The organism is Kitasatospora sp. NPDC058492, from assembly GCF_042720685.1.
Classification (GTDB): Bacteria; Actinomycetota; Actinomycetes; order Streptomycetales; family Streptomycetaceae; genus Kitasatospora.
The window spans coordinates 71808-168427 of record NZ_JBHXMU010000009.1 but is presented as its reverse complement, the minus strand read 5'-3'; the positions used below and the strand labels follow the sequence as shown (position 1 = coordinate 168427).

Genomic DNA, 96620 nt, shown 5'->3' with positions numbered 1-96620 from the left:
CCGCCGCCCCCGCGCGGCGCCGCCTCCTCCAGGGCGCCCGGGTGGCCAGCCTGCTGGCCGCGCTGGTGCTGGGCTTCGTCGGCTACCTGTTCACGCTCTCGCACGTCCAGGAACGGCACTTCCAGTCCACCGCGTACAAGACCTTCCGGGACCAGCTCGCCCGGGCTGTCGCCCCCACCGGGGCCGCCGCCGACGGCGCCCCGGTGGCCCTGCTGGACATCCCGGCGATCGGCCTGCACCAGGCCGTCGTGGTCGAGGGCACCACCGGCCGGGACCTCATGCGCGGGCCCGGCCACCGCCGGGACACCGCCCTGCCCGGCCAGGGCGGCGTCGCGGTGCTGTTCGGCCGCGGCGCCACCTTCGGCGCGCCCTTCGCGCAACTGTCCGGGCTCCGGGTCGGCGACAAGATCGAGGCCACCACCGGGCAGGGCAAGTTCACCTACACCGTCAACGTGTACGGCGACGGCGACCACCCGATCACCGACCCGGCCCGCAACCGGCTCGTCCTGGTCACCGGGGACTCGGACTGGATCCCCGGCTCGACCGTGATGGTCGGAGCCCGGCTGGACGGCGACCCCCAGCAGAACCCCGGCGGCCGGCCCCGGACCGTCCCGTACGACAAGGCGCTGGCCGCCGACAAGGGCGCGCTGGCCACGCTGCAACTGTGGTCGCTCGGACTGCTGGGCGTGGTGCTCGGCGCGCTCCTGCTGGCCCGGTACTGGCGGGCCTCGGCGGCCTACCTGAGCCTCGCGCCGGTGCTCGGCGCACTGCTCTGGGCGGTCTACGAGAACGCCGCCGCCCTGCTGCCCAACCTCTACTGAAGCGCGCCCGGAAGGCCGTACCGATGACGGATGCACCGATGACCGACACCCCGACCACCGGCCTGGGGACGGTCGACGCCCCGGCGACCGACCCGGCCGCCGACACCCTCACCCTCCCGCCGCTGCCGCCGGCCCCGCACCCCGGCGGCGAGCCGCTGGCCGGGCTGGAGACCAGGGAGGTCTCCGCCTGGTTCGGCGCCCGCAAGGTGCTGGAGCGGGTCTCGCTGGCGATGCCGGCCGGCGAGGTCACCGCGCTGATCGGCCCGTCCGGCTGCGGCAAGTCCACCTACCTGCGGATCCTCAACCGGATGCACGAGATGGTGCGCGGCGCCGCGCTCTCCGGCGAGGTGCTGCTGGAGGGCGACGACGTCTACCGCCCCGGTCGGCGCCCCGCCGAGGTGCGGCGCCGGATCGGCATGGTGTTCCAGCGGCCCAACCCGTTCCCGGCGATGTCCATCCAGGACAACGTCGCCAGCGGCCTGAAGCTGGCCGGGATCAAGGTCTCCAAGGAGGAGCGCCGGGACCTGGTGGAGACCAGCCTGCGCCGCGCCGGGCTCTGGGACGAGGTCTCCAGCCGGCTGCACACCCCGGGCGGCTCGCTCTCCGGCGGGCAGCAGCAACGCCTGTGCATCGCACGGTCGTTGGCGGTCTCGCCGGACATCCTGCTGATGGACGAGCCGTGCTCCGCGCTCGACCCGACCTCCACCCGACGGGTCGAGGAGACCATCGCCGAACTGCGCGGGCGGCTCACCATCGTGATCGTCACCCACAACATGCAGCAGGCCCAACGCGTCTCGCAGACCTGCGCCTTCTTCCTGGCCACCCACGACACCCCGGGCCGGATCGTGGAGGCCGGGCCGACCGCGCAGGTCTTCGGCAACCCGCGTGACCAGCGGACCTCCGACTACGTGAACGGCCGCTTCGGGTAGGCCCGGGCGATACGTCCTAGGGGAGCTAGGGGAGCCAGGGAAGTCGCAGCAGCTCCTCCAGCACCGCCGCGACGCCGTCCTGCTCGTTGCTCACGGTGTGCAGCGGCACCGCCGCCAGCACCTGCGGGTGCGCGTTGGCGACGGCGTACGCGGTGCCGGCCCAGTCCAGCATCTCCAGGTCGTTCGGCATGTCACCGAAGGCCACCACCTCGCTCCGGTCGATCCCGTGCCCGGCGCACCAACGGGCCAGCGTGCTGGCCTTGGTGACGCCGGGCGCGCTGATCTCCAGCAGCGGGATCGGCGCCGAGCGGGTGATCTCGGCCAGCTGCCCGGCCGCCTCCCGGGCCCGGGTGAGGAACGTGTCCGGGTCGAGGTCGGGGTGCTTGGCCAGCAGCTTGAACAGGCCCCGGACCGGCCCGCCGGCGCTCAGCAGCTTCTCCGCCGGGCCGACCGCGTGCTCCAGGTCGTCGCCCCACATCGGCACCGCGTACTCGGGCTCGCGGGCCCACCCGTCCGGGTACTCGAAGGCGAACGCGGTACCGGGCAGCTCGGCGCGCAGCACCTCGACCACCGCCAGGGTGGTCTCCACCGGCAGCGGGAACGACTCCAGCAGCTCACCGCGCCGCACGTCCACCACCGCGCCGCCGTTCGAGCAGATCGCCACCCCGTGGCCGCCGATGTGCGCGCTCACCTGCTGCATCCAGCGCGGCGGCCGCCCGGTGACGAACACCACCTGCACCCCGGCCGCCTCCGCGGCCGCCAGGGCCGCGGCGGTGCGTTCGCTGACGGTGCCGCCGGCGCACAGCAGGGTGCCGTCCAGGTCGGTGGCGATGAGGCGGGGGGCGGTACGGGCTTCGGTCACCGGTCCATCTTCGCCCATCGGTGCCGCACCGGTCACCGGCGAGGACGGACCTCGTCGCGGACCCGCAGGACGGCGCCGCCGACCCGCCGGACCTGTGGCTTTCGGCCCCCGAGGCGCCGTTTCCGGCCTATTCGCCCGGCGGCCGGGGTGTCCCCGGGGCGCGACGGGCAGGAGTGTGCACGGCCACCCCGTCGGCAGGAAGAGCCATGCCCACTCGCCAGCTCCGAGACGAGCCTCCCCCGACCATCCCGCCCGCCGCCTCCCCGGACGCCTCCTCGGACGCCTCCTCGGGCGCTTCCTCGGGCGCTTCCTCGGGCGCTTCCCCGGACGTTTCCTCGGACGCCTCCCGCGAGCCGGTCCTGCTCGGCGACGTCCTCTTCCACACCCTCGCCGAGATCGCCCGCCGCGCCCCCGAGCCCCGCCTCCCGGCCCAGCGCACCCGCCCGCACCCGTAGGCCCTGCCCGGTCGAGCTGCGCCACCGCCCTTTCGGAACACGGAATTTGATGCCGTCTCACCTCTGGTCGCGCATTGTTCGATTCCCTAAACTGCACTCCCCACCCGCCGGCACCGGAGCACGCCATCGGGGCGTGCTCGGCCGCGCCGGCCAGCCCCACCAGGAGGTCTTGACATGGTCAAGCACTACTTCAAGTACGCCCTGAGCACCCTGACCGCCGCCATGTTCGCGCACATGGCCTGACCGAGTCGTCCCGGCCTGGGCCGGGGTGAGCATCCCCGGCCCAGGTTCCAGGAGGTCTCGTGTTCGGCACTGCGGTGAGTCAACTCCGGTACGGCGCATCGATCCTGCTCAACCGCAGGATCCGGCCCCAGGACCTCGGACGGATCGCCGACGACATGGTCCGCACGCTCGCCGAGTTCGGCGAGCCGGGCGCGGACTCGGCACTGCTGCCGGGGCAGGCCGGGCAGGTCGACCCGGAGGTGCGGCGCACGGTCACCCGGCGGAGCCTGCGGGCCACCGCGCGCGCCGCCGTCCGCCACACGGCCTACTACCGGCGGACCTTCGACGACCTCGGGATCGACCCCGACACGCTCGACACGGAGACCTGGTCGCGGGTGCCCGTCACCCCGAAGGCGGCCCTGCGCGGCCTGCCCGCCGCGTTCGTCTCCGCCGCCGCCGCGCCCGCCCTGATGGCGCTGACCACCGGCACCAGCGGCACCCCGACCGCGGTCTGGTACTCCCGGGCCGAGTTGGAGACGACGATCGCCCTCAGCACCATCTCGGCGGCACTGACCCTCGGGCTGCGCCCCCGGCACACCGTGGCGTACGCGGGCTGCTCCAGGGCCACCCTGCCGCTGGTCGTCGCCGAGGAGTCCACCACCCGGGTCGGCGCCTCGTTCGTCCAGTTCGGGACGATCGACCCCGCGCTCGCCCTGGACCGCCTCGCCGCACCGCTCGGCCTGCCCGGCAAGGCCCCGCAGATCACCCACCTCACCGCCTCCGCGTCGTACCTCTCCGCGCTCGTGCAGGAGGCCGAACAGGGCGGGTGGCGGTCCGCGGACTTCGGGCTGGAGAGCATCGGGGTGGGCGGCGAGGTGCTGTCGGCCCCCCTGCGGGAGCGGGCCGAAGCGGCGTTCGGCGCACCGGTGTCCACGTCCTACCTGATGACGGAGACGCTCCCCTCGGGCGGCACGCCGTGCTCCCAGGGGCATCTGCACCACACCACCGAGTTCGGGCACCTGGAGGTGCTCGACCCGCAGACCTGGGAGCCGACCGCGCCGGGGGAGGTCGGCATGCTGGTGCACACCCCCTTCGTGCCCTACCGGGAGTGCACCCTGCTGCTGCGGTACGCCACCGGCGACCTGGTCCGGCTGCCCGTCGGCGAGGCCGGGTGCGAGTGGGCGCACCTGCCGGCCACGTCCGCCGTCCTGGGCCGCTGGTCGGGGCCGCTCAGCGCCTCCGTGCCGACCAGGGACGTCCTCGACCTGGTCGAGGGGGAGCCGGACGTGCCGCTGCCGGCCAGGTACACGCTGACCGAGGAGCCGGACGGCGGTGCGCTGCTGCACCTCCTGGTCCGTGCGCTGCCCGCGGCGACACTGCACCGCAGGCTCGAACAGGGGGCATCGGCGGCGGGGCTGCCGCTGGCCGGCATCGTGCTCCACGACGACCGGTCGAAACTGCCGCCGTCCAGCCCGGTCCGCGCGGACCTGCGGGAACACACCTTCGAGTCGGCCCGTCCGGTCGGCGTCCGGGCCGGGAGCGGCGCATGAACGCGATCCCCCTCGTCGCCCTGAGCTGCTGCGTGGCCCTGCTGATGGCCGCGGCCGGGGGGTACCTGGTCCGCGTGCGGATGCCCAGGCCTCCGGTGGGCGTCTACACCTCCGGCGACATCGCCGTCCTGTGCGTCGGCGTCGTGCTCGCCCCGCTGCTCTACCTCAAGCTGCCGGGCGTGGTCGTCTCGGCGCTGTTCGGCCTGGTGCTCTGCCTGGCGGTGCAGTTCACCCTGGCACCGGTCTGCTCCGGCCGCTGGGCCTGGGGCCTCGCACTCGTGGCCGCCGGCGCCACGGCGGCGTGCAGCGGCCACCCCGTCGCGGTGCGCGCCTGCACCGACGTGATGCTCGCCGTCGCGGTGGTGGGCGTGGCCAACCTGTGGACGCAGAGCGGAATGCGATCGGCGCACGCGGCCGGCCTGGCCGCCGTCCTGTCCTGCTACGACCTGGTGGCGACCACCCTGACGCAGGTCACCGCGAACTTCGTCACCCAGGTCCAGGGACGGCCGTTCGCCCCGATGCTCGTCCTGACGGGCGGCAGCCCGCCGGTCGCCGTGGGCCTCGGCGACCTGCTGCTCCTCGTACTGTTCCCGCTGGTCGCCGCCAAGGCGTTCGGACGGACGGCCGCGTTGCTGGCGGCAGCCGTCGGAGTGGTCGTGACCAGCGCGGTCAGCGCGCTGTTCGCCCTGGGCGTGCTGACGGCGGGCTTCCCCCTGCTGACCGTGCTCGGCCCCCTGATCGTGGTGCAGCACGTGCTGTGGTCGCGCCGACTGGGCGGCGAGCGGACGACGGCCCGCTGGCGCTCCGGCACCGAATCGCCGGCCCCACGCCCCGACCGCCTCCAGCCGGACCCCGCCCTGACGTCGGCCCTGTCCCTCACCCCGCCCACCGGACTGGCACCGGGCACCTGGATCGCGATCGCCGACGGCCAGATCCTCGGCACCGGCAACTCCCCCGGCCTCGCCCGCCGCGCCGCCCGCCAGCGCGGCACGGACACCCTCCCCATCGTCCGCCAGCTCTGACCGGCCGCCCTTCAGCGGACTTCTGACGACGGCGGCCACGGCGTTCGCGGCTACGGGCGATGGGATTGGCTCGGCACGCGCCGTGCGCTGGTGAACCTCTGCCGTCGCCCGCCGGCGGCCAGTTCGCCGAGGCGCTCGCCGATGACGGAGACGCCGGGGCGGGGCTCCTGCGCGTAGTACCAGGGCTTGCGGCGGCGCAGCAAGGCCTCTCCGTGCTCGCTCCAGGTGAACCCGGGCTTCCGCAGCAGCCTCCGGAACACCGAGTCGGCGGTCTCCGGGTGGGCGGCGGCCAGCCGGCGGATCGGCAGTGGCGTGATCGACTCCTCGCGCAGGTACGTGCGCAGCAGGTCCTGGTGCGGTTTACGGCCCGTGCGGGAAGGGGCGGCGAAGAGGTCCCGCAACAGCCCGTAGCCCGCGTAGAAGTTGAGTCCGTCGACCTCGTCGTAGATGACTCCGACGGTGTCCGCATCCGCAAGGTCCCGTGGCAGCTCGAAAGCCGGAAAGTCGAGGGCCGGGCGCCGCCCGCCCCGGGCGCGGTCGGGATGCTCGGCGGCGGTGTCCTCCCGCCGGTGCCGGTAGTAGGCGTTGAGCCGTTCCTCGGCTTCGGCGGGCGGAAGGACCAGTTCGTCGCTGCCGAAGAACTCGACGAACGCGGCCCGGTCCTTCCGCATCGACGCCCACCCCTGCTCGATCTTCTCGGGGTTGCGGAAGACCAGTTCGGGGTGGCTGGTGGCCAGTTGGAGTGCGGCCCGGGCGATCTCGGTGGCGCTGGACTTGGGGTAGTACGACATCGCCCCGGAGACCAGCCACGTCCCGTCGGCCGAGAAGACCGGCACCAGGCAGGTGTGGAGGAACCCTCCCCTCGTCACTCCGCGGAAAGCAGCCCGTCCGGCGTTCGAGTAGGTGCGGTACTCCAGGTCGTCGACCAGGTTCAGCAGGACGAGGGCATCCCCGTCCTTGCGGCAGATCTCGAAGATCCCCTCGACCGGGTCCCGCCAGCCGAGCAGCATCTCCCGGTCGATCTCGCCCAAGTCCCGCCGCCCACCGACGAACCGGTCCACCACCGTCGAACCGTCCGGCAGGCGGAAGCGCAGGATGAAGTGGTCGGTGATCCGGACCGCCTCACCCTCGTCCAGCAGCCGCTCCGGCCCGGCGGCCTCCAGCAGCAGGGGAGTCAACCACCGGTCGAAGCGCGCACCCTGCGCGAAGGCGACCAGCTCCCCCTTCAACTCGGCACAGCGCTCGATGAGGTCGGCGAGCGCGCGCTCGCCGTGATCCGCGCCCCGAACGGCGATCGCCATGTCCTGCTCTCCCCACAAGCCGGTTCCGAAGTGATCCGAAGTGATGTGCGAGTTGCTCGGCTCTCGCCGTAGGCACCGACGGTGGACCTCATCGATCATGGTCCAAAGCTCGGCCCCGCCCTGCCCGATGCACCCACGGCGCCACGGTAGCGGCCGTGAAGGCGCTCTAGCCGAGGGTCGCTCGAAACCTCACCTGCCGGAGTGAACACGTAGGGTCGACGGCATGCGCTTGAGTACCGTGATCCTCCCCATCCACCGGTGGAGCGAGGGGCAGAAGATCTGGCAGCGTGCCGAGGAGCTCGGCTTCCATGCCGCCTACACCTACGACCACCTGTCCTGGCGGAGCTTCCGGGACGAGCCGTGGTTCGGCTCGGTTCCCACGCTGACGGCTGCGGCGACCGCCACCGAGCGGATCCGGCTGGGGACGCTGGTGACGTCGCCGAACTTCCGGCACCCGGTGACGCTGGCGAAGGAGCTGATCACGCTGGACGACGTGTCCGGCGGGCGGGTGACGCTGGGCATCGGGGCCGGCGGGACGGGCTTCGACGCGACGGCGTTGGGGCAGGAGGCGTGGTCGCCGAAGGAGCGGGCGGACCGGTTCGGTGAGTTCCTGCCGCTGCTGGACGAGCTGCTGCGTACGGACGCCACGACGCGCGAGGGGGCGCACTACTCGGCGGTCGAGGCGCGGAACATCCCCGGCTGCGTGCAGACGCCGCGACTGCCGTTCTACGTCGCCGCGACCGGTCCGCGCGGGCTGAGGCTGGCGGCCGAGTACGGCCAGGGCTGGGTGACGTACGGGGACCCGAAGGGTCCGGCGGACGTGCCCGTCGAGCGGGCGCCCGAGGTGGTCGGGAAGCAGATCGAGAAGCTGACCGCGGCCTGCGCCGCGACCGGGCGGGACGTGCGCGAGCTGGAGAAGATGCTGCTCCAGGGCTCGACGGCGGAGCGGCCGCTTCAGTCGCTGGACGCCTTCGTGGACTGGGCGGGGAAGTACCAGGAGCTGGGCATCACCGAGTTGGTGATCCACTGGCCGGTGCCGGACTCGATCTTCGAGAACGACCTCGCCGTCTTCGAGCAGATCGCCACCGAGGGCCTCGCCCAGCTGGGCTGAGCGTTGCGTCGACCCTGAGGGGGGATCCTCCGCCCCTTAGGGGAGATCGTCCGCAGTGTCATACCGCAGCAGCAGACGGGCTCGTCATTCCAGCTCATAGCCCTTGGCGCGCAAGCCCGTTACGTTGAGCAGGTGTCCACTGCTGTCATCAAGACGGATGGCCTCACCAAGAGGTTCCCCCGGGTCACCGCCCTCGACCAGCTCACCGTCGAGGTGCGGCCCGGGGTGGTCGGGCTGGTCGGGGCCAACGGTGCGGGCAAGTCCACCCTCATCAAGATCCTGCTCGGCCTCGCCCCGGCGACGTCCGGCCGCGGCGAGGTCCTCGGCCTGGACGTCGCCACCCGGGGCCCGGAGATCCGTGAACGGGTCGGCTACATGCCCGAGCACGACTGCCTGCCACCGGACGTGTCGGCGACCGAGTTCGTGGTGCACATGGCGCGGATGGCGGGGCTGCCGGCCACCGCCGCCCGTGAGCGCACCGCGGACACCCTGCGGCACGTCGGCCTGTACGAGGAGCGGTACCGGCCGATGGGCGGGTACTCGACCGGCATGAAGCAGCGGGTCAAGCTCGCGCAGGCGTTGGTGCACGACCCGAAGTTGGTGCTGCTGGACGAGCCGACCAATGGTCTCGACCCGGCGGGCCGGGACGAGATGCTGGGCCTGATCCGCCGGGTGCACACCGACTTCGGGATTTCGGTGCTGGTCACCACCCACCTGCTCGGCGAGTTGGAGCGCACCTGCGACCACCTGGTCGTGATCGACGGCGGCAAGCTGCTGCGCTCCTCGTCCACCGCCTCCTTCACCGAGGCGACGGCCGTCCTGGCGGTCGAGGTGACGGACCATCCGCAGGACGCCGTCCCGGAGCCGGGCGACGCCGTCCGGGCACGGCTGGCCGCCGCCGGGCTGTCCGTCCAGCCGGAGGGCTCGCACCTGCTGCTGGTCCGGCTGGCCGGCGACGACACCTACGACACCATCCGCGACACGGTCGCCGGACTGGGCCTCGGTCTGGTCCGGTTGGAGCAGCGCCGCCACCGGGTCGCCGAAATCTTCACCGACGAGAACAGGGGAGGGACGGACGATGTCGCTGCCTCCTGACACCAGGTCCGCCGACACCGGCGTCATCCACGACATCGGCTACCGCGGCTACACCGGGCCCCGGCTCGGCCGGGCCTACGCGACCCGCTCGCTGTTCACCCAGAGCCTGCGCGCCGCGTACGGGCTCGGGCGCTCCGGCAAGTCCAAGGTGCTGCCGATGCTGGTGCTCGGCGTGGTCACGCTGCCGGCCGTGGTCATGGTGGCGGTCGCGCTCGCCACCAGCGCGAAGGAGCTGCCGCTGGACTACCCGCGGTACCTGTCCTCGTTCGTGCTGGTCGTGTCGATCTTCCTGGCCTCGCAGGCGCCGGTGCTGTTCTCCCGGGATCTCCGGTACCACACCGTCCCGCTGTACTTCTCCCGCCCGATCACCCGCGCCGACTACGTCCGGGCCAAGTTCGCCGCCATGGTCAGCGCCCAGTTCCTGTTGATGGCGGCGCCGTTGCTGGTCCTCTACATCGGGGCGCTGCTGGGCGGGCTGGACTTCGGGCACAACACCGGGCACTTCCTGTCCGGCCTGGTCGCCGCACTGCTGTACTCCCTGGTGCCGACCTCGGTGGCGCTGGTGGTCGCCGCCGCGACCCCGCGCCGCGGCTTCGGGGTGGCCGGGATCATGGGCTACCTGGCGATCAGCACGGCCGTGGTGGCGATCCTGACCCGGATCGGCACCGCCACCGAGCTCACCGTCCCGGACTCCGCCCAGTGGATCGCGCTGCTGTCGCCGAACGACCTGGTGGAGAGCCTGACCAACCAGCTCTTCGACGTCGGCGGGATGGGCGGCCGGATGCACGCGCCCGGCGGGCTCGGCGTGGTCGTCTTCACCGTCGCCGTTCTCGCGATGGTGTCCGGCTCGTACGGGCTGCTGCTGCGCCGCTACCGCAGCGTCTGATGAACCGAGGAGTTTGAGAGGGCGTCATGGCCACCATCACCATCGACAAGGTCTCCCGCTGGTTCGGGAACGTGGTCGCCGTCAACGACATCAGTATGACGATCGGCCCAGGCATCACCGGCCTGCTCGGTCCGAACGGCGCGGGCAAGTCGACCCTCATCCACATGATGAGCGGATTCCTCGCGCCCTCCAGCGGGGCGGTCACCCTGGACGGCGCGCCGATCTGGCGCAACCAGCAGGTGTACCGGCAGATCGGCCTGGTCCCGGAGCGGGAGTCGATGTACGACTACCTGACCGGCTGGGAGTTCGTGCTCGCCAACGCCGAACTGCACGGCCTCGCCGACCCGGGTGCCGCCGCCCGGCGTGCCCTGGACCTGGTGGAGATGGCCTACGCCAAGGACCGCCGCACCGGGACGTACTCCAAGGGCATGAAGCAGCGGGTCAAGATGGCCTCCGCGCTGGTCCACGACCCGGCCGTGCTGCTGCTCGACGAGCCGTTCAACGGCATGGACCCGCGCCAGCGGCTCCAGCTGATGGAGCTGCTGCGCCGGTTCGGCGCGGACGGCCGGACGGTGCTGTTCTCCTCCCACATCCTGGAGGAGGTCGAGCAACTGGCCCGGCACATCGAGGTCGTGGTGGCCGGCCGGCACGCCGCCTCGGGCGACTTCCGGAAGATCCGCCGGCTGATGACCGACCGGCCGCACCGCTACCTGGTCCGCTCCAGCGACGACCGCCGGCTGGCCGCCGCGCTGATCGCCGACGGCTCCACGACCGGTATCGAGGTGGACGCGCGGGAACGGGCGCTGCGGATCGAGGCGGTGAACTTCCAGGGCTTCACCACCCTGCTGCCCCGGGTCGCCCAGGAGGCGGACATCCGGCTGTACACCGTCTCGCCGGCGGACGAGTCGCTGGAGAGCGTCTTCTCCTACCTGGTCTCCGCGTGAGGCCCGGCGTCCGAGCCACCGAACTCCCGTACCGGACCCAGGAAAGGGCCGACCGACCATGAACCCGACCGTCGCCAGGCTGACCCTGCGCGGCCTGCTGGGCCGCCGCCGCGGCCTCCTGCTGCTGGTGGTCCCCGCCCTGCTGCTGGTCATCTCGGCCGTCGCGAGCGGCACCGCCAGCGGGAACGAGCACGACCTCACCGTCAAGATCCTCGGGCAGCTCGGCCTCGGCACCCTGGTGCCGATCCTCGGCCTGGTCGTCGGCACCGGCGTGATCGCCACCGAGATCGACGACGGCTCGATCGTCTACCTGCTGGCCAAGCCGCTGCCGCGGTGGAAGATCGTCACCACCAAACTGGTCGTCGCGATCGGCACCACCTGGGTGTTCGCCGCCCTCCCGACGCTGCTCTGCGGCCTGCTGCTGATCGGCACCAGGGACGGCATCGCGCTCGGCTACACCGTGGCCGTGCTGGTCGCCGGGGTGGCGTACAGCGCGCTGTTCCTGCTGCTCGGCGTGGTCACCCGGCACGCGGTGGTGGCCGGACTGGGGTACGCGCTGGTCTGGGAGTCGCTGATCGGCAACTTCGTGTCGGGCGCCCGGACGCTGAGCGTCCAGCAGTGGGGCCGGTCGGTGGCCGAGGCGGTCGCCGGGGACGCCGCGATCGGCGCCGACGTCTCGCTCGGGGTGGCCGTCCCGCTGCTGCTGGCGGTCACCGTGGCGGCGACGGTGCTGGCCTCGGTGAAGCTGGCCGGACTGACCCTGGCCGCCGAGGAGTAGCCGGCCGGGGCCGGCCTGGGGTAACCGGGGTCGGCCCGGGGCAGCCGGGGTCGACCCGGGGCAACCGGGGTCGGCCCGAGCCGGCCTCAACGAGGCCAGCCCGGGTCGGTCCGAGCAGGGGTGCTAGCCGAGCGTCCGGTTGCGGCCCGCGCCCCAGCCGGCCGCGCCGACCACGGTGGCCAGCACCAGCATCAGCACCAGGGTGGCCGTCCAGCCGCCAGTGAGCTGGTGCAGCGCGCCGGCGCCGACCGGGCCCGCCGCCGCGACCAGGTAGCCGACCGCCTGCGACATCCCGCCCAGTTGGGCGGCGCCGGCCGCGCTGCCGGTGCGCAGCACGATGAAGGCCAGGCCCAGGCCCAGCGAACCGCCCTGGGCGACGCCCAGGATGGTCGCCGACACCCAGGCGCCGGACACCGGCGCGATCAGCAGCAGGGCGATGCCGAGGCCGTTCAGTCCGGCCATGGCCACCGCCAGCCCGCGCTGGCGGGTCATCCGGCCGGCCAGCAGCGGCACCAGGAAGGCGCCCGCGACCTGCACCAGGTTGGAGAAGGCGAAGACCAGACCGGCCTCGCCGCGGTCCATGCCGTGGTCGGCCAGGATGGTCGGCATCCAGGCGACCAGGGTGTACACCAGCAGTGACGAGATGCCCATGAAGAGGCTGATCTGCCAGGCCATCGGCGAGCGCCAGATGCCCTCGATCGGCTTCTCGGCCGCCCGACCGGCCGCCCGACCGGCCGTACGACCGGCCGTATGACCGGTCGCCTGACCGGTCGCCCGACCGGCCGCAGGGCCGGCGGAGAGGCCCGTCGCTGCCGCGACCGCCGCCCGCTCCTGCCGGGAGCGCAGCACCTGCGGCAGCCAGGCCACCGCGGCGATCAGCGCGAGCAGCGACCAGGTGCCCAGCGAGGCCTGCCAGCCGCCGCCGAGGGCGTGCTCCAGCGGCACCGAGAGGCCGGCCGCCATGGTCGCGCCGACCAGCATGGTGGTCGAGTAGACGCCGGTCATCGCCGCCGCCCGGTCCGGGAACTCCCGCTTGACCAGGCCCGGCATCGACACGTTCAGCACCGCGATGGCCACGCCGATCACCACGCAGCCCGCGTACAGCGCCGCCACCGAGGGCAGCACCCGCAGCAGCACGCCCGCGCCCAGCACCAGGACGGCGCCCAGCACCACCCGCTCGGTGCCGAACCGCCGGGTCAGCCGGGGGGTGAGCGGGGCGCCGACGCCCTGGAACAGCACCGGCACGGTGGTGATCAGTCCGCTCGCGGTGGCGGAGAGTCCGAAGGTCCGCTGGATCTCGCCGACCATCGGCGACACCGCCGCCAGGCAGGCGCGCATGTTCAGCGCGACCAGCAGGATGCCGGTCAGCAGCAGCGCGGGGTGGGCCAGCCGGGTGCGGACGGGAAGCGGGAGGGACGTGGTGGCAACCGGCTGCTGGGCACGGGTGACGGCCATGGGTGTGCTGTTCTTTCGTGAATGTGCGCGAGGGCGCGGAGGGCGGAAGGCAGGCGGGTGCCTATGTCACTTCCGGGCCGCGATGGCCGCGAGGAGCTGCTCGACGGCCGCGGTCGGCTCGGCGAGCAGCGCACGACACGCGGCCTCGGCACGGTCGGGGTCGCCGCTTTCGATCGCGTCGACCAGCGCCGCGTGGGTGGCCACGGCCACCTCGGGCATGTCGTGGTCGCCGAAGGCCGAGGTCATCGACTCGCGCACGGAGGCGCCGAAGTAGCGGTAGACCTCGGTGAGCGCCGGGTTGTGCGCGGCCTCGACGATGGCGGTGTGGAACTCCAGGTCGTGCTCGACGGTGGCCTCGCGGTCGGTCCGCTCGGCGTGCGAGGCGATCACCTCGGCCTCGCGGGCCAGCGCGGCCCGCATCCGCTCGACGTCCTCGCGGGTGTGCCGCAGCGCGGCCAGTCGGGCGGCCTCGGTCTCCAGTGCGGCCCGGACCTCCAGGACGTCCCGGATGCCCGAGCGCTGGACGCCGCGCAGGACGGCGGCCGGGTCGCTGGTGGAGCGGACGAACGTCCCCTCGCCCTGGCGGGAGACCAGCATGCCGGCGTGCACCAGCACCCGGATCGCCTCCCGGACGGTGTTCCGGCCGACCTGCAGCCGCTCGGCGAGCTCGTGCTCGGTGGGGATCTGCGATCCCACCGGCCAGACGCCGCCGGCCAGTTGCTCGCGCAGCTGGTCGATCGCGGTGTCCACCAGGGAGCGCCGTCCGGCCGCCTGGAGGCTGTTGCCGTCGTTGGTCATGCCGGTGCTCCCTTCGTCGTTGGTCGCCGCGTCGCTGGTCAACGCCGGTCATCGGTCATCCTACAACCGCTTGCCCGGTCATCCTACAACTGGAGGTGAACCCCTGCCGAACACCACGGCGAGGTCCGGAGGAGAAGGGGCTAGACGCCCGGGTAGAGCTGTTCCAGGACGACGGCGACGCCGTCCTCGTCGTTGCTCGCGGTGACCTCGTCGGCGACGGCGAGCAGTTCCTCGTGGGCGTTGGCCATCGCCACGCCGCGGGCCGCCCAGCCGAACATCGGCACGTCGTTGGGCATGTCGCCGAAGGCGATGGTGTCGGCCCCGCGGACGCCCAGGCGGCGGGCGGCGACGGCCAGCCCGGTGGCCTTGGACAGGCCCAGCGGCAGCAGTTCGACCACTCCGGCGCCGGCCATCACGACGCCGACCAGGTCCCCGGCGACGCGGCGGGCGGCCTCGGCGAGCGCGTCGTCGGTCAGGCCCGGGTGCTGGATGTAGAGCTTGCTGACCGGGGCGTCGAGCAGCTGGTCGCGGTCGACCCGGACGACCGGGAGGTCGGAGCCGATCAGCAGCTCGTAGCCGGGGCCGGCCAGCACCTGGCCGTCCAGGCCGTCCTGGTTGGCGGCGACGGCCAGCGGGCCGGTCTCGGCCTCGATCTTGGCGATGGCGAGCGCGGCGAGCCGGCGGTCCAGGGTGAGGGAGGTGAGCAGCCGGTGCGCGCCGGCGTCGTACACCTGGGCGCCCTGGCCGCAGACGGCTATCCCGGTGTAGCCGATCTCGTCGAAGACCGGGCGGGCCCAGGCGGCGGAGCGGCCGGTGACGACGATGTGCAGCGCGCCCGCGCCGGTGGCCGTGGCCAGGGCGGCGCGGGTGCGCTCGGAGACGGTTTCCGCGCTGGTCAGCAGGGTGCCGTCGAGGTCGGTGGCGACCAGCCGGTAGGGCAGGTCGCCACCGCTCGGGTGCTCACCGTTGGGGGAGACGGGGCTGGGGCTGGTGGTGCTCATGGGCCGTACGTCTCCCGGGAGTTGCGGGTGGTGCGGGTGGCGCGGTGCTACTTGACCGGTTCGAGGACGGTCCGCCCGCCGAGGAACGGCCGCAGCGCCTCGGGCACGGCCACCGAGCCGTCGGCCTGCTGGTGGTTCTCCAGGATCGCCACGATGGTGCGCGGGATGGCGACCAGGGTGCCGTTCAGGGTGGCCAGCGGGCGGGTCTTGCCCTCCTCGCGCATCCGGATGGAGAGCCGGCGGGCCTGGTACTCGGTGGTGTTGGAGGTCGAGGTGACCTCGCGGTACTTGCCCTGGGTCGGGATCCAGGCCTCGATGTCGAACTTGCGCGCGGCCGAGGCGCCGAGGTCGCCGGAGGCGACGTCGATCACCCGGTAGGGCAGCTCCAGCGCGTTGAGGAAGTCCTTCTCCCACTGGAGCAGGCGGCGGTGCTCGTTCTCGGCGTCCTCGGGAGTGGTGTAGACGAACATCTCCACCTTCTCGAACTGGTGGACGCGGATGATGCCGCGGGTGTCCTTGCCGTAGGTGCCGGCCTCGCGGCGGAAGCAGGACGAGTAGCCGGCGTAGCGCAGCGGCAGCTTCTCGGCGTCGAGGATCTCGTCCATGTGGTACGCGGCGAGCGGGACCTCGCTGGTGCCGACCAGGTACCGGTCGTCCTCGGCGAGGTGGTAGACGTTCTCGGCGGCCTGGCCGAGGAAGCCGGTGCCGTCCATGGCGGCGGGCCGGACCAGGGTCGGGGTGATCATCGGGATGAAGCCGGCCGCGGTGGCCTGGGCGATGGCCATGTTGACCAGGGCGAGCTCCAGCAGCGCGCCGACACCGGTCAGGTAGTAGGAGCGGGCGCCGGCGACCTTGGCACCGCGCTCGGTGTCGATCGCGCCCAGGATCTGGCCGAGCTCGACGTGGTCGCGCGGCTCGAAGCCCTCGGCGGCGAAGTCGCGCGGGGTGCCGATCTCCTCCAGGGTGACGAAGTCCTCCTCGCCGCCGACCGGGGCGGCCGGGTCGATGAGGTTCGCCAGCGAGCGGAGCAGGCGCTCGGCCTCCTCCTTGGCCACGCCCTGCTCGGCGTCCGCGGCCTTGACCGCGGCGGCCAGCTCCTTGGTGCGCTGCAGCAGGGCGGCCTTCTCCTCGCCCTTGGCCTGGGCGACCTGCTTGCCGAGCGTCCGCTGCTCGCTGCGCAGTTCGTCGAAGCGACTGCCCGAGGACCGGCGCCGTTCGTCGGCGGAGAGGAGGGCGTCGACCAGGTCGACGTCCTCGCCACGGACGCGCTGCGAGGCGCGCACTCGGTCAGGGTCCTCACGAAGCAGGCGAAGGTCAATCACAGGCCCAAGCGTACCGGGCGCAGGCTCGTCCACCGGTACGGGTTTTCCCCTGGGGATAACCGCCCGGATCCTGTGGATAACTTCTGTGGGGAACGGGCGGGGCCGGGGTTATCCACAGGATCCGGGCGGTGCCTGTGGATTGAAGGGGAGGTCGACCCTCCGATCGCCGAAGCCAGGGAATTGAGGTTTCAAACCTCATTTGACCTTCTCGGGTGAGGGAATTGAAGCACTCAGACGGGTGATTTGCTGGCACACGGGTGACTCTGGTCCGATTAGTCATCTCTACGCCGCTAACCAATGATCCGACCGAAACCCGCAGTGGCTATACCGGTTTGTCGACTCATCCCCAGGCCTGTGGATAACTTTCGGCTGTGGATAGTCCCCGCCCCTGTGGATGGCGGGTTCCGGCGCTACGGGCCCCTGTGGACGACGGGTGCGGTCACCCGTCCCCGCCCGTCCGGCCGGGGGAAAACGATCGGAAAAGGGCGGAAAGACAAAGGGTGGCGATCAGATGTTGTCGTGGTGCCGTCGCAGTGCCGTCGCGCGGATCAGATGTCGCCGCGCCCGTCGAGGCACCGGGACAGCCAGTCGGCGGCGGCCGTGAAATCGTCGTCCGAGGTCCCCGGCCGCCGGTGCGTGGAGACCTGCCGGTCGGCGCGCGGATAGGAGCCGAGGAACCGCACCTGCGGGCAGATCCGCTTCAGCCCCATCACGGCCTCCGCCACCCGGCGATCGGACAGGTGCCCCTCGCAGTCGATCAGGAAGCAGTAGTTGCCGATGCCCTCGCCGGTCGGCCGCGACTCGATCCGCATCAGGTTGACCCCGCGCACCGCGAACTCCTGGAGCAGCTCCAGCAGCGCGCCCGGGTGGTCGTCCGGCAGCCAGACCACCATCGAGGTCTTGTCCGCGCCGGTCGGCGAGGAGACCCGGCCCGGGCGGCCGACCAGGACGAACCGGGTGGTCGCGGTCTGCGCGTCCGCGATGTCCTTGACCAGCGGGTCCAGCCCGTAGATCGGCGCCGCGAACTCGCCCGCGAACGCCCCGTCGTAGCGGCCCTCGGCGACCAGCCGGGCGCCGTCCGCGTTGGAGGCGGCCGACTCCCACTGCGCGTCCGGCAGGTTGGCCGCCAGCCAGCGGCGCACCTGCGCCTGGGCCACCGGGTGGCTGGTCACCGTCTTGACCCCCGCCAGGTCGGTGCCCGGCCGCACCAGCAGCGCGAAGGAGATCGGCAGCAGCACCTCACGGTAGATCATCAGCGGTGTGCCGGCGGCGAGTTCGTCATTGGTCGCGGTGACGGCGCCCTCGACCGAGTTCTCGATCGGGACGAACGCCCCGGAGGCGTCCCCGCCGCGCACCGCGTCCAGCACCAGCGGCACCGAGGCCAGCGGCACCAGCTCCCGGGTCGCGGCCTCGGGCAGGGTGCGCAGCGCCGCCTCGGTGAAGGTGCCGGCCGGGCCGAGGTAGGTGTAGCGGGTGGCCGACATGACGCCTCCGTGGGGAACAGGGTGGAACCGGGGCAGGGGTGTTGCCGAAGAAGTCACCATAACGACTCCGCGCGCCGGCCAGGAAAGCGTTTCAGTGGCCGGGACCGGAGACCGTCGGGGGCGTGCTACTCGAAGAGCTGCTGGCCGAGGTAGCCGCCGGCCGGGACGCCCGGCGGCACCGCGTACAGGCCGCTGGCCTCGTGCCGCAGGAAGCGGGAGAGGCCGTCCCCCCGGGCCAGCTTGCGCTGCACCGGGGTGAAGCCCTTGCGCGGGTCGGCCTGGAAGGCGAGGAAGAGCAGCCCGGCGTCCGGCGAGCCGTCGGGCAGCAGGCCGTCGTGGTACGAGAACCCGCGCCGCAGCATCGCCGCCCCGCCGTTGGCGGCCGGGGCGGCCACCCGGACGTGCGCGTCGGCGGGGATCGCCAGCGCGCCGTCCGGGCCCTGCGCGGCCAGGTCGACGGGGGTGCGCTCGCCGGCCCCGGCGGGCGCACCGAGCGGCGCGCCGTCCGACTTGCGCCGCCCGATCACCCGTTCCTGCCGGTCGGTCGGCAGCGCCTCCCAGTTGTCCAGCAGCATCCGGATCCGCCGGAACACCAGGTACGAGCCGCCGGCGAGCCAGGCCGGCTGGTCCGGCCCGGCGGTGCAGAACACCTTGGCGGCGAAGCCGTCCTCGCCCGGCTGGGGGTTGTTGGTGCCGTCGATCTGGCCCATCAGGTTGCGGCCGGTCATCGGGCGCGCGGTGGCACCGGGCGTACGGGCGAAGCCGGCCGACTGCCAGCGCAGTGCCGCCGTGCCGGCCGCCTGGCGTTGCAGCACCCGCAGCGCGTGCACGGCCACCAGGGCGTCGTCGGCGCCGATCTGGACGAACAGGTCGCCGTCGCCGCGCGCCGGGTCGAGCGCGTCGGCGGGGAAGGGCGGCAGTGGTTCGAGCGCCTGCGGGCGGCGGTCGGCCAGCCCGGCCTTGTCGAACAGGGCGGCGCCGAAGCCGACGGTGAGGGTGAGCGAGCAGGGGCCGGCGTCCAGCGCCACCTGGTTGTCGGTGTCCTCGGCCGGCTCCCCGGCGGTCAGCCGCTCGGCGGCCTTCGTCCAGCGTTGGAGCAGGGTGCGCAGCCCGTCCCGGCCGACGCCCTCGGCCAAGTCGAAGGCGGCCAGCTGGACCCGGGCCTGCTGGGGTTCGAGGATGCCGGCCTGGTGCTCGCCGTGGAACGGCACCCGGGCCGCGCCGAGCGCGCCGCCCGGCCCGGCGGCGGGCGCTGCGCCGGGGCGGTCCAGGGCGACCGCCCCGGCGACGCCGGCTCCGGCGCCGGCCAGCAGCCCGGCGCCGGCGGTGCCGAGCAGGGCCCGCCGGGTGAAGCCGGCGCGGCCTGGCGCCTGTGCACCCTGTGCTGCAGGCCTCTCCGTCGTGGCCCGGTCCGCCGTGGTGCGGTCCGTCGAGGTGTGCTCCATCGCGGTCAGCCGATCTTGAACTGCTGGGTCGGGGTGGTCTGGTCGATGTCGGAGGAGCGGATCTGCACCGACACCACCCAGGTGCCGGCCAGCGGCAGCTGCGCGGTGCCGCTCCAGCGGCCGGTGCCCTCCGGGGTGAGCGCCACCGGCAGCGGGCCGAGGTCGCGGTCCGGCAGGGTGAAGGCGAGCTGCACCTCGGGGACGTCCACCGGCTGCCCGTCCGCGCCGGTCAGCGCGAGGTGCACCTCGTTCGGGCCGGTCCGGGCCGGGTTGAGGGTGACGGTCGCGGTCCCCTTGGCGTTCGGGGTGCGGCCCTTGGTGTCGTACGGGAGCTTGAGCTCGACGGTGCGGCCCGGCTCGGTCTGCGGGGCGGGCGCGCCCCCGGCGGCCGGCCCGGCGGCGGGTGCGACGGCACCGGCCTTGACCTCGCTCGCCACCCGCCCGGGCGGGGAGTTGGTGAGCATCGTGGTGACCACCAGCACCGCCACCGCGACCAGCGCCTCGACCAGCACCGAGCGGCGCAGCCCGGCCCTGGTCGGGGTCAGCCCGCGCTCGCGCCCGGCGCTCTCCCGGGCCGCCTGCTGGCGGGCCAGCTGGGCCTGCCGGAGCGGGTCCTCGGGGTGCGCGGCGGCGACGCCGACCGGCTCCGGCACCGCGGCCGGCTCGACCTCCGCCGCCTCGGCCGGGGCCGCGCGCAGCCGGGCCAGCCAGGTGCGGGAGAACCAGGCGGCGCCGAGCATCACGGCCACGCAGCCGGTCTTCACCAGCAGCAGCCGCCCGTACTCGGTGCCGGTCAGCGCGCCCCAGCTGCCGAGGCCGCGCCAGGACTGGTAGACGCCGGTGGCGGCCAGCACCGCGACCGAGCCGAAGGCGACCTTCGAGAAGCGGTCGACGACCTGCGCGCCGACACCCTCGCGCAGCGCGACCAGCAGCGCGGCCAGGCCACCCAGCCAGAGCGCCATCGCGATCAGGTGCAGCATGCCGAGCGGCAGCGACAGCCAGACCTGGATGCCGACCGAGGCGTGGTCGGCGCCGACCCAGGTCGCCGCCAGGGCGATCGAGAGCACCAGCCCGGCGACGCCGAGGCCCAGCCGGGCCTCGCGCTGCGGCCGCTCGGCGGCGCGCTGCTCCAGCTCCCGCAGCTCGGCCTCCTCGGCCTCCTCGTCGCCGACGCGTCCGGCGCTTCCGGCGCTCCCCGCGCTCCCGGCGTCGCCGGGCTGCGCCGCCGGCCGGGCCGGCTGCCCCAACTGGCCGACCAGCAGCGACAGGAACACCCCGCTCGCCGCGAGCAGCAGCAGCCGGGCGGCCAGCGCGGTGCCGATCCGCTCGTCCAGGGTGGCGCGCACCAGCGACAGGTCGAGGGCCTTGCCGATCCCCGAACCGCGTTCGTACGGGCCGCGCAGCATCAGCACCGCGACGGTGGAGGCCAGCAGCGCCGCCCAGCCGGTCATCAGCAGCCGCTGCATCCGGCGCCGGGTGGCGCCCTCCGGCCAGCAGATCAGCACGAACGCGGCGACGCCGGCGAGCAGCGCGAACGCCGCGTACGCGACGGTGCGTCCGGTGCCGTAGAGGGCGGAGACCAGGCCGTCGGCCTTGGCGCCCTGGAGTGCGGTGGCGGACACCGAGGTGTCCGAGGGCGCGCCGATGGAGAAGGTGAACGCGCCGCCGATCGGGTGCGAGTCCTCCGAGACGGCCCGCCAGGCGACGGTGTACGTGCCGTTGGCGAGCCCGCTGTTCAGTCCGACCCGGGCGGTGTCCGCCTTGCCGTCGGCGTGCCCCGGGTTGCCGGTGTCCACCGCCTTGCCGGCCGGGTCGAGCACCCGCACCGAGTCGCTGGACAGCGACACGGACTCGCTGAAGGTCAGCGTGACCGCCTGCGGGGCGGTGGCGACCACCGAGTTCTGGTGCGGGTCGGTGGACTCCAGGGTGGCGTGCGCGGCGGCCGGTCCGGCGCCGGCGAGCATCAGCGCGAGCAGCGCGCCGAGCGTCCCGAGCAGTCCGGCGATGCGGCGGTGGGCGGCCTTCTCCATGCTGGCGGTCCCCTTAACTCTGGCCGGGGCGGTAGGTGAGCTCCTTGACCGGCACCTTGACCGACAGGGTGCCGGACTTGGCGAAGGTCAGGTCGAGCTCCAGCTCGTCGCCGAGGGCGGGGGCCTTCTGCCATCCCATGATCATCAGGTGGGTGCCGCCGCGGGCGAACTGCAACGCGCCGTGCGCGGGCACGTCCAGGCTCGGGACCTGCTCCATGCTCGACGGGGTCGAGCGGTGCATGGTGACGGACTCGGCGCCCGGGCTGCTCACCTTGACCAGCTGGTCCTGCCCGCCGTCGTTGCGGACGGTCAGGTAGCCGGCGGCCATCCCGCCGGCCGGGGGCAGCGGGATGTAGGAGTCGGCGACGCTCAGCTTGGCCGCCCCGCCGCCGGCACCGTCCTGACCGCCTGCCCCGCAGGCGACCAGGATGGCGCCGCCGCCCAGGGCCGTCGCCAGTACCGCGCCCGTGAGCGCCGTCCGCCGGAAGCCGAGGGTCGCGCGGCCGGCCGGGGCGTGGCCGGTCGGGGCCTTCATGCCGCGACCCCCTTGGCGAGCAGCGGCAGGTCGTGCTCGTAGGTCTTCTCCTCGGTGCCGCTCAGGTAGAGCACGTGCGCCTTGTCGTCCGAGGGGAGGAAGGCCAGCACCTGCGCGCCGTGGGTCGAGGTGACGGTGCCGTCCGCGTTGACCACCGGGTCCTCGATCATGATGCCGAGCGACCTGGCGGCCGTCTTCACCTTGGCCAGGTCGCCGGTCAGGCCTATGAAGTCGCTGCCCATCGAGTCCAGCCAGGTGCGCAGCACCTTGGGGGTGTCGCGCTGCGGGTCGGTGGAGACGAAGACGACGTTGACCTTCTGCCGCTCCTCGGCCGGGAGCGCCTTCATCGCGACGCCGATGTCGCCCATGGTGGTGGGGCAGACGTCCGGGCAGCTGGTGTAGCCGAAGAACAGCAGCGTGGTCTTGCCGTTGGTCTGCTGCCGCAGGTCGTACGGCTGGCCGGAGGTGTCGGTCAGCTGGAGGTCGGGCTTCTCGAAGTTCTTGGTGAGCACCGTGCCCTGGTACGGCGAGTCGGACTTCTGCTTGGTGACCTTGGCGGGGGTCGAGCCGCCCCCGGAGGAGCCGCAGGCGGTCAGCGTCAGGGCGGCGGCGAGCGCGACGGCGGCCGCGCCGGCCAGGCGGGTGGTGCGGGTGGTGCGGGGCATGGGAGATCCGATCGTGCGGGGTGGGTCAGGAGGCGGAGCCGCTGCTCCGGCGGCGCAGGCCGAGCACGCCGACGGCGGTGCCGATCACGCCGACCACGATGCCGACCACGCCGAGCACCCGGGCGGTGGAGTCGCTGGACTTGGCGCCGGCCGGGGCCGCGGCGTGGTCGGAGCTGTCGCCGTGGGCGCCCGCGGAGGGGGAGGCGGTGACGCCGCCGTGGGCGTCCTCACCGGCGGCGGCCTTGGTGAGCTTCAGGACGGGGGCCGGGTGGGCCGGCTCGGGCTGGCCGTCCTTGGACTCGTCGATCCAGCGGACGACGTCGCCGTTGTCGTAGGTCTGCAGGGTCTTGAAGACCATGCTGTCGGCGTCGGACGGCAGCGGGCCGATCGAGACCCGGAACTCCTGGAACTGACCGGGGGCGATCTTGGTGCCGGCATCGGCGGTCCAGGTGATCTTGGAGACGGCCTCGTTGACGTCGCTGCCGTGCACCTTGATCGGCTTGTCGAGCTTCGCCTTCTCGACGGCCGCGGTCCAGCCCGGCAGCGGCAGGGTGCGGACGGAGGCCAGCGGGTGGTCCAGCGGGAGGTTGACCTCCAGCTTCACCGTGCCGGCGGCGTCGCTCTCGTTCGGCACCCGGAAGTCGACGGCCGTGTAGCCGCCCTGGGCGGCCGCACCCGGGTTCACGGTGACGTGCGCGAACGCGGGGCCGGCCAGCGCCACCACGGAGGCGGCGGCGGTGAGGGCGACGGCGGCGAGACGGCGGGTGGGAAGGGAACGCATGATGGGGTGTCTCCGATCGGAGCTCGGCGGACCGGCCCGCGTCCGGGCGACGGGAAGACCGTGCCTCGGCGGGGCCGCGCGTGGGGACGTGCTGGGGACGTGTGGGGGCGGAAACCGGGGGCCGTCGGCGTGTCGAGGACACACGGGATGTCGGGGACACACGGGACCGGCCCGGGGACGCTGCGCACGACCGGGGCCCGACACGAACGGGGCGCCAGGAGCCGGATCAGTACGCGAAGGCCCCGCGCGGCGGACCGCGCCGCACCACGCTGTGCCGCAGCGCGGCACCCGCCGGAAGCGGACTCTCCCCGCCCCGGACGCCGAACCGACGGGCCGGACCGGCCGCGCCGAGCAGGCCGCGCAGCAGCGCCGCCACCAGCACCAGCGCCGACCGCAGCGGCGCCGCCCAGTGCTCCCGGGCCGCCGACGCGGTCACCCGCACCAGCCGCCACAGCGCCGCCTCACCACGCCGCAGCCACCAGCCCGCCACCAGCGCGGCGGCCAGGTGCCCGGCCAGCATCGACGGCGTCATCCCGAACACGCCGCCCTGCCACCACGGGGCGACGGCGTACGCGTTCGGGTCCAGGCCCGCCGAGGAGACCAGCTGCTCGGCGGTCGGGCTCCCGGGCAGGCCGGCCAGCGTGCCGGGGCGCGCCTCGTTGCAGATCAGCCGGCCCGCCACGGTCGGCAGGGTCAGCGGACCGGAGCCGCCGTGGTGCATGCCGGCCATGCCGCCGATCGCCGCGTGGCCGTTGAAGCTGTGGAACAGGCAGTGCAGCCCGAGCTGACCCGCGCCCAGCGCACCGGCGATGGCCGTCAGCGAACGCTCCCGCCCGCCGCAGGCCACCGCGAGCACCAGCACCGCGGCGAAGCCCGTCGCCAACGCGGCCGGCGGCACGTTCCCGCCACCCGCCAGGGCGTGCCCGGCGGCCGCTATCAGCGTGCACACCAGGGCGAACGGGACGGCCCGGGCAAGCCGCAGATCCCAGGCGGCGGCCCCCACCGGCGCATCCGGTGCGAGGGCGCCCGGGAGCGGGGCGGCGGGGAGGGCAGTCATGGCCGGGACATCATCTCACCGCCTACCTCGCCCGCGTGGGCAGGGTGGGAAATCCCTACGAATGCCCCGTTCGGCAGCGGCGTGCAGGCCGGAGAGTGCGCCACTCGGCACAATCCACGGCCTCAGTCCATCCGCCGAACGGGCGGCAGCGGGCCCCGGGCACGGTTCACCGCCGAATCGCCCGGAGATACCTAGTTGTATGTGGAGCCGCAGCCAGGAGGGACCTCCCGTGGACATCTGGTGGACTCTGCACCTCAAGCGCGACCCGGCCAGCGTCCCGCTGGCCCGGCGCATCCTGCTCGGTGCCATGGCGACGGCGGGCGTCGACCCGCAGATCGCCCACGACCTCGGCGTCGCCCTCAGCGAGGCCTGCGCCAACGCCGTCGAGCACGGCGCCGGCGGGCGGCCCGACGACGGCTTCCAGGTCACCGCCTCGATCAGCGGCGACCGCCTGCGGATCGAGGTCACCGACTCCGGCCCCGGCCTGCCCGGCCCCGTCGGCACCCCCGCCCCGGCGCTGCGCCGCCGCCCCGTCCCCCCGCCGCCGCCCCGCCCGGCCGCGCACCGCCGCCCCCGCCGCGGCCGCGCCACCGTCCCGGCCCGGGTCCTCACCGCCCACCAGCCCCGGCGCGACGGCCACCCCTACGACACCCACGTCCTCCCCGCCCGCCCCGCGGCGCCCACGCTGCGCCCCGTGGACCTCGACGCCCTCCCGGACCTCACCGCCGAATCCGGCCGCGGCCTCTTTCTCATCCACGCCCTCACCGATCACGTCCAGCTCCGCAACCACCCGCTCCGGGGCGCCATCGTGAGCTTCGACAAGATCCTCAAGTGGCAGGACGGGGCCTTGCTGCGGGCGTCCTGACACGGCGAACTGATGACGACGGGCTGATACGACGAACTGATACGACGAACGCCGGGGGCGCGGACCACGGTCCGCGCCCCCGGCGTTCACCCGGGTGCAGGGGTCAGCTGTGCGCGCCGGCCTTGCGGCGGCGCAGGACGAACACGGTGCCGGCGCCGGCTGCCAGGACGGCGGCGCCGCCGAGGGCGATCGGCAGGGTGTTGGAGTCGGCACCGGTCTCGGCCAGGTGCGGGCCCGCCGACGGCGAGGCGGAGGCCGAACCGTGGCCGGCGGCCGCAGGGGTGCCGGCAGTCGGCGTGGCGGCCGACGCGTCGGTCACCTTGAACAGGTCGTCGACCCGGTAGCTGCCGTCGTACTCGAGGCAGCTGTCGGTGGCGGGGGCACCCGGCACGTCCTTGCTCTCGAACTGCTCGGAGTTGCCGCTCAGCTGGGCGAAGTAGCGGGCGGTCACCGCCTTGTCGGTGGCCGCGAGACGCACCTGGAAGGTGATCTTCTGCCCCTTGGCGATCTTGTATTCGCCGAGGTCCACCTGGAGGTAGGTCATGCCGCCCTTGACGCTGCTCGCGTCGGGGGTCTTCCAGTCCCCGCCGGGCAGCTTGACCTGGATGGTGAACGACTCCTTGCCCCAGGTGACCGGGTTGATCACCGGCTCCACCTCGCTCACGTTGGTGAAGAAGAAGTCGGCGTCGACCTTCTTGAGGTCGACCGGGCCCGCGTTCTCGAAGGTCACCGTGGCCTCCTGCGCCGCACCGCCCTTGACCAGGGTGGTCTTCGCGAGGCCGGTGCCGGTGACCTTGAGGTCCTGGTGCAGGTAGCCGCGGCAGGGTCCGCCGCTGCGCGTCGGCATCGGCGGAGTCGGCAGGTTCGTCGGCTTGCCGGTGGGCGCCGGGGTGGTCGGGGCCGGGGTGGTGGTCGCCGAAGTGGTCGGCGCCGGGGCGCTCGGGGTGGTGCTCGGGGCCGGGGTGCTCGGCGCGGGGGCGCTCGGGGTGGCCGTGGTGGAGGTGGGGGGCGGAGAGGAGGGGACTCCGACCGCACTCGCGCTGACGGCGCCGACCGTGGTGCCGAAGGAGAGCGCCATCAGCGCGGAGGCGGCCAGAAGGCGAGAAGAGCGCACGTTGAGAAGCTCCAGATTGGGGTAAATGGGGTCGATTTCGGGCGACTTGAGGCCTCCGGCAGGGCCGTCGGCGCGGGTCGCGCCCGCGAACCCTACCGGTTGCGAGTGGCTTGTTTCGATCAGATTTGGCGCTAAGTGATCGATGCTGCCCAGGCGCCCGTTCGGCCACCGGTTGCCGGGGTGGCCGGGGGGCCTGACGATGGCCGCATGAAGCACCAGATGCGAGCCGAGTACGGGGCCGGGGGTGCGACCGGCGGGGTGCGGTTGTGGCACATGGTCCGGGGGGTGGAGAGCGTGGCGATGTGCGGCCGGGAGCTCGACCCGGACGCGCAGGTGCGGGAGCCGGTGGACTGGGGCAAGACACCGGAGCTGTGCTGCCACACCTGCGGGGCGTACTACCTGCGCGAGACGCCGTACCTGTCGGCCGAACACCAGTAGTGCGTCCACGGGTGGTCTACCGTGATCGGCATGGAGCAACCTCTCGCCCGGCCGCGGTCGTTGACCCGTGAGGCCGCCGGGCTGCGGTCCGGCGTACCGGACCTGTCCGAGCACGTAGACCGGTTCTGCGCGCTGGTCGAGCGGGTGGACCCGCTGATCCACGCGTTCGTCCCGGAGCCGGGGCGGCACGACCGGCTGCGCGCGCAGGCGCGGGCGCTGACCGCACGGCACCCCGAACCGGCCGGGCGGCCGCCGCTGTACGGGGTGGCGGTGGGGGTCAAGGACATCGTGCACGTGGACGGGCTGCCCACGCGCGGCGGTTCGGCGCTGCCGCCGGGGGTCCTGGCGGGGCCGCAGGCCGTGGTGGTGGACCGGCTGCGGGCGGCCGGGGCGCTGGTCGCCGGCAAGACGGTGACCGCCGAGTTCGCGGCGAGCGCGCCAGGACCGACCCGCAACCCGCACCATCCCGGGCACACCCCGGGCGGCTCCAGCAGCGGGTCGGCGGCGGCGGTCGCGGCGGGGCTGGTGCCGCTGGCGGTCGGCACCCAGACGGTCGGGTCGGTGATCCGGCCGGCCGCGTACTGCGGGGTGGTGGGCTTCCGGCCCACGTACGGGCGGATCCCGATGGCCGGGGTGATCCCGAACGCGCCGAGCTTCGACACCCTGGGGGTGTTCACGGCCGACCTGGCCGGGGCGGCCCTGGCGGCCGCACTGCTCTGCGACGACTGGCGGGGCGAGGCGGCAGCCGGGGGCGGGGGCCGGCCGGTGCTCGGGGTCCCGGACGGGGCGTACCTGGAGCGGGCCGAGCCGGCGGCGCTGCGCGCCTTCGAGGAGAGCCTGGAGCGCCTGGCGCAGGCCGGCCTGACGGTGCGCCGGGTGCCGCTGTTCCCGGACTTCGCCGGGATCACCCGGCAGTTGCAGACGATCAACCGCTTCGAGCTGGCCCGCGGCCACGCCGACTGGTTCGCCCGGTTCGGCGGCCTGTACCGGCCGGAGACGGCGGCCAGCATCCGGGTCGGCCAGGGCGTCGCGGCAGAGGACCGGGCGGCCGCGCTCCAGGCCCGGGAGCGGTTGCGCGAGCGGGTCGCCCGGGCGACCGCCGAGGCCGGGGTGGAGCTGTGGCTGGCGCCGTCGGCGACCGGCGGGGCGCCGGAGGGCCTGCACAGCACGGGGGACGCGGTGATGTCGCTGCCGTGGAGCTACCTGGGCCTGCCCGCGCTGAGCCTGCCGGCCGGGCGGACGGCGGAGGGGCTGCCGCTGGGCCTCCAGGTGGTCGGCACGGCGGGCGGCGACGAGCGGCTGCTGGCCCAGGCGGCTTTCCTGGAAGGGGCGCTGGGCCGAGAAGCCTAGAAGCGTTCTAGGCGAGCGCCGGGTCGGCCGGGTCGGTGGCCTCGGCGCGCAGCAGGCGCAGCAGGAGGCGGGCGGCCCGCTGGTAGGGGATGTCCTCGTCGTGCAGCACGGCCTGGGAGTTGGCCGTCTCCAGGAGGGCGATCAGGGCGAAGGCGAGGTCGTCGAGGTCGGTGTCGGGCCGCAGGCCGCCGGTGGCGCGGGCCTCGGCGAGGGCGTCGGCGATCACCTGGCGCCACTCGCGGGCGCAGTCGGCGAGGGCGTCCCGGACGGCGCCGGGGCGGGCGTCGAACTCGGCGGTGACCTCGTAGAAGAAGCAGCCGCCGGGGAAGACCCGGGCCCGGGAGTAGGCGAGCCAGCTCTCGCAGAGGGCGCGGGCCCGGGCGAGGCCGGGCAGGGTGTCGGCGACCGGGGCGACGACGGCGTCGGCGAAGATGCGGCGGGCGGCGCGGACGGTGGCGAGTTGGAGCTCCTCCTTGGATCCGAAGCCGGCGAACACGCCGCTCTTGCTGAGCCCGAGGTCGGTGGCGAGGCGACCGATGGAGAGCGCGCCGAGGCCTTCGACGGAGGCGATCGTGACGGCGCGGTGCAGTACCGCCCGGCGGGTCTCCTCGCCGCGCAGGACCCGTCCGTCCGTGGTCGATCCGGCCATCGGCCACCTCAGTTCTCGTCGTCGCCGTCGCCGTCGCGGTGTGTGCCGCCAGGGTAGCCCGGGGGTGGGCGGCGGACTCCCCGTCCATAAAACTGTACGAACGGTCGTGCTAATATCCGGACCGAGCACGGCCCCCGCACCCCGGCACGCCCGTCCGCACCGACAGGGAGACCGCATGGACCCGGCCCTCGCACTGGTTCGCACCGCCCTCAACACCACCTCGCACCTGGCGCCCCGGCTGGCCGGCCGCGCCGCGTACGAGCTGTTCCAGCGTCCGCTGCGGCGCAGCGCCGTCCGCCCCGCCGAGCGGGAGACCCACCGGCAGGCCGCCGTCGAGCGGATCACCGTGAACGGCAAGGAGGTCGTCGTCTACCGCTGGGGCGACGGCGCCCGGCCGGTGCTGCTGATGCACGGCTGGCGCTCCCGCGCCTCGCGCTTCGCCCCCTACGTGCCCCGGCTGCGCGCGCTCGGGCTGAGCCCGGTCGCCTTCGACGCGCCGGGCCACGGCGACTCCGGCGGCCGGGCCACCACGGTGCTGGAGTACCGCGCCATCGCCGGGCAACTCCAGGACGGCTACGGCGGGTTCGAGGCGATCGTGGCGCACTCGCTCGGCGTGGCCGGGGCGTTCCTGGCGCTGCGCGAGGAAGTCCGGGCCGGGCGGCTGGTCGCCCTCGCCGGGGTCAGCGAATTCGCCTACCTGCCGGGCGCGTTCTGCGCCGGGCTCGGCCTCGGCCCGGTGATCGAGCGGGACCTGCGGCACCGGATCGAGCACGAGCTGTTCGCCGGCACCGAGGACCCGTGGCGGCGCTTCGACGCCGCGCACCGGCCCGAGGAGGTGCCGCTGCCGATCCTGGTGGCGCACGACGAGGGCGACGACGTGGTCGGAATATCGCACGCGCGGCGCCTGAAAGCCGCGTACGGTGACCGGCTGGAGCTACTGGTCACCCGAGGGCTCGGCCACCGCCGGATCGTCGCCGAGCCCACCGTCATCGACAACGCGATCGGCTTCCTGTCGGCCGGTCAGGAGGTCAGCGCCGCATGAGCCGTGCCGGAGAACTCGTCGAACTGCACGCCCGATCGCTGGAGTTGGCCGCCGAAGTGGTGGACGGCCTGCGGCCCGACCAGCTTGAGCTGCCGAGTCCGTGCGCGGGCTGGACGCTGAGCCGGCTGATGGGGCACATCGTCGGCCAGCACCAGGGCTTCGCCGCGGCCGCCCGCGGCGCCGGGCCCGACCTCGCGCTCTGGGCCGACGCCCCGGTCGGCGACGACCCGGCGGGCGCCTTCCGTCGCACGGGCGCCGAGCTCACCGCGGCGTTCCGCGAGGCCGCGGCGGCCGGGCGCGACGTCTGGCTGCCGGAGATCCAGCACGGCGGCCCCTTCCCGCTGGCGCACGCGGTCGGCTTCCACCTGCTCGACACCCTGGTGCACGGCTGGGACGTCGCGGCCGCGCTCGGCGTCCAGGCCCCGTTCACCGCCGTCGTGGACGGCGACGAGGAGCTGGCGGCGACCCTGCTGGCGGTCGCCGAGGCCGTCCCGGCCGCACCGGAGAACCGGGTGCCGGGCAAGGCGTTCGCGCCGCGCCTCGAAGCGGGCACGGCGGGTGGCCGGTTCGACCGCGCGCTGGCCCTGCTCGGGCGGGACCCGGCCTGGAAGGCCTAGGAACGCCGGTCCGGAGAGCTAGGCGTGCCGGCCGCCGCGCTGTTCGTCGGGGAAGCGAGGCCCGCCGATCAGGAAGAGCAGCGCGGCGGTCGGAAAGCCGGTCGAGGCGGCCACTAGCACGATGAACTCCCAGAACATCTCCTGCTCCTCGTCAGTCCCGGGCCGCCCGGACACCCGAAGGTGATCCCAAACCTGACAGGCCCTGATTGGCCGAATTGTCCGGTCGTTATTCGACGGTATGACCGGATTGCCCCGGCTGCCACCGGGCGGCGGCGACCGGCCCGCGCCACACCGGCGCAGGGGTCTGGGCGCGGGCCGGGGGCGGCGGCCACACTGTCGGGATGCAGCTACAGCTCGCAGGGGAAGCACGGCGGCCGGACCGCGAGAGCGAGGACTTCGCGGCGGCCTCGCCGGAGGCGCTGGTACTGCTGGACGGTGCGAGTTCGCCGACCGGCCTGGAGTCCGGGTGCCGGCACGGAACCGCCTGGTACGTCCGCCGGTTGGGCGTGCACCTGCTCGCCCGGCTCACCGACCGGGTGGACCGCTCGATCGCCGAATGCCTGGCCGACGCCATCGTGGAGACGGCCGCGCTGCACGGCGGCCGCTGCGACCTGGGCCACCCCAACACCCCCGCGGCGATGGTGGTGGCTGCCCGCCGGCACGGCGAGTCGCTGGAGTACCTGGTGCTCGGCGACTCGCTGCTGGTACTGGAGTACAAGGACGGCCCGCCGAAGGTGATCGGGGACAACCAGCGCTTCCCCGGCGGGGAGGAACTGCGCCGGCAGGTCTGGGCGACCGTCCCCGGCTCGGCCGAGCGGGCCGCGCTGCACCTGGAGTACGCGCTGGCCGTCCGGTCCGCCCGCAACCGGGGCAACGGCCCGTGGATCGCCGCGGCCAGCCCGAAGGCGGCCGGGCACGCCGAGACCGGCTTCGTCCGGCTGGAGCGGCTGCACGCGCTGGCCGCGCTCACCGACGGCGCCTCGCGCTTCACCGAGCGCTTCGGGCTGGGGAGTTGGGCGGACGCGCTGCGGCTGCTCGCCGAGTCCGGTCCGGGCGAACTGATCGCGCAGGTCCGCGAGGTCGAGCGGGCGGACGCCGCCTGCGAGCGCTGGCCGCGCGGCAAGGCGCACGACGACGCCTCGGCCGTCTACGCGCTCCTGTAGCGCGCGGAGGACGGCCGAGGCGTCGCCGGGGGCGGTGCCGTCAGTCGATCGGGTGGCCGAACCGGCCGGACTGGAAGTCCCGCATGGCCTGCTCCAGTTCGCGGTGGCTGTTCATCACGAACGGCCCGTACCAGGCGACCGGTTCGCGGATCGGCTGCCCGCCGAGCAGGATCACGTCCAGGTTGGGGTGGCGGGAGTCCTGCTTGGTGTCGGCGGTGATGGTGATGGTGTCGCCCTCGCCGAACACGGCCGCCTGCCCGGTGTGGATCGGGCGGCCCTCGGCGCCGACGGTGCCGTCGCCGTTGAGGACGTAGGCGAGCGCGTTGAAGTCCGGCCGCCACGGCAGGGTGACCTGCGCGCCGGGGGTGATGCTGGCGTGCAGGAGGGTTATCGGGGTGTGGGTGACGCCCGGGCCCCGGTGGCCGTCCAGCTCGCCCGCGATGAGCCGCAGGATCGCGCCGCCGTCCGGGGTGGAGAGCAGCTTGACGTGGCCGCCGTGGATGTCCTGGTAGCGCGGGGCGGCCATCTTGTCGGAGGCCGGGAGGTTGACCCACAGCTGGATGCCGTGGAACAGGCCGCCGGTGGCCACCAGCGACTCCGGCGGGGTCTCGATGTGCAGGATGCCCGAGCCGGCCGTCATCCACTGGGTGTCGCCGCCGCCGAGGTGGCCGCCGCCGCCGTGCGAGTCCTTGTGGATGAACTCGCCGTCGATCAGGTAGGTGACCGTCTCGAAGCCGCGGTGCGGGTGCCAGGGCGTGCCCTTGGGCTCGCCGGCGGCGTACTCCACCTCGCCCATCTGGTCCATCATGATGAACGGGTCGAGGTGCTTGGTGTTGATCTTGGCGAAGGCGCGGCGGACGGGGAAGCCCTCGCCTTCGAAGCCCTCGGGTGCGGTCGCGATGGTGAGGACCGGCCGGGCGCTGGTGGCGGCGGGGTCCGGGGTGGCGACGCGCGGCAGGGTCAGCGGGTTGTCGACGGTCACGGCGGGCATGTCGGCCTCCTTCGGGGGGTTCCTCTGGCCTACGTCCACGAGGTTAGTTCAATTCTCAACAACAAGCAAGTTGAAAGTTGAACCATATGGTGACGAAGGAGCGCGGGGCTCCTCCTCCAGGATGGGTCAGCCGTACATGCGGCGCATGGTGAAGTCGACCATCTGCTCGACCGCCTTGGCGTCGAACACCATCCGGTGCTCGCCCTCCATGTCCAGCGCGAAGCCGTAGCCGGTCGGCAGCAGGTCCAGGACCTCGGCGCCGGTGACGGTGAAGTGCTTGGAGTCCTTGCCGGCGTAGCGGCGCAGCTCCTTCAGCGAGCTGAACATCGGGATCACCGGCGTCGGCGTGTTGTGCAGCGCCAGGAAGCCGGGCCGCTCGCCGCGAGGGCAGTGCACCTTCGAGGTGATGAAGATGGCCTGGAAGTCCTCGACCGCCATCGAGCCCGTGGTGAACGCCCGGACGGCGTCCGCCAGCGACGGCGGGGAGGGCTCGGGGTAGAGGGACTGCTGGGACGCCTGCGACTGCGCGCCGTAGGCGTCGGGGCCGGGCATGCCGTTCATGCCCGGCTGCGGACCCGCCTGCTGCTGGTAGGGGTCGCCCGGGTATGCGTTCTGGTCATATCCGTACACACGGACAGGCTATCGGGAGCGCACCCGCCCGTGCGGGCGTCGATCCTGACAAGGACTGGTCGTCCCGCCTTGTGGGACGTGACCACGTTCATAGCGGATTCACCGCCAGGGGCTTGCCCAAGTTACCGCTGGGTAGCATCATGATGCGTACTGGTGGGTACGGGGCGCCCGAACGCGGCGGTCTCCCGGAAGCGACGAACCGGAGAAAACGGCCATGGGTCACTACAAGTCCAACCTGCGGGACGTGGAGTTCAACCTCTTCGAGGTGTTCGGTCGCGAGCAGGTCTACGGCTCCGGACCGTTCGCGGACATGGACGTCGAGACCGCGAAGAACATCCTGAGCGAGATCTCGCGCCTCGCCGAGAACGACCTCGCCGCGTCCTTCACCGACAGCGACCGCAACCCGCCGGTCTTCGACCCCGAGACCAACACCGCGCCGGTCCCGGCCACCTTCAAGAAGAGCTACCAGACCTACATGGACGCCGAGTGGTGGCGTCTGGGCATCCCGGAGGCGATCGGCGGCCAGGTCACCCCGTCCTCCCTGATCTGGGCCTACGCCGAGCAGGTCCTAGGCTCCAACCCGGCCATCTGGATGTACTCCTCCGGCCCCGCCTTCGCCGGCGTCGTCCACGACGAGGGCACCGAGGAGCAGAAGAAGGTCGCCCAGCGGATGACCGACCGCCTCTGGGGCGCCACCATGGTCCTCACCGAGCCCGACGCGGGCTCGGACGTGGGCGCAGGCCGCACCAAGGCGATCAAGCAGGAGGACGGCTCCTGGCACATCGAGGGTGTGAAGCGCTTCATCACCTCGGGCGAGCACGACATGTCCGAGAACATCATCCACCTGGTGCTGGCCCGCCCCGAGGGCGGCAAGCCCGGCACCAAGGGCCTGGGCCTGTACATCGTCCCCAAGTTCGACTTCGACTGGGAGACCGGCGAGCTGGGCGAGCGCAACGGCGCCTACGCCACCAACGTCGAGCACAAGATGGGCCTCAAGGCCTCGAACACCTGCGAGATGACCTTCGGCGCCAAGCACCCGGCCAAGGGCTGGCTGCTCGGCGAGAAGGTCGACGGCATCCGCCAGATGTTCAAGATCATCGAGTTCGCCCGGATGATGGTCGGCACGAAGGCCATCGCCACCCTCTCCACCGGCTACCTGAACGCCCTGGAGTACGCCAAGGAGCGCGTGCAGGGCGCCGACATCTCGCAGTTCCTGGACAAGACCGCCCCGCGCGTCACCATCACCCACCACCCGGACGTGCGCCGCTCGCTGCTCACCCAGAAGGCCTACGCCGAGGGCATGCGCGCGCTGGTCCTGTTCACCGCGTCCGTCCAGGACGACATGGTGGCCGCCGGCCTGCGCGGCGAGCGCGACGAGGCCGCCGAGCGCCTCAACGACCTGCTGCTGCCGATCGTCAAGGGCTACGGCTCCGAGAAGTCCTACGAGCAGCTCGCCCAGTCCCTGCAGACCTTCGGTGGCTCCGGCTACCTGCAGGAGTACCCGATCGAGCAGTACATCCGGGACGCCAAGATCGACACCCTCTACGAGGGCACCACCGCGATCCAGGGCCAGGACTTCTTCTTCCGCAAGATCGTCAAGGACGGCGGCCAGGCGCTCACCGCGCTGTCCGAGCAGATCCAGAAGTTCCTCGGCGCGGCCGAGGGCGGCGACGCCCTGGCCGCCGAGCGCGAGCTGCTCGCCAAGGCCGTCGGCGACCTGGACGCCATCGTGGGCAAGCTGCTGGCCGACCTCACCTCGGTCGAGCAGGACGTCAAGAACATGTACAAGGTGGGCCTCAACACCACCCGCCTGCTGCTCGTCTCCGGCGACGTCGTCGTCGGCTGGCTGCTGCTGCGTCAGGCCGCGGTGGCCCTGGCCAAGCTGGAGGCCGGCGCCTCGGAGAAGGACGTCCCGTTCTACCAGGGCAAGGTCGCGGCGGCCCGCTTCTTCGCCAAGAACGTCCTGCCGACCGTCGCCCCGCAGCGGCTGATCGCCGAGGGCATCGACAACGAGATCATGGACCTGGCGGAGGAGGCCTTCTGAGGCCCTCGCCCCACCCGTCACCCGCCGCCGCGCCCCCAGGGGCGCCGCGAGGGGCGTGACACCTCTCCGACCGTCTGACACCACCCTCACGCCGAAGGGCCCGGCTCCCGCCGGGCCCTTCGGCGTTGCCGCCCGTCCGCCGCCCGTTCGCCGCCCCGTCCGCTGTCCGTTCGCCGCCCCGCACCCGTCGCCGAGTTCGCCCGTTTCGCACCTGTTGCACGGGGCCGGCGGCACGGTGCCGGGCATGGCGATGACCGTCCGCGACCGGGGCGGATCTCTGGGTGTACGGAGTTCGGCACGGCGTCACTTCACGGTTGTGTCCTCGTTCTGCATCCGTTGGGAGGTTCCGAATTCCCTGTCCGTGTACGGGCATATGCTCAAGGTGCGAAGCCGACTCCCCATCCGGCTTCAGCCCTCCCTCGACTCAGGAGCAGTATGTCGACCGCCGCCGCCCGCCAGGCATTCTTCGACCGGACGCACAGCGACGATCTGATCGCGTTCCTCGGCACCTCGCCGTCCCCGTACCACGCGGTCGCGAGCGCCGCCGAGCGGCTGGAGAAGGCAGGCTTCCGGCAGGTCGCCGAGACCGACGTCTGGGACGGCGCCGCCGGCGGCCGTTACCTGATCCGGGGCGGCGCCCTGATCGCCTGGTACCTGCCGGAGAGCGCCCGCCCCGAGACCCCGTTCCGGGTGGTCGGCACCCACACCGACTCGCCGAACCTGCGGGTCAAGCCGGTGCCGGACACCGGCTCGGCCGGCTGGCGCCAGGTCGCCGTGGAGATCTACGGCGGTGTCCCGCTGAACACCTGGCTGGACCGTGACCTCGGGCTCTCCGGCCGCCTCGCGCTGAAGGACGGCAGCTCGCGGCTCGTCCAGCTGGACGAGCCGCTGCTGCGGGTGCCGCAGCTCGCGATCCACCTGGACCGCCAGGTCAACGACGGCATGAAGCTCGACAAGCAGCGCCACCTCACCCCGATCTGGGGCCTCGGCCCGGTCGACGAGGGCTCGCTGATCTCCTACGTCGCCGAGCGCGCGGGCGTGGACGCCGCCGACGTGGCGGGCTGGGACCTGATGACGCACGACGTCCAGCCGGCCGCCTACCTGGGCCGCGACCGCGAGCTGCTGGCCGGCCCGCGCCTGGACAACCTGCTGTCCGTCCACGCCGCCACCGCCGCGCTGGCCGCCGTCGCCTCCGCCGAGGGCGCCGCCGACCTGCCGTACATCCCGGTGCTGGCCGCCTTCGACCACGAGGAGACCGGCAGCGAGTCGGACACCGGCGCGCAGAGCCCGCTGCTCGGCAACGTCCTCGACCGCACCGTCCACGCGCGCGGCGGCACCCCGGAGGACCGCGCCCGGGCGCTCGCCGGGACGATCTGCCTCTCCTCCGACATGGGCCACGCCGTCCACCCGAACTACGCCGAGCGGCACGAGCCGGGCCACCACCCGCTGCCGAACGGCGGGCCGATCCTCAAGGTCAACGTCAACAACCGCTACGCGACCGACGGCGTCGGCCGGGCGGTGTTCGCGGCCGCCTGCGAGAAGGCCGGCGTGCCGTGGCAGTCCTTCGTGTCCAACAACGCGATGCCCTGCGGCACCACCATCGGCCCGATCACCGCGGCGCGCCTCGGCATCAAGACGGTGGACTGCGGCATCGCGGCGCTGTCCATGCACTCGGCGCGCGAACTGTGCGGCGCCGAGGACCCGTACCTGCTGGCCAGCGCGATCAAGGCGTTCCTGGAGGGCTGATCCCGGGCTGATCCCCCCTCAACGGCGAAGGGGCCCGGCGGAGTACGCTCCGCCGGGCCCCTTCCGCACTGGACGGGCCACTCCAGGGCTACTCCAGGCCGGCGAGCACCAGCGGCAGCCGGCGCGCGCCGTCGGCGACCAGCTTCACCGGCACGCCCCAGTCCTGCTGGTGCACGTGGCAGGCCGGGAACTCGATCTCCGGATCGTCGTCGCAGGACGCGGCCATCGCCGAGACGTGCAGCACGCCCTCGGCGACCTCCTCGGAGAGGACCAGCTCGCGCGACAGGTCGCTGTCCGCGCCCGCGCCGGAGACCAGCAGCTCGGGCGGGGTCGCGCTGACCAGCAGCCGGGTGGACGGGCCGTACCGCTCGTCCAGCTTCTGGCCGCTCGGCGCCGAGAACACCACGTCCAGCCGGAACGCGCCCGGCGCGACCTCGGTGGCCGCGCGCCGGGTGCGGTGCGCGACCGACTCGACCCGCACCGCCTCCTCCGGCAGCCGCAGCCTGGTCAGCCGGTGCCGGGCCGACTCGACCACCACGATGTCCCCGTCCACCAGGACGGCACCGGACGGCTCGCGCAGATCGGTGGCCAGCGTGGTGACCTCGCCGCTCGCCGGGTCGAAGCGGCGCAGTGCGTGGTTGTAGGTGTCGCTGATCGCCACCGAGCCGTCCGGCAGCACGGTGACGCCCAGCGGGTGCTGGAGCAGCGCCTGCTCGGCCGCGCCGTCCCGGTGGCCGAAGTCGAAGAGGCCGGTGCCGACGGCGGTGTGGACCGTCCCGGTTTCACGTGCCCCCTCCGATCGACTGAGCCAACGGATCGACGAGGTCTCCGAGTCGGCCACCCACAGCCGCTCGCCGTCCGCCGAGACCGCCAGACCGGACGGCTGGGCGAACCAGGCCTCGCCGACGGGCCCGTCCACCAGGCCCTCGTTGGTGGTGCCGGCCGCGACGCCGACCGTGCCGGCGGCCGGGTCGTACGCCCACAGCTGGTGCACGCCGGCCATCGCGATCCACACCCGGCCGTCGAACCAGGCGACGTCCCACGGCGAGGAGAGGTCCACCTCGCGGGCCGGGCCCTCGGTCGCCGAACCCTGCCACCACTGGCGGCCGGTGCCCGCCAGCGTGGCCACGGAGCCGTCCGCCAGCCGCACCCCGCGCAGCGCGTGGTTGACGGTGTCGGCCACGATCACGTCGAAGTCCGAGCCCTCCGGCAGCAGCGCCAGCCCCTGCGGCTCGCTGAACCGGGGGCTGGTGCCGTCCACCAGACCGCGCTGCCCGTCGCCGATCCGGCGGACCACCGTCTCGCCGTCCTCGGCCAGCTCCACCAGCGAGTGGTGGCCGGAGTCGGCGACCAGGAAGTGCCCGCCGGGCAGCCGGACCGCCTTGCCCGGGAACTTGAGATCCCCCGCGGTCGGCTCCGGCGCCACGTACGGGCCGTCGCCCCGGCGCAGCGTGCCCTTCGCCGTGTGCTCGGCCTCCAACTCCTCCACCAGCCGCGCGATCGCGTGCGCGTGGCCCTCACCCGCGTGCTGGGCGACCACGTACCCCTCCGGGTCGATCACCACCAGCGTCGGCCAGGCCCGCACGGCGTACTGCTTCCACGTCGCCAGCGCCGGATCGTCCAGCACCGGGTGGTGCACCTCGTACCGGGCGACCGCGTCCACCACGGCCTGGTGGTCCGCCTCGTGCACGAACTTCGGCGAGTGCACCCCGACGATCACCACGGTGTCCCGGTGCTTCTCCTCCAACTCCCGCAGCTCGTCCAGGACGTGCAGACAGTTGACACAGCAGAACGTCCAGAAGTCCAGGATGGTGATCTTGCCCCGGAAGTCGGCGAGCGTCAGCTCCTTGCCACCGGTGTTCAGCCAACCGCCTGCCCCGACCAGCTCGGGGGCGCGTACACGTGCACGAGATGCCATGCGTCAATCAAACCGCACTGCGCCTGCTCGCATTCCGGGGCCGGGTGTCATGCCGTGGAACGTGGCCTGCGCTGATGTTTGGCGGCCTTGTAGGCGGCAACGGATTTACGTGACGAGCGCCAGACTCCGTCGGAGCCCTGTACGGCGTTCAGACGGCCACGCTGTGCCGCTTGCCGGAGCGCTGCGAGGGACAGCTCTTCATCGACGAGCGCCGCGAGCGGGACCATTCTCGCGGGGCCGGCCACGTTGGGGACGATGAAACGGTTGAGATTGTCTTCCATCGCCCTGGCGATCAGCTCGCCGAGGGTGCCGCAGTCTCTGGTGTCCGCCCTGCGCAGCGCGGCCAGATAGGCGTCGCGCTGTCGCTTGAAGATGATGGTCGGCGGATACCCGAGATCGATGAGTCGGTTTTAGACGGTACTGCGGCTGGGCCTGCCTCGTCCGGCCAACGTCGCTCTCCCCAGAGTTGATACACATCGTGAGTGGCTAATTGAACTTATCAACTCTGGGGCTGCCGAGGGGCTGACCGGTACATGTTGGTCCTGGGGCGGTAAGGGCGGCGGTCGTGGTGGGGGCGCGGGCGGGGGTGGCGGGCGTGTCGGCGGGGTGGGGGGTGGGGTTCGTGCTGTCGTTGTCCGCATGATCACCTCACACCTGCTCCGGTCGGCCCTGACGGTCGCGACCGCTGTCCTGCTCGCCACCGGTGCCGGCACCGCCTCGGCGGCCGCCGCCCGGCCCGTTCTGCGTGACGTCACCGCGGAGCAGTGCCAGGACGCCGGGGGGTGGGTGGAGGGGTCCGGGTACTGCGTGGGGGCCGAGGGCGACGACGACTGGGGGCAGCCGATCGACGGGCAGGCCGTCAACCCGCATCCGGCGCCGGGCGAGGAGGACTGAGGGCGTCAGGGCAGGGCCATGGCCGGGTCAGGTCCGGGTCAGGGGCGGGGGAGTTCCGCCTGCCAGCGGGTCTCGCCGTCCTGCTGCTCGTCGGTGGGGGTGAGGCCGAGGGCCCGGGCGACGGCGGCGGAGGCGTGGTGGTCGGGGTGGATGTGGGCGGTGACGGTGCTGACGCCGGCGGCGGCGAGGTGGGAGAGCAGGGCGCGGGCGGCCTCGGTGGCCAGGCCGCGGCCCTGCCAGGGGGTGCCGACGACCCAGGCGAGATCGGCGGCCCCGGGGCTGACGGTGGTCTGGACGTAGCCGGTGAGGCTGCCGTCGGCGCGCAGGCGCAGCGCCCAGTTGCCCCAGGTCTCGGCGGGGTCGGGGGAGCCGGCGGCGAGCCGGGCGTAGCGCACGCGCAGGTCGTCGGCGGTGGCCGGGGAGCCGCCGGTGAAGGCGTGCAGGGCGGGGTCGGCGAGGGCGGCGGCCAGCTCCTCGGCGTGCTCGGGGCCGATCGGGAGGAGGTCGAGGCGCTCGCTGTGCAGCGGGGCGGCGGGGTCGGGACGCATGCCGCCATTGAACGCCCGTGTGTGGCGGTGCTTCCCGGCGGGTGGGGGGATCGGGTCGAATGGGGGTCACGTCGACATGGAGGAGGCCGCTGTGCGGTACCTGGTCAGGGAGAAGCTGTTCGCAGTCGGAGACGACTACTGGATCGAGGACGACCGGGGCCACAAGGCGTACCTGGTGGACGGCAAGGTGTTGCGGCTGCGGCACACCTTCGAGCTGAAGGACGCGCACGGGCGGGTGGTCGCGGTGGTGAAGGAGAAGGCGTTCACCGTCCGCGACGCGATGAAGATCGAGGACGCCGACGGCGAGGTGATCGCGACCGTCCGGGAGAAGCTGTTCACCCCGTTCCGTGACAAGTACCTGGTGGAGCTGGCCTCCGGCGGCGAGCTGAAGATCCACGGCGACCTGATCGACAAGGACTACCGGATCGAGAACCACCACGGCGACGACCTCGCCCGGATCTCCCGCAAGTGGTTCCGGATCCGGGACACCTACGGCGTGGAGATCGCCGACGGCGCCGACACCGGTCTGCTGCTCGCGATCGCCGCCTGCGTCGACCACCTGGTGCACGAGGAACACTGACCCGACTGACACCAGGGGGCTCCGCTTCCCCGGTCCGCCGCCCGCCCCGGTGGGGTATCTTTTGCCAACCCTTGACCAGGCCGGTCGGGGATCGGCGAGCGGACCGGGGGCTGGGACCACGATGAACGACATCCTGCACGGGCTCGGCGCGGCGGCCGCTTACGGAGCCCTCGGGGTGGTGCTGCTGCTCCTCGGCGTCGGACTGGTGGACCTGTTGACGCCCGGCAGGCTCGGCCACCAGATCTGGGTCGAGCGCAACCGCAACGCCGCCGTGCTGCTCAGCTCCGCGCTGCTCGGCATCGGCGGCATCGTCTTCACCGCGATCATGTACACCTACGCGGACTTCGCCAAGGGCCTGGTCTCGACCGCCTGCTACGGCCTGCTCGGGCTGGTGCTGATGGCCGCCGCCTTCTGGGCGGTGGACCTGCTGACGCCTGGCAGACTCGGCGCGATCCTGGTCGAGCCGGAGCCGCACCCGGCGGTCTGGGTCTCGGCCAGCTGCAACATCGCGGTCGCGGCGGTGGTGTCGGCCGCGATCGCCTGACGGCCCGCCCGTGCGCCCGGGAGCGCCCGGCCGCACGTTCGGCTGATGGAGCGTCGGCCGACGGGCGGCGGTGGCGTCGGCGGTGGCGTCGGCGGTGGCGTCGTCGGTGGCGAGGAGGATCCGACCGGGGTCGCCGACCTGCTGCGGCGGTGGGGCCCGGCCGGTAACGTACCGGCATGGCTGACCTTGAAGAACGCGCCAACGTCGTCGCGTCCGGCTCGCGGCAGGCCGGGGCAGGGGTGTCCGTCCGACGGCGCCGCGTCACCGACCTCGCCGACTGCGTCCGGGTGCTCGGCGACGTCCACACCACCGACGGCTACCCCGCCGACTGGCCCGACCGCCCCGCCGCCTGGCTCACCCCCGAAGGCCTGCTCGCCGCCTGGGTCGCCGAACTGGACGGCCGCCCGGTCGGCCACGTGGGACTCTCCCGCAGTGCCCCCGGCGACGTCGCCCCCGGCCTGTGGAGCCGCCGCACCGGCGGCCGCCCGGAACTCACCGCCGTGATCGGCCGGCTCTACGTCGCCCCCACGGCGCGCGGCCACCGGATCGGCGCGCAGCTGGCGGCGGCCGCCGTGGCGCACGCGCGGGCGCTCGGCCTCCACCCCGTCCTCGACGTCCTCGCCACCGCGGCCCCGGCGAACGCCTGCTACCGCCGCCTCGGCTGGACCTGGCTCGGCAGCGGCGAACAGCAGTGGGCCGCCGACCGCACGGTCGTGGTCCACTGCTTCGCCGCCCCGAGGGAGTAGCCGGCCTCCCGCGGGCGGCCGGTCCGGCTATCCCGCCGGGCGGTCCGTGGTGGGGCGGCGGCGGAGGGCGGGGGTGGTGACGGACGGGGGCTGCCAGACGCCGTCGGGGTGGTAGACGTTGGTGCCGGGCGGGACGATGGCGTCGATGCGGTCCAGCGTGGCGTCGTCGAGGACCAGGTCGGCGCCCTTGAGGGCCGCCTCCAGCTGGTCGTGGGTGCGCGGGCCGAGGATCACCGAGGTGACGGCGGGGTGCGCCAGCGGGAAGGCCACGGCCAGTTCGGGCAGGGTGCGGCCGAGGTCCCCGGCGAGGGCGGTGAAGGCCTCGACGGCCTCCAGCTTGGCCGCGGTGGTGGGCAGCGTCGGGTCGAAGCGGCCCGGGTGGATGGTCGGGCGGCCGGTGGTCAGGTCGGCCGGGCGGCCCTTGCGGTAGCGGCCGGTGAGGAAGCCGGAGGCGAGCGGGCTCCAGGTCAGTGCGCCCATGCCGAGCCGCTGGACGACGGGCAGCACGTCGCGCTCCACGCCGCGGGCGAGCAGCGAGTACGGCGGCTGCTCGGTGCGGAAGCGCGGCAGGGCGCGGCGCTCGGCGACGTGGTGCGCGTCGACGATCTGTTCGGCGGGGAAGGTGGAGCAGCCGAAGGCGCGGATCTTGCCGGCCCGGACGAGGTCGCCGAGGACGGACAGGGTCTCCTCGACGTCGGTGGTGTGGTCCGGCCGGTGGATCTGGTAGAGGTCGATCCGGTCGGTGCGCAGCCGGCGCAGGCTGTCCTCGACCGCCCGGAGGATCCAGCGCCGGGAGTTGCCGCCGCGGCCGTGGCCCTCGCCCATCGGGAAGTGCCCCTTGGTGGCGAGCACGATCTCGTCGCGGTCGCCGCGGGCGGCCAGCGTCCTGCCGACGATCTCCTCGGACTCGCCGGCCGAGTACATGTCGGCGGTGTCCACGAAGTTGATGCCGTGGTCGAGCGCGGTGTTGATGAGCCGGGCGCAGTCGTCGTGGTCGGGGTTGCCGATGGAGCCGAGCATCATCGTGCCGAGACAGTAGGTGCTCACTTCGATGCCGGTGCCGCCGAGGACGCGGTAGCGCATGGTGCTGCTCCCCCTGGTGGTGGGTCGGTGGTGCGTCAGAGGCTAGGAGTTGGAGTGCACTCCATGGCAAGGGTCGGTTCGGATCCCCGTCCACTCGGGGAGTCCGGGCCCGTGGCGCGGAGCGGACGGGCGGTGGCCGGGGTGGGCGCGGGCGTTTGCGGAAATGGCAACAAAGCTTGCCGATATGGCTGGTCCGGTCGCAGCCTGGCGGTGGAGGTGAGCGCCATGGGCGACACGATGAGGACGACGGGGCCGACGGCCCCCCGGGACGAGTACGACGCGGTGGTGGTCGGCGCGGGCGCGGCCGGGCTGAGCGCCGCGCTGGTGCTGGGCCGGGCTCGGCGCCGGGTGGCGGTGGTGGACGCGGGCCAGCCGCGCAACGCCCCCGCCGCCCACATGCACGGCTACCTGAGCCGGGACGGCATGCCCCCGGCGGCGCTGCTGGAGGTCGGCCGGGCGGAGGTCGCCGGCTACGGGGTCGACCTGGTCGACGCCCGGGTCGACCACGTCGAGGGCGTCGCGGACGCCGAAGGCGCGGGGACGGGCTTCGCCGTCCACCTGGCGGGCGGCCCCGTGCTGCACGCGCGCCGGGTGGTCGTCGCCACCGGTCTGCGCGACGGGCTCCCGGAGCTCCCGGGCCTGCTCGAACGCTGGGGCCGCGACGTGCTGCACTGCCCGTACTGCCACGGCTACGAGGTCCGCGACCGCCCGCTCGGCGTGCTCGGCACCGGCCCGGGCGCGGTCAACCAGGCGCTGCTGCTCCGGCAGTGGTCCGCAGACGTCGTCCTGATCACGCACACCCTCACGCCGACCGGGGCCGAGCGGGAGCGGCTCGCCGCCCGCGGCGTCCGGGTCGTCGAAGGCCGGATCACCCAGCTGGTGACGGACGCCGACCGGCTGCGCGGCGTGGAACTCGCCGACGGCCGGGTGGTGCCGCGCGAGGCCGTGTTCGTCTTCCCGCAGCCGGTGCCCCGGGACGCGCTGCTGTTCGGCCTGGAATGCGCCCGGGACGAGAACGGCTGGGTCACCACCGACCGGGCCGGGCGCACCAGCGTCCCCGGCGTCTGGGCGGTCGGCAACGTCGCCGACCCGCGGGCCCAGGTCGTCGTCGCCGCTGGGATGGGCGCGGCGGCGGCGTTCGACCTCGACCACGACCTCGTCGCGGAGGAGATCGGACGGGCGGTCGCCGAACACCGCGCGTCCGGCGCCGCCGTTCCCGCCTGAGCGGGGGAAGCTCCCCCCCAGCTCCCCGCGGCTCCCCCGGCACCTTCGCCCGGCGTCACCCTTCCGACCGCAGCACCTTTCCGACCGCAGCACCTTTCCGACCGCAGCACCTTTCCGTCACCCACGATCGGAGAACCCACGATGTCCGAACACCAGCACCAGCACGGCCAGGGGCACCAGCACGGGCACCACCACGGCCACGTCCCCGCCGCCGACTTCGACTGGGACGTCCTCGCCGCCCACCTGGAGCGGGAGGCCGAACTGCGCGCCCCCGCCATCACCGGGGCCGCGCAGTGGCTGCGGTCCCTGCACGGCGAGGCCAGCGGGGTGCGGCGGGTCCTCGACGTCGGCAGCGGGCCCGGGGTGATCGCCGGACTGCTCGCGGAGGCCTTCCCCGAGGCCGAGACGGTCGCCGTCGACCAGTCGGCCGCCCTGCTGGAGCGCGCCCGGGCCCGTTCCGGTGGCCGTCTGAGCACCCAGCAGGCCGACCTGCCCGCCGAGTTCGGCAAGCTCGGCGAGGCCGACCTGATCTGGTCCGGCAACGCGATCCACCACCTCGGCGACCAGCAGGCCGCCCTGACCTCCCTCGCCGCGACGCTCCGGCCCGGCGGCCTGCTGGCCGTCGCCGAACGCGGCCTGCCGCTGCGCTACCTGCCGCGCGACTTCGGTCTCGGCCGGGCCGGCTTCCAGGCCCGGCTCGACGCCGTGCACGAGGACGGCTTCAGCACCATGCGTGCCGAACTGCCCGGCGCCACCGAGGAGGTGGAGGACTGGCCGGCCATGCTCACCCGCGCCGGTCTGACCGCCAGCGGCACCCGTACCTTCCTGATCGACCACCCGGCCCCGCTCGCCCGCCCGGCCCGTGAGCACCTCCACACCCAACTCGCCCGTCTGCGCGACCAGCTCGCCGACAACCTCGCCGCCGAGGACCGCAGCACCCTCGACGCCCTCCTCGCCGAGGACACCCCCACCGGCATCCTGAACCGCCCGGACGCCTTCTTCCTCTCGGCCATGACCGTCCACACCGCCCGCAAGGCCGCCTGACGACTGCGGAGCCCGAGCCGGCCGCAGCCGGGGCGGGGGCTCCCCCGCCCCGGCTGCGGCAGAGGCCTACAGGGTGTGACCGAGAGCGGTGATGAGGGCGGCGATGCGGGCCTCGTCGCGGCGGTAGTGGGTCCACTTGCCGATCCGGGTGGCGCGGACGAGGCCGGCGCGCTGGAGTTCGGCGAGGTAGGCGGAGACGGTGGACTGGGCGAGGCCGGCCTTGGCCTGGATGTGGCTGACGCAGACGCCGACCTCGCGCGGGTCGGCGACCGCTTCCTCCAGGGGGAAGTGGCGTTCGGGTTCGCGCAACCATGCCAGCAGTTGCAGGCGCGTCGGGTTGGCGATCGCCCGCAGGGCGGTGACCAGGTCAACATCCATGGCTGGAAGCGTACCGGCGTGTTACGGCAGGGCCTCGGCGAGCCGACGCCGGTCAGTGGGGCAGTGCGGTGCCGCCCGGCGGGGTGCCGATGACCTGGACGAACCATCGGTGACGGGGCGTCAGATTCCCTCCGGTGTCGGGAGGGTGGCGGACGGCCCGGGCCCCGGGCCGTCCGCCGGGGCTCAGCCCTCCTGGCCGCCGAAGCGGGTGGTCCAGGCGGCCAGGTCCTCGTCGGTGATCTTGGCGAACAGCACCGGCGGCACGGTGAACGCCGTCCCGGCCGGTACCAGGTCCAGTGTCCGCGCCTGCTCCGGGCCGACCCAGGACAGGCCGGCCGCCGGAGCGTCCCCGGGCAGGGCGAAGGCTCCGCGCATCGCCGCCGCCGCGGTCGGGATGAACGGCTCGGAGACCACCGCGTACAGCTGGATCAGGTTCATCGCGGTGCGCAGGGTCAGCGCCGCCGCGTCCGGGTCGGTCTTCACCTGGAGCCAGGGCGCCTTCTCGTCCAGGTACGCGTTGCCCGCGCTCCACAGCGCGCGCAGCCCCTGCGCGGCCTTGCGGAAGTTGAGCGCGTCCAACTGGGACTCGTACTCGGCCAGCAGGGCGGCGATCTGCTCGCCGAGGCGCTGTTCGGCCTCGCCGGGCGCGTGGCCGGCCGGGACGGCGTCGCCGAAGCGCTTGCGGCTGAAGGTGAGCACCCGGTTGACGAAGTTGCCGAGGGTGTCGGCGAGGTCCTTGTTGACGACGGAGGCGAAGAGGTCCCAGGTGAAGCTGGAGTCGTCCGACTCGGGGGCGTGCGCCATCAGGAAGTAGCGCCAGTAGTCGGCCGGCAGCAGTTCCAGGGCGACGTCGGTGAAGATGCCGCGCTTCTGGCTGGTGGAGAACTTCCCGCCGTAGTACGTCAGCCAGTTGAAGGCCTTGACGTAGTCGACCTTCTTCCACGGCCGGCGCGAGCCGAGGATCGTGGCCGGGAACATCACGGTGTGGAACGGGACGTTGTCCTTGGCCATGAACTCGGTGTACCGGACGCTGTGGTCGGCCTCGTACCACCAGGACTTCCAGTCCCGGGCCTGCCCGGCCGGGGCCGCGTCCGCCCACTCCTTGGTGGCGCCGATGTACTCGATCGGGGCGTCGAACCAGACGTAGAACACCTTGCCCTCGGCCGCCAGCTCCGGCCAGACGTCGGCCGGCACCGGGACGCCCCACTCCAGGTCGCGGGTGATCGCGCGGTCCTGGAGGCCTTCGGTGAGCCACTTGCGGGCGATCGAGGAGGCCAGCACCGGCCAGTCGTCGCCGTGGGCGGCGATCCACTGCTCGACCTCGTCGGTCAGCTCCGACTGGAGCAGGAACAGGTGCCTGGTCTCCCGGACCTCCAGGTCGGAGCTGCCGCTGATCGCCGAACGCGGCTCCAGCAGGTCGGTCGGGTCCAGCACCCGGGTGCAGTTCTCGCACTGGTCGCCGCGCGCCTTGTCGTAGCCGCAGTGCGGGCAGGTGCCGACGATGTAGCGGTCCGGCAGGAAGCGGCCGTCGGCGTTGGAGTACACCTGCCGGATCGCGCGCTCCTCGATGAAGCCGTTGCGCTGGAGTTCGCGGGCGATCTCCTGGGTGATCTCGCGGTTCTGCGGGGAGGAGCTGCGGCCGAAGTGGTCGAAGGACAGCCCGAAGCCGTCGTACACGGCCTTCTGCGCGTCGTGCGCCTGGGCGCAGAACTCGGCGACGGGCAGCCCGGCCTCCTGTGCGGCCAGTTCGGCGGGCGTGCCGTGCTCGTCGGTCGCGCAGATGTAGAGCACCTCGTGGCCGCGCTGGCGCAGGTAGCGGGAGTAGACGTCCGCCGGGAGCATCGACCCGACCATGTTGCCCAGGTGCTTGATCCCGTTGATGTACGGAAGGGCGCTGGTGACCAGGTGCCGAGCCATCCTCGGATGCTCCGATTTCTCCCGCACGCGCACCCCACCCGGAGTGCTGTGCCAGGCGCAGGGGTCCACTGTGGGCTGCCAAGCCTACCGCCGCCGGGCCGGGAGGGCGGTGCTGCTCAGGGGCGGGTGCGGCTCGGGTGCGGTGCCGCTCGGGGGCGGGTGCGGCTCGGGTGCGGCTCGGGTGCGGTGCCGCTCGGGGGCGGGTGCGGTTCAGGGCCCGACGGAGTCGCTGTACCGGTCGAACTCCCCGGCCTTCACCCCGCGGACGAACGCGGCCCACTTGCGCGGCGTGGTCCGGACGACGATCTCGGGGCGGTCCGACTCGCGGATCTCCACCAGACCGTCGGCGGCTCTGATCTCGACGCACTCGTTGCTCTCGCCGCTGGACGAGGACTTCCGCCACTCAGTCATGAGAAGTCTTTCAGTAAGGCCCGGATGAAGTCCCGGGACTCGGCCGGCCCGAGGGCGACCGCGGCGGTCTCCTCCTTGATCTGTCGGTAGGTCTGCAGTTCGGTGTCGAGGTGCACGAACTTCGGCCCGTTCGAGAGGTCGATCTGCACGGTGTCGAGTTCGGGAACGGGCCCGCGGGCGAGGTAGAGGCTCTCTCCGGACCCGGGAAAGGTGTCGACGCTGAACGGGATGGTCCGGATCTCCACCCCGGGCCGCTCGGAATCCTCCAGCACGCCGAGCAGCTGGTCGCGCAGCACCACCGCCCCGCCGAACTGCATGCGCAGCGCGGATTCGTGGATGTACGCGGCGTACGGCTTCGGGCGTTCGGTGAACAGCCGCTGGCGTTGGATCCGGAATGCCGTGCGGGCGTCGGCGTCCGGCTGGGGCATGGGCGGCCGGACCCGGGCGAACACCGCGGAGGCGTACGCCGAGGTCTGCAGCAGTCCGGGGATGAAGGTGGTGTGCAGGATGGCCAGCGACTCGGCGTGGTGTTCCATCTCCGCGATGTCGATGAGCCCGCCGGGCAGCCGGCCGCGGTAGCCGTCCCACCAGTACTTGCGCCGGTCCTGTGTCATCGCGAGCAGCGCGTCGAGGTAGGGGCCGTCGGAGCAGTGGCAGGTGCGGGCCCAGAGCCGGAGCCGTTCGGCGCTGATGCCGGACTTCCCGTTCTCCATCTGCGAGATCTTGGGCAGGTCGGTGCCCAGGGTGGCGGCCAGGCTCTTGGGCGTCACGCCCACGCGTTCGCGCATCTTGCGCAGCTCGATGCCAAGGCGCTGCTGACGCACGGTCGGCGACAAGCGGGGTGGCATGACTCTCTTCTCCGGATCGCGGCTCGGGTCGATGCTTCCGGTGAAGTGTGCCGTGCTTACCCGGCCCTAGCTACTGAAATGGGGGATACCCCACGATGGAGTGAACGTTCTCCCGCTCGGTAGCAAGTCTTGCACCTCGACCCTATGGTCGATCCCGCGTCAGTCACTGACTTGTTGTGGCCTAAACAGCCGCCAATCAGCCGTAAATACACACCAGATGCATGGTCGGCACGCTCGACATCACCGACCGGAGACTGTCATGCCGCTTCCGCTGCTTCTCGCCCCCGCCCACCGCATTCCCGCTACCCGGTGAACGGCCTGCTCGTCGCCGGTTTGTCCGCCCTCCTGCTGGCCGTGCTATTCGTCGGCTGGCTGGTCTGGCTGGTCAACGCCCAACCCCGCGAACCGCGTTCCGCAAAACGCGAGTTCGTCGTCCGCCATTCCTCCGCCGCCGTCGAGAAGAAATAGCGCGCGGCAGCGGTGGCCCCCCGCCGGGAGGGGGGCCACCGGAGGGTGCGGTCAGCCGTCGCCGAAGTGGTCGAATTCTCCGCGCTTCACGCCCTCGATCCAGAGCGCGAACTTCTGCGGGGTGGTGACGATGATCGCGTCGGGGCTCTCGGATTCGCGGACCTCGATCAGCCCCCGTTCGTTGACGGACACCTCCACGGAGTCACCGCCGTCCCGGGTGCTGCTGGTGGACTTCTGCCACTGCTGGGTCATCGGTTGCCTTCTCCCATTCCGGTTCCTGCCTGGCACCCTGGACAACTTCCGGGGGGCCGTTCAGGAACGGGGGCGCACGGAGGGTTCGGCACCGCGCGAAAGGCGCTCGACGAGGCGGATCCGGGCGACGGGCCACTCGTCGGCGAGCATCGAGAAGTAGGCGGTGTCGCGCCACACGCCGGTGTCGCGCCGCTTCTCGCGGCGGTGGACGCCCTCGTACTGGGCGCCGAGGCGCAGGATCGCGTTGCGGGAGCGCTCGTTGAGCGCGTCCGTCTTCCAGTAGACCCGGCCCATGCCCAGGTCGTCGAAGGCGTGGGAGAGCAGCAGCAGCTTGGCCTCGGTGTTGACGGGCGTGCGCCAGACCGAGCGGGCGTACCAGGTGCCGCCGATCTCGACGACCTCGTCGTCGGCCCTGAAGTCGTAGTAGCCGGTGACGCCGACGGCCCGGCCGCTGGGGAGGTCGATCACGGCGAACTTCACCGCCGATCCGGCCGCCACCTCGGCGAGCCGGGCGTCGATGATCGCGCCGAGTTCCTCCTCGGTGGCCGGCGGGAGGGAGGGGATCCAGCGCCAGACCTCCGGATCGGGGCCGACGCCGGCCCACAGGTCGGGCAGGTGGTGGCGGCCGAGGGGCTCCAGGCGGATGTGGAGGCCGGTGAGGGTGACGGGTATGGGCGGCTGTGCGGTCATGCCGGAAAGGTAGCGCCGCGCTGCACTAGATGCAATGGACTTCTGCGCTAGTGCAAAATTGGTGGAGCGGGCAAAGCGAAGGGCCCTGCGGGACGTGTCCCGCAGGGCCCTCGACCGGATCAGGCTCAGATGAACGAGTTGATCTGGATCGTCTCGTCGCGGCCCGGGCCGACGCCGATGGCGGAGATCGGCGCGCCGGACATCTCCTCCAGCGCCTTCACGTACGCCTGCGCGTTCTTCGGCAGCTCGGCGAAGGTCTTCGCCTTGCTGATGTCCTCGGTCCAGCCCGGCAGCGTCTCGTAGATCGGCTTGGCGTGGTGGAAGTCGGACTGGTTGTACGGGAGTTCCTCGACCCGCTTGCCGTCGATCTCGTACGCGACGCAGACCGGGATCTGCTCCCAGCCGGTGAGCACGTCGAGCTTGGTGAGGAAGAAGTCGGTGAGGCCGTTGACCCGGGTCGCGTAGCGCGCGATGACCGCGTCGAACCAGCCGCAGCGACGGTCACGGCCGGTGGTGACACCGCGCTCGCCGCCGATGCGGCGCAGCGCCTCGCCGTCCTCGTCCAGCAGCTCGGTCGGGAACGGGCCCGAGCCGACGCGGGTGGTGTACGCCTTCAGGATGCCGATGACCCGGTCGATCTTGGTCGGGCCGATGCCGGCGCCGGTGCAGGCGCCGCCCGAGGTCGGGTTCGACGAGGTCACGAAGGGGTACGTGCCGTGGTCGACGTCGAGCAGGGTGCCCTGGCCGCCCTCCAGCAGGACGACCTTGTTCGCCTTGAGCGCCTGGTCCAGGACGAGGGTGGTGTCGGCGAGGAAGGGCTTGATCTTGTCCGCGTAGCCGAGGTACTCCTCGACGACCAGCTCGGCCGGGATGGCGCGGCGGTTGTACAGCTTGACCAGGATCTGGTTCTTGTCGTGCAGCGCCGCCTCGATCTTCTGGCGCAGGATCGACTCGTCGAACAGGTCCTGGACCCGGATGCCGACGCGGTTGATCTTGTCCGCGTAGGTCGGGCCGATGCCGCGGCCGGTGGTGCCGATCCGGCGCTTGCCGAGGAAGCGCTCGGTGACCTTGTCCAGGGTGCGGTGGTACGGCGTGATCAGGTGGGCGTTGCCCGAGACCAGCAGCTTCGAGGTGTCGATGCCACGGTCGTTGAGGCCGCTCAGCTCGGAGAGCAGCACGCCCGGGTCGATGACGACGCCGTTGCCGATGACCGGCGTCACGTTAGGGCTGAGGATGCCGGAGGGGAGCAGGTGCAGGGCGTACTTCTGGTCGCCGATGACCACCGTGTGACCGGCGTTGTTGCCGCCCTGGTAGCGGACGACGTAGTCGACGGAGCCGCCGAGGAGGTCGGTGGCCTTCCCCTTGCCCTCGTCCCCCCACTGAGCGCCAACGAGCACGAGTGCCGGCACAGGCGTACACCCCTTCCGGTTGGGGCATCCTGCGTAGGCCGCAGTCTGCCCCGAGATAGACGAAGCCCCTGGCGCAGTAGCGCAAGGGGCTCTTGCACCGAGAGATTACCTGAGGAAGGACCGGTCGTGTCGTCCCTGTCCACGCCCGCAACCGGCGGCCCCGAGCCGCTCCTGCTGCTCCTCGACCCGGCGGCCCGGCACACCGACGGCGAGTCGGTGCGGATCGCGAAGGACGTGCTCTGCGGAGGCGCGGACGTCAAGGTGGTCTATCCGGAGAGCCCGTCCGAACTCGACCGGGTGCTTTCGCACCGGGGTCGGCGGCGGCCGGTCGTGATCGGTTCCGACCTGGCGTTGCAGCGGGTGCTCCAAGCCCTGTACCGCCAGCGTGAGCTGGGCGCGGATCCGGTGGGCATGGTTCCGGTCGGCCGGTCGGAGGAGCTGGCCGCGGCCCGCGCGCTCGGGGTGCCGGGCGAGCCGGTCCGGGCCGCGCGGGCGGTGCTGTCGGGTGCGGCGCGCAAGCTCGACCTGCTGGTGGACGACGGCGGCGGGGTGGCGCTGGGAGGGGTGCGGATCACCGGTGCCGGGACGCGGCGACCGGCCGGCCGTACGGGTGGTTGGCGTTCGCTATGGGCGAAACTGGCTGCGGCCGAGCAGGCGAACGCACTCACGGCGGACGGCCGGTCCTGCGCCGAGCACAATCCCCGGGTCCGGGTCGAGGCCGACGGCCGGCTGCTCGCCGACGTGCACCGGCCGGTGCGGCTGGTCCAGCTGACCCTGCCGGGCGTCGAGGCGGACGGCGCGGGCGTGCTGGAGGTGGTGATCCGCGCGCCCGGCGCCCTGGTGCGCGCCCGGGCGGAGAGCGTCTCGGTGGTCGGGCGCGGCTTCGGCTACGAGGCGGACGGCCACCCCGTCGGTCCGGTCCGCGCCCGCACGTGGACGGTCCACCCGGGCGCCTGGGGCCTGTTGCTGCCCGCCGCGTGACGCCGGGGTGAACCCCGGGTGAGCAGGCTCACTTTCGCGGCCGCCCCGACTCCCGGCTCTCCGCACACGGAACGCCCCAACAGGCGCGAACCACAAGGCCAACCGCCTCCGGCCGGAATTCCCCCCACCCGAAATCCCCACCTGGTAAGGGGTTTTGTCTACGCGCGTTACCGGCCGATCGCCAGACAATCCCGGCCGCCCGGGTTCCGGAAGCCGGTGCCCGCTGCCCTAGACTCGAAGACGTGCCACGTGGTGACGGAAGACTCAACCACGATCTTCTTCCCGGTGAGAAAGGCCCCCAGGACGCTTGCGGCGTCTTCGGTGTCTGGGCTCCCGGCGAGGAGGTCGCCAAGCTCACGTTCTTCGGCCTTTACGCCCTGCAGCACCGCGGTCAGGAATCCGCGGGCATCGCAGTGAGCAACGGCTCCCAGATTCTCGTCTTCAAGGACATGGGGCTTGTCTCCCAGGTCTTCGACGAGGCCTCCCTGGGGTCGTTGCACGGGCATATCGCCGTCGGACACGCCCGCTACTCGACCACCGGGTCCTCGGTCTGGGAGAACGCCCAGCCGACCTTCCGCGCGACCGTGCACGGTTCGCTGGCCCTCGGGCACAACGGAAACCTGGTGAACACCGCCGAACTGGCGGAGATGGTCGCCGAACTGCCCGGTGAGGAGCACGTCTCCCGCTCCGGGCGGAGCGCCGCGACCAACGACACCGACCTGGTGACCGCGCTGCTCGCCGGCCACCCGGACCTCTCCATCGAGGAGACGGCCAAGGTCGTGCTGCCCAAGGTCAAGGGCGCGTTCTCGCTCGTCTTCATGGACGAGCACACCCTCTACGCCGCCCGCGACCCGCAGGGCATCCGCCCGCTGGTGCTCGGCCGGCTGGAGCGCGGCTGGGTGGTCGCCTCCGAGACGGCGGCGCTGGACATCTGCGGTGCCTCGTTCATCCGCGAGGTCGAGCCCGGCGAGCTGATCGCCGTCGACGAGAACGGGATGCGCAGCTCCCGCTTCGCCGAGGCGAAGCCCAAGGGCTGCGTGTTCGAGTACGTCTACCTGGCCCGCCCCGACACCAGCATCGCCGGGCGCAACGTGCACCTCTCCCGCGTGGAGATGGGCCGCCGCCTGGCGAAGGAGGCGCCCGCCGAGGCCGACCTGGTGATAGCGACGCCGGAGTCCGGCACCCCCGCCGCGATCGGCTACGCCGAGGCCAGCGGCATCCCGTACGGCTCCGGTCTGGTGAAGAACGCCTACGTGGGCCGCACCTTCATCCAGCCCAGCCAGACCATCCGTCAGCTCGGCATCCGGCTCAAGCTCAACCCGCTGCGCGAGGTCATCGCGGGCAAGCGCCTGGTGGTCGTCGACGACTCGATCGTCCGCGGCAACACCCAGCGCGCGCTGGTGCGGATGCTGCGCGAGGCCGGCGCCGCCGAGGTGCACATCCGGATCTCCTCGCCGCCGGTGAAGTGGCCGTGCTTCTTCGGCATCGACTTCGCCACCCGCGCGGAGCTGATCGCCAACGGGATGACCGTCGAGGAGATCGGCCGCACCCTCGGCGCGGACTCGCTCTCCTACATCTCGATCGACGGCATGATCGAGGCCACCAAGCAGCCCAAGGACAGGCTCTGCCGGGCCTGCTTCGACGGCGAGTACCCGATGGAGCTGCCGGACCCGGCACTGCTCGGCAAGCTCCTGCTGGAGGCCGAGATCAAGGGCAGCCAGCAGCCGCCGGCCGTGCGCGGCAAGCCGACCAGCGGCAGCGACCTGGACGGCGTCCAGTCGCTGCTCGGCGGGGCGGGCGCGGCCGACGCGCTGCGCCGCCCGTAACGAATCCACGGTGGGGTCCCGCGAAACGGGGCCCCACCGCTGTTCCAGCCCCCACCAGACCCGAGAGGGCCGCACCGTAGTGACCAGCAACCAGAACGGCGCCACCTACGCCGCAGCCGGCGTCGACATCGAGGCGGGCGACCGCGCCGTCGAGCTCATGAAGCAGTGGGTGAAGAAGGCGAACCGCCCCGAGGTGGTCGGCGGTCTCGGCGGCTTCGCCGGCCTCTTCGACGCGTCCGCCTTCAAGCGCTACGAGCGGCCGCTGCTGGCTTCGGCCACCGACGGCGTGGGGACCAAGGTGGCCATCGCGGCCGCCATGGACAAGCACGACACCATCGGCCACGACCTGGTCGGCATGGTCGTCGACGACCTGGTGGTGTGCGGCGCCGAGCCGCTGTTCATGACCGACTACATCTGCGTCGGCAAGGTCGTGCCGGAGCGGGTCGCCGCGATCGTCAAGGGCATCGCCGAAGGCTGCGCGCTGGCCGGCTGCGCCCTGGTCGGCGGCGAGACCGCCGAGCACCCGGGCCTGCTCGGCCCGGACGAGTACGACGTCGCGGGCGCCGGCACCGGCGTGGTCGAGGCGGACGCGCTGCTCGGCGCCGACCGCGTGCGGGCCGGCGACGTGGTGATCGCGATGGCGGCCTCGGGCCTGCACTCCAACGGCTACTCGCTGGTGCGCCACGTGCTGCTGAACGAGGCCGGCTGGAAGCTGGACCGCAAGGTCGAGGAGTTCGGCCGCACGCTCGGCGAGGAGCTGCTGGAGCCGACCCGGATCTACTCGCTGGACTGCCTGGCGCTCACCCGCGCCACCGAGATCCACGCCTTCTCGCACGTCACCGGCGGCGGCCTGGCGGCCAACCTGGCCCGGGTCGTCCCGGACGGCCTGCACGCCCGCCTGGACCGCGGCACCTGGACCCCGCTGCCGGTCTTCCAGACCGTCGCCCAGGTCGGCAAGGTGGCCACCCTGGAGATCGAGAAGACGCTCAACATGGGCGTCGGCATGGTCGCGGTCGTCCCGCCGTCCTCGGTGGACGCCGTGCTGGCGATCCTGGAGGACCGCGGCGTCGAGGCCTGGCTGCTCGGCGACATCGTCGAGCGCACCGGCGAGCACGAGGCCGGCGCGGCGCTCTACAACGCCTACGAGGGCTTCACCGCGGGCTGAGCCCGGCGGGACGACGGAAGGGCCCCTCCGGCGCACCGGAGGGGCCCTTCCGCGTCCTGCCACCCGGGGGCGGCGACCACCCGGTACGCCATCCGGTACGCGGAAACGCCGAAGACCGGCCTGGCGCGCTGGGCGCTGGGCCGGTCGGCGAAACTACTGGCTACGAGCGGCGAGAGGCCTGCGACGGCCCGGTGCCCGGCTCGGTGTCGTCCTCGTCGTCGAGGTCGGCATAGCGGGCGGCGTACTCGGCATACGGGTCGTCGTCCTCCTCCTCCTCGATCGGCTCCGGGTCGATCGGAGCGGTGGACGGCGATGCGCCCAGCTCGTTGGACAGACGGTTAGCGTCAAACCCGCCGCTGTTGTACTTCAGCTCGCGGGCGACCTTCGTCTGCTTGGCCTTGGCCCGGCCGCGCCCCATGGGTCGACCCCCTCAACGATGGGGCTCACGGCCCCGAGTCTGACACGTGTTCATGATCAGGAGCGGCCTGCCCGAATGGGAGGACCGTCCCTTGGAGCATTAACGGTACCTGTTTCCGCCGCTGGACGGTACGTCGTCGGTGTGACGTGGCGCGCACCGACCGCACCCGAGACCAGGTCTTCCCAGGTCAGGGGAGGTTTTGCGGCGGTTTGCGCGCTGTCCGGAGGTGTCTCAGGTCCGTCGTTCCAGGACCGATTATCCCCCCAAGGGGGACCTTGGATCACCCGATCGGGCGCAGAAGTGAGAATCCGGTTCCACATCGTGATGCGCGGGGGACGGCTGGGCCCCTCCCGCCCGGGGGCGGGTCACGGGGGTGCGGCCGCCCCCCGCGCGTCCGAGGTTCCGGGGGCGCCGGATCAGGCCCGGCGGGCGCCCGGCAGCAGGACCGTGCGCAGCGCGCTGATCTCGCGCATCCGCTTCTCGGCCAGGCGGTCGGCGGCGACCGCCGGCGGGACGCCGTCGGAGGCGGCCCGGGTGAAGATCTCCAGGGTGGTGTCGAAGATCCTGGTGGCCTTGTTCTTGGCCCGGTCGAAGTTGAAGCCCTCGATCTCGTCGGCGACCTGGATCACGCCGCCGGAGTTCACCAGGTAGTCCGGCGCGTAGAGGATGCCGCGGTCCGCGAGGTCCTTCTCGACGCCCGGGTGGGCCAGCTGGTTGTTGGCCGCGCCGCAGACGATCGTGGTGCCGGACTCGCCGAGCGCGGCCACCGTGTCGTCGGTCAGCGCGCCGCCCAGGGCGCAGGGGGCGTAGACGTCCAGCCGGGCCTGCAGCAGGGCGGCGGTGTCGGCGACGACCTCCACCTCCGGGTGGGCCGCGCGGACGCGGTTCACGGCGGTCTCGGAGACGTCGGTGATGACGACGGTGGCGCCGTCCGCGACGAGGTGGCCGACCAGGTAGTGGCCGACCTTGCCGACGCCCGCGACGCCGACCCGCTTGCCGCGCAGGGTCGGCTGGCCCCAGCGGGCCTGGGCGGTGGCGCGCATGCCCTGGAAGACGCCGAAGGCGGTCAGGATGGACGAGTCGCCGGCGCCGCCGTGCTCGGGCGAGCGGCCCGTCACGAACTGCGTCTCGCGCGCGATGACGTCCATGTCCTGCACGTAGGTGCCCACGTCGCAGGCGGTGATGTAGCGGCCGCGCAGGGACTCCACGAAGCGGCCGTAGGCACGGAGCATCGCCTCGTTCTTGTCCTTGTTGGGGTCGCCGATGATGACGGCCTTGCCGCCGCCGAGGTCGAGCCCGGCCAGCGCGTTCTTGTAGGACATGCCGCGGGACAGGTTGAGCGCGTCCTCCAGGGCCGCCTCCTCGGAGGCGTACGGGAAGAAGCGGGTGCCGCCGAGGGCCGGGCCCAGCGCGGTGGAGTGGATGGCGATGATCGCCTTGAGCCCGGAGCTGCGGTCGTGGCAGAGGACGACCTGCTCGTGGCCGTCGCCGGGGGCGCCGTCCTGCTCGGTGCGGAAGATCCTGCTGAGCACTCCGGGTGCGGGGTGCGTGGCGGATGTCTGTACGTCGGTCACTGTGGTGACTCCAGTATCGAAGGCCCGCCTGCTGTGGTGCGGGCGCCTAGGGCGAAGCGTAGTCGCGGGAGCGTCGCCGATCCGCCCTCTTGTCCGAGCTTGTCCCGGTGGTCCGAGGAGTGAGACGCAGGGGGGTGCGCGGTGCGGGCGCGAACGGTTCGGGGGCGCGCCCTCCCGGGGCCGGTCGGCGCGTGCGACCATGCAGGACGTGACCGTCGTGCGCACCTCGGTACTGCCGCCCTACGCCGCCCACCTGCGGGTCTACGAGCCGCTGGCCGCCTACCCGGAGTCCGAGCGGGTGCGCTGGCAGGCCTACGCGGCGGAGCACGGCCCGGACGCCGTCGAGGCGGCGCAGCCGGTGGCCGCGGCCGTCCTGGAGGAGCAGCGGGAGGCGCTGGCGGAGCTGGCCGCCCGGACGCCCCGGGCGCTGCCCGAGCGGGAGAGCGGGCGGGCCTACCTGCGGGTGGTGGACGGCGTGCTGTACGTCTGCCCGTGGGCGACCAGGCTGCGCAGCTGGCAGGCGCTGGAGGAGCTGCGGGCGGCCGCGCCGGTGGCGCTGCTGGACACCGCGGTGCCGCCGGTGGCCCGGGCGGCGGCGGAGGCGGACCGGGAGCGCTGGCGGGCCGGCCATCCGGACGCCCGGCCGTGGATCCTGACCAGCCGGTGGGAGGTGCCGGTGCGCTGGTTCCTGCCGTTCGGGGACGAGGACCGCTGTTTCGTGCCGGCGCAGGAGCCGGGCAAACCGGGGCGGGCGGCGGCGCTGTTCTACCTGGTGCCGATGGCGCAGGCGCGCCGCCGGACGGCCCGGGCCTTCCGGGCGCTGCGTGAAGAGGTGCCGGACGGGGAACTGGTCCGGGGGGCGGAGCAGATCGGGCGGTGGCTGGAGGAATTCCATCCGCGCTCGCTGGTGGAGCTGGACTACGGGGGGCTGGTGCATGTGCTGGGGCCGGAGCGGCTGTTGGCGGATCGTTCGGCGGGGGAGCTGGAGGAGGGGCTGCGCGCGCTGCGGGCGGGGGACACCGCGCAGGCGCTGCACGCGTACGGGGAACTGACGGCGCGCTGGCGCAGGGTGCTGGCGCTGCGGTATGCGAACTGACGTCCGACCACCCGTGTATGACTGTAAGAGTCCTATGGCCCGAGCTGGATGACCAAGGTCCCGGTTCGGGTCAATAGCTGTCGAACGTGACACTACTCACCGTTGACGCGAACTTACCCCTATGTGCAAAAATGGGACAACCAGCCCAACTTCACGCGGGCATGCCCACTTTTGGGTGGTTCTGGAGTCGATGCGTGCTTTGCGGGGAAACAGGGGGTCTGGTCCCCTCGTAACCAGGCGTCACGGCCGCGTGACTGCCCGTTATGGGGTGGTCCATCGCCATCCGTCGCTCTTGAACCCGTGAGGGGTCAATTTTGGCGGTTTGGTCGATAGGGCTGGACGGATGGTGTAGTTGTAGACACCAGGACAAGCCGTTCGTCCTATAACCGACTCGGCCCGTCTATGCCATTTCGGGCATCGCGGGCCAAGGTGCAGAATTTGAAGGATAGAACCGCCCTGGTTCGGTTCTCCCGAGGAGGCCGCTCATGACCGCTCGTACCCCTGATGCTGAGCCCCTGCTGACGCCGGCAGAGGTCGCCACCATGTTCCGCGTGGACCCGAAGACGGTCACTCGTTGGGCCAAGGCGGGCAAGCTGACGTCCATTCGCACGCTCGGCGGTCACCGCCGTTACCGCGAGGCGGAGGTGCGCGCTCTGCTGGCCGGGATTCCCGCTCAGCGCACTGAGGCCTGATAGGCCAAAGGCTCTTTAAAGGGGCCGCTTACCGGACTCCGCCGGGTCCGGTAAGCGGCCCCTTTGCCATGCCCGCCCGCCGTGCCCGGGTACTCGGCACAACGTACGGAATGCTGAACTCCGGATAACGATTTGATGCGCATGATGCGGGGGGGATTTACAGTTAATGGCTGTACAATTTTACATATTAAATTAGTGAGGTCTTGGTGAGGGTGGTGCGGGGGTGCTCTCGGGAAAAGATAAGTGACGACCGTCACACCGTCTGTCACTTGTGGTCTGGACCTGGTCCGGGATAAACACCGGACGCCAAAAGCGAGAGGCCCGGAACCTGACGGTTCCGGGCCTCTCGCACTGCGGCGATCCCGACGGGACTTGAACCCGCGACCTCCACCTTGACAGGGTGGCGAGCTAACCAACTGCTCCACGGGACCAGAGTTTCCTGATCTCGTTCACTCGCTTGCCGCGCTGCGAACAAGACAGACTGTAGCCCATGGTGGGCCCCCAGGTCGAACTGGCACCTGAGGGCCCCCGAGGAGCCGCCGCCCAGCTCAGAGCGTGGCCCTGGCAGCCTCCATCGCCTTGGTGATCCGCTTCTCCGACACCGGGCTCGGCGTGCCCAGCGACTGGGCGAAGAAGCTGACCCGCAACTCCTCGATCATCCAGCGGATCGCCAGCACCTCCGCGGACGGCTGCCGGCCGGCCGGCACCGCCGCCAGCAGCTCCCCGTACTCCCGCTGCACCTGCTGGACCTTCAGCAGCTGCTGGGCGTCCCGCTGCGGGTGGTTGGGCAGCGCCTCCAGCCGGCGGTCCACCGCCAGCAGGTAGCGCTTGAGGTCCGGCAGCCGCTGCCAGCCGGTGTCCGTGACGAAGCCCGGGTGCACCAGGGAGGCCAGGTGCAGCCGGACGTCGTTCACCGCGTTCAGCAGCACCGGGCTGCTCACCGACTTCAGCCGGGTCGAGGCCTTGTGGAAGGCGATCAGCGCGGTGGCCGTCTTCAACGTGGTGTCCGCGGACAGGTCGTACAGGTCCGCCCGCACCTTGTCGTGCAGCGTGCCGAAGGCCGCCTCGTCCCAGGCCGGTCCGCCGGCCAGGGTCATCAGCCGGTCCGTCGCACAGGCCACCACGTCCTCGAAGAGGGCGTTCACCGAGCCGTGCGGGTTGTGCGAGAGCGCCAGCTTCGCCTGGTTGCCCAGCCGGCCCTGGATCGACTTGGCCGGGGAGGTGGTGGTCAGCATCAGCAGCCGGCGGGTGCCCGCCCACATCGACTGCGTCTGCGCCTGCGGGGTGTCGAACAGCTTCACGCCGACCGACTCCCCCTCGTCCACCAGGGCCGGGTAGGCGCGCAGCGAATGGCCGCGCGAGCGCTGCTCGAAGGTGCGCTGGAGCACGGGCAGGCCGCCCGGCCAGGCGGTCAGCCCGCCCTGCTCGATGCCCTGGCCGGAGGCCGCCGAGGACAGCGTCTCCTTGAGCTTCGGCTTGAGCCGCAGCCGCAGCTCCTCCAGGTCCTTGGACTCGGCGAGCTTGCGGCGGCCGTCCACCACCCGGAAGGTCACCTTGAGGTGGTCCGGCACCCGCTCGTCGTCCCAGGCCTCCGGCGGCACGGTGATGGCCGTCAGGCGCTTGAGGGCGTGCTCCAGGGACGGCAGCAACGGCTCCTGGCGGTCCTTCACCGCGCGCAGCGCCGCCTTCGCGAAGTCCGGCGCCGGCACGAAGTTGCGCCGGATCGCCTTCGGCAGCGACTTGATGTACGCGGTGACCAGCTCCGTCCGCAGGCCCGGGATCTGCCAGTCGAAGCCCTCCGCGGTGACCTGGTTGAGCACCGGCAGCGGGATGTGGACGGTCACGCCGTCCGCGTCGCTGCCCGGTTCGAACTGGTAGGTCAGCTGGAAGCGCAGCTTGCCCTGCTGCCAGTGGTCCGGGTAGTCGGCCTCCGTGACGCCGTCCGCGGAGTCGTTGATCAGCATCGACTTCTCGAAGTTGAGCAGGTCCGGCTGCTCGTGCCGGGCCGTCTTCCACCAGGAGTCGAAGTGCCGGGTGGAGACCACGTCCTCCGGCAGCCGGGCGTCGTAGAACTCGAACAGGGTCTGGTCGTCGACCAGGATGTCCCGGCGCCGGGCCCGGTTCTCCAGCTCCTCGACCTCACCGAGCAGCTTGCGGTTCTCGGCGAAGAACCGGTGGTGGGTCTCCCAGTCGCCCTCGACCAGCGCGTTGCGGATGAACAGCTCGCGGCACAGCTCCGGGTCGATCCGCCCGTAGTTGACCTTGCGCTGGGCGACGACCGGCATCCCGTAGAGCGTCACCCGCTCGTACGCCAGGACGGCTCCGGCCTTCTTCTCCCAGTGCGGCTCGCTGTACGTCCGCTTGATCAGGTGGCCGGCCAGCGGCTCCACCCACTCCGGCTCGATCTTGGCGTTGATCCGCGCCCACAGCCGGGACGTCTCCACCAGCTCGGCCGACATCACCCAGCGCGGCGGCTTCTTGAACAGGCCCGAGCCCGGGAACACCGCGAACCGGGCGCCGCGCGCGCCGCCGTACTCGCGCTTCTCCACGTCGAACAGGCCGATGTGGGAGAGCAGGCCGGCCAGCAGCGACTGGTGGATCCGGTCGGCGTCCGGCTCGGCGTCCTCGTGCGGCTCCTCGATGGTGACGCCCAACTGCTTGGCGACCGTGCGCAGCTGGGTGTAGATGTCCTGCCACTCCCGTATCCGCAGGTAGTTGAGGAACTCCGCCTTGCACATCCGGCGGAAGGCCGAGGAGGACAGCTCGCGCTGCTGCTCCCGGACGTAGCGCCACATCGCCAGGTAGGACAGGAAGTCGGAGGTCTCCGAGTTGAACCGGCGGTGCCGCTCGTCGGCGGCCTGGCGCTTCTCGGCGGGGCGCTCGCGCGGGTCCTGGATGGACAGCGCGGCGGCGATCACCATCACGTCGCGCACGCAGCCGTTCTTGTCGGCCTCCAGCACCATCCGGGCCATCCGCGGGTCCACCGGGAGCTGGGCCAGTTGGCGGCCGAGCGCGGTGAGGCGCTTGCGCGGGTCCTTCTCGTCCGGGTCCAGCGCGCCCAGCTCGTGCAGCAGGTGCACGCCGTCCTTGATGTTGCGGGAGTCCGGCGGGTCCAGGAACGGGAAGGCGGCGATGTCGCCGAGGCCCGCCGCCGTCATCTGCAGGATCACCGAGGCCAGGTTGGTGCGCAGGATCTCGGCGTCGGTGAACTCGGGGCGGGAGAGGAAGTCCTCCTCCGAGTACAGCCGGATGCAGATGCCGTCGGAGGTGCGGCCGCAGCGGCCCTTGCGCTGGTTGGCGCTGGCCTGGCTGACCGCCTCGATCGGCAGCCGCTGCACCTTGGTGCGGTGGCTGTAGCGGGAGATCCGGGCGGTGCCCGGGTCGATCACGTACTTGATGCCGGGGACGGTGAGGCTGGTCTCGGCGACGTTGGTGGCGAGGACGATCCGGCGGCTGCCGGAGCGCTGGAACACCCGGTGCTGCTCGGCCGAGCTCAGCCGGGCGTACAGCGGCAGGACCTCGGTGGACTTGAGTTTCAGCTTGTCCAGGGCGTCGGCGGTGTCGCGGATCTCGCGCTCGCCGGAGAGGAAGACCAGGATGTCGCCCGGGCCCTCGGCCTGGAGCTCCTGGGCCGCTTCGCAGATCGCCTGGATCTGGTCCCGGTCGCGGTCGGCGTCCGTCGCGTCGTCGTCCTCGTCCAGGTCGTCGACGAGCGGGCGGTACCGGACCTCCACCGGGTAGGTGCGGCCGGAGACCTCGACGATCGGGGCGTCGTTGAAGTGCCGGGCGAAGCGCTGCGGGTCGATGGTCGCGGAGGTGATCACGACCTTGAGGTCCGGTCGGCGCGGGAGCAGCTGCTTGACGTAGCCGAGGATGAAGTCGATGTTGAGGCTGCGTTCGTGCGCCTCGTCGATGATCAGGGTGTCGTACTGGAGCAGTTCGCGGTCGGTCTGGATCTCCGCGAGCAGGATGCCGTCCGTCATCAGCTTGACCAGGGTGTCCTGGCCGACCTGGTCGGTGAACCGGACCTTCCAGCCGACCGCCTCGCCCAGCGGGGTGCGCAGCTCCTCCGCGACCCGCTCGGCGACCGTACGGGCGGCGATCCGGCGCGGCTGGGTGTGGCCGACCAGACCGCGCACGCCGCGACCCAGTTCCAGACAGATCTTCGGGATCTGGGTGGTCTTGCCGGAGCCGGTCTCACCCGCGACGATCACCACCTGGTGGTCCCGGATGGCCGCCAGGATCTCGTCCTTCTTCTGGCTGACCGGCAGCTCGGCGGGATAGCTGATCGGCGGGACGGCACCGCGGCGCTGCTCGACCAGCAGCTCGGCGCGGTCGATGTCGGCGGCGATCTGGGCGGCGACCTTCTGCCGGGCCTCGGGCTTGCGGACCCGACGGGCCCCCTCCAGTCGGCGCCCGATCCGCACCTGGTCGCGCAGGGTCAGCTCGGGCAGGCGGGCGGCCAGCTCACCGATACCGGGACCCTCGGCGGGTGCGGGGGCGGACTGGACTGCGGGAGAACTCACTGCGGGCATCCCTCTAGGTTCGCAAGGAGGTACGGCGGCGCGCACCTCGGTTTTCGAGCCTCTCCAGTGTCACAGCCACCGGCGGCCGAGCGCGAACGGCGGGTCCGGGTGCCGGCGACGTCGGGCCGGGCGGCTCCGGGCCGGGCCAGGCAACGGTTCGCGGCGGTTTCGGGCTCTGGGGGTTGAGGAGGTGCTCATGGGAGCCCAGAAGACCGCGAGGGACGAGGAGTTCCGCGCGTTCACCGGCAGCGCGTGGACGCGGCTGCTCAGGACGGCGTACCTGCTCGCGGGGGACAGGCACACCGCCGAGGACCTGGTCCAGCAGGCCCTGGAGCGGGCGTACGTCGCCTGGAGCCGGGTCCGGGCGGCCGACGACCCGCACGCCTACGTGCGCCGGATCCTGATCAACGAGCACGCCCGGCGGTTCCGCCGCCGAGCGGCCGAGGACCTGGTCACCGCCGTCCCCGACCGGGCCGCACCCGAGGGCCCCGACGGCTACGCGCGGCTGGACGAACGGGCGGCGCTGCTCACGGCCCTCGGCACGCTGCCGCCCCGGCAGCGGCAGGCCGTCGTGCTGCGGTACTGGGAGGACCTCACCGAGACCCAGACCGCCGCGGCGATGGGCTGCTCGGTCGGGACGGTGAAGAGCCAGGCGGCCAGGGGCCTGGCCAAGCTGCGGGAGGCCTCCTCACTCAACGGGCTGGCGAGCATCGGAGGCGGAAGATGAGCAACGAGGGCAACGTGGGCGGCGAGGGCGCCATGGGCAACGTGGGCGGTGCGGGCGGCGAGGGCACGGTCGGGGCGGGGGCCGGGGGCGCGGCCGGCGCCGAGGCCGCGGCGGCGCGGGTCCTGGGCGAGCTGGCCGGAAGCGTCGAGATCGGGGCCGTCCCGTACGACCGGCTGGTCGCCGGGGGGCGGCGCCGGCTGCGGCGCCGGCGGCTGCTGACCAGTGGGGCGGTGGCGGTGCTGGTCGCGGCGGCCGTCGTCGGGGGGACGGCGCTCGGCGGGCTCGGGCGGGGGCGGGGGCCGGGCAACGCGGCCGACGCGGGGGCGGTGGTGGCGGACGCCTCGACCGTCACCGCCGCGGAGGCTGCCGGGGCTGCCGCGGGCACCGCGGGCACCGCGGGCACCGCGGGCACCACCGCGACACCGACCGCTCCCGCGCGGGATCCGTTCACCCCGGTCCGGGTCGTGGTCGGCCACGGCACCACGAACGGCAGGCAGTGGCAGGCGTGGGCCGCGTTCTGGCCGGCGGCCGCCACCAAGGAGGACGCCCTCCGACAGGCCCGGCTGATCTGGGAGGACCGGCACACGGCCATCCCGCAACTGCCGGAGACCACCCGGGCGGACATCGACCGGAGCTGGCGCCCGGACGTGGACCTGGTGAACCTCTACGCCACCGTGGACGGGCAGCGCCAGGTCGACGACGCGATGCACGACACCCCCGCCCCGGGGGTGCCGGACGGGGCGATCATCGACCGGGCCACCTCCGGAGGAGGGACGATGCTCGGGTTCAAGGGCGGGGAGCTGGGCGCCTCACCGGTGGTGATCGCCGGGGTCCGGCCCCGGGTCGCGAAGATCGTGGTCACCTGGGACACCGGCGGCGTCAGCGAGTCGGCGCCGGTCGCCCTCGGGGACTCCCCGACGCGCTGGTACGCGATCGCCAGGAAGCCGGGCGCCCAGGCCCGCACGTTCACGTACTACGCGGCGGACGGCTCCGTGCTGGGCACCGACGCCAGCTGGTTCCGCTCCTACTGAACCCTCCCGGCGCCGTGCCGGCCTGACCGCCCTCGCCCCCACGATCACCCCCCGGCTGCTCGTGGTCGAGGGCGGCGGGGACCGGACTCCCGGCGCGAGCTGACGCGAGGGGGAGCCGCCCGAGATCAGCAGGGCAGCAGGTCGCCGGTGACCAGCTCGAAGCCGAAGGGCTCCGGAACGCGCATCGTCTCGCCGAACGCGATGTCCTCGCGCCGGTGGTACCGGGCGCCGTCCGGCCTGCTGAAGAGGGTGACGGTCTTCTCCCGCGCGTCGACCAGGAGGTACAGCGGGATCCCCATCAGCGGGTAGTCCCGCACCTTCCCGACCCAGTCGTTCTCGGGGTTGGAGGGCGAGACCAGCTCGACCGCGATCGCGGCCAGCTCGGCGGGCACCTGGTTGTCGGTGGTGGCCAGCGCGTCGTCCGGAAGGTACGTCAGGTCGGGATTGCGGCTCTTCCCGACGTTGGGCGAGATCAGATCGGTGTTCTCGCTCGGCAGCAGCCCGGCCGGGGTGTGGGCGTCGAACTGCCGGCGCACCACCAGCAGGTTGCGCTGGTGGATCCCCGAGGGGCTCACCGTCATGGTGATGGTGTCGCCGGAGAGCTCCACCTTGAAGCCGTCGGGCAGGCTCCTGCGGGCCGCTTCCAGGAGCTCGAAGTGTTCCGGGGTCATGAGTGCGACGCCTCCCGAACCGAATCCACCGGTGTCCGGCACCCAGCGTAGTCGGCGCCCGGCCCCAGGCCCCGGGCCCCAGGCCCGCGGAACGGCGGAAGCCCCGCAGCGAAATCTTGGGTTCCAACGGTCGTCGCAACACCCCAGTTCAAGGTGTGCGATGGACTTCGAGATCTGCGGGGGCCGGAAGCCGCAGGGGCCCAGGCGGCGACCCGGCAACTGGTGTCAGTGGCCCTCGGTCCAGAACTGCTGGAGTCGCGCGATCGCCTGGGCCTTGTTCAGCTCGGCGACCTGGTTCTCGGTGAGTCCGACACGGTTGATCAGCATGTGGACCAGATCTGCGGGAAGCGCCTCGCGTGGTGGCTCGGGCGCGCCTCGATCGGGAAGCGCGCCGTCCAGGACGCACGGCCAGAAGACATCCTCTGTCACATCCAGCTGGTCGCGGAGGACGTGCGCCCACATGCCCGCGCCGTACACGGTGCGGTCGACCGGATGCGACACCCGAGTACGCAGGATCCGCCCGTCGGGGAGCCCGAATTCGTAGGTGACGTGGTGGGTGCCGGTGCGGCCGCGCGCGTCACGTACGCGTTCCCAGCCTTCAACCTTGCAGAACTGCTCGTGCCGTTCGCGTGTCGGCTGGGGCCAGGTCACTTCGCGACTCCGAGCAGCCAATCACGGAGTTGTGCGTCGTCGCTGAGACCGATCAGCTGAACCAGGCCCCAGTTGTCGCGATGGTTCGGAGCGCTCAGCAGTCGGTCCTGCCAGTCCTCCGCATACTCGCGGAGCGCGTCGATCATCTCGTCGATGGCCTCGTCGAACGTGCCGCCGTCCGCTGCGACCGGCAGGCCGGGGAAGAACACCGACCAGCCACCGCCCTCGGCGACCACCTCGGCCTTGGAGGGGCACAACAGCGTGAGGGCGCGGCGTAGCCGCCCTGCGTCGACTACGGCCGCGTATCCGGTGTCCCGGCGAACGGTCGCGATCCGGCCTTGCCCCGCTGCGTCCAGCAGATCCTTCAGGTGCGCTCGGGCTTCGGTGTAGCTCTCGTAGTGGACTGCTGTCATGGGAAGCCTCCTCGTCCGAGAACCAGGGTCGCGCGGCCGGCGAAGTACGTCAAGTACGTCAAGTACTTGAGGTCATGCGGGAGGGCGGTGACCGTCCGCTGTGCCGTTGGCGTCGAACAACGCGAAAATGCCCCCGAAGCGAGCTGCTTCGGGGGCATAATGCCTGGTCATGCGTTGTGGCCAGGGTCGGGGTCGAACCGGCGACCTTCCGCTTTTCAGGCCAAGTCGAGGCGTCGGGATGCCCCAGTTTGGGGGATTCTGCCGTCCAGGGAAGGCCACTGTGGAGCGCCACCGTTCGAGCCGGTTGGCGTCAGTGTTGGCGTCATCCGGCACCGCCCATCTCCGCAGGGAACCCGAGCTTAAAAGCCCTGGTGGATTGGCTATCAAATGCCGAGAAGCGGCCTTCTCACTTACATTCATTGACAGGAAAGGGGTGAGGTCTACTACACTTGGCCGTAGCTGCCAGAGCATTGCTTCTGCAAGATGGGCCTCTGGCCTAGAAACAGTTGTGCCCCCGAGTCCGCCTGAACTGAGCGGGCGGACTCGGGGGTCACAACCAAGCATTGCCAAGGGCTGTATGCGGTGCAGTGACAGTTGTCCAAGGCTTACTCGACAGACCTTACCACAGACGAGTCACGGGGGAAAGGATGCGCGATGACGCAGGGTGAGCGTGGGGCGGATGAGCAGGGCCGGTTAATCGAGGCCATCTCTCCCGAGCGGTTTCAGCCTTTCCTGCACAAGTGCGGAGGCGACCGCACCCGTGCTCTGCGCCTGTACGCGTGGGACTCCGAAGTGGCCAGGGCCCTGCAGAGTCCCCTGCGTGACTTGGAAGTCAGCCTGCGGAACCGGCTCCACCGCCAGCTTGTAGGCCGTCATGGTCAGGAGGCCTGGTGGGATGTGCCGAAAGCCCGGCCCAACTACAAGGGCCAGGACATGTTGGAGAGCGCGCGAGAGACGCTGGAGAACAGGCGCCCGTACCGTCCGTTCGGTCCGTGCGACATCGTGGCGCAGCTTCCGTTCGGCTTCTGGGTCAGCCTTCTCGGGCGTGGTGGCGGTGACAACTACGAGATGAAGTACTGGAACTCCTCGCTGCGCCATCTGTTCCGTGCCCACTGCGGTGGTCGGGACGACTTGTACAAGAAGTTCCAGTTCATGCTCACCTTGCGGAACCGGATCGCCCACCACGAGTGCATCTTCCAGCGGCACCTCGAGCAGGACCTGGACACCGCGCTGACGCTGCTGCGGTACGTGTCCCCGGAGATGGCCGAACGGCATGAGAAGTACGGGCAGGTGCCCGAGGTGCTGGCGCGCAGGAGGGCGGTCCTGTCGGGTCAGGAGCCTATGCGGTTGTGACAGTCGCGAACATCGACGGCAAGGGCCGTCACGAGGAAGACGCCAGTTGGTGGGATGGGAGCGAGTGTGAGCACGCGGGCGCTGGGTGAAGCGGAGGGCGTCTCGCTGGTTTCCCTGGGCGAGATCAAGGAACTCGCTGAAGTTGGCCGGCCCACCGTCAGTAACTGGAGGCGCAGGTTCTCCAAGGACTCTCCTCAGTTGGGGGGCGACAGGCGCCCGCCGTTCCCGGATCCGGTGGGTGGCAGCGGCAGCAGGCCCCTTTTCGACGCGGAGGACGTGGCGGCCTGGCTGGATTTGCGGCTCATCCCGGACGCGGAGCCCGACGAAGACGGCTCCCTGCCGACCTACGGCGACCGGTTCCGACGCGGCCTGCGGCTACGTGGACTCGTTGCCCTGCGTCACGAACTGGGCTCGGCGGAGCGGCTCATCACCGACGCGCTGGCCGTATGCGCCATGGCAGGGCAAGGTGACGACCAGCGCGCGAAGGCCCTCTCGGACGAGTTGCTGACGGACGTGGAAACCGCCGACCCGCGTGTTGCGCGTGCGGTACGGCAGCTCATCGAGGAACTGGGCTCGCCGGGAGCCGCCGCTGACACGGTGCTGGGTCTGGCCGAGCGGCTGGAGTCGGACCTGATCACGGACATGACGCCGTCCCCGCTCGCGGAGCTGATTAGCAGACTGGCTGGCCCGCTGGACGTCGTGTCACCCGGCTCCGATCAACCCGCGGTGATCAATCTGTGCGCTGGCACCGGGGAGCTGCTGTTCGGCCTCGGCGACATCCGTGGGCACGAAGGCATCCTCGCGGTGGAGCCCGATCCGCTGCGCCGCAAACTCATCAGCTACCGGCTCCTCGCGCACCACTGCAGTGGCGTGAACGTCTGCGCGGACCCCGAGGAACTGGATACCTTGCGGCCGTCTGCGCAGCGGAACCCCGACCCGGGTCCGGAACGCCCCTCGGGTACCACGTCCGGCGACGTCGTCATCGCCGACCCGCCCTATGCCGCGGGCGAGCGGGAATTTGACGACAAGGGGCCGCTCAGCTGGGCCCTCGAAGCCGTGCGCCGACTGAACCCCGGCGGCCGGGGCTTGGTCGTCGTACCGTCCTGGACCTTGAGTCGACCGCGTGGCGCGACTCCCACACCGAACGCGCGGATGCGTGAGGAACTGCTGAGCCGGGACGTAGCCGCGGCGGTCATCCAGTTGCCGCGCCGTATTCACCGATTCCGCACAGGAGCGGAACACGCGCTGCTTGTGCTGCGCAACGAGGCAGCACCGGACAGCCGGGGCCGGGTACTGCTGGTCGACGCCGACCGGATCGCCCGCCGGGTCGGAGGCGCGTGGCCGGAGTACGTCGCGAAAGTGCTGGAGGACGGAAGGTCACCGACGGCTGAGGAGGCCAGGGACTTTCCCGTGTCGGCCACGCGCCCGAGGGGAGAAGCCCTTCTCGACGGCCGATCGGTCCTGCCGGCGCACCGGCTCGGCACGAAAGAACAGGGCCTTGACCACTTCGCCGCCACCCTGGACGCACGGCGCGAGGCCGCGACGGCTCTGCCCCAGCTCAAGGAGTGGATCGGCGATCTCGGTGTCGCCAGGCGGGTCCCCGGCAGCGAGGTGACACACCGCAGGGTCGGCGAGCATCTGCGGGCGGGCCAGCTCAGGCTGCTGGCCGGGCATCGGATCCGCGAGTCGGACATAGGGGACGCCGGTCTGATGGTCGTTGGCCGCGAGGAGATGCTCGGCACCCTGCCGCTCGGGCAGCGGCGGATCGCGTTGGAAGACCTGGCCGAGTACCCGCAGGCCCAGACCACCGAGCGCGGCGACGTCTTCCTGCTCACCGAGCACGGGGTACGCACGCTGGTGGACGATGCGGGCGGCTGTGTGCTGCTCGCACCCGTTCAAGGGCTGCGGATCCCGGCGTACCGGGAGTTCCTGGCCGGGAAAGTACTGCCAGAGGAGGTGTGGATGCGCCCGCACCCGCTCGCCCAACTGCTCGCAGCCCCGCGCAACCAGCATCGTGGCAGCGGCTCGCTGGTGCGCAGGGTGAGCGTGCGGGACATGGACCTGCCCGAGCTGGCCCCCGAGGAGGTCGCCGAACTGGAGGCCATCCTGAAGGAGACCGACCGACAGCGCGCCGACGTACGGCGGCAACTTGCGGCGCTGGACAACCTGGCCCTGCGGCTGGCGGCCGGCGTCGCCGACGGGGACCTGGCGCTGCGCCGCAGACCCGGCGGCGCCTGAGGCGGCGTCGGGCATAGCGACGAGAAACACGGCTGCGCCGGCCAACACGGCGTACGACGAAGAACACCACGATCAGGAAAGAAGTGAGGCACCCGTGCCGCCACGGAAGAAGAAGACGGCTGAACCCCAGGACATGAAGAAGGTGCTCTGGGCGGCGGCGGACAAGCTGCGCGGCAGTCTGGACGCCGCCGGGTACAAGCACTTCGTCCTGGGCCTGGTCTTCCTCAAGTACGTCTCCGCTGCCATGGCCGAGAAGCGGGCCCAGTTGGAGGCCGAGCTGCGCGAGGAGGGCGGCTGGAGCGAGGAGGACATCCTCGCCACCCTCGAAGAGCGCCGCGAGTACACCGGTTCCGGCATCTTCTACGTGCCGCCCGCCGCCCGTTGGGAGAGCGTGCTGGAGCGGGCGAGGGGCACGGTCGAGGGCGAGAGCGTCGGCGAGACCATCGACGCGGCCATGCGCGCCATCGAGAAGTTCAACCCGGCGCTGAACAGGACCCTGCCGAAGATCTACAACAGCGGCCAGGTGGACGAGGAACGCCTCGCCGGCCTGGTGAAGCTGCTGGACCGGCTGGTCTTCCAGGAGCAGCTGGGCGAGGACGGCAGGCGCAAGGGCGCACGGGACATCATGGGTGAGGTCTACGAGTACTTCCTCGCCGAGTTCGCCCTGAAGGAGGGCCGCAAGGGCGGTGAGTACTTCACCCCCGAGAGCGTGGTGAAGCTGCTGGTCGAGGTGCTGGAACCGAAGCAGGGCGAGCGGGTCTACGACCCGGCGTGCGGCTCGGGTGGCATGTTCGTCCAGGCGGAGAAGTTCATTGAGACGCACGGCGGCAACCCGCTGAACGTCGCCGTCTACGGCCAGGAACTCAACCAGACGACCTGGCAGTTGGCTCACATGAACCTGGCGATCCACGGGGTCGAAGCCAAGCTGGGCGACGAGCCGGCCGACACGTTCCGCAACGACCAGCACCCAGAGCTGAAGGCGGACGTGGTCATGGCTAACCCGCCCTTCAACATCTCCGACTGGGGCGGGGAACTGCTTGGCATGGACAAGCGGTGGGTGTACGGCACCCCGCCGGTCGGCAACGCGAACTACGCCTGGCTCCAGCACATGATCAGCAAGCTCGCCCCTGGCGGGCGGGCCGGTGTAGTCCTGGCGAACGGCTCAATGAGCAGCAAGCAGTCGGGCGAGGGCGACATTCGTCGCGCAATCGTTGAGGCCGACCTCGTGGCCTGCATGATCGCCCTGCCGGGCCAGTTGTTCCGATCCACTCAGATCCCGGCCTGCCTGTGGTTCCTGGCGGAGGGCAAGGGGAGGCACTCCGGCTGGTCGCCGGCGCGCAAGAGCGAGGTGCTGTTCATCGACGCGCGCGACTTCGGCGATATGGAAAACCGCACCCTGAGAAAGCTGACCGAGGCGGAGATCGTCCACCGGATCGGCGACACAGTGCGCGCGTGGCGGGGTGTGAAGGAGGCTGGTCCCTACGAGGACGTGCCCGGCTTCTGCGTGAGCGCTTCGCTGGACGCCATCGCTGAGCATGACTTCGTGCTGACGCCGGGGCGGTACGTGGGCGTCGCCGAGGCGGAGGCGGACCCTGACGCGGAGCCGGTAGAGGCGAAGATCGCTCGCCTGACGGCCCTACTGCGGGAGCAGTTCGCGGAGTCGGAGCGGTTGGCGAAGGTTGTGGATGAGCAGTTGGGGAGGGTGTGATGGGGGAGTGGCGGAAGCTAACCATCGGAGATGTGGCTGACGTTTATGACGGACCTCATGCCACGCCGAAAAAAACAGACAACGGCCCTTGGTTTCTGAGCATCTCCAGTTTGGCATCGGGGCGACTGATTCTCTCTGAGTCGGCTCACCTGTCTGAAGCTGACTTCGTGAAGTGGACCAAGCGGGTGGTGCCACACGAGGGTGACCTACTCTTCTCCTACGAGACTCGCCTCGGTGAGGCGGCCCTTATGCCTCCGGGGCTTCAGGCATGCCTCGGCCGGAGGATGGGGCTGCTGCGGCCTAAGCCTAATGCGGTGGACCCGCGATTCTTGCTATATCTGTATTTGGGTCCGGAGTTCCAGAGGACCATCGCTGAGCGAGCGATTCATGGTGCGACGGTGGATCGCATCCCGCTAGTCGAGTTTTCACGGTGGCCCGTCAGTATCCCCGAGCTCACCGAGCAGCGAGCCATTTCGGAAGTTCTCGGTACACTGGATGACAAGATCGCGCTCAACGAGCGGATGCGTGAGACGACTCTGGGCCTTGCTAGCGCCTGCTACGAGGGTGCCAATATCGGCGGTGAGTCGGAGCTCATCGGTGACCTTGCTGAACTCTTCGACGGCCCGCACGCCACTCCGCAGAAGACCGAGACCGGCCCCTGGTTCCTCAGCATCAGCAGCCTGAAGAACGGATTTCTCGACCTTGCCGAGTCGGCGCACCTCTCCGAAGAGGACTTCCCCCGCTGGACCCGACGCGTGCAACCACAGGCCGAGGACGTTCTCTTCTCCTACGAGACCCGGCTCGGTGATGCCGCACTGATGCCGCCCGGTGTACGAGGGAGCTTGGGGCGGCGGATGGCGTTGCTGCGCAGCAAGTCCACGTCCGTCAGTGGTGCGCTGCTGCTGCATGCGTATCTCAGCCCTGCGTTCCAGGATGAGATCAGGCGTAGAACCGTCCATGGAGCCACCGTGGATCGGCTGCCGCTCAAGGAGATGCCTGGTTGGCGAATCCCGTTGCCCGCCCAAGGAGAGCGAGAGCGATTGTCTGCGAAGCTCGACGCACTGCACGCCTCGGTGACGCAAACCGCGAAGGAAAATCGTACCCTAATCGACCTCCGCGACACCCTCCTCCCGCAGCTGCTCTCTGGAAAGCTCCGCGTCAAGGACGTTGTCCGTACCGTCGAGGAGGTCGCATGACCGCAGGTGCCGAGCCGCCGCTCAGTAATCCCCCCATAGACAGGCTCACCGAGAAGGAGTTGGAGTCGCACACGCTCGAGCTGCTCGCCCAGTACGGGTGGCAGCACATTTCGGGGCCGGAGCTCGGTCCCGCCTACGGCGTGCGGGCGGACTGGGACGATCTGATCCTCCGGCCCCGCCTGCTCAAGGCGATCCGCAACCGCTATCCGCGCCTGCCCGAGTACGTCGCCGACGACGCCGTCAACGAGCTGTTGCGCTGGCACACCCGGAACGACCTCCGCGAGAACCACCGGTTCTACGAGCGCCTGACCGGCGGTGTGCGCGTCCCGTACGACGACCCCGCCACCGGCGAGAAGCGCCACGCCACCATCCGCCCGGTCGACTTCGCCGACCCGCACGGTAACGACCTGGTGGCCGCCTCCCAAGTGCGGGTGCGCAGCACCAAGAACCGCACCTTCGTCTTCGACATCGTCCTGTACGTCAACGGCCTGCCCCTCGCCGTCGTAGAGCTGAAGAAGGCGGACAGCAACGACAGCGCCCGTACCGCATACGACCAGCTCCAGGGCTACCGGCGTGAGCTGAAGGAGACCGGCACCTTCCACACGCTCCTCGTCACCCTCGTCTCCGATGGCATCACCGCCCGCATGGGCACCCCGTTCACGCCCTGGCAGCACATGGCCCCTTGGCATGCGGACGAGCACGACGTGATGCTTCGCAAGGACGAGCGCCAGGACGGCCGTGCCCTGGAGCGGATGGTCTACGGTGCGTTCGAGCCCACCCGCTTCCTGAATTTGATCGCGAACTTCCTGTCCTACTCCGCCCCGGAGTCCGGTGCGGTCGACACGGTCAAGCTCGCCAAGGCCCACCAGTACATCGCCGTCAACGCCGCAGTGCGGGCCACCGAGTCCGCTGTGGCCACCGACGGGCGGGCAGGCGTCGTCTGGCACACGCAGGGCGCCGGCAAGAGCGAGGAGATGCTGTTCTACGTCGGCAAGGCGGCCCGCACCCCCGAGCTGTCCAACCCGACCTTCGTTCTTCTCACCGACCGCATCGACCTGGACACCCAGCTCTACGAAACCTTCGCCACCAGCCGCACCCTGGAGAAGATCACCGGGGCTCCGGAGAAGGCCGCGGACGCGGGCCAGTTGCGGCAACTGCTCCAGCGGCAGGAAGGCGGCGGCGGAGTCGTCTTCACCACGTTGCAGAAGTTCCGCCTCACTGAGGAGGAGCGGGCAGCCGGGGTCCGACATCCGCTGATCTCCCCGCGCCGCGACGTGATCGTCGTCGTAGACGAGGCGCACCGCAGTCACTACGACTTCATCGACGGCTACGCCCGCAACCTGCGCGACGCTCTCCCCAACGCCACCTTCATCGCGTTCACCGGCACACCCATCGAGAACCGCGTCGGCAGCACTCGGGGTGTCTTCGGCGAGGACATCCACACCTATGACCTCACCCAGGCCGTGGACGACGGGGCGACCGTCCCCGTTTTCTACGAGCCGCACCTGGTCAGGGTGGACCTGCCCGCCGACGTCGACCTCGACGACCTGGACGCCCGCGCTGAGGGGTTGATAGAGGGGCTGTCGGAGGAGGAGAAGCGCAAGGCCCGTCGGGAGTTTGGGAAGTACGAGAACCTGATTGGCGCACCGGAGCGCATCAGGGAACTCGCCGGAGAGCTGCTCGACCATTGGGACGCGCGCAGCAGCGAGATGGTCAAGCTCACCGGTTACCGGGGCAAGGGGATGATCGTCTGCGCGTCTCGTGTCATCGCCGCCCGCCTCTTCGAGGAAATCATCCGCCGCCGACCCGACTGGGCGGGCGAGCGCGACCCGAAAACCCAGCTGCTGACGGACAACACCGGCCGGATCAGGGTGGTGTTCACCGGCAACCCGGCCAAGGACGACGAGGAGGTTGTCGACTACGTCCGCACCCCCACCCAGCTCAAGAAGATCCAGGAGCGGGTGACCGACACGGACGACGAACTGCAACTCGTCATTGTTCAGTCCCTGTGGCTGACCGGCTTCGACGCTCCGCCGCTGCACACCCTCTACCTCGACAAGCGCATGCGAGGCGCGGCGCTCATGCAGGCCATCGCCCGCGTGAACCGCACCTGGCCCGGCAAGCCGTCCGGCCTGGTCGTCGACTTCCAGGGTGTGATCCGTGAGATCAAGGAAGCCCTGGCCGAGTACTCCGAGCAGGACCAGAAGCACCCGATGCTCGGCGCGGACCTCGATGGTGCCGTCAAGCTTGTACGGGAGAGTCACCAGCACGTCGACGCGCTCCTCGCCGACTGCGCCTGGCGGAGCATCCGGGACGCGGGCGGGCCCGGCGCCTACCGGGAAGCCCTGACCGAGACGTTGGAGTTCCTGATCACGCCGGAACCAGGGCTGGAACCCGGCAAGGCCACTCGTAGGCAGCGGTTCATGCACTACGCCAAGCTGCTGCAGCACGCGTTCTCCCTTTGCCCGACCGACCGGCGGGTGCAGGACCTGCTCCCCGACATCCGCTTCTTCGAGGCTGTACGCACCTCGCGCGAGAAGTACGCCATGGACGAGAGGGAGGAGCAGGGCCTCGCCACGGCCGCCGACGTACGCCTGCTGATCGCCCAGTTCAACGAGTCCGTCGTTGCCACCGACGGCGTGGTGGACATTTACGACGCGGCTGGTCTGACCAAGCCCGACCTGTCCCACCTGGACGACCGGGTGCTGCGGGACCTGCAGAACAGCAAGCACCCCAACCTCGTCATCGCGGCACTGCGACGCGCACTGATAAAGGAGATTAAGGACGCCCACCCGAACAACATCACCCGTCAATACACCTTCACCGAGAAGATGAAGCGTGCCATGAACCAGTACACCAACGGCCTGCTCACGGCCGCCGAGTTCATGAAGTTCCTGGTGGATCTGGCGCGGGAGGTGTCGGCCGACCGGGGCAGGGCGAAGAAGCTCGGCCTGGCCGAGGACGAGCTTGCCTTCTACGACGCGCTCGCGGCCGACCAGTCGGTGGTTGAGGAGATGAAGGACACGACCCTCGCCAAGATCGCCCACGAGCTTTACGAGCAGATCCGGAAGGACGTCACAGTCGACTGGAAGATGAAGGAGCAGGCCCGGGACCGGATCATGGCCCGAGTGCTCCGTCTGCTGCGCAAGCATGGATATCCGCCGGGTAAGCAGCCTGCGGCGATTGAGCGCGTGCTGAAGCAGGCGGAGGAGATGGCGGAGGTCCTGGCCTGAATCGTACCTACCCTCTTGCTATCGCTCTTTCTCTTCGTCCGGATGTCATCTCAGCAGCGCCACGACTGGGTGGTTTGGGCAAGCTGTCACCCAGTCGGTGCAGTTGTCCCAACTGGCATACGAGGCGCACCATGGAAGACCTGTCGGGCGTGCCACTCGCGATGCCGTTCGGCGACAGATGGAACGCCCAACTGCGGCCCTATCACCGGCTGCCCTGCCAGCGCGAGCACGTGCTGCCGGCTCGCCTCGCTGCGGCCGACGAAGCGCTGTGAGACGAGGATGCGGTGGCCCTCGCCCAGGCCCAGGATGCCCTTGTCGAAGAGTTTGTGGTGCAACGAGCAGAGGCACAGGCCGTTGTCGACCTCGTCCGGGCCGTCGTAGGACCACCACCGCACATGCGCGGCCTCCAGCCCGACACTGCTCGCGCCGAGCATCCCGGCGTAGCCGCAGAAGGCGCACTGGAACTCGTACGCCGTCAGGACCAGCTCACGCATCCGACGGTCCCGCTGCCGGCGTGCAGCGGTCTCCGCTTCACCCAGCAGGCCGGCCACGGGCGCGGTCTCGGCCAGTTCCAGGTCGAGGCCGACGGCCTCGCAGAGATCGGTGTGCAGCGAAGGCGGGAAGTTGACGTCCAGCAGTACTCTGGCGAGCCGCCCCAGCAGCGAAGGTTCCCTGGTGAGCGCTGTCCGCAACTCCGGAACGAGCCCGCCGGTGGCGCCACTGGACCGGAGAAGCCGGATACCGGTTCCTGGGCTTCCCGGCCCGTGGTCGGTCCGGACCTCCCACACTCCGTCATTGACCAGGCAGTGGAAGGGGTATGCGGGCGTCGTGGGATTCGGCGGCCCATATTCGACCAACAGCCGCTTCAGCTCCTCCTCGACCACGCTGTAGCGCAGTTCGCTGTGGGTGTCCTGCTGGAAGCTGCCGAGGGCGTACAGCAGCAACAGCGGCTTATGCGGAGCGCGAACCTCGTTGTTTGTCCACTGTCGCAGCTTCGCCACCCGATCGAGCCAGTCCATGACCGTCAGCGTAGTTCGTGGCACCGACGCCAACTACGCCCTGGCGTCCAGCGCCTGCACTCAACAAGGGTGATCGGTAGCCGAGTCCAACCGTCCAGGTTCGAAGTGTCCGGGCACCTGAGTCAGCAGCGAGGCACCCCGTTCTCCAAGTAGGAGGTTGCCGCCGGGGATCGTGCGACAATCGCGGCGTGGACCCGCCGGGCCAGACGAGGGATGAGGAGCTCGTCGATCTGGTCAGCGGTGTGGAAGGCGTAGTCGCCGATCTCCACTCCGTCCAGGTTGATCTGAGCTCGCTCTTCTGCGGAGAGGATGCCCCCGTCGAAGACGAAGAGCAGCTTGTCGCCCTCGGTCGGGTGGGGCGCCCAGTCCGCGACGAGGAGGCGGCCGATGGGCGGGGTGATACCGAGCTCCTCCTTGACCTCCCGGGCCGCGCCCTCACTCGGGGTCTCGCCGGGCTGGAGGTAGCCGCCCGGGATCTCCCAGCCAGGCTTGTACGTGGGCTTCACCAGGAGCACGCGGTCGGCTTCGTCGAAGAACAGCACGCCGGCGGCGGTGCGAGGCTGGGCAACGGCCTCGGGGGCCTCGGAGTCGCTCACGGCCATGACTGTAGCCGCCGGCGCCGGACTACCCCACGATGCGCAGGCACTGGGCGACGACCGCCAGCTGGTGGCTCGGCTTGCCACGCTGCTGCCGGACCCAGGTGGTCACCAAGTGCCGTGGGATGAAGCGGTCGGTTGTCCAGCAGCCGCCCCTCCCGAAGGCGGCCGACGTAGTCCGACTGGCTCTCCGAGCCGCTGCCGGAATTTTGTCCTCTGCTTGCCACAGCCAGCAGCCCTTTCTCACGTAAGCGACGACCCGTCAGGTTGGACGTCGAACCTCCCAGCCTGTGATGAGCGTATTCCGGGAAGGAGCAGCCTTGATGCGATCCACTGTTGGGCCTCGGTCGCATGTCCCCTCCTCACATGCATTCCGCTGCCCGTCTCGTAGCGTCAGCCCACGCACCGGCGAGCTGGGCGCGGAGGTGGGCCTGGCGGGCGTGGTGGTGCTGCCGCTCCAGCCGCCAGGCGCAGAGGTGGCAGGCCGCGAGGGTGACGGTCTCGCCTTCGACGGTGAGTGTGCCCAACTCGGCTACTTGGGTGACTTCCTCGCACTTGAAGCAGAACCCGGTCGTCCAGGCGAAGCGGAGTCGGAACTCGGCCAGCGGGTTCCGGTCACGTCGGAGTCTCACGTCCTGTCGCTCCAGCTCCAGCTCGACCGAGGTAGGGGGAGAGGGATGGAAGAGGTGACGTCGCGGCGCTGGATCTCGCGCTCGATGACGAAGGCGACCTCGGGCCACGGCAGCGCCATCGGTGAGGTGAGGCTCCAGAACCCGTGGCTCGCCCGGACCAGGGCGCTGACCCCGAGCGGTGCCGCGTCGGCGGGAACGCCGGCAAGGATACGACGGAGTATCCCGCCGGCCCCTCGTGCCGCAGGGGCGATGCCGTTACCGACGAGCAGCGTCGCGGTTCGAACGGCGTCGAGCACGTCGGCGTCCATACCGGCCGTCGCGAAGCGGCCGAAGGCCAGCTCCCACCACGGGCGACGGGTGCGAGCCCAGGCCAGGCGCTCAAGGCCGGAGCCCAGGTCCACCGCCATGCAGCTGGGATCCGCAGCATTCCACAGCAGGACGATGTCACCGATGGGAAGGTCCAGGTGTCGGAAGTGCACTGTGAGGCCGCGGACTTCGCGGCGTTGCCAGATGGCGTTGCGGCCATGGATGGTGAGGTGTCTGGCGTGGAGCCCGATGCCGGACAGCACTGTGAGCCAGTGATCGAAGATTTCGGTGAACTCGGCTGTCCGATTGACGGGTTCGATGCGCGAGATGTTGACGAACGAGGTGAGGAACCCCTCCCTCAGAGCGCCGACATGGTCCCGCTCACCGGTCAGTCTGACAACCGGCTGGGGAAGGTAGCCACGGCGGAAGACGTACGGCTTGCCGTCCTTGAGGAGCGGGTCGAGCGCTTGGACGGCGGAGATCGTCAGCTCGGTGTCCCAGCCCCACCGCATGGGCAGCGGCCTCGCACGGGCGACGCCCGCCGCACGGAAGCCACTCTCCAATTGCTCTAGCAGACCAGCCCACTGGAGCGGTCGACTGGCCGGCCGGTACGGCGTCCCCCGGTCGCGGTGGCGGATCTCGAAGCGGCCGTCGGCATGGTGCTCGATGTCCCACTGTGTGCCGAGTCCGAGGCGGTCGCTCAGGAGATTGACCGGCCTGGACGGTGAGTCCGCGGTCAGCACGGCCTGGTCGCCAGAGCGCGGAAGTGCCGCTCGGGGTCGAACCGGCTCAGGCCGATGTCCTGTACGGTCCGCGCATCCAGGTCCAGGCACCGCTCGATCGCTGTCGCAAGCGCCAAGGCCACGTCCTCGTCGTCGTGCTCAGGAACGACTCTGGCAACGGCGCCGGTGCTCTCGCACAGAGCCGCCTCCGCACAGGTGCCGTCTCGCCAGCAGAGCGCGGCGACGGGCGTGCCAGCACGCAGGGACTCCCCGAACACGGCGGCGCCGGCCTCCACGTAGCTTCGTGAGCAGGTGTAGACGTAGACCGAGGCATCGGAGAACGCGGCCGTCTTGGCCACCCCTCCGACTTCACCGACCCAGCTGACGTGATCGGCTGCGAAGAGTGCCTGGTGATGTCGCACGTAGTCGTTGTCGAAGACCGGTCCGACGATGCGTATCCGCCGGCCGAGCAACTGGGCCGCGCGCACCGCGAGGTGCGGCGCCTTCTCCTCGTCGATCCGGCCGAGCCAGACGAGGTCGCGGCCGGGCCTGGCGGGAGGTTCGGCTTCACCGAGCCCGAGGTGGACTGCGTGCTCCAGCACCGGCGTGTGGGCGGCGTACAGCCCCGCCATCTCGGGCGAGTAGCAGTACAGCCGGGAGCGCTTCGCGTCGAAGGCGTCGGCGGCGTGCCGGAAGACCGGCGAGTGCTGGAAGGTCGCGACGTCGCAGTCGAGATCGGCCCAGACCCGACGCCACCCGGGGAGCGATGGGTACTCGTGTCCGACCACGAGCAGGTCGTAGCCGGTGGAACGCAGGTCACGAGTCTGCCGGGTACCCGGCTGGAGGTCCTCTAGGCGGACCGGGCGCAACGCCCAGTCGTCCGCGAGGTTGGTCCTCCAGCCGGGGCCGAGGAGGTGTACGTCGGCGCCTGCGGCTCGGGCGCCTTCCGCCACTGCCCAGAGCCAGCGTTCGATCCCGCCGTAGCCGACGGGTGGGAAGGTGTAGCTGCTGGGGAAGTCGCAGATGCCGACTAACACTTATGCCTCCGTTGTTCCGTCCGCCGAGATCCGGCGGAATCCGAGGTAGGGCACCAGGGCCTCGGGCAGGACGACGGACCCGTCCTGCTGCTGGCACTGTTCGAGAAGGGCGGCCAGGGTGCGGCCGATGGGCAGTCCGGAGCCGTTGAGGGTGGCGACGGGCTTGGTCTTGCCGTGCTCGTCACGGGTGCGGATGCCTGCTCGGCGGGCCTGGAAGGAGCCGCAGTCCGAAACGGAGGAGATCTCGCGGTAGGTCTGCTGGCTGGGCAGCCAGACCTCGATGTCGTAGGTGATCTGGGCGGAGAAACCGAGGTCGCCGGCGGCGAGCTGGACGACCCGGTAGGCCAGTCCCAGCTCCTTGAGGCAGGCTTCGGCGTGGCTGAGCATCTTCTCCAGCTCCGCCTGGGAGTCCTCGGGGTCGCAGATGCGGACCATCTCGACCTTGGAGAACTGGTGCTGGCGCAGGATGCCGCGGGTGTCGCGGCCGTAGGAGCCGGCCTCCGAGCGAAAGCACGGGGTGTGCGCCGTGAGGGCCAGGGGGAGTTCGGCGGGCGGGATGATCTCGTCCGCGTAGAGGTTGGTGAGCGGGACCTCGGCGGTCGGGATCAGGAAGAGCTCACGGTCACCCATACCCGTGGCGAAGAGGTCCTCCTCGAACTTCGGGAGCTGGCCGGTGCCGGTCATGGTCTGCCGGGTCACGAGGTACGGGACCGCGTGCTCGACGTAACCGTGCCGCTTGGTGTGCAGGTCCAGGAAGAGCGTCGCCAGGGCACGCTCGATGGCGGCGCCGGCACCGCGCGAGACGCTGAACCGGGAGCCGGAGAGCTTGCTCGCGCGGGCGAAGTCGAGGATACCGAGGGCCTCGCCGAGGTCCACGTGGTCCTTCGGCTCGAAGGAGAAGGACGGCGGCGCGCCGAAGCGACGGATCTCGACGGCGTGCTCGTCCGAGTTCCCCTCGGGGGTGCTGTCGAGAGGCAGGTTGGGAATGGTCAGCAGGAAGTCGCGCAACTCCTGCTGCACCTGCTCCTGCTCCGCCTCGGCCGATCGGATCTCTTCCTTGAGCTCGCGGGCTCGGTCCTTCAGCGTCTCGGTGTCACCGCCCTGGCGGGCCGCCTGCTGGACCTCCTGGGCGACCCGCTTCGACTCGGCCCGCAGCTCGTCGACGCGGGTGATGAGCTGGGACCGGCGGGACTGAAGAGACTCCAACGCAGAGAGATCCAGGGTGTAGCCGCGGCGGGCGAGGCGGCGGACCGCCTCGGAGCCCATCTCGATGAGGGCGCGGGGATCATGCATGGGAGTCTGTCTCCTCCAGCTGAACGGATGGTTCGTCGAAGGTAGCAAGGACGCGCTCGTCCTCTGGCCGCGACGACCATCCGCCCGCTGCTACGGTCTCCTGCTCCTCCGCGGCCAGGTCGTCGAGCAATGTCCCTACGAGCCTTTCGAGTTCGTCATCCTCGATCCCGACCAGGTACAGGCAAGGCACCTCATCGAAGAAGATCGGCATGGCCCGACCCGGGCCATCGCGCGAAGTCCGTCTCCGCCACCGCAGCACGGCGGCCAGTAGGCCGTGTGCGACGACCACCCGGGGCGACGGCAGGTGGAGCATCCCTCGGAGTCCCACCAGCATTCTGCGGACGGCTCCGCGCTGGGACTCGGCCGCGCCGGGCGGGTGCGCCCATGGTCCGGCGACGACGAGCCAGCGCGCGTACTCGGTGAAGGGTCCGCCTTCGAACCGCCCGTAGTCGACTTCGTTGAGCGCGGGTTCGACCCTGATGGGCCGGTCCGCGTCGCCCATCAACAGCGTGGCCGTCTCACTCGTGCGGGCGAACGCCGAGGCGACCCAGGTGCCCGGCTGAACGGCGGCGACCACGCCGCCGCCGGTCCGACAGGCGACGCGCCCCGCCGGATCCAGCGAAAGATCGACCTTCGGGTCGCCGTTGACGCGGTGGGTCGCGCTGTAGCAGGTACTGGCATGACGCAGGAGGTAGGTGGTCACGCGTGCCCGCTCCTCTCATTCGTCGCCGTGAGGCCGCGGTCGCCGGCCAGCCCCGCGATCACCCGCTCCATCACGGAGGCGCGGTCGTCACCCAGCTCCCGGTAGTAGAGGAGCCCGTCCACGCAGAGGGCGAGGCTCCAGTGCCGCAGCCGACGCGGATCGAGGCCGGCGACTGCGACGGCGATCCCGAAACGCTTGCGGGTACCCGTGCCCAGGTCGTAGTAGACGGTCCAGAACGCCCAGTCGAAGACCTCGTCGCCGACCATCGGCAGGGGGTCCGCGAGGACCGGCTTCTGTTCGTCGTCGAAGAGGACGTTCTCCCGGTAGACGTCCGCATGAAGAACCGAAGCGCGCGCCCCGTCCGGGCGCAGACCGGTGACCAAACCCTCGCCGAGCCCCGCCCAGTCGACCGCCAGCTGGGGGCGTTGGGCCGCCAGACGACGGTGCACCCGCGGGACCAGCTCGCATTCGAGGAAGTCGTGAAGACTGGGAAGCGCTGCGGTTTTGTTGTCCGAACCTCGGCCGAGACGATGCAGCTCCTGCAGAGCGGCGGCCACCGCCTCGAACTCGTGCGTCTCCGGCCCGGCGGAGCCGCCGGGGACGGCGGCGACCACCTCCAGGGCCGCGACACCGAGGTCGTCCGCGCGCTCGATCACCTGGACAGCCGGCCCGGTTGCCCAAATCCCGAGGGCAATCGTCTCGTTGCGATAGCGGTTGTGGTCGGGCCACGCCTTCAACAGAACCTCGCGTCCTCCGGAGCGTTCGTGCGCAACCATCAGCAAGGATGCGTGGCCGGCGTCGTGGTAGCTGCCGAGGGACAACTGCCAGCGGCGTGCGGCCTCGTTGAAGAGCTCGGGCGCGCGGGCGAGCCATCCGTGCACCTCCGGGCCGTAGTGGTCACGTAAGCGCCTCCAGGCGCCGCGCGGGGGCGGGAGCGTGTGCGACTCGGTGCGCATCAGCTGAGCCGGACCCCGTGGTGGACCAACTCGGCAGTAAGTTCCGGGAAGCCACCGAGAGCCAGGGTCACCTGGGCCCGGACCTTCTCGATCTCCGGATCCTCCGCCGCGAGGCGGATCAGGACCTTCCAGGGCTGGTCGAGCCGCTGACCGGTCGCGCTGACCAGGTGCACCTCGGCGTAGCTGCCGGTCTCCTCGTACAGGCGCTGGGCGAGCCGATTGGCTGCCAGGTTGTACAGCTTTCCGACGTGGTAGACGGGGTTCTTGCCGCTGGCCCCTTCCAGGTTCATCGGGCGGAGCGGGGTGATCAGGCCGTTGACCCGGTTTCCGCGGCCGACGACGCCTTCGTCGCCCGACTCGATGGAGCTGCCGGTGTAGGTCAGGTAGAGCTCGTCCTTCTCGGGGACGTCGCGGGCGTTGAGGAGGAAGGTGATCTCGATGCCGGGGAGGTGCTGCTCGGCGAACCGGGCGCACTCGGCCAGGACCTCCTCCTTGTTGGCGAGGTACGCAGCCCGGTGGGGCACGTGCTCGGACTTCTGCGGGACGCACAGGATGGCCTCGGCCTTGGTGCCGTCGAAGTGCCCCATCAGCTTCACGTCGGAGCCGCACCAGGGGTTCGCCAGGGTGAACTCGCTGACGCCGGAGAGGTGGTTGACGAGCGCGTGGGCGAACTGCTCGAACGGGGCCATCGGAGCCCAGCCGGTGCCGAGCGAGGTGTCGTTGGCGAGCAGGGTGTGGCGCTCGCGCAGGTCGTCCACCGAGCGGGGCGCGAACCAGCGCGACCGGTCGGTGCCGCTCTCGTCGGTGACCACCGCGCCGGGGCTGGGATTGCTGGTGATGTTGAAGACCAGGTCGAGGTGGCCGACGAGCTCGGGCAGCCGGTCGTGGAAGAACGCCGTGACGGCCTGCTCGACCAGCTCCCGTACCGGGATGTCCTCGCCGCCGCAGGCGTACGCGGCCCGGCCGTTGACCAGCACCTTCACCGGAGCCGTCATCCGGCCGGCGCCGTAGCGGACCTCGCAGGAGCCGCCGAGCAGCGCGAGCTTGTCGAAGTTGTGGTGGAGCACGGCGCCGAAGCGGTCGAGCGTGTAGCGGCTGTACACGCGGGAGAGCTCCTCGGCCAGGTGGTCGGCGAGGGTGTCGGGGTGGCCGAGTCCCTTGCGTTCCAGCAGGACGAGTTCGGTGGGGAGGTGACGCCCGGTCTCGATGGTGACGCTGCTGTTCTCCGCGGTCGTGCTGACTCGCTGCATGGCGATCTCCTCTTCCGTCGGTTCCGCTACGGCGGGCAGGTGCTTCCGTCGCGCTGATGCGCCGAACACCTGCACCTCAAGGCCGTAGCGGTGTGTAATGGGCGCTGAGCGCTGGGAAACATTCAGCACCGCCGGTGAACGGCCCGACCAGTGCCGGCATTCGGACAGCGACCGCCGTCCACAAGAGACGCCCAGGGGGATCACGTGCCGCGACCGCTGAAGCCTCTGGACCCCACCCGGTCCGCCGCCCACTGGTTCGGCGCGGAGCTCCAGTACTGGCGGAAGCTCAGGGGGTTGAGTCAGGACCGGCTTGGTCAGCTGGTCCATCTGAGTGGGGACCTGATCAGCAAGATCGAGCGGGCGGAACGGCCCTGCAAGCTTCACCACGCCCAAGCACTGGACACGGTCCTCGACACCGGCGGCGTGCTCGCCCGGAGCGTCGCGCTCGCCGAAGCCGAATTGGACAACCGCTCGGGGGAAATGGACAAACGGCGTGGTGCGGCCGTCAAGCCTCCCCGAAAGGATCTGCTCGGGGGCAGGCTGGAATTACCACCCCCAGCCTCCGAGTGGAACGAGTCCGACCCCATGGAACGACGGAACTTCCTCGCCGCGACGAGTGCAGCTCTCGCCGCAGGCCCTCTGGCTCAGCTGCTGACCTCCACCCCGGCTGCTGCCGTACCGGAGGTCGTCCGGCCCGCCGACATGGAGCAGATCCGCACCGCTGCGACCACGCTGCGCAGCTGGGACAACCTCTACGGCGGTGCCGGCGTCGTGCGCGACACGGCGCTCGCTCAACTCCGCTGGGCTGCAGGCCTCCTGAACAGCCGCTGCCCCGATCCGCTGCGGGCTGAGCTGTTCGGCGCCGTAAGCCGCCTGGCGACCGTGGTCGGCGCCTCGGCGTTCGACGCCTTCGCCCACGAAGACGCCCACCGGCTCTTCGCCTTCGCCACCTCGTGTGCCGAGGAAGTGGACAACTGGCCGCTCCGCGCCATTTCCTACAACCTCCGCTCCCGTCAGGCCATCTGGCGAGGCGATCCCGACTCCGGGCTCACGTTCGCCGAACTCGGTCTGGCCCGTGCGGACCGGCTCTCTCCCGCCGAACGGTCCATGCTCCACAACGCCCGCGCCCGTGCGCTGGCGAAGATGGGCCGCACCCAGCAGACCATGGCCGCGATCGGGGCTTCCGACGACTCGTTCGCCGCCATCGCCCCGGCCGCCGAGGGACCGTGGATGGCGTACTACGACAGCGCCCAGCACCATGGGGACACCGGCCACGCACTGTTCGACCTCGCCCTCGCCGGCCACCCGCCGGAGGAGGCGCTCCGGCGGCTGCAGGCCGCGGTCGACGGGCACGGTGAAGGCTTCGCAAGGTCCCGTGCGTTCTCCCGGACCAAGCTCGCCACGCTCCGGATGGCAGCCGGCGACCCGGAGCAGGCCCTGAGCGAGAGTCGTAGCGCACTCGCCGAGGTCAGCGACCTCCGCTCATTGCGGGCCAACCACGAGCTGGCCGAGCTCGGCCGGGTCGCCCAACGCCACCGCAGCCTTGCCGATATCCGGGACCTGCGGGAACAGATCGCCGCTACGGTGGCGGCGTGAGCGACCCCAGTGACTCCCGTTCCGTCCTCCTCAAGGCGTGTGCGGAGGTCGGCCTCTCCGCGGCGGGGGCCGAACCGATCCGGATCGGCGAGAACGCGCTGTGGCGCTTGCCGCTCGGGGTCGTGGCCCGTATCAGTCGTCCTGGGCAATCGACTGCCGCGAGCCGCGAACTGGCGGTCGCCCGGTGGCTCCACGACTGCAGGGTACCTGCGGTACGCCCGCTCGACCACCTCCGGGAACCAGTGGACGTGGACGGCAACCCGGTGACCTTCTGGCACGAGTTGCCCCCGCACCGGCCAGGAGCCGCTGCCGACATCGCGCCGTTACTCCGACGCGTCCACCGACTTCCCGTTCCGGACATCCCGTTGGGTGCCCTCGACCCGTTCGTCCGGCTTGACGCCCGGATCGACGATGCGGCCACCCTCGACGACACTCAGCGACACTGGCTGCGCGGCTGCTTGGCCGAACTCCAAACGGCATGGCGCAACCTCCCCCCAGGCCTGCCCACGAGCGTCATCCACGGCGATGCCTGGCGCGGCAATGTGGCGGTCACACCCACCACGAACTACCTGCTCGACTTCGAACGGACTTCCCTGGGGCCTCCCGAGTGGGACCTCACAGCCACCGCCGTCGGATACGACACCTTCGGCACCGTTTCGGACAGGGAGTACGCCGCGTTCTGCGAGGCGTACGGAGCCAACGTGATGACCTGGGCTGGCTACCCGGTCCTGCGGAGTATCCGTGAGCTCCGGGTCACCTGCTTCGCTCTCCAGCATGCGGCGGCCGATCCGGCTCGACACCAGGCGGAAGCCCACTACCGTCTCTCCTGTTTGCAGGGACAGAAAGGTCCTCGCCCGTGGGGCTGGACAGCTGTCAGCTGAGATGTCGGTGTGAGGGACGAGCCCGACCGCGATGCCTGCACCTGTTCGGCGGCTGCGGAGGCTCCGTACCCGCCCAGCCGAAGTTGGTCACCGTGGTCGGCGCACCTGGTCGGGTGCGACCAGCGGCGGCGGTGTGATGACCGGGGTAGCCGGTGTGCCGGTGGCGCGATTGACGGTGGTGCGGGCGCGGGCTGCCCTGGTGCGCAGTTCGTCGAGGGTGGCAGCTGGTGCGGGGGTGGGGAGGCCCGCGTCGCGGCGGATGCGCCAGGTGAGGACGGCGGCGGGTGAGTCGGCGGTGGTGAGTTCGCGTCGTCCGGTGGCGTTGGTGAGCAGGGTGGTCGGGTTGTGGCCGGCGGCTTCGGCTTGGGCGAGGGTGGCGGCGAGGGCTGCCCAGTTGTCCTCGGCGAGGAGTCGGGTGGCCTGGTCGCCGGGCAGGGTGCGGCGGACGGCGTCGGCCTGCCGGTCGTGGTCGGGCTTCGGGAGGAGCCGTCCTTCGAGGGTGAGGTGGGCGATCGGCTTGGCCGCGTGGCGGGTGTAGGCGGCGCGAAGGTGGTCCGCCGCCGTGCGGGCGGCGTCGGCCTGGTGGCGGTGGCCTTGGGCGGCGTGCCACTTGGCGATCACGATGGCGAGCAGCACGAGGCTGGTCAGGACCGTAGCGGCGGCGGTGCCGTCCTCTCCCCGGCCGGTGGCGGGTCCGGCGTGGAGGAGTTCTCGGGCGGCGGGGCGCATCGCGCGCAGGTCGGCGCCGGCTGCGCGGGTGTGGGCGGTGCGGGTGTACTCCAGGGCTCGTGCGGCCTGGTGGAGTTCCTTCCTGCTGAGGGTCGGGCTGGTGGCGGCGAGTGTGTCGAGGACTTCGAGGCCGCCTCGGATCACCGCCTCCGCGCGGGCGGCGTCCTGGTCGTTGTCGAAGGCCGGGTAGGCACGTTCGATGGTGGTGCTGGCCCGGTGGCGGCCGTCAGCGGGCCAGGTGCGGGGGTCGGGCGTGGGGAAGGCGGGTTCGTCGACGCCGAGGGCGAAGCGTGCCTGGATCTTCGGCTGGGTGAGGTCGGAGGCGAGCTTGCTGCCGGAGAACCAGATCGGTCCGCTTTTGTCGCCGTTGGGGAGGGCGAACTTGTAGCCGGTCACGTCGCCGGAGGGCGCACGGCGCACGCCGAGGAGAACGCCCTTCGCAATGAGCCGGGCAGTGAACTCCTCCTCGTCCGCGGCTCCGGCCAGTGCCTGGCGTACGGCGGTGCGCAGGCGGTCGCGGTCGGTGCCCTCCCGGCCGAGGCGCTGGGCCTTGTGCAGCTCCTTGCCCTTGGCGCGCTTGGGGATCGCATCCCGGTACTCGCGGGTGCGGGTCTCGGAGAGGTCGCGCAGCCCGTACTGGCTCTCGATCTTGGTGAGCTCGTCCTCGACGCGGTACTGGTCGCCGCGCAGGCGGGCCTGTGTGAGGTCGGCGCGGACGACGGTGGCGAGGATGTGGATGTGGTCGTCGGCGTGGCCCAAGCCGATCTGCTGTGCCGCAGGCGAGTGCTGCAAGCGGCTGCTGTCCGTGCGGATGATCCAGTCCGTGCACGCCGTGCTCCGCAACACGCTGGAGCACGCCGTCCGAGAGGAGCTGATCAACAAGAACGTGGCCAAGCTCGTGAAGGTCCCCGCGCCCGACTATCGGATCGGCAAGGGCCTGACCACCGATCAGGCCAAGCTCGTACTCAAGGAGCTGAGTGGCCACCGCCTGCACACCCTGTACGTGCTCGCGCTGATGCTCGGCATGCGCCGGGGCGAGCTGCTCGGCCTTCGCTGGAGCTCCGTCGACCTGGAGCGCGGCACCCTCACGGTGAGCACCAACCTCCAGCGGGTCGACGGCGAGCTGCGATTCGTCCTGCCCAAGACGCTGTCCTCCGAGCGCACCCTGCCGCTGCCCGCGCCGGTCCTCGCCGCCCTTGTGGACCACCGGGAGCGTCAGGCCGTCGAGCGGGCCGCCGCCGGCATGGACTGGCAGGAGAATGACCTCGTCTTTCCGTCCCGGATCGGCACCCCGTACGAGCCGGACAACCTGCGCCGCAGCTGGCACGCGGTCCGCGGTCGCCTCGGCCTGGACGATCTCCGCTTCCACGACCTCCGCCACACCTGCATCACCCTGCTGCTCGACCTCGGAGTGCCCCCGCACATCGTCCGGGAGATCGCCGGCCACAGCGACGTCGGCGTGACCATGAAGGTCTACGCGCACGCCTCCCTCGCCGAGCGCCTCAAGGCCCTGAGTCGCCTCGGGGAGGCGCTCTCCTCGCGTCGCGATCTGGCTCAGCAGTCCGTTCGGTGCTCGGCGAGACCCACTGGGTCTCGCCGAGCACCGAATGGGGGGCTTCGCGATCAAGACGTGCACTCTGCCGGCAAGTTGGACAGGCTTGACGACCAGATCGGTGCGCTTGCCACCGCACCTGCGGTGGGAAGCGCACCGGGCATAGCCGAGACTGATACGGCATCGTTGAATGCGCGGTAGCCTTACGCGGTGGACTCAATCACGCTGATGGTTCCAGGGGCCGAACGATGAGTGACGACCGGCGTGACCCCTATCCGGGTGACGTCCGAGCCGGCGGCGACTCGCTACGTCATCTCCTGAGTTCGCTTCTTGGATCAGCCCCTGAGCCCTCGCCGAAGCTCAGTGATGACGAGCTCGTCACAGAGATCCGCAAGGCTGCCGCGGTCGCTGATCCCGAGTAACCGAGGCGAGCGTGACATGCGTCCGATCACGGTCCGGTTCGCTCCAGCAGGACGAGATCGCCCAGTTTCTCCCGCAGGAGCCGCAGGGTCCGCGAGGTTGAGCTGCGTACCGTGGCTGGTGAGCAGCTCATGATCTGGGCAGTCTCATCAATGCTCAAGTCCTCCCAGTAACGGAGGAAGACCAGGCTCCGCTGCCTCGGTGTGAGAGTTGAGAGTGCGGCGAGCAGCAGCAGCCGGTCGCCGACGCGGTAGGTCTCCTCCTGTGCAGGCTCCGGTTCGGGCAGCACGTCCTGTGTCTGTTCGCGGGTCCAGCGACGCCCCCTGCGTTCGCTGATGAACAGCCGAACCATCACCGTGCGTGTGTAGGCGGACAGCTCGTCCCGCCGCTCCAGCTGACACCAGTGTCTGTAGAGGGCGATCAGCGTCTGTTGAACCAGGTCGTCGGCCGCGAACCAGTCTCCGACCAGTACAAATGCGTTGCGCCTGAGTGCGAGTCGCGCTTCTTTGACGTACTGAGCGAAGTCATCATCGGGCTGATCATCACGACCTGTCATTCGTTAGTCCCCCCAAAGTCCATGTAAACCCCTAGCCCCCGTAATCCCCGCAAATCCGACGCCGAAAATTTACCTCGTTCCTGAGACAGCGCGCCGACCGGTCAGGCGCGTGTAGAGGGTGAAGCCGCTCGAAGCGTAGGAGCTTGGCCGGGCCCCGCTACTGCCCAGCAGTCAACCAGGCAGTGCTCCGTCCCGCCAGTGGCTTGGGAGTCGAGGCGCCACTAGAGGTGCCGTAAGAGCTGTCGAACAGTGGGGAGTTGGGATGAGGACGCTTGATGAGACGCCCCTGAGCGGGGCCGTTCCCGCGTCCCTGCGGGCTATGGGAAGACTGGTGTCGCCATACGGGCTGGTTTCCCGGCTGACCTGGCTGCCGGTGACCGAAGGGGAACCCGACTTCCCGATTTTCTCCGGCTCCTTGGGAAATCCGGGGGCAGCACTTTCCGCCCAATCAGAGTGGGTGCACGACCCGTCCTCCGGTAACTTTGACGGGGCGGGCGGGGCGCTGGATCGTGAGACGGCGGCCCATCTGGCAGCAGCCGAATCCCTGGAGCGCTACTCCTCGTGTGCCTGGCATCCGGAGGACATGATCTGGGCGACGGCCGCCGAGCTGGGCGAGGATGCCATCCCGCCATGGGAGTGGCCGAATTGCTCGGCGGCTGAGCTCTCCGATCTGCGGAGCGGCCTGGTGCCGACCGACCCGAGGGTGCCGCTGCGCTGGGTCGAGGGCTGGTCGTTCGCGCGGCGCCGCAAGGTGTTCGTACCAGCGGTACAGGTCTATCTGAAGTGTTCTCCGGAGTCCGCGGCTGAGCGCTACCTGCATCCTGTCTCCACCGGCTGTGCCACGCACTCCGAGCCGCTCGCCGCTGTCGCCAACGGCCTCCTCGAAGTCGTTGAGCGGGACTCGATCGCACTGACCTGGTTGCAGCGACTGAGGCTGCCCCGGCTCGAGTTCAGCCTCGACCAACTGGCCTCTGAACACCGGGCGTACGTCGAGCGGGCGAGTTCCGAGAACATCCGGACCCTCCTCTTCGACGCCACCACGGATCTCGGGGTTCCGGTCGTGTACGGGGTTCAGCTGGCCGACCACGACCACACCCTCGCCCAACTGGTGGTCGCTACCTGCGATGTGGACCCGGGCCGGGCGATCGCGAAGCTGTACCGGGAGGCCGCCTCGTTGCGCATCGCGCTCCGCTCCATGTCGGGCAGGAGCGGTCGCCCGGCGTCCCCGGAGGACACACTGAGTGTCATCGGCGGAGCACTCCTGGCCGGGCCGCCGGACCAGCGACACCGATTCGACTTCCTGCTGGAGGGCAACCGCCCGGCCCGGAACCTGGCCGACCTCGCTTGCCCGGCCCCGGGAACGCAGACCTTGCCGTGGCTGCTGGAGCGGCTGGGCCGGGCCGGCTGCGAAGTGGTGGTCGTGGACATCACCACGGACGAGGCAAGGCAGGTGGGGGCAACCGTCGTCCGGGTCCTGGTCCCGCAGCTGATGCCGCTCTCCTTCGCCCACCGGGCCCGTTACCTCGCCCACCCGCGCCTCTACCAGGCACCTCGGGCCATGGGCCACCCGGTGCACGCAGAGAAAGACATCAACCCCGTTCCGCAGCCCTTCGCGTGAGGTCGGATCATGGAAAAGCATCTACTCGTGCTGGCCGCAGGGCCGTTCGGCAAGGACGTCGCAGACCGTCTGAAGCGCAGGTACCGCGTTACCCGGCAGGAGGTCGACTCCGGTACGCACCCGAGCCTGTGGCCACACGCAGACCTGATCGTGCTGGCGACCTCCCACGAGCGTCCGCGGATCGCCGAAGCACTGGACCGGGCCGCCTTTGCCTGGCGCATCCCGTGGATCGCCGTCCACGCCGGTGCCACCGAGGTCCAGTGCGGGCCGGTGGTGGTACCCGGCCGGACCGCCTGCCACCAATGTTTCGTCCGCCGGCGTGAGCAGCACAAACGTCCGGAGCATCCCACCAGCGGAAGCGGTGATCGGCATCCGTCCGGCTACCCGGTCCACCACGTCGGCGTGGCGGCCGCGTTCGCGTGCCAGGCCGTCGACGAGGTGTTCGGCGCATCGGAGGCCGCTGGGATCGGCGGCACGGTGCGGAGATTCGACCAGGTCAGCGGGATGACGAGCAAGGCCACCGTAGTGGCTGTGGACCGCTGCCCGCGATGCCGTGCCCGGGTTGCCGGTGACGAGCTGTGGCGCGAACTCGCGCCGATAGAGGAAGGGCAGAGTCTGTGAGCGGGCAGTCCGTGATCACCGCGGAGACCATCGGCGCGGCTGCACGGTTCGACCCCCAACTGCGCGTTCCGCAGCGGCCGAGGCTCCGTCGCGGGCTTGTGGTCACCTGTGAGTCCGAGCAGGTGGTGGTCGAGGGCGCACCGAAGAAGCAGCTGTTCCGCGGCAGGTCGGCAGTGGATCTGCTTCCCGCGCTGCTGGAGCTGTTGGACGGCAACCGTACCCACACCCAACTCGCCGATGCGCTGTACCGGCCCGAGGAAGTCGTCTTCAAGGCGCTCTCGTTGCTGTGGACCTGCGGAGTCGTTGAGGAGGGGCCCCCACGCGAGCCTCTGGCTGAGGCGGTGGACGACCGGCTCGCCGACTACCTATCGCGGATAGGCAGCGCCACCGAGGCCAACCCTGCCTGGGAGCAGGCGGCCGCGCGGCTCCGGTCCGCCCGGGTCGAGATCTTCGGCGATCCGGCACTTTCCGAGCTGCTCCTGACGGAACTTGCCGGCTCGGTCGGGGCGGAGCGTGGGAAAGGTGCGAACCCATCCGAGGGGACCACCCTCGCGGTGTGGATCGATGCGCCGTACGCCCATGGGGCGCTGTACGAGGACGGCACCGGGCTGCGCCGCTTCCTTGCGGAGTGCTGCTGGGACACCGGTATCCCGCTGCTGCGGCTTCGGGTGGCCGGCCGCCGGGCTGCCCTGGGCCCGCTCGCCGATCCACGGAGCACCCCCTGCCTGGACTGCTTGACCGCAGGCGAGGATAGCGACGAGCGGATGGTGGTCGACGGCGACCACGCCCTCGCCGTCGCGCTCTTCGCCCGGGACCTGTTCGCGGCCGTGTCCCGGACGACCCCCTCGCCCCTGCCGATGCGTTGGCGCGTGGTGGACCTCGAAACCCTCGCACAGAAGGACACCTCGTCGGCGACCCGGCCAGGTTGCCCGCGCTGTTCCGTCGCCGAGGGGCCGATCGCCGAGCGAGCGTCGTTGGCGACCCGCTTCGAGGCCTCGGTGGCCATGCCGCCCAAGGAGTTTGCCGATCTGAAGGCACATCAGATGCACTACAAGCCTTCCAACCTCGCATTGCAGCAGGTGTCGCGGCATTGGCCGGTCGCACCGGCGGTCGAGCTCCCCGCGCCCTCGCATGAGCGCCTGTCGCGAACGGTTGAGTCCACGAAGTTGGACGCCGACGCGCTCTCGCTACTGCTGTCCGTCACCGCCGGGATCAAGGGCGAGAGCGAGGAACGGGTGGCCCGGTGGACGGCAAGCGGGGGCAACATCGGCTCGGTGACCGCGTACGCGGTGATCCGCCGAGTACCCGGGATCGAGCCGGGGATCTACGGTTACGTCTTGACCGAACACCGCCTCGCCCGGCTGTCGTCGAGGACGGACGCGGTCCCCGGGTACCAGCCGGCGACCCTGGTTCTGACCGGCGACTTCCCCAAGGTAGCCCGTAAGTACTCGGCCTTCGCCCTGCGGATCGTCTTGTTGGACAGCGGGTGTGCGCAGGCGACCGCCCGCGAGGTGGCGCGCACCCTCGGGCTGGACTTCGCGTTGCGTCCGCGATGGAACGACGACGGCATCGCGGCGGCTCTCGGGATCAACGCCGACGTGGAGCCCATCACCGCGGTCATCGACCTGGGAGGCAACCAGTGAGCAGTCCGCACGACCTTGCAGCGGAACTCATCAGCGCGTTCCGGACACCCGCATCCCTGGGGAGCGTTCCCAGGCGAAGGCGGTCCGCTCCGGATCCGCTGGGACCTACCGTCCGGTTCGATCCCGGAGATCGCTCCCGCGCGGATCTCCTGACTGTCCTCAAGGCACGGACGTCTGTCAGGTTCTTCGACCCGGGCACGGTCCCCGCCGCGCTGCTGGCCGAGGTGGTCGCCCGTGGCATCGAGGATGATGCCGGGTCCTGGGCGGACGAGCAGGACCACTGCCCCCTGCAGACCGACGTAGTGGCCTTCAGGCTCGCGGGACTGGAGCCCGGTATGTACTCCCTCGACGCGGGCGAGCGCTGCTACACCCGGGTAGCCCAGCTGCCCACCCCCGAGGCGCTGCACGATCTGACACTGCAGTGGGAGTTCTGCGAATCCGCCGCGATCGTGTCGGTCGCGGCGGATCTCGACCGGGCGAGTGAACTGCATGGACCGCACGGCTACCGGATGCTGCTGACCCGGGCATCCGCCGCTGCGTACACGATGTGGCTCGATGCCGTTGCCGCCGGTCTGGTGGGCACCGTCTTCGCGGGCTTCATCCCGGCTTCGGTACGCCTGCCGCTTCGCAGTGACGGGGCCAGCCGGCACCAGATCTTCGCCCTTGCCCTTGGTGGCGCGCCCGTACCGCCACCTCACACGCTCCCGGGGCCGACCGGCCACCGGTGATCCGCACAGAGAAAGGAGGAAGCCCCATGAGCGACTCGAACCCGTTCGAGCTTGACCTGCACACCATGGAACTGCCGGATGACGGCCTGTTCCTGGAGCAGGTCCCGGAGG

89 protein-coding genes and 1 tRNA gene are annotated in these 96620 nt (G+C 71.3%); 44 read left to right on the top strand and 46 right to left on the bottom strand.

The annotated features are described in order from the left end of the window. A partial coding sequence (locus ACFWPI_RS09300; protein WP_380424695.1) for a sortase occupies positions 1–821 on the top strand: 821 nt, incomplete at its 5' end. A 38-nt stretch (positions 822–859) separates the two neighbouring features. Then, entirely contained in the window at positions 860–1750 is an 891-nt protein-coding gene (locus tag ACFWPI_RS09295) for a phosphate ABC transporter ATP-binding protein (RefSeq protein WP_079135714.1), read from the top strand. A gap of 25 nt (positions 1751–1775) precedes the next feature. Here ACFWPI_RS09295 and ACFWPI_RS09290 read toward each other — a convergent pair whose 3' ends face one another. After that, positions 1776–2630: an HAD family hydrolase gene (locus ACFWPI_RS09290; protein WP_380379594.1), complete on the bottom strand. Its 855-nt coding sequence runs from the start codon at positions 2628–2630 to the stop codon at positions 1776–1778. Between the two features lie 188 nt (positions 2631–2818). On the opposite strand from ACFWPI_RS09290, the gene ACFWPI_RS09285 reads away from it, so the two are divergent. The 3 genes from ACFWPI_RS09285 (at position 2819) to ACFWPI_RS09275 (ending at position 5861) form a co-directional block, all read left to right on the top strand. Continuing rightward, complete coding sequence (locus ACFWPI_RS09285; protein WP_380379597.1) at positions 2819–3067, top strand: hypothetical protein; 249 nt, start codon at positions 2819–2821, stop codon at positions 3065–3067. Between the two features lie 302 nt (positions 3068–3369). Then, positions 3370–4839, top strand: coding sequence for a phenylacetate--CoA ligase family protein (locus ACFWPI_RS09280; protein ID WP_380379599.1), 1470 nt, complete (start codon positions 3370–3372; stop codon positions 4837–4839). Next, positions 4836–5861, top strand: coding sequence for a hypothetical protein (locus ACFWPI_RS09275; RefSeq protein WP_380379600.1), 1026 nt, complete (start codon positions 4836–4838; stop codon positions 5859–5861). The genes ACFWPI_RS09280 and ACFWPI_RS09275 overlap by 4 nt, the downstream gene beginning before the upstream one ends. A 50-nt stretch (positions 5862–5911) precedes the next feature. Here ACFWPI_RS09275 and ACFWPI_RS09270 read toward each other — a convergent pair whose 3' ends face one another. Continuing rightward, positions 5912–7162, bottom strand: coding sequence for a hypothetical protein (locus ACFWPI_RS09270; RefSeq protein WP_380379603.1), 1251 nt, complete (start codon positions 7160–7162; stop codon positions 5912–5914). Positions 7163–7385: 223 nt separating this feature from the next. Here ACFWPI_RS09270 and ACFWPI_RS09265 point away from each other — a divergent pair, with 223 nt between their 5' ends. The 5 genes from ACFWPI_RS09265 (at position 7386) to ACFWPI_RS09245 (ending at position 11976) form a co-directional block, all read left to right on the top strand. Further along, positions 7386–8273 (top strand): LLM class flavin-dependent oxidoreductase, encoded by an 888-nt coding sequence (locus tag ACFWPI_RS09265; protein WP_380379606.1) that lies wholly within the window; start codon positions 7386–7388, stop codon positions 8271–8273. A 132-nt stretch (positions 8274–8405) separates the two neighbouring features. Continuing rightward, positions 8406–9368, top strand: coding sequence for an ABC transporter ATP-binding protein (locus ACFWPI_RS09260; protein ID WP_063348380.1), 963 nt, complete (start codon positions 8406–8408; stop codon positions 9366–9368). Further along, positions 9352–10254: an ABC transporter permease gene (locus ACFWPI_RS09255; RefSeq protein ID WP_380379609.1), complete on the top strand. Its 903-nt coding sequence runs from the start codon at positions 9352–9354 to the stop codon at positions 10252–10254. Before ACFWPI_RS09260 ends, ACFWPI_RS09255 begins: the two co-directional genes overlap by 17 nt. 26 nt (positions 10255–10280) lie before the next feature. Further along, a complete protein-coding gene (locus ACFWPI_RS09250) occupies positions 10281–11198 on the top strand; it encodes an ABC transporter ATP-binding protein (protein WP_063348378.1) in 918 nt (305 codons plus the stop codon). 58 nt (positions 11199–11256) lie between these two features. Then, positions 11257–11976 carry an ABC transporter permease subunit gene (locus ACFWPI_RS09245; protein WP_363368060.1) on the top strand — a complete coding sequence of 240 codons (720 nt, stop codon included), beginning with the start codon at positions 11257–11259 and terminating at the stop codon, positions 11974–11976. A 123-nt stretch (positions 11977–12099) separates the two neighbouring features. On the opposite strand, the gene ACFWPI_RS09240 is transcribed toward ACFWPI_RS09245, so the two are convergent. The 11 genes from ACFWPI_RS09240 to ACFWPI_RS09190 form a co-directional block, all read right to left on the bottom strand. Next, positions 12100–13431: a CynX/NimT family MFS transporter gene (locus ACFWPI_RS09240; RefSeq protein WP_380379613.1), complete on the bottom strand. Its 1332-nt coding sequence runs from the start codon at positions 13429–13431 to the stop codon at positions 12100–12102. A 66-nt stretch (positions 13432–13497) separates the two neighbouring features. Then, the gene (locus ACFWPI_RS09235; RefSeq protein WP_063351236.1) at positions 13498–14229 is read right to left on the bottom strand and encodes a FadR/GntR family transcriptional regulator; all 732 of its coding nucleotides are present in this window, start codon (positions 14227–14229) and stop codon (positions 13498–13500) included. A 140-nt stretch (positions 14230–14369) separates the two neighbouring features. Further along, a complete protein-coding gene (locus tag ACFWPI_RS09230; RefSeq protein ID WP_363368054.1) occupies positions 14370–15230 on the bottom strand; it encodes an HAD family hydrolase in 861 nt (286 codons plus the stop codon). Between the two features lie 47 nt (positions 15231–15277). Next, positions 15278–16552, bottom strand: coding sequence for a serine--tRNA ligase (gene serS / locus ACFWPI_RS09225; protein ID WP_079135713.1), 1275 nt, complete (start codon positions 16550–16552; stop codon positions 15278–15280). 548 nt (positions 16553–17100) lie between these two features. Further along, on the bottom strand, positions 17101–18036 hold the full coding sequence (gene pheA / locus ACFWPI_RS09220) for a prephenate dehydratase (protein WP_063348373.1): 936 nt from the start codon (positions 18034–18036) through the stop codon (positions 17101–17103). Between the two features lie 125 nt (positions 18037–18161). Beyond that, positions 18162–19481: an iron uptake transporter deferrochelatase/peroxidase subunit gene (gene efeB, locus ACFWPI_RS09215; RefSeq protein ID WP_380424691.1), complete on the bottom strand. Its 1320-nt coding sequence runs from the start codon at positions 19479–19481 to the stop codon at positions 18162–18164. A 5-nt stretch (positions 19482–19486) separates the two neighbouring features. Beyond that, complete coding sequence (locus ACFWPI_RS09210) at positions 19487–21511, bottom strand: FixH family protein (protein WP_380380872.1); 2025 nt, start codon at positions 21509–21511, stop codon at positions 19487–19489. Between the two features lie 13 nt (positions 21512–21524). Next, positions 21525–22046, bottom strand: a complete 522-nt coding sequence (locus ACFWPI_RS09205) for a copper chaperone PCu(A)C (protein ID WP_380380874.1) — start codon at positions 22044–22046, stop codon at positions 21525–21527. Continuing rightward, on the bottom strand, positions 22043–22711 hold the full coding sequence (locus ACFWPI_RS09200; RefSeq protein ID WP_063348371.1) for an SCO family protein: 669 nt from the start codon (positions 22709–22711) through the stop codon (positions 22043–22045). The genes ACFWPI_RS09205 and ACFWPI_RS09200 overlap by 4 nt, the downstream gene beginning before the upstream one ends. 25 nt (positions 22712–22736) lie before the next feature. Beyond that, entirely contained in the window at positions 22737–23492 is a 756-nt protein-coding gene (locus ACFWPI_RS09195) for a YcnI family protein (protein WP_380380876.1), read from the bottom strand. A gap of 226 nt (positions 23493–23718) precedes the next feature. Continuing rightward, on the bottom strand, positions 23719–24549 hold the full coding sequence (locus tag ACFWPI_RS09190; protein ID WP_380380878.1) for a hypothetical protein: 831 nt from the start codon (positions 24547–24549) through the stop codon (positions 23719–23721). A 229-nt stretch (positions 24550–24778) separates the two neighbouring features. Between ACFWPI_RS09190 and ACFWPI_RS09185 the strand changes: the two genes are divergently transcribed. After that, positions 24779–25414, top strand: coding sequence for an ATP-binding protein (locus ACFWPI_RS09185; RefSeq protein WP_380424688.1), 636 nt, complete (start codon positions 24779–24781; stop codon positions 25412–25414). Positions 25415–25517: 103 nt separating this feature from the next. On the opposite strand, the gene ACFWPI_RS09180 is transcribed toward ACFWPI_RS09185, so the two are convergent. Continuing rightward, on the bottom strand, positions 25518–26528 hold the full coding sequence (locus tag ACFWPI_RS09180) for an LAETG motif-containing sortase-dependent surface protein (RefSeq protein WP_380373499.1): 1011 nt from the start codon (positions 26526–26528) through the stop codon (positions 25518–25520). A 207-nt stretch (positions 26529–26735) separates the two neighbouring features. Between ACFWPI_RS09180 and ACFWPI_RS09175 the strand changes: the two genes are divergently transcribed. Further along, positions 26736–26966, top strand: coding sequence for a hypothetical protein (locus ACFWPI_RS09175; protein WP_380373502.1), 231 nt, complete (start codon positions 26736–26738; stop codon positions 26964–26966). Positions 26967–26996: 30 nt separating this feature from the next. Beyond that, positions 26997–28316 (top strand): amidase, encoded by a 1320-nt coding sequence (locus ACFWPI_RS09170; protein ID WP_380373504.1) that lies wholly within the window; start codon positions 26997–26999, stop codon positions 28314–28316. 7 nt (positions 28317–28323) lie between these two features. On the opposite strand, the gene ACFWPI_RS09165 is transcribed toward ACFWPI_RS09170, so the two are convergent. Beyond that, on the bottom strand, positions 28324–28965 hold the full coding sequence (locus ACFWPI_RS09165; protein WP_380373506.1) for a TetR/AcrR family transcriptional regulator: 642 nt from the start codon (positions 28963–28965) through the stop codon (positions 28324–28326). 175 nt (positions 28966–29140) lie between these two features. Here ACFWPI_RS09165 and ACFWPI_RS09160 point away from each other — a divergent pair, with 175 nt between their 5' ends. From ACFWPI_RS09160 to ACFWPI_RS09150, 3 genes are all read left to right on the top strand, one after another. Next, entirely contained in the window at positions 29141–30007 is an 867-nt protein-coding gene (locus ACFWPI_RS09160; RefSeq protein ID WP_380373509.1) for an alpha/beta hydrolase, read from the top strand. Continuing rightward, positions 30004–30624, top strand: coding sequence for a TIGR03086 family metal-binding protein (locus tag ACFWPI_RS09155; protein WP_063348363.1), 621 nt, complete (start codon positions 30004–30006; stop codon positions 30622–30624). The genes ACFWPI_RS09160 and ACFWPI_RS09155 overlap by 4 nt, the downstream gene beginning before the upstream one ends. A 341-nt stretch (positions 30625–30965) precedes the next feature. Then, the gene (locus ACFWPI_RS09150) at positions 30966–31787 is read left to right on the top strand and encodes a protein phosphatase 2C domain-containing protein (protein ID WP_063348362.1); all 822 of its coding nucleotides are present in this window, start codon (positions 30966–30968) and stop codon (positions 31785–31787) included. A 40-nt stretch (positions 31788–31827) separates the two neighbouring features. On the opposite strand, the gene ACFWPI_RS09145 is transcribed toward ACFWPI_RS09150, so the two are convergent. Beyond that, positions 31828–32778: a pirin family protein gene (locus tag ACFWPI_RS09145; protein ID WP_063348361.1), complete on the bottom strand. Its 951-nt coding sequence runs from the start codon at positions 32776–32778 to the stop codon at positions 31828–31830. A gap of 126 nt (positions 32779–32904) precedes the next feature. Then, positions 32905–33408, bottom strand: coding sequence for an SseB family protein (locus ACFWPI_RS09140; RefSeq protein WP_063348360.1), 504 nt, complete (start codon positions 33406–33408; stop codon positions 32905–32907). A 214-nt stretch (positions 33409–33622) separates the two neighbouring features. On the opposite strand from ACFWPI_RS09140, the gene ACFWPI_RS09135 reads away from it, so the two are divergent. Together ACFWPI_RS09135 and ACFWPI_RS09130 are read left to right on the top strand one after the other, a co-directional pair. Then, positions 33623–35452, top strand: a complete 1830-nt coding sequence (locus ACFWPI_RS09135) for an acyl-CoA dehydrogenase (protein ID WP_350880645.1) — start codon at positions 33623–33625, stop codon at positions 35450–35452. A 435-nt stretch (positions 35453–35887) separates the two neighbouring features. Next, positions 35888–37198 (top strand): M18 family aminopeptidase, encoded by a 1311-nt coding sequence (locus tag ACFWPI_RS09130; RefSeq protein ID WP_063348358.1) that lies wholly within the window; start codon positions 35888–35890, stop codon positions 37196–37198. Positions 37199–37286: 88 nt separating this feature from the next. On the opposite strand, the gene ACFWPI_RS09125 is transcribed toward ACFWPI_RS09130, so the two are convergent. Continuing rightward, a complete protein-coding gene (locus ACFWPI_RS09125; protein ID WP_380373513.1) occupies positions 37287–39116 on the bottom strand; it encodes an NHL domain-containing thioredoxin family protein in 1830 nt (609 codons plus the stop codon). A 47-nt stretch (positions 39117–39163) separates the two neighbouring features. Then, on the bottom strand, positions 39164–39397 hold the full coding sequence (locus ACFWPI_RS09120; RefSeq protein WP_380373516.1) for a hypothetical protein: 234 nt from the start codon (positions 39395–39397) through the stop codon (positions 39164–39166). A gap of 358 nt (positions 39398–39755) precedes the next feature. Between ACFWPI_RS09120 and ACFWPI_RS09115 the strand changes: the two genes are divergently transcribed. Further along, positions 39756–40010 carry a hypothetical protein gene (locus tag ACFWPI_RS09115; protein WP_380373518.1) on the top strand — a complete coding sequence of 85 codons (255 nt, stop codon included), beginning with the start codon at positions 39756–39758 and terminating at the stop codon, positions 40008–40010. A 38-nt stretch (positions 40011–40048) separates the two neighbouring features. Here ACFWPI_RS09115 and ACFWPI_RS09110 read toward each other — a convergent pair whose 3' ends face one another. Continuing rightward, on the bottom strand, positions 40049–40558 hold the full coding sequence (locus tag ACFWPI_RS09110) for a GNAT family N-acetyltransferase (RefSeq protein ID WP_380373521.1): 510 nt from the start codon (positions 40556–40558) through the stop codon (positions 40049–40051). Positions 40559–40634: 76 nt separating this feature from the next. On the opposite strand from ACFWPI_RS09110, the gene ACFWPI_RS09105 reads away from it, so the two are divergent. The 3 genes from ACFWPI_RS09105 to ACFWPI_RS09095 all read left to right on the top strand — a co-directional run bounded on the left by ACFWPI_RS09105 (position 40635) and on the right by ACFWPI_RS09095 (position 42428). Further along, positions 40635–41138, top strand: a complete 504-nt coding sequence (locus tag ACFWPI_RS09105) for an LURP-one-related/scramblase family protein (RefSeq protein WP_380373523.1) — start codon at positions 40635–40637, stop codon at positions 41136–41138. 121 nt (positions 41139–41259) lie between these two features. Next, a complete protein-coding gene (locus ACFWPI_RS09100) occupies positions 41260–41682 on the top strand; it encodes a DUF350 domain-containing protein (protein WP_363378334.1) in 423 nt (140 codons plus the stop codon). Positions 41683–41858: 176 nt separating this feature from the next. Continuing rightward, complete coding sequence (locus ACFWPI_RS09095; RefSeq protein WP_380373527.1) at positions 41859–42428, top strand: GNAT family N-acetyltransferase; 570 nt, start codon at positions 41859–41861, stop codon at positions 42426–42428. 27 nt (positions 42429–42455) lie between these two features. Here ACFWPI_RS09095 and ACFWPI_RS09090 read toward each other — a convergent pair whose 3' ends face one another. Then, positions 42456–43511 carry an aldo/keto reductase gene (locus ACFWPI_RS09090; RefSeq protein ID WP_380373530.1) on the bottom strand — a complete coding sequence of 352 codons (1056 nt, stop codon included), beginning with the start codon at positions 43509–43511 and terminating at the stop codon, positions 42456–42458. Positions 43512–43736: 225 nt separating this feature from the next. Here ACFWPI_RS09090 and ACFWPI_RS09085 point away from each other — a divergent pair, with 225 nt between their 5' ends. Then, complete coding sequence (locus ACFWPI_RS09085) at positions 43737–44735, top strand: NAD(P)/FAD-dependent oxidoreductase (protein ID WP_380373533.1); 999 nt, start codon at positions 43737–43739, stop codon at positions 44733–44735. Positions 44736–44876: 141 nt separating this feature from the next. Then, complete coding sequence (locus ACFWPI_RS09080) at positions 44877–45779, top strand: class I SAM-dependent methyltransferase (RefSeq protein ID WP_380373536.1); 903 nt, start codon at positions 44877–44879, stop codon at positions 45777–45779. Between the two features lie 66 nt (positions 45780–45845). Here ACFWPI_RS09080 and ACFWPI_RS09075 read toward each other — a convergent pair whose 3' ends face one another. From ACFWPI_RS09075 to ACFWPI_RS09060, 4 genes are all read right to left on the bottom strand, one after another. Next, the gene (locus ACFWPI_RS09075; protein WP_063348348.1) at positions 45846–46157 is read right to left on the bottom strand and encodes a helix-turn-helix transcriptional regulator; all 312 of its coding nucleotides are present in this window, start codon (positions 46155–46157) and stop codon (positions 45846–45848) included. A gap of 183 nt (positions 46158–46340) precedes the next feature. Beyond that, entirely contained in the window at positions 46341–48074 is a 1734-nt protein-coding gene (gene metG / locus ACFWPI_RS09070; RefSeq protein WP_380373539.1) for a methionine--tRNA ligase, read from the bottom strand. Between the two features lie 210 nt (positions 48075–48284). Continuing rightward, entirely contained in the window at positions 48285–48485 is a 201-nt protein-coding gene (locus tag ACFWPI_RS09065) for a DUF397 domain-containing protein (protein WP_063348346.1), read from the bottom strand. Next, positions 48482–49333 (bottom strand): helix-turn-helix transcriptional regulator, encoded by an 852-nt coding sequence (locus ACFWPI_RS09060; RefSeq protein ID WP_063348345.1) that lies wholly within the window; start codon positions 49331–49333, stop codon positions 48482–48484. Before ACFWPI_RS09060 ends, ACFWPI_RS09065 begins: the two co-directional genes overlap by 4 nt. A 309-nt stretch (positions 49334–49642) precedes the next feature. Between ACFWPI_RS09060 and ACFWPI_RS09055 the strand changes: the two genes are divergently transcribed. Further along, positions 49643–49801, top strand: a complete 159-nt coding sequence (locus ACFWPI_RS09055; RefSeq protein ID WP_159398464.1) for a hypothetical protein — start codon at positions 49643–49645, stop codon at positions 49799–49801. Positions 49802–49852: 51 nt separating this feature from the next. Here ACFWPI_RS09055 and ACFWPI_RS09050 read toward each other — a convergent pair whose 3' ends face one another. From ACFWPI_RS09050 to ACFWPI_RS09040, 3 genes are all read right to left on the bottom strand, one after another. Further along, complete coding sequence (locus ACFWPI_RS09050) at positions 49853–50053, bottom strand: DUF397 domain-containing protein (RefSeq protein ID WP_350880617.1); 201 nt, start codon at positions 50051–50053, stop codon at positions 49853–49855. Between the two features lie 60 nt (positions 50054–50113). After that, positions 50114–50743: a GNAT family N-acetyltransferase gene (locus tag ACFWPI_RS09045; protein ID WP_380373544.1), complete on the bottom strand. Its 630-nt coding sequence runs from the start codon at positions 50741–50743 to the stop codon at positions 50114–50116. Between the two features lie 125 nt (positions 50744–50868). Further along, entirely contained in the window at positions 50869–52152 is a 1284-nt protein-coding gene (locus tag ACFWPI_RS09040) for an adenylosuccinate synthase (RefSeq protein ID WP_063348342.1), read from the bottom strand. Between the two features lie 126 nt (positions 52153–52278). Between ACFWPI_RS09040 and ACFWPI_RS09035 the strand changes: the two genes are divergently transcribed. The 3 genes from ACFWPI_RS09035 (at position 52279) to purM (ending at position 56124) form a co-directional block, all read left to right on the top strand. Then, positions 52279–53133, top strand: coding sequence for a hypothetical protein (locus ACFWPI_RS09035; protein ID WP_063348341.1), 855 nt, complete (start codon positions 52279–52281; stop codon positions 53131–53133). Between the two features lie 242 nt (positions 53134–53375). Then, positions 53376–54959 (top strand): amidophosphoribosyltransferase, encoded by a 1584-nt coding sequence (gene purF, locus ACFWPI_RS09030; protein ID WP_063348340.1) that lies wholly within the window; start codon positions 53376–53378, stop codon positions 54957–54959. Between the two features lie 79 nt (positions 54960–55038). Further along, positions 55039–56124, top strand: coding sequence for a phosphoribosylformylglycinamidine cyclo-ligase (purM, locus tag ACFWPI_RS09025; protein WP_063348339.1), 1086 nt, complete (start codon positions 55039–55041; stop codon positions 56122–56124). 160 nt (positions 56125–56284) lie between these two features. Here the strand turns inward: purM and ACFWPI_RS09020 are convergent, their stop codons facing one another. Then, positions 56285–56542, bottom strand: coding sequence for a DUF3073 domain-containing protein (locus ACFWPI_RS09020; protein WP_063348338.1), 258 nt, complete (start codon positions 56540–56542; stop codon positions 56285–56287). Between the two features lie 416 nt (positions 56543–56958). Then, entirely contained in the window at positions 56959–58116 is a 1158-nt protein-coding gene (locus tag ACFWPI_RS09015) for a Glu/Leu/Phe/Val dehydrogenase dimerization domain-containing protein (protein WP_063348337.1), read from the bottom strand. A gap of 199 nt (positions 58117–58315) precedes the next feature. Here ACFWPI_RS09015 and ACFWPI_RS09010 point away from each other — a divergent pair, with 199 nt between their 5' ends. Continuing rightward, positions 58316–59212, top strand: coding sequence for a hypothetical protein (locus ACFWPI_RS09010; protein WP_380335442.1), 897 nt, complete (start codon positions 58316–58318; stop codon positions 59210–59212). Positions 59213–59697: 485 nt separating this feature from the next. After that, positions 59698–59904, top strand: a complete 207-nt coding sequence (gene bldC / locus ACFWPI_RS09005) for a developmental transcriptional regulator BldC (RefSeq protein WP_014137253.1) — start codon at positions 59698–59700, stop codon at positions 59902–59904. 357 nt (positions 59905–60261) lie between these two features. Here bldC and ACFWPI_RS09000 read toward each other — a convergent pair. After that, positions 60262–60335, bottom strand: a tRNA-Asp gene (locus ACFWPI_RS09000). Positions 60336–60452: 117 nt separating this feature from the next. After that, positions 60453–64439: an ATP-dependent RNA helicase HrpA gene (gene hrpA / locus ACFWPI_RS08995; RefSeq protein ID WP_380373552.1), complete on the bottom strand. Its 3987-nt coding sequence runs from the start codon at positions 64437–64439 to the stop codon at positions 60453–60455. Positions 64440–64626: 187 nt separating this feature from the next. Here hrpA and ACFWPI_RS08990 point away from each other — a divergent pair, with 187 nt between their 5' ends. Together ACFWPI_RS08990 and ACFWPI_RS08985 are read left to right on the top strand one after the other, a co-directional pair. After that, positions 64627–65157, top strand: coding sequence for a SigE family RNA polymerase sigma factor (locus ACFWPI_RS08990; RefSeq protein WP_063348334.1), 531 nt, complete (start codon positions 64627–64629; stop codon positions 65155–65157). After that, complete coding sequence (locus ACFWPI_RS08985) at positions 65154–66188, top strand: hypothetical protein (protein ID WP_380373555.1); 1035 nt, start codon at positions 65154–65156, stop codon at positions 66186–66188. The genes ACFWPI_RS08990 and ACFWPI_RS08985 overlap by 4 nt, the downstream gene beginning before the upstream one ends. 125 nt (positions 66189–66313) lie before the next feature. On the opposite strand, the gene ACFWPI_RS08980 is transcribed toward ACFWPI_RS08985, so the two are convergent. The 3 genes from ACFWPI_RS08980 to ACFWPI_RS08970 form a co-directional block, all read right to left on the bottom strand. After that, the gene (locus tag ACFWPI_RS08980) at positions 66314–66859 is read right to left on the bottom strand and encodes a Uma2 family endonuclease (RefSeq protein ID WP_380373558.1); all 546 of its coding nucleotides are present in this window, start codon (positions 66857–66859) and stop codon (positions 66314–66316) included. Positions 66860–67084: 225 nt separating this feature from the next. After that, positions 67085–67510 (bottom strand): cytotoxic translational repressor of toxin-antitoxin stability system, encoded by a 426-nt coding sequence (locus tag ACFWPI_RS08975; RefSeq protein ID WP_380373560.1) that lies wholly within the window; start codon positions 67508–67510, stop codon positions 67085–67087. Further along, on the bottom strand, positions 67507–67923 hold the full coding sequence (locus ACFWPI_RS08970) for a prevent-host-death protein (RefSeq protein ID WP_363376862.1): 417 nt from the start codon (positions 67921–67923) through the stop codon (positions 67507–67509). Before ACFWPI_RS08970 ends, ACFWPI_RS08975 begins: the two co-directional genes overlap by 4 nt. Positions 67924–68577: 654 nt before the next feature. Here ACFWPI_RS08970 and ACFWPI_RS08965 point away from each other — a divergent pair. From ACFWPI_RS08965 to ACFWPI_RS08945, 5 genes are all read left to right on the top strand, one after another. Continuing rightward, positions 68578–69276 (top strand): Abi family protein, encoded by a 699-nt coding sequence (locus tag ACFWPI_RS08965; RefSeq protein WP_279092409.1) that lies wholly within the window; start codon positions 68578–68580, stop codon positions 69274–69276. 66 nt (positions 69277–69342) lie between these two features. After that, a complete protein-coding gene (locus ACFWPI_RS08960; RefSeq protein ID WP_380373564.1) occupies positions 69343–71514 on the top strand; it encodes an N-6 DNA methylase in 2172 nt (723 codons plus the stop codon). Positions 71515–71608: 94 nt separating this feature from the next. Then, the gene (locus ACFWPI_RS08955; RefSeq protein WP_380373567.1) at positions 71609–73222 is read left to right on the top strand and encodes a type I restriction-modification system subunit M; all 1614 of its coding nucleotides are present in this window, start codon (positions 71609–71611) and stop codon (positions 73220–73222) included. After that, entirely contained in the window at positions 73222–74418 is a 1197-nt protein-coding gene (locus ACFWPI_RS08950) for a restriction endonuclease subunit S (RefSeq protein ID WP_380373569.1), read from the top strand. Before ACFWPI_RS08955 ends, ACFWPI_RS08950 begins: the two co-directional genes overlap by 1 nt. Then, positions 74415–77651 carry a type I restriction endonuclease subunit R gene (locus tag ACFWPI_RS08945; RefSeq protein WP_380373573.1) on the top strand — a complete coding sequence of 1079 codons (3237 nt, stop codon included), beginning with the start codon at positions 74415–74417 and terminating at the stop codon, positions 77649–77651. The genes ACFWPI_RS08950 and ACFWPI_RS08945 overlap by 4 nt, the downstream gene beginning before the upstream one ends. Positions 77652–77737: 86 nt before the next feature. Here the strand turns inward: ACFWPI_RS08945 and ACFWPI_RS08940 are convergent, their stop codons facing one another. The 9 genes from ACFWPI_RS08940 to ACFWPI_RS08900 form a co-directional block, all read right to left on the bottom strand. Further along, complete coding sequence (locus ACFWPI_RS08940; protein WP_380373576.1) at positions 77738–78670, bottom strand: phosphorothioated DNA-binding restriction endonuclease; 933 nt, start codon at positions 78668–78670, stop codon at positions 77738–77740. A gap of 122 nt (positions 78671–78792) precedes the next feature. Beyond that, on the bottom strand, positions 78793–79266 hold the full coding sequence (locus ACFWPI_RS08935; protein WP_380373579.1) for an NUDIX domain-containing protein: 474 nt from the start codon (positions 79264–79266) through the stop codon (positions 78793–78795). 362 nt (positions 79267–79628) lie between these two features. Then, positions 79629–79898 (bottom strand): hypothetical protein, encoded by a 270-nt coding sequence (locus tag ACFWPI_RS08930; protein WP_380373582.1) that lies wholly within the window; start codon positions 79896–79898, stop codon positions 79629–79631. Then, positions 79895–80947: a hypothetical protein gene (locus ACFWPI_RS08925; protein ID WP_380373584.1), complete on the bottom strand. Its 1053-nt coding sequence runs from the start codon at positions 80945–80947 to the stop codon at positions 79895–79897. The genes ACFWPI_RS08930 and ACFWPI_RS08925 overlap by 4 nt, the downstream gene beginning before the upstream one ends. Continuing rightward, positions 80941–81963 (bottom strand): glycosyltransferase, encoded by a 1023-nt coding sequence (locus tag ACFWPI_RS08920; RefSeq protein WP_380373586.1) that lies wholly within the window; start codon positions 81961–81963, stop codon positions 80941–80943. Before ACFWPI_RS08920 ends, ACFWPI_RS08925 begins: the two co-directional genes overlap by 7 nt. After that, entirely contained in the window at positions 81964–83256 is a 1293-nt protein-coding gene (gene serS / locus ACFWPI_RS08915; protein WP_380373589.1) for a serine--tRNA ligase, read from the bottom strand. Next, complete coding sequence (locus ACFWPI_RS08910) at positions 83249–83959, bottom strand: histidine phosphatase family protein (protein WP_380373592.1); 711 nt, start codon at positions 83957–83959, stop codon at positions 83249–83251. The genes serS (ACFWPI_RS08915) and ACFWPI_RS08910 overlap by 8 nt, the downstream gene beginning before the upstream one ends. Further along, on the bottom strand, positions 83956–84840 hold the full coding sequence (locus ACFWPI_RS08905) for an aminoglycoside phosphotransferase family protein (protein WP_380373595.1): 885 nt from the start codon (positions 84838–84840) through the stop codon (positions 83956–83958). Before ACFWPI_RS08905 ends, ACFWPI_RS08910 begins: the two co-directional genes overlap by 4 nt. A gap of 74 nt (positions 84841–84914) precedes the next feature. Further along, the gene (locus tag ACFWPI_RS08900) at positions 84915–86165 is read right to left on the bottom strand and encodes a methionine adenosyltransferase (protein WP_380373597.1); all 1251 of its coding nucleotides are present in this window, start codon (positions 86163–86165) and stop codon (positions 84915–84917) included. A gap of 150 nt (positions 86166–86315) precedes the next feature. Here ACFWPI_RS08900 and ACFWPI_RS08895 point away from each other — a divergent pair, with 150 nt between their 5' ends. Both ACFWPI_RS08895 and ACFWPI_RS08890 read left to right on the top strand, forming a co-directional pair. After that, positions 86316–87761 carry a helix-turn-helix domain-containing protein gene (locus ACFWPI_RS08895; protein ID WP_380424683.1) on the top strand — a complete coding sequence of 482 codons (1446 nt, stop codon included), beginning with the start codon at positions 86316–86318 and terminating at the stop codon, positions 87759–87761. After that, positions 87758–88642 (top strand): phosphotransferase family protein, encoded by an 885-nt coding sequence (locus tag ACFWPI_RS08890; RefSeq protein WP_380373603.1) that lies wholly within the window; start codon positions 87758–87760, stop codon positions 88640–88642. Before ACFWPI_RS08895 ends, ACFWPI_RS08890 begins: the two co-directional genes overlap by 4 nt. An 87-nt stretch (positions 88643–88729) precedes the next feature. Here ACFWPI_RS08890 and ACFWPI_RS08885 read toward each other — a convergent pair whose 3' ends face one another. Then, on the bottom strand, positions 88730–90163 hold the full coding sequence (locus ACFWPI_RS08885) for a hypothetical protein (protein ID WP_380373606.1): 1434 nt from the start codon (positions 90161–90163) through the stop codon (positions 88730–88732). Positions 90164–90194: 31 nt separating this feature from the next. Here ACFWPI_RS08885 and ACFWPI_RS08880 point away from each other — a divergent pair, with 31 nt between their 5' ends. Further along, positions 90195–91124: a tyrosine-type recombinase/integrase gene (locus tag ACFWPI_RS08880; RefSeq protein ID WP_380373608.1), complete on the top strand. Its 930-nt coding sequence runs from the start codon at positions 90195–90197 to the stop codon at positions 91122–91124. A 247-nt stretch (positions 91125–91371) separates the two neighbouring features. Here the strand turns inward: ACFWPI_RS08880 and ACFWPI_RS08875 are convergent, their stop codons facing one another. Then, on the bottom strand, positions 91372–91899 hold the full coding sequence (locus tag ACFWPI_RS08875) for a SigE family RNA polymerase sigma factor (protein ID WP_380373611.1): 528 nt from the start codon (positions 91897–91899) through the stop codon (positions 91372–91374). Between the two features lie 319 nt (positions 91900–92218). Here ACFWPI_RS08875 and ACFWPI_RS08870 point away from each other — a divergent pair, with 319 nt between their 5' ends. The 4 genes from ACFWPI_RS08870 to ACFWPI_RS08855 are packed head-to-tail and all read left to right on the top strand — an operon-like array spanning position 92219 to position 96509. Further along, positions 92219–93517 carry a YcaO-like family protein gene (locus ACFWPI_RS08870; RefSeq protein WP_380373613.1) on the top strand — a complete coding sequence of 433 codons (1299 nt, stop codon included), beginning with the start codon at positions 92219–92221 and terminating at the stop codon, positions 93515–93517. 9 nt (positions 93518–93526) lie between these two features. Then, a complete protein-coding gene (locus ACFWPI_RS08865; protein ID WP_380373616.1) occupies positions 93527–94138 on the top strand; it encodes a TOMM precursor leader peptide-binding protein in 612 nt (203 codons plus the stop codon). Beyond that, positions 94135–95781 (top strand): hypothetical protein, encoded by a 1647-nt coding sequence (locus ACFWPI_RS08860; RefSeq protein WP_380373619.1) that lies wholly within the window; start codon positions 94135–94137, stop codon positions 95779–95781. Before ACFWPI_RS08865 ends, ACFWPI_RS08860 begins: the two co-directional genes overlap by 4 nt. Continuing rightward, entirely contained in the window at positions 95778–96509 is a 732-nt protein-coding gene (locus ACFWPI_RS08855; RefSeq protein WP_380373621.1) for a nitroreductase family protein, read from the top strand. The genes ACFWPI_RS08860 and ACFWPI_RS08855 overlap by 4 nt, the downstream gene beginning before the upstream one ends. The last annotated feature ends 111 nt before the right edge of the window (positions 96510–96620 follow it).

What these genes read in the sequence shown, in the direction of transcription:
- ACFWPI_RS09110 (WP_380373521.1), bottom strand. Translation starts at nt 40,558, where the DNA reads ATGCGTCCCGACCCCGCCGCCCCGCTGCACAGCGAGCGCCTCGACCTC.
- ACFWPI_RS09060 (WP_063348345.1), bottom strand. Translation starts at nt 49,333, where the DNA reads ATGCCACCCCGCTTGTCGCCGACCGTGCGTCAGCAGCGCCTTGGCATC.
- ACFWPI_RS09160 (WP_380373509.1), top strand. Translation starts at nt 29,141, where the DNA reads ATGGACCCGGCCCTCGCACTGGTTCGCACCGCCCTCAACACCACCTCG.
- ACFWPI_RS09175 (WP_380373502.1), top strand. Translation starts at nt 26,736, where the DNA reads ATGAAGCACCAGATGCGAGCCGAGTACGGGGCCGGGGGTGCGACCGGC.
- ACFWPI_RS09045 (WP_380373544.1), bottom strand. Translation starts at nt 50,743, where the DNA reads ATGACCGCACAGCCGCCCATACCCGTCACCCTCACCGGCCTCCACATC.
- ACFWPI_RS09240 (WP_380379613.1), bottom strand. Translation starts at nt 13,431, where the DNA reads ATGGCCGTCACCCGTGCCCAGCAGCCGGTTGCCACCACGTCCCTCCCG.
- ACFWPI_RS09150 (WP_063348362.1), top strand. Translation starts at nt 30,966, where the DNA reads ATGCAGCTACAGCTCGCAGGGGAAGCACGGCGGCCGGACCGCGAGAGC.
- ACFWPI_RS09095 (WP_380373527.1), top strand. Translation starts at nt 41,859, where the DNA reads ATGGCTGACCTTGAAGAACGCGCCAACGTCGTCGCGTCCGGCTCGCGG.
- ACFWPI_RS09050 (WP_350880617.1), bottom strand. Translation starts at nt 50,053, where the DNA reads ATGACCCAGCAGTGGCAGAAGTCCACCAGCAGCACCCGGGACGGCGGT.
- ACFWPI_RS09130 (WP_063348358.1), top strand. Translation starts at nt 35,888, where the DNA reads ATGTCGACCGCCGCCGCCCGCCAGGCATTCTTCGACCGGACGCACAGC.
- ACFWPI_RS09145 (WP_063348361.1), bottom strand. Translation starts at nt 32,778, where the DNA reads ATGCCCGCCGTGACCGTCGACAACCCGCTGACCCTGCCGCGCGTCGCC.
- ACFWPI_RS09090 (WP_380373530.1), bottom strand. Translation starts at nt 43,511, where the DNA reads ATGCGCTACCGCGTCCTCGGCGGCACCGGCATCGAAGTGAGCACCTAC.
- ACFWPI_RS09205 (WP_380380874.1), bottom strand. Translation starts at nt 22,046, where the DNA reads ATGAAGGCCCCGACCGGCCACGCCCCGGCCGGCCGCGCGACCCTCGGC.
- ACFWPI_RS08950 (WP_380373569.1), top strand. Translation starts at nt 73,222, where the DNA reads ATGGGGGAGTGGCGGAAGCTAACCATCGGAGATGTGGCTGACGTTTAT.
- ACFWPI_RS09080 (WP_380373536.1), top strand. Translation starts at nt 44,877, where the DNA reads ATGTCCGAACACCAGCACCAGCACGGCCAGGGGCACCAGCACGGGCAC.
- ACFWPI_RS09275 (WP_380379600.1), top strand. Translation starts at nt 4,836, where the DNA reads ATGAACGCGATCCCCCTCGTCGCCCTGAGCTGCTGCGTGGCCCTGCTG.
- ACFWPI_RS09210 (WP_380380872.1), bottom strand. Translation starts at nt 21,511, where the DNA reads ATGGAGAAGGCCGCCCACCGCCGCATCGCCGGACTGCTCGGGACGCTC.
- ACFWPI_RS09170 (WP_380373504.1), top strand. Translation starts at nt 26,997, where the DNA reads ATGGAGCAACCTCTCGCCCGGCCGCGGTCGTTGACCCGTGAGGCCGCC.
- ACFWPI_RS08980 (WP_380373558.1), bottom strand. Translation starts at nt 66,859, where the DNA reads ATGACCCCGGAACACTTCGAGCTCCTGGAAGCGGCCCGCAGGAGCCTG.
- bldC (WP_014137253.1), top strand. Translation starts at nt 59,698, where the DNA reads ATGACCGCTCGTACCCCTGATGCTGAGCCCCTGCTGACGCCGGCAGAG.
- ACFWPI_RS08940 (WP_380373576.1), bottom strand. Translation starts at nt 78,670, where the DNA reads ATGGACTGGCTCGATCGGGTGGCGAAGCTGCGACAGTGGACAAACAAC.
- ACFWPI_RS09235 (WP_063351236.1), bottom strand. Translation starts at nt 14,229, where the DNA reads ATGACCAACGACGGCAACAGCCTCCAGGCGGCCGGACGGCGCTCCCTG.
- ACFWPI_RS09105 (WP_380373523.1), top strand. Translation starts at nt 40,635, where the DNA reads ATGGAGGAGGCCGCTGTGCGGTACCTGGTCAGGGAGAAGCTGTTCGCA.
- ACFWPI_RS09230 (WP_363368054.1), bottom strand. Translation starts at nt 15,230, where the DNA reads ATGAGCACCACCAGCCCCAGCCCCGTCTCCCCCAACGGTGAGCACCCG.
- ACFWPI_RS08985 (WP_380373555.1), top strand. Translation starts at nt 65,154, where the DNA reads ATGAGCAACGAGGGCAACGTGGGCGGCGAGGGCGCCATGGGCAACGTG.
- ACFWPI_RS09290 (WP_380379594.1), bottom strand. Translation starts at nt 2,630, where the DNA reads ATGGGCGAAGATGGACCGGTGACCGAAGCCCGTACCGCCCCCCGCCTC.
- ACFWPI_RS08945 (WP_380373573.1), top strand. Translation starts at nt 74,415, where the DNA reads ATGACCGCAGGTGCCGAGCCGCCGCTCAGTAATCCCCCCATAGACAGG.
- ACFWPI_RS09255 (WP_380379609.1), top strand. Translation starts at nt 9,352, where the DNA reads ATGTCGCTGCCTCCTGACACCAGGTCCGCCGACACCGGCGTCATCCAC.
- ACFWPI_RS09010 (WP_380335442.1), top strand. Translation starts at nt 58,316, where the DNA reads ATGCAGGACGTGACCGTCGTGCGCACCTCGGTACTGCCGCCCTACGCC.
- ACFWPI_RS09195 (WP_380380876.1), bottom strand. Translation starts at nt 23,492, where the DNA reads ATGCGTTCCCTTCCCACCCGCCGTCTCGCCGCCGTCGCCCTCACCGCC.
- ACFWPI_RS09245 (WP_363368060.1), top strand. Translation starts at nt 11,257, where the DNA reads ATGAACCCGACCGTCGCCAGGCTGACCCTGCGCGGCCTGCTGGGCCGC.
- pheA (WP_063348373.1), bottom strand. Translation starts at nt 18,036, where the DNA reads ATGTCGGCCACCCGCTACACCTACCTCGGCCCGGCCGGCACCTTCACC.
- ACFWPI_RS09155 (WP_063348363.1), top strand. Translation starts at nt 30,004, where the DNA reads ATGAGCCGTGCCGGAGAACTCGTCGAACTGCACGCCCGATCGCTGGAG.
- ACFWPI_RS09270 (WP_380379603.1), bottom strand. Translation starts at nt 7,162, where the DNA reads ATGGCGATCGCCGTTCGGGGCGCGGATCACGGCGAGCGCGCGCTCGCC.
- ACFWPI_RS09165 (WP_380373506.1), bottom strand. Translation starts at nt 28,965, where the DNA reads ATGGCCGGATCGACCACGGACGGACGGGTCCTGCGCGGCGAGGAGACC.
- ACFWPI_RS09075 (WP_063348348.1), bottom strand. Translation starts at nt 46,157, where the DNA reads ATGGATGTTGACCTGGTCACCGCCCTGCGGGCGATCGCCAACCCGACG.
- metG (WP_380373539.1), bottom strand. Translation starts at nt 48,074, where the DNA reads ATGGCTCGGCACCTGGTCACCAGCGCCCTTCCGTACATCAACGGGATC.
- ACFWPI_RS09190 (WP_380380878.1), bottom strand. Translation starts at nt 24,549, where the DNA reads ATGACTGCCCTCCCCGCCGCCCCGCTCCCGGGCGCCCTCGCACCGGAT.
- ACFWPI_RS09200 (WP_063348371.1), bottom strand. Translation starts at nt 22,711, where the DNA reads ATGCCCCGCACCACCCGCACCACCCGCCTGGCCGGCGCGGCCGCCGTC.
- efeB (WP_380424691.1), bottom strand. Translation starts at nt 19,481, where the DNA reads ATGGAGCACACCTCGACGGACCGCACCACGGCGGACCGGGCCACGACG.
- ACFWPI_RS09100 (WP_363378334.1), top strand. Translation starts at nt 41,260, where the DNA reads ATGAACGACATCCTGCACGGGCTCGGCGCGGCGGCCGCTTACGGAGCC.
- ACFWPI_RS08965 (WP_279092409.1), top strand. Translation starts at nt 68,578, where the DNA reads ATGACGCAGGGTGAGCGTGGGGCGGATGAGCAGGGCCGGTTAATCGAG.
- ACFWPI_RS08870 (WP_380373613.1), top strand. Translation starts at nt 92,219, where the DNA reads ATGGGAAGACTGGTGTCGCCATACGGGCTGGTTTCCCGGCTGACCTGG.
- ACFWPI_RS09125 (WP_380373513.1), bottom strand. Translation starts at nt 39,116, where the DNA reads ATGGCATCTCGTGCACGTGTACGCGCCCCCGAGCTGGTCGGGGCAGGC.
- ACFWPI_RS09135 (WP_350880645.1), top strand. Translation starts at nt 33,623, where the DNA reads ATGGGTCACTACAAGTCCAACCTGCGGGACGTGGAGTTCAACCTCTTC.
- ACFWPI_RS08900 (WP_380373597.1), bottom strand. Translation starts at nt 86,165, where the DNA reads ATGCAGCGAGTCAGCACGACCGCGGAGAACAGCAGCGTCACCATCGAG.
- ACFWPI_RS09285 (WP_380379597.1), top strand. Translation starts at nt 2,819, where the DNA reads ATGCCCACTCGCCAGCTCCGAGACGAGCCTCCCCCGACCATCCCGCCC.
- ACFWPI_RS09295 (WP_079135714.1), top strand. Translation starts at nt 860, where the DNA reads ATGACCGACACCCCGACCACCGGCCTGGGGACGGTCGACGCCCCGGCG.
- ACFWPI_RS09250 (WP_063348378.1), top strand. Translation starts at nt 10,281, where the DNA reads ATGGCCACCATCACCATCGACAAGGTCTCCCGCTGGTTCGGGAACGTG.
- ACFWPI_RS08875 (WP_380373611.1), bottom strand. Translation starts at nt 91,899, where the DNA reads ATGACAGGTCGTGATGATCAGCCCGATGATGACTTCGCTCAGTACGTC.
- ACFWPI_RS09020 (WP_063348338.1), bottom strand. Translation starts at nt 56,542, where the DNA reads ATGGGGCGCGGCCGGGCCAAGGCCAAGCAGACGAAGGTCGCCCGCGAG.
- ACFWPI_RS09120 (WP_380373516.1), bottom strand. Translation starts at nt 39,397, where the DNA reads ATGGAAGACAATCTCAACCGTTTCATCGTCCCCAACGTGGCCGGCCCC.
- ACFWPI_RS09115 (WP_380373518.1), top strand. Translation starts at nt 39,756, where the DNA reads ATGATCACCTCACACCTGCTCCGGTCGGCCCTGACGGTCGCGACCGCT.
- ACFWPI_RS09265 (WP_380379606.1), top strand. Translation starts at nt 7,386, where the DNA reads ATGCGCTTGAGTACCGTGATCCTCCCCATCCACCGGTGGAGCGAGGGG.
- serS (WP_380373589.1), bottom strand. Translation starts at nt 83,256, where the DNA reads ATGCATGATCCCCGCGCCCTCATCGAGATGGGCTCCGAGGCGGTCCGC.
- ACFWPI_RS09085 (WP_380373533.1), top strand. Translation starts at nt 43,737, where the DNA reads ATGGGCGACACGATGAGGACGACGGGGCCGACGGCCCCCCGGGACGAG.
- ACFWPI_RS08970 (WP_363376862.1), bottom strand. Translation starts at nt 67,923, where the DNA reads ATGACAGCAGTCCACTACGAGAGCTACACCGAAGCCCGAGCGCACCTG.
- ACFWPI_RS09065 (WP_063348346.1), bottom strand. Translation starts at nt 48,485, where the DNA reads ATGACTGAGTGGCGGAAGTCCTCGTCCAGCGGCGAGAGCAACGAGTGC.
- ACFWPI_RS08865 (WP_380373616.1), top strand. Translation starts at nt 93,527, where the DNA reads ATGGAAAAGCATCTACTCGTGCTGGCCGCAGGGCCGTTCGGCAAGGAC.
- hrpA (WP_380373552.1), bottom strand. Translation starts at nt 64,439, where the DNA reads ATGCCCGCAGTGAGTTCTCCCGCAGTCCAGTCCGCCCCCGCACCCGCC.
- ACFWPI_RS08990 (WP_063348334.1), top strand. Translation starts at nt 64,627, where the DNA reads ATGGGAGCCCAGAAGACCGCGAGGGACGAGGAGTTCCGCGCGTTCACC.